Annotated in this window: 96 protein-coding genes, 4 tRNA genes, 3 rRNA genes and 8 pseudogenes (2 of these 111 running past the window's edge); 63 read left to right on the top strand and 48 right to left on the bottom strand. The window is 56.7% G+C overall.

What is annotated here, in order from left to right:
• Nucleotides 1-379, top strand: partial view of a uracil phosphoribosyltransferase gene (gene upp / locus AB4O41_RS21870; protein ID WP_367372917.1) — the 3' portion only. Its footprint begins 260 nt before the window's first position; only the last 379 of its 639 coding nucleotides appear in the window; the start codon falls outside the window, past its left edge; its stop codon occupies nucleotides 377-379.
• A 2-nt stretch (nucleotides 380-381) separates the two neighbouring features.
• The gene (locus AB4O41_RS21865; protein WP_460144679.1) at nucleotides 382-1,656 is read left to right on the top strand and encodes a uracil-xanthine permease family protein; all 1,275 of its coding nucleotides are present in this window, start codon (nucleotides 382-384) and stop codon (nucleotides 1,654-1,656) included.
• Nucleotides 1,657-1,769: 113 nt separating this feature from the next.
• Here AB4O41_RS21865 and hemH read toward each other — a convergent pair.
• Together hemH and AB4O41_RS21855 are read right to left on the bottom strand one after the other, a co-directional pair.
• Nucleotides 1,770-2,791 (bottom strand): annotated as a pseudogene (gene hemH, locus AB4O41_RS21860) (ferrochelatase).
• A gap of 8 nt (nucleotides 2,792-2,799) precedes the next feature.
• On the bottom strand, nucleotides 2,800-3,708 hold the full coding sequence (locus AB4O41_RS21855) for a TIGR01777 family oxidoreductase (protein ID WP_460144678.1): 909 nt from the start codon (nucleotides 3,706-3,708) through the stop codon (nucleotides 2,800-2,802).
• Between the two features lie 196 nt (nucleotides 3,709-3,904).
• Between AB4O41_RS21855 and AB4O41_RS21850 the strand changes: the two genes are divergently transcribed.
• From AB4O41_RS21850 to AB4O41_RS21825, 6 genes are all read left to right on the top strand, one after another.
• Nucleotides 3,905-4,891: an NAD(P)/FAD-dependent oxidoreductase gene (locus tag AB4O41_RS21850; RefSeq protein ID WP_007905831.1), complete on the top strand. Its 987-nt coding sequence runs from the start codon at nucleotides 3,905-3,907 to the stop codon at nucleotides 4,889-4,891.
• Nucleotides 4,892-5,045: 154 nt separating this feature from the next.
• Nucleotides 5,046-6,005, top strand: a complete 960-nt coding sequence (locus tag AB4O41_RS21845; protein ID WP_460144677.1) for a YbgA family protein — start codon at nucleotides 5,046-5,048, stop codon at nucleotides 6,003-6,005.
• Complete coding sequence (locus AB4O41_RS21840) at nucleotides 6,005-6,946, top strand: MerR family transcriptional regulator (protein ID WP_460144676.1); 942 nt, start codon at nucleotides 6,005-6,007, stop codon at nucleotides 6,944-6,946. Before AB4O41_RS21845 ends, AB4O41_RS21840 begins: the two co-directional genes overlap by 1 nt.
• A 34-nt stretch (nucleotides 6,947-6,980) precedes the next feature.
• On the top strand, nucleotides 6,981-8,423 hold the full coding sequence (gene phrB, locus AB4O41_RS21835) for a deoxyribodipyrimidine photo-lyase (RefSeq protein WP_460144675.1): 1,443 nt from the start codon (nucleotides 6,981-6,983) through the stop codon (nucleotides 8,421-8,423).
• Between the two features lie 73 nt (nucleotides 8,424-8,496).
• Nucleotides 8,497-9,273 (top strand): SDR family NAD(P)-dependent oxidoreductase, encoded by a 777-nt coding sequence (locus AB4O41_RS21830; RefSeq protein ID WP_460144674.1) that lies wholly within the window; start codon nucleotides 8,497-8,499, stop codon nucleotides 9,271-9,273.
• 60 nt (nucleotides 9,274-9,333) lie between these two features.
• Nucleotides 9,334-9,639, top strand: coding sequence for a YkgJ family cysteine cluster protein (locus AB4O41_RS21825; protein ID WP_007905822.1), 306 nt, complete (start codon nucleotides 9,334-9,336; stop codon nucleotides 9,637-9,639).
• A 103-nt stretch (nucleotides 9,640-9,742) separates the two neighbouring features.
• Here the strand turns inward: AB4O41_RS21825 and AB4O41_RS21820 are convergent, their stop codons facing one another.
• From AB4O41_RS21820 to hemA, 6 genes are all read right to left on the bottom strand, one after another.
• On the bottom strand, nucleotides 9,743-10,261 hold the full coding sequence (locus AB4O41_RS21820; RefSeq protein WP_460144673.1) for an acyloxyacyl hydrolase: 519 nt from the start codon (nucleotides 10,259-10,261) through the stop codon (nucleotides 9,743-9,745).
• Nucleotides 10,262-10,381: 120 nt separating this feature from the next.
• Complete coding sequence (gene murI, locus AB4O41_RS21815) at nucleotides 10,382-11,173, bottom strand: glutamate racemase (RefSeq protein ID WP_460144672.1); 792 nt, start codon at nucleotides 11,171-11,173, stop codon at nucleotides 10,382-10,384.
• Entirely contained in the window at nucleotides 11,166-11,921 is a 756-nt protein-coding gene (locus AB4O41_RS21810) for a molybdopterin-synthase adenylyltransferase MoeB (RefSeq protein WP_460144671.1), read from the bottom strand. The genes murI and AB4O41_RS21810 overlap by 8 nt, the downstream gene beginning before the upstream one ends.
• A complete protein-coding gene (prmC, locus tag AB4O41_RS21805; protein ID WP_460144670.1) occupies nucleotides 11,915-12,745 on the bottom strand; it encodes a peptide chain release factor N(5)-glutamine methyltransferase in 831 nt (276 codons plus the stop codon). Before prmC ends, AB4O41_RS21810 begins: the two co-directional genes overlap by 7 nt.
• Nucleotides 12,746-13,828 carry a peptide chain release factor 1 gene (gene prfA / locus AB4O41_RS21800; RefSeq protein WP_460144669.1) on the bottom strand — a complete coding sequence of 361 codons (1,083 nt, stop codon included), beginning with the start codon at nucleotides 13,826-13,828 and terminating at the stop codon, nucleotides 12,746-12,748.
• Nucleotides 13,825-15,114, bottom strand: a complete 1,290-nt coding sequence (gene hemA / locus AB4O41_RS21795) for a glutamyl-tRNA reductase (protein WP_258617091.1) — start codon at nucleotides 15,112-15,114, stop codon at nucleotides 13,825-13,827. Before hemA ends, prfA begins: the two co-directional genes overlap by 4 nt.
• A 235-nt stretch (nucleotides 15,115-15,349) precedes the next feature.
• Here hemA and AB4O41_RS21790 point away from each other — a divergent pair, with 235 nt between their 5' ends.
• From AB4O41_RS21790 to AB4O41_RS21745, 10 genes are all read left to right on the top strand, one after another.
• The gene (locus tag AB4O41_RS21790) at nucleotides 15,350-17,074 is read left to right on the top strand and encodes a tetratricopeptide repeat protein (RefSeq protein WP_460144668.1); all 1,725 of its coding nucleotides are present in this window, start codon (nucleotides 15,350-15,352) and stop codon (nucleotides 17,072-17,074) included.
• Nucleotides 17,075-17,078: 4 nt separating this feature from the next.
• Nucleotides 17,079-17,696 (top strand): lipoprotein insertase outer membrane protein LolB, encoded by a 618-nt coding sequence (gene lolB / locus AB4O41_RS21785; RefSeq protein ID WP_460144667.1) that lies wholly within the window; start codon nucleotides 17,079-17,081, stop codon nucleotides 17,694-17,696.
• Nucleotides 17,697-17,698: 2 nt separating this feature from the next.
• Nucleotides 17,699-18,550, top strand: a complete 852-nt coding sequence (gene ispE, locus AB4O41_RS21780) for a 4-(cytidine 5'-diphospho)-2-C-methyl-D-erythritol kinase (protein ID WP_460148395.1) — start codon at nucleotides 17,699-17,701, stop codon at nucleotides 18,548-18,550.
• A 37-nt stretch (nucleotides 18,551-18,587) separates the two neighbouring features.
• A tRNA-Gln gene (locus AB4O41_RS21775) sits at nucleotides 18,588-18,662 on the top strand.
• Between the two features lie 46 nt (nucleotides 18,663-18,708).
• Nucleotides 18,709-19,650 carry a ribose-phosphate pyrophosphokinase gene (locus AB4O41_RS21770; RefSeq protein ID WP_003171603.1) on the top strand — a complete coding sequence of 314 codons (942 nt, stop codon included), beginning with the start codon at nucleotides 18,709-18,711 and terminating at the stop codon, nucleotides 19,648-19,650.
• 143 nt (nucleotides 19,651-19,793) lie between these two features.
• Nucleotides 19,794-20,393, top strand: coding sequence for a 50S ribosomal protein L25/general stress protein Ctc (locus AB4O41_RS21765; protein WP_460144665.1), 600 nt, complete (start codon nucleotides 19,794-19,796; stop codon nucleotides 20,391-20,393).
• Nucleotides 20,394-20,562: 169 nt separating this feature from the next.
• Nucleotides 20,563-21,147: an aminoacyl-tRNA hydrolase gene (gene pth / locus AB4O41_RS21760; protein WP_007905795.1), complete on the top strand. Its 585-nt coding sequence runs from the start codon at nucleotides 20,563-20,565 to the stop codon at nucleotides 21,145-21,147.
• 22 nt (nucleotides 21,148-21,169) lie between these two features.
• A complete protein-coding gene (gene ychF / locus AB4O41_RS21755; RefSeq protein WP_123501323.1) occupies nucleotides 21,170-22,270 on the top strand; it encodes a redox-regulated ATPase YchF in 1,101 nt (366 codons plus the stop codon).
• 198 nt (nucleotides 22,271-22,468) lie between these two features.
• The gene (locus tag AB4O41_RS21750) at nucleotides 22,469-23,689 is read left to right on the top strand and encodes a tyrosine-type recombinase/integrase (RefSeq protein ID WP_095162384.1); all 1,221 of its coding nucleotides are present in this window, start codon (nucleotides 22,469-22,471) and stop codon (nucleotides 23,687-23,689) included.
• Complete coding sequence (locus AB4O41_RS21745; protein WP_095162382.1) at nucleotides 23,682-24,440, top strand: hypothetical protein; 759 nt, start codon at nucleotides 23,682-23,684, stop codon at nucleotides 24,438-24,440. Before AB4O41_RS21750 ends, AB4O41_RS21745 begins: the two co-directional genes overlap by 8 nt.
• An 833-nt stretch (nucleotides 24,441-25,273) precedes the next feature.
• On the opposite strand, the gene AB4O41_RS21740 is transcribed toward AB4O41_RS21745, so the two are convergent.
• Nucleotides 25,274-25,792: a cysteine hydrolase family protein gene (locus AB4O41_RS21740; protein ID WP_095162380.1), complete on the bottom strand. Its 519-nt coding sequence runs from the start codon at nucleotides 25,790-25,792 to the stop codon at nucleotides 25,274-25,276.
• A gap of 334 nt (nucleotides 25,793-26,126) precedes the next feature.
• Nucleotides 26,127-26,366: pseudogene (locus AB4O41_RS21735) on the bottom strand (IS66 family transposase); the annotation flags it as partial.
• On the opposite strand from AB4O41_RS21735, the pseudogene AB4O41_RS21730 reads away from it, so the two are divergent.
• Nucleotides 26,347-26,577 (top strand): annotated as a pseudogene (locus AB4O41_RS21730) (IS3 family transposase); the annotation flags it as partial. The pseudogenes AB4O41_RS21735 and AB4O41_RS21730 overlap by 20 nt on opposite strands.
• A 104-nt stretch (nucleotides 26,578-26,681) precedes the next feature.
• Here AB4O41_RS21730 and AB4O41_RS21725 read toward each other — a convergent pair.
• Together AB4O41_RS21725 and AB4O41_RS21720 are read right to left on the bottom strand one after the other, a co-directional pair.
• Nucleotides 26,682-26,898: pseudogene (locus AB4O41_RS21725) on the bottom strand (hypothetical protein).
• An 84-nt stretch (nucleotides 26,899-26,982) separates the two neighbouring features.
• On the bottom strand, nucleotides 26,983-27,951 hold the full coding sequence (locus AB4O41_RS21720) for a GlxA family transcriptional regulator (protein ID WP_310396384.1): 969 nt from the start codon (nucleotides 27,949-27,951) through the stop codon (nucleotides 26,983-26,985).
• 168 nt (nucleotides 27,952-28,119) lie between these two features.
• Between AB4O41_RS21720 and AB4O41_RS21715 the strand changes: the two genes are divergently transcribed.
• From AB4O41_RS21715 to AB4O41_RS21705, 3 genes are all read left to right on the top strand, one after another.
• Complete coding sequence (locus AB4O41_RS21715) at nucleotides 28,120-28,800, top strand: cysteine hydrolase family protein (RefSeq protein WP_095162376.1); 681 nt, start codon at nucleotides 28,120-28,122, stop codon at nucleotides 28,798-28,800.
• 216 nt (nucleotides 28,801-29,016) lie between these two features.
• Nucleotides 29,017-29,238, top strand: a complete 222-nt coding sequence (locus AB4O41_RS21710; RefSeq protein WP_076029791.1) for an AlpA family phage regulatory protein — start codon at nucleotides 29,017-29,019, stop codon at nucleotides 29,236-29,238.
• Between the two features lie 7 nt (nucleotides 29,239-29,245).
• Nucleotides 29,246-30,181: a replication protein RepA gene (locus AB4O41_RS21705; protein WP_177014874.1), complete on the top strand. Its 936-nt coding sequence runs from the start codon at nucleotides 29,246-29,248 to the stop codon at nucleotides 30,179-30,181.
• A 97-nt stretch (nucleotides 30,182-30,278) separates the two neighbouring features.
• Here AB4O41_RS21705 and AB4O41_RS21700 read toward each other — a convergent pair whose 3' ends face one another.
• On the bottom strand, nucleotides 30,279-31,505 hold the full coding sequence (locus tag AB4O41_RS21700; protein WP_095162372.1) for a hypothetical protein: 1,227 nt from the start codon (nucleotides 31,503-31,505) through the stop codon (nucleotides 30,279-30,281).
• Nucleotides 31,506-32,356: 851 nt separating this feature from the next.
• On the opposite strand from AB4O41_RS21700, the gene AB4O41_RS21695 reads away from it, so the two are divergent.
• The 4 genes from AB4O41_RS21695 (at nucleotide 32,357) to AB4O41_RS21680 (ending at nucleotide 38,038) form a co-directional block, all read left to right on the top strand.
• Nucleotides 32,357-34,144, top strand: coding sequence for an ATP-binding protein (locus AB4O41_RS21695; protein ID WP_095162370.1), 1,788 nt, complete (start codon nucleotides 32,357-32,359; stop codon nucleotides 34,142-34,144).
• A gap of 769 nt (nucleotides 34,145-34,913) precedes the next feature.
• Nucleotides 34,914-35,255 carry a plasmid mobilization protein MobA gene (gene mobA, locus AB4O41_RS21690; RefSeq protein ID WP_095162368.1) on the top strand — a complete coding sequence of 114 codons (342 nt, stop codon included), beginning with the start codon at nucleotides 34,914-34,916 and terminating at the stop codon, nucleotides 35,253-35,255.
• Nucleotides 35,245-37,656, top strand: coding sequence for a TraI/MobA(P) family conjugative relaxase (gene traI, locus AB4O41_RS21685; protein WP_460144660.1), 2,412 nt, complete (start codon nucleotides 35,245-35,247; stop codon nucleotides 37,654-37,656). Before mobA ends, traI begins: the two co-directional genes overlap by 11 nt.
• 22 nt (nucleotides 37,657-37,678) lie before the next feature.
• Nucleotides 37,679-38,038 carry a hypothetical protein gene (locus AB4O41_RS21680; protein ID WP_460144658.1) on the top strand — a complete coding sequence of 120 codons (360 nt, stop codon included), beginning with the start codon at nucleotides 37,679-37,681 and terminating at the stop codon, nucleotides 38,036-38,038.
• On the opposite strand, the gene AB4O41_RS21675 is transcribed toward AB4O41_RS21680, so the two are convergent.
• Entirely contained in the window at nucleotides 38,035-38,634 is a 600-nt protein-coding gene (locus tag AB4O41_RS21675) for a hypothetical protein (protein WP_460144657.1), read from the bottom strand. The genes AB4O41_RS21680 and AB4O41_RS21675 overlap by 4 nt on opposite strands.
• A gap of 318 nt (nucleotides 38,635-38,952) precedes the next feature.
• Between AB4O41_RS21675 and AB4O41_RS21670 the strand changes: the two genes are divergently transcribed.
• From AB4O41_RS21670 to AB4O41_RS21645, 6 genes and pseudogenes are all read left to right on the top strand, one after another.
• Complete coding sequence (locus AB4O41_RS21670; protein ID WP_256584545.1) at nucleotides 38,953-41,394, top strand: DotA/TraY family protein; 2,442 nt, start codon at nucleotides 38,953-38,955, stop codon at nucleotides 41,392-41,394.
• A 12-nt stretch (nucleotides 41,395-41,406) separates the two neighbouring features.
• Nucleotides 41,407-41,889 (top strand): FliH/SctL family protein, encoded by a 483-nt coding sequence (locus tag AB4O41_RS21665; protein WP_095162360.1) that lies wholly within the window; start codon nucleotides 41,407-41,409, stop codon nucleotides 41,887-41,889.
• A gap of 181 nt (nucleotides 41,890-42,070) precedes the next feature.
• A complete protein-coding gene (locus tag AB4O41_RS21660) occupies nucleotides 42,071-42,679 on the top strand; it encodes a hypothetical protein (protein ID WP_460144655.1) in 609 nt (202 codons plus the stop codon).
• A gap of 784 nt (nucleotides 42,680-43,463) precedes the next feature.
• A complete protein-coding gene (gene vapB, locus AB4O41_RS21655; protein WP_095162355.1) occupies nucleotides 43,464-43,712 on the top strand; it encodes a type II toxin-antitoxin system VapB family antitoxin in 249 nt (82 codons plus the stop codon).
• A gap of 33 nt (nucleotides 43,713-43,745) precedes the next feature.
• Nucleotides 43,746-43,844 (top strand): annotated as a pseudogene (locus AB4O41_RS21650) (VapC toxin family PIN domain ribonuclease); the annotation flags it as partial.
• A 565-nt stretch (nucleotides 43,845-44,409) separates the two neighbouring features.
• Nucleotides 44,410-45,903, top strand: coding sequence for a hypothetical protein (locus AB4O41_RS21645; protein WP_141231056.1), 1,494 nt, complete (start codon nucleotides 44,410-44,412; stop codon nucleotides 45,901-45,903).
• An 11-nt stretch (nucleotides 45,904-45,914) separates the two neighbouring features.
• On the opposite strand, the gene AB4O41_RS21640 is transcribed toward AB4O41_RS21645, so the two are convergent.
• The 3 genes from AB4O41_RS21640 to AB4O41_RS21630 form a co-directional block, all read right to left on the bottom strand.
• Nucleotides 45,915-46,955 carry a DUF4238 domain-containing protein gene (locus tag AB4O41_RS21640; protein WP_095162351.1) on the bottom strand — a complete coding sequence of 347 codons (1,041 nt, stop codon included), beginning with the start codon at nucleotides 46,953-46,955 and terminating at the stop codon, nucleotides 45,915-45,917.
• 261 nt (nucleotides 46,956-47,216) lie between these two features.
• The gene (locus AB4O41_RS21635) at nucleotides 47,217-47,834 is read right to left on the bottom strand and encodes a hypothetical protein (RefSeq protein ID WP_460144653.1); all 618 of its coding nucleotides are present in this window, start codon (nucleotides 47,832-47,834) and stop codon (nucleotides 47,217-47,219) included.
• Nucleotides 47,835-47,836: 2 nt separating this feature from the next.
• A complete protein-coding gene (locus AB4O41_RS21630; RefSeq protein ID WP_256584540.1) occupies nucleotides 47,837-48,985 on the bottom strand; it encodes a GmrSD restriction endonuclease domain-containing protein in 1,149 nt (382 codons plus the stop codon).
• 934 nt (nucleotides 48,986-49,919) lie between these two features.
• Here AB4O41_RS21630 and AB4O41_RS21625 point away from each other — a divergent pair.
• Nucleotides 49,920-51,323 (top strand): aminotransferase-like domain-containing protein, encoded by a 1,404-nt coding sequence (locus tag AB4O41_RS21625; protein WP_460144652.1) that lies wholly within the window; start codon nucleotides 49,920-49,922, stop codon nucleotides 51,321-51,323.
• Here AB4O41_RS21625 and panB (AB4O41_RS21620) read toward each other — a convergent pair.
• Nucleotides 51,320-52,135, bottom strand: coding sequence for a 3-methyl-2-oxobutanoate hydroxymethyltransferase (gene panB / locus AB4O41_RS21620; RefSeq protein ID WP_460144651.1), 816 nt, complete (start codon nucleotides 52,133-52,135; stop codon nucleotides 51,320-51,322). The two genes, AB4O41_RS21625 and panB (AB4O41_RS21620), sit on opposite strands and share 4 nt — an antisense overlap.
• A gap of 467 nt (nucleotides 52,136-52,602) precedes the next feature.
• Here panB (AB4O41_RS21620) and AB4O41_RS21615 point away from each other — a divergent pair, with 467 nt between their 5' ends.
• The 3 genes from AB4O41_RS21615 (at nucleotide 52,603) to AB4O41_RS21605 (ending at nucleotide 56,929) form a co-directional block, all read left to right on the top strand.
• On the top strand, nucleotides 52,603-53,916 hold the full coding sequence (locus AB4O41_RS21615) for an MFS transporter (RefSeq protein ID WP_460144650.1): 1,314 nt from the start codon (nucleotides 52,603-52,605) through the stop codon (nucleotides 53,914-53,916).
• Between the two features lie 64 nt (nucleotides 53,917-53,980).
• The gene (locus AB4O41_RS21610; protein WP_460144648.1) at nucleotides 53,981-55,384 is read left to right on the top strand and encodes an amidase; all 1,404 of its coding nucleotides are present in this window, start codon (nucleotides 53,981-53,983) and stop codon (nucleotides 55,382-55,384) included.
• A gap of 186 nt (nucleotides 55,385-55,570) precedes the next feature.
• Nucleotides 55,571-56,929 (top strand): OprD family outer membrane porin, encoded by a 1,359-nt coding sequence (locus AB4O41_RS21605; protein WP_460144646.1) that lies wholly within the window; start codon nucleotides 55,571-55,573, stop codon nucleotides 56,927-56,929.
• Nucleotides 56,930-57,019: 90 nt separating this feature from the next.
• Here the strand turns inward: AB4O41_RS21605 and AB4O41_RS21600 are convergent, their stop codons facing one another.
• The 3 genes from AB4O41_RS21600 to AB4O41_RS21590 form a co-directional block, all read right to left on the bottom strand.
• Nucleotides 57,020-57,253, bottom strand: coding sequence for a hypothetical protein (locus AB4O41_RS21600; protein WP_460144644.1), 234 nt, complete (start codon nucleotides 57,251-57,253; stop codon nucleotides 57,020-57,022).
• Nucleotides 57,254-57,257: 4 nt separating this feature from the next.
• Nucleotides 57,258-57,749, bottom strand: a complete 492-nt coding sequence (locus AB4O41_RS21595) for a hypothetical protein (protein ID WP_460144642.1) — start codon at nucleotides 57,747-57,749, stop codon at nucleotides 57,258-57,260.
• A gap of 128 nt (nucleotides 57,750-57,877) precedes the next feature.
• Nucleotides 57,878-59,095, bottom strand: coding sequence for an MFS transporter (locus AB4O41_RS21590; protein WP_460144640.1), 1,218 nt, complete (start codon nucleotides 59,093-59,095; stop codon nucleotides 57,878-57,880).
• A gap of 324 nt (nucleotides 59,096-59,419) precedes the next feature.
• On the opposite strand from AB4O41_RS21590, the gene AB4O41_RS21585 reads away from it, so the two are divergent.
• The 5 genes and pseudogenes from AB4O41_RS21585 (at nucleotide 59,420) to AB4O41_RS21565 (ending at nucleotide 64,352) form a co-directional block, all read left to right on the top strand.
• Complete coding sequence (locus AB4O41_RS21585; protein ID WP_460144639.1) at nucleotides 59,420-61,477, top strand: methyl-accepting chemotaxis protein; 2,058 nt, start codon at nucleotides 59,420-59,422, stop codon at nucleotides 61,475-61,477.
• Between the two features lie 116 nt (nucleotides 61,478-61,593).
• Nucleotides 61,594-61,670 (top strand) — tRNA-Met (locus tag AB4O41_RS21580).
• A 136-nt stretch (nucleotides 61,671-61,806) separates the two neighbouring features.
• On the top strand, nucleotides 61,807-63,651 hold the full coding sequence (ggt, locus tag AB4O41_RS21575) for a gamma-glutamyltransferase (RefSeq protein ID WP_460144637.1): 1,845 nt from the start codon (nucleotides 61,807-61,809) through the stop codon (nucleotides 63,649-63,651).
• A gap of 215 nt (nucleotides 63,652-63,866) precedes the next feature.
• Nucleotides 63,867-63,983: pseudogene (locus AB4O41_RS21570) on the top strand (type II toxin-antitoxin system HigB family toxin); the annotation flags it as partial.
• 3 nt (nucleotides 63,984-63,986) lie between these two features.
• Nucleotides 63,987-64,352 carry a helix-turn-helix domain-containing protein gene (locus AB4O41_RS21565; protein ID WP_460144635.1) on the top strand — a complete coding sequence of 122 codons (366 nt, stop codon included), beginning with the start codon at nucleotides 63,987-63,989 and terminating at the stop codon, nucleotides 64,350-64,352.
• Nucleotides 64,353-64,391: 39 nt separating this feature from the next.
• Here AB4O41_RS21565 and AB4O41_RS21560 read toward each other — a convergent pair.
• Both AB4O41_RS21560 and AB4O41_RS21555 read right to left on the bottom strand, forming a co-directional pair.
• Nucleotides 64,392-64,829: pseudogene (locus tag AB4O41_RS21560) on the bottom strand (methyl-accepting chemotaxis protein); the annotation flags it as partial.
• Between the two features lie 150 nt (nucleotides 64,830-64,979).
• Nucleotides 64,980-65,561 (bottom strand): annotated as a pseudogene (locus AB4O41_RS21555) (PAS domain-containing protein); the annotation flags it as partial.
• Between the two features lie 387 nt (nucleotides 65,562-65,948).
• Between AB4O41_RS21555 and AB4O41_RS21550 the strand changes: the two are divergent.
• Both AB4O41_RS21550 and AB4O41_RS21545 read left to right on the top strand, forming a co-directional pair.
• Nucleotides 65,949-67,121 carry a hypothetical protein gene (locus AB4O41_RS21550; RefSeq protein WP_460144634.1) on the top strand — a complete coding sequence of 391 codons (1,173 nt, stop codon included), beginning with the start codon at nucleotides 65,949-65,951 and terminating at the stop codon, nucleotides 67,119-67,121.
• 182 nt (nucleotides 67,122-67,303) lie between these two features.
• The gene (locus AB4O41_RS21545; protein WP_460144633.1) at nucleotides 67,304-67,828 is read left to right on the top strand and encodes an SET domain-containing protein-lysine N-methyltransferase; all 525 of its coding nucleotides are present in this window, start codon (nucleotides 67,304-67,306) and stop codon (nucleotides 67,826-67,828) included.
• A gap of 4 nt (nucleotides 67,829-67,832) precedes the next feature.
• Here AB4O41_RS21545 and can read toward each other — a convergent pair whose 3' ends face one another.
• Entirely contained in the window at nucleotides 67,833-68,477 is a 645-nt protein-coding gene (gene can, locus AB4O41_RS21540) for a carbonate dehydratase (protein ID WP_052965823.1), read from the bottom strand.
• 175 nt (nucleotides 68,478-68,652) lie between these two features.
• Between can and AB4O41_RS21535 the strand changes: the two genes are divergently transcribed.
• Nucleotides 68,653-69,057: a serine kinase/phosphatase gene (locus tag AB4O41_RS21535; RefSeq protein WP_460144631.1), complete on the top strand. Its 405-nt coding sequence runs from the start codon at nucleotides 68,653-68,655 to the stop codon at nucleotides 69,055-69,057.
• Between the two features lie 118 nt (nucleotides 69,058-69,175).
• On the opposite strand, the gene rimI is transcribed toward AB4O41_RS21535, so the two are convergent.
• The gene (rimI, locus tag AB4O41_RS21530; protein ID WP_007896888.1) at nucleotides 69,176-69,628 is read right to left on the bottom strand and encodes a ribosomal protein S18-alanine N-acetyltransferase; all 453 of its coding nucleotides are present in this window, start codon (nucleotides 69,626-69,628) and stop codon (nucleotides 69,176-69,178) included.
• On the bottom strand, nucleotides 69,621-70,361 hold the full coding sequence (locus tag AB4O41_RS21525; RefSeq protein ID WP_460148393.1) for an energy transducer TonB: 741 nt from the start codon (nucleotides 70,359-70,361) through the stop codon (nucleotides 69,621-69,623). The genes rimI and AB4O41_RS21525 overlap by 8 nt, the downstream gene beginning before the upstream one ends.
• A gap of 206 nt (nucleotides 70,362-70,567) precedes the next feature.
• Here AB4O41_RS21525 and mksB point away from each other — a divergent pair, with 206 nt between their 5' ends.
• The 3 genes from mksB to mksF are packed head-to-tail and all read left to right on the top strand — an operon-like array spanning nucleotide 70,568 to nucleotide 75,370.
• On the top strand, nucleotides 70,568-71,842 hold the full coding sequence (mksB, locus tag AB4O41_RS21520) for an Mks condensin complex protein MksB (RefSeq protein ID WP_367372950.1): 1,275 nt from the start codon (nucleotides 70,568-70,570) through the stop codon (nucleotides 71,840-71,842).
• Nucleotides 71,832-72,533, top strand: a complete 702-nt coding sequence (gene mksE, locus AB4O41_RS21515) for an Mks condensin complex protein MksE (protein ID WP_038981553.1) — start codon at nucleotides 71,832-71,834, stop codon at nucleotides 72,531-72,533. The genes mksB and mksE overlap by 11 nt, the downstream gene beginning before the upstream one ends.
• Nucleotides 72,530-75,370, top strand: coding sequence for an Mks condensin complex protein MksF (gene mksF / locus AB4O41_RS21510; RefSeq protein WP_460144628.1), 2,841 nt, complete (start codon nucleotides 72,530-72,532; stop codon nucleotides 75,368-75,370). Before mksE ends, mksF begins: the two co-directional genes overlap by 4 nt.
• 148 nt (nucleotides 75,371-75,518) lie before the next feature.
• On the opposite strand, the gene AB4O41_RS21505 is transcribed toward mksF, so the two are convergent.
• From AB4O41_RS21505 to AB4O41_RS21440, 14 genes are all read right to left on the bottom strand, one after another.
• On the bottom strand, nucleotides 75,519-77,822 hold the full coding sequence (locus AB4O41_RS21505; protein ID WP_460144627.1) for a PqiB family protein: 2,304 nt from the start codon (nucleotides 77,820-77,822) through the stop codon (nucleotides 75,519-75,521).
• Nucleotides 77,815-78,438: a paraquat-inducible protein A gene (locus AB4O41_RS21500; RefSeq protein WP_367372954.1), complete on the bottom strand. Its 624-nt coding sequence runs from the start codon at nucleotides 78,436-78,438 to the stop codon at nucleotides 77,815-77,817. The genes AB4O41_RS21505 and AB4O41_RS21500 overlap by 8 nt, the downstream gene beginning before the upstream one ends.
• Nucleotides 78,425-79,084 (bottom strand): paraquat-inducible protein A, encoded by a 660-nt coding sequence (locus tag AB4O41_RS21495; RefSeq protein ID WP_429429645.1) that lies wholly within the window; start codon nucleotides 79,082-79,084, stop codon nucleotides 78,425-78,427. Before AB4O41_RS21495 ends, AB4O41_RS21500 begins: the two co-directional genes overlap by 14 nt.
• A 147-nt stretch (nucleotides 79,085-79,231) precedes the next feature.
• Nucleotides 79,232-79,347: ribosomal RNA gene (rrf, locus tag AB4O41_RS21490) — 5S ribosomal RNA — on the bottom strand.
• 157 nt (nucleotides 79,348-79,504) lie between these two features.
• Nucleotides 79,505-82,396, bottom strand: a 23S ribosomal RNA gene (locus AB4O41_RS21485).
• Between the two features lie 249 nt (nucleotides 82,397-82,645).
• Nucleotides 82,646-82,721, bottom strand: a tRNA-Ala gene (locus tag AB4O41_RS21480).
• Between the two features lie 30 nt (nucleotides 82,722-82,751).
• Nucleotides 82,752-82,828 (bottom strand) — tRNA-Ile (locus tag AB4O41_RS21475).
• A 164-nt stretch (nucleotides 82,829-82,992) separates the two neighbouring features.
• Nucleotides 82,993-84,531 (bottom strand): 16S ribosomal RNA (locus AB4O41_RS21470).
• The 16S, 23S and 5S rRNA genes sit together here with 2 tRNA genes alongside, the layout of an rRNA operon.
• Nucleotides 84,532-85,086: 555 nt before the next feature.
• The gene (gene msrQ, locus AB4O41_RS21465) at nucleotides 85,087-85,707 is read right to left on the bottom strand and encodes a protein-methionine-sulfoxide reductase heme-binding subunit MsrQ (RefSeq protein WP_460144625.1); all 621 of its coding nucleotides are present in this window, start codon (nucleotides 85,705-85,707) and stop codon (nucleotides 85,087-85,089) included.
• Complete coding sequence (gene msrP / locus AB4O41_RS21460; protein ID WP_460144624.1) at nucleotides 85,707-86,720, bottom strand: protein-methionine-sulfoxide reductase catalytic subunit MsrP; 1,014 nt, start codon at nucleotides 86,718-86,720, stop codon at nucleotides 85,707-85,709. Before msrP ends, msrQ begins: the two co-directional genes overlap by 1 nt.
• Nucleotides 86,721-86,783: 63 nt before the next feature.
• Nucleotides 86,784-87,641, bottom strand: a complete 858-nt coding sequence (gene pssA / locus AB4O41_RS21455; RefSeq protein WP_095055878.1) for a CDP-diacylglycerol--serine O-phosphatidyltransferase — start codon at nucleotides 87,639-87,641, stop codon at nucleotides 86,784-86,786.
• 145 nt (nucleotides 87,642-87,786) lie between these two features.
• The gene (gene ilvC / locus AB4O41_RS21450) at nucleotides 87,787-88,803 is read right to left on the bottom strand and encodes a ketol-acid reductoisomerase (protein ID WP_007948647.1); all 1,017 of its coding nucleotides are present in this window, start codon (nucleotides 88,801-88,803) and stop codon (nucleotides 87,787-87,789) included.
• 48 nt (nucleotides 88,804-88,851) lie between these two features.
• Complete coding sequence (gene ilvN / locus AB4O41_RS21445; RefSeq protein WP_003176102.1) at nucleotides 88,852-89,343, bottom strand: acetolactate synthase small subunit; 492 nt, start codon at nucleotides 89,341-89,343, stop codon at nucleotides 88,852-88,854.
• Between the two features lie 2 nt (nucleotides 89,344-89,345).
• The gene (locus AB4O41_RS21440; RefSeq protein WP_460144622.1) at nucleotides 89,346-91,070 is read right to left on the bottom strand and encodes an acetolactate synthase 3 large subunit; all 1,725 of its coding nucleotides are present in this window, start codon (nucleotides 91,068-91,070) and stop codon (nucleotides 89,346-89,348) included.
• 401 nt (nucleotides 91,071-91,471) lie between these two features.
• Here AB4O41_RS21440 and AB4O41_RS21435 point away from each other — a divergent pair, with 401 nt between their 5' ends.
• Nucleotides 91,472-91,894 carry a DUF4124 domain-containing protein gene (locus tag AB4O41_RS21435; protein WP_460144621.1) on the top strand — a complete coding sequence of 141 codons (423 nt, stop codon included), beginning with the start codon at nucleotides 91,472-91,474 and terminating at the stop codon, nucleotides 91,892-91,894.
• Between the two features lie 17 nt (nucleotides 91,895-91,911).
• Here AB4O41_RS21435 and AB4O41_RS21430 read toward each other — a convergent pair whose 3' ends face one another.
• Genes AB4O41_RS21430 through mrcB form a run of 3 tightly spaced genes read right to left on the bottom strand, consistent with a single transcriptional unit; the run spans nucleotide 91,912 to nucleotide 95,307 of the window.
• On the bottom strand, nucleotides 91,912-92,247 hold the full coding sequence (locus AB4O41_RS21430; protein WP_460144620.1) for a YqcC family protein: 336 nt from the start codon (nucleotides 92,245-92,247) through the stop codon (nucleotides 91,912-91,914).
• Nucleotides 92,247-92,966, bottom strand: a complete 720-nt coding sequence (locus AB4O41_RS21425) for a tetratricopeptide repeat protein (protein ID WP_460144618.1) — start codon at nucleotides 92,964-92,966, stop codon at nucleotides 92,247-92,249. The genes AB4O41_RS21430 and AB4O41_RS21425 overlap by 1 nt, the downstream gene beginning before the upstream one ends.
• A gap of 16 nt (nucleotides 92,967-92,982) precedes the next feature.
• Nucleotides 92,983-95,307, bottom strand: coding sequence for a penicillin-binding protein 1B (gene mrcB / locus AB4O41_RS21420; RefSeq protein WP_460144617.1), 2,325 nt, complete (start codon nucleotides 95,305-95,307; stop codon nucleotides 92,983-92,985).
• Between the two features lie 118 nt (nucleotides 95,308-95,425).
• Between mrcB and AB4O41_RS21415 the strand changes: the two genes are divergently transcribed.
• The 3 genes from AB4O41_RS21415 (at nucleotide 95,426) to AB4O41_RS21405 (ending at nucleotide 97,932) form a co-directional block, all read left to right on the top strand.
• Nucleotides 95,426-96,982: a bifunctional aminoglycoside phosphotransferase/ATP-binding protein gene (locus AB4O41_RS21415; protein WP_460144616.1), complete on the top strand. Its 1,557-nt coding sequence runs from the start codon at nucleotides 95,426-95,428 to the stop codon at nucleotides 96,980-96,982.
• Between the two features lie 91 nt (nucleotides 96,983-97,073).
• The gene (locus AB4O41_RS21410) at nucleotides 97,074-97,418 is read left to right on the top strand and encodes a pentapeptide repeat-containing protein (RefSeq protein ID WP_460144614.1); all 345 of its coding nucleotides are present in this window, start codon (nucleotides 97,074-97,076) and stop codon (nucleotides 97,416-97,418) included.
• 241 nt (nucleotides 97,419-97,659) lie between these two features.
• A complete protein-coding gene (locus AB4O41_RS21405; protein ID WP_007902045.1) occupies nucleotides 97,660-97,932 on the top strand; it encodes a TfoX/Sxy family protein in 273 nt (90 codons plus the stop codon).
• A gap of 268 nt (nucleotides 97,933-98,200) precedes the next feature.
• Here AB4O41_RS21405 and AB4O41_RS21400 read toward each other — a convergent pair whose 3' ends face one another.
• The 3 genes from AB4O41_RS21400 to AB4O41_RS21390 are packed head-to-tail and all read right to left on the bottom strand — an operon-like array spanning nucleotide 98,201 to nucleotide 100,893.
• Nucleotides 98,201-99,067: a ChaN family lipoprotein gene (locus AB4O41_RS21400; RefSeq protein ID WP_460144612.1), complete on the bottom strand. Its 867-nt coding sequence runs from the start codon at nucleotides 99,065-99,067 to the stop codon at nucleotides 98,201-98,203.
• A 21-nt stretch (nucleotides 99,068-99,088) separates the two neighbouring features.
• Nucleotides 99,089-99,856 carry a heme ABC transporter ATP-binding protein gene (locus AB4O41_RS21395; RefSeq protein WP_460144610.1) on the bottom strand — a complete coding sequence of 256 codons (768 nt, stop codon included), beginning with the start codon at nucleotides 99,854-99,856 and terminating at the stop codon, nucleotides 99,089-99,091.
• Nucleotides 99,856-100,893 carry a FecCD family ABC transporter permease gene (locus tag AB4O41_RS21390; protein ID WP_460144608.1) on the bottom strand — a complete coding sequence of 346 codons (1,038 nt, stop codon included), beginning with the start codon at nucleotides 100,891-100,893 and terminating at the stop codon, nucleotides 99,856-99,858. Before AB4O41_RS21390 ends, AB4O41_RS21395 begins: the two co-directional genes overlap by 1 nt.
• A 224-nt stretch (nucleotides 100,894-101,117) precedes the next feature.
• On the opposite strand from AB4O41_RS21390, the gene AB4O41_RS21385 reads away from it, so the two are divergent.
• Nucleotides 101,118-101,441, top strand: a complete 324-nt coding sequence (locus AB4O41_RS21385) for a Rieske (2Fe-2S) protein (protein WP_460144607.1) — start codon at nucleotides 101,118-101,120, stop codon at nucleotides 101,439-101,441.
• On the opposite strand, the gene sfsA is transcribed toward AB4O41_RS21385, so the two are convergent.
• Entirely contained in the window at nucleotides 101,430-102,143 is a 714-nt protein-coding gene (gene sfsA / locus AB4O41_RS21380) for a DNA/RNA nuclease SfsA (RefSeq protein ID WP_008068517.1), read from the bottom strand. The genes AB4O41_RS21385 and sfsA overlap by 12 nt on opposite strands.
• Complete coding sequence (locus tag AB4O41_RS21375; protein ID WP_460144605.1) at nucleotides 102,143-103,315, bottom strand: pyridoxal phosphate-dependent aminotransferase; 1,173 nt, start codon at nucleotides 103,313-103,315, stop codon at nucleotides 102,143-102,145. The genes sfsA and AB4O41_RS21375 overlap by 1 nt, the downstream gene beginning before the upstream one ends.
• Nucleotides 103,316-103,649: 334 nt before the next feature.
• Between AB4O41_RS21375 and dksA the strand changes: the two genes are divergently transcribed.
• The 11 genes from dksA to pgi all read left to right on the top strand — a co-directional run.
• The gene (dksA, locus tag AB4O41_RS21370) at nucleotides 103,650-104,093 is read left to right on the top strand and encodes an RNA polymerase-binding protein DksA (RefSeq protein WP_030130357.1); all 444 of its coding nucleotides are present in this window, start codon (nucleotides 103,650-103,652) and stop codon (nucleotides 104,091-104,093) included.
• 204 nt (nucleotides 104,094-104,297) lie between these two features.
• Nucleotides 104,298-105,194: a tRNA glutamyl-Q(34) synthetase GluQRS gene (gene gluQRS / locus AB4O41_RS21365; protein WP_460144603.1), complete on the top strand. Its 897-nt coding sequence runs from the start codon at nucleotides 104,298-104,300 to the stop codon at nucleotides 105,192-105,194.
• A 77-nt stretch (nucleotides 105,195-105,271) separates the two neighbouring features.
• On the top strand, nucleotides 105,272-105,448 hold the full coding sequence (locus AB4O41_RS21360; RefSeq protein ID WP_003176118.1) for a hypothetical protein: 177 nt from the start codon (nucleotides 105,272-105,274) through the stop codon (nucleotides 105,446-105,448).
• Nucleotides 105,432-108,386: a sensor histidine kinase gene (locus AB4O41_RS21355; RefSeq protein ID WP_460144601.1), complete on the top strand. Its 2,955-nt coding sequence runs from the start codon at nucleotides 105,432-105,434 to the stop codon at nucleotides 108,384-108,386. Before AB4O41_RS21360 ends, AB4O41_RS21355 begins: the two co-directional genes overlap by 17 nt.
• A 22-nt stretch (nucleotides 108,387-108,408) precedes the next feature.
• Nucleotides 108,409-109,845 (top strand): sigma-54-dependent transcriptional regulator, encoded by a 1,437-nt coding sequence (locus AB4O41_RS21350; protein WP_201062741.1) that lies wholly within the window; start codon nucleotides 108,409-108,411, stop codon nucleotides 109,843-109,845.
• 710 nt (nucleotides 109,846-110,555) lie between these two features.
• Nucleotides 110,556-111,956 (top strand): polynucleotide adenylyltransferase PcnB, encoded by a 1,401-nt coding sequence (locus tag AB4O41_RS21345; RefSeq protein ID WP_460144599.1) that lies wholly within the window; start codon nucleotides 110,556-110,558, stop codon nucleotides 111,954-111,956.
• Nucleotides 111,957-111,958: 2 nt separating this feature from the next.
• A complete protein-coding gene (gene folK, locus AB4O41_RS21340; RefSeq protein ID WP_460144597.1) occupies nucleotides 111,959-112,444 on the top strand; it encodes a 2-amino-4-hydroxy-6-hydroxymethyldihydropteridine diphosphokinase in 486 nt (161 codons plus the stop codon).
• Between the two features lie 382 nt (nucleotides 112,445-112,826).
• Nucleotides 112,827-113,627 carry a 3-methyl-2-oxobutanoate hydroxymethyltransferase gene (gene panB / locus AB4O41_RS21335; protein ID WP_367372974.1) on the top strand — a complete coding sequence of 267 codons (801 nt, stop codon included), beginning with the start codon at nucleotides 112,827-112,829 and terminating at the stop codon, nucleotides 113,625-113,627.
• Nucleotides 113,624-114,484, top strand: coding sequence for a pantoate--beta-alanine ligase (gene panC, locus AB4O41_RS21330; RefSeq protein ID WP_460144595.1), 861 nt, complete (start codon nucleotides 113,624-113,626; stop codon nucleotides 114,482-114,484). The genes panB (AB4O41_RS21335) and panC overlap by 4 nt, the downstream gene beginning before the upstream one ends.
• A 195-nt stretch (nucleotides 114,485-114,679) precedes the next feature.
• A complete protein-coding gene (panD, locus tag AB4O41_RS21325) occupies nucleotides 114,680-115,060 on the top strand; it encodes an aspartate 1-decarboxylase (RefSeq protein WP_003228271.1) in 381 nt (126 codons plus the stop codon).
• Between the two features lie 230 nt (nucleotides 115,061-115,290).
• Nucleotides 115,291-115,343: the start of a glucose-6-phosphate isomerase gene (gene pgi / locus AB4O41_RS21320; protein WP_038981528.1), read on the top strand. It continues 1,612 nt past the right edge of the window; 53 of the gene's 1,665 nt are visible here — the first part of the coding sequence; the start codon lies at nucleotides 115,291-115,293; its stop codon lies off the right edge, out of view.

Raw genomic sequence — 115,343 nt, 5'->3', positions numbered from 1 at the left:
ACTGAGCCTGATCCCGGGCGCCAAAGTCAGCGCCGTCGGCGTGGCCCGCAACGAGGAAACCCTCGAAGCCCACACCTACCTGGAAAAACTGGTGCCGGAAATCGACGAACGCCTGGCGATGATCATCGACCCGATGCTCGCCACCGGTGGTTCGATGGTCGCCACCATCGACCTGCTGAAGAAGGCCGGTTGCAAGGACATCCGCGCAATGGTGCTGGTCGCCGCGCCAGAAGGTATCGCCGCCGTGGAGAAGGCTCACCCGGACGTGATCATCTACACCGCTTCCATCGATCAAAAACTGAACGAACACGGTTACATCATCCCAGGCTTGGGCGATGCCGGTGACAAGATCTTCGGCACCAAGCAGAAGGACGCTTGAGCATGCAGCAAGCGTTCAACGATCCGCTCTGGCGCACCGTGTTGTCGGGCGCGCAGATGCTGTTCGTGGCCTTTGGCGCGCTGGTGTTGATGCCGTTGATTACCGGTCTCGACCCGAACGTGGCGCTATTCACTGCAGGCCTTGGGACGATTCTGTTCCAGATCGTCACCGGGCGTCAGGTGCCGGTGTTCCTCGCCTCGAGCTTCGCCTTCATCACGCCGATCATTCTCGCCAAGGGTCAGTTTGGCCTGGCGGCGACCATGGGCGGCGTGATGGCGGCGGGTTTCGTCTACACCTTCCTCGGCCTTGCCGTGAAGATCAAAGGCACCGGGTTCATCGACCGCATGCTACCGCCAGTGGTCATTGGCCCAGTGATCATCTCCATCGGCCTGGCCATGGCGCCGATCGCTGCCAACATGGCGATGGGCAAGGCCGGCGACGGCACCGAGCTGATTGCTTACCAGACGGCGATGTTGATCTCGATGCCGGCGCTGCTGACCACCCTGATCGTCGCGGTATTCGGCAAAGGCATTTTCCGCCTGGTGCCGATCATCTCCGGTGTACTGGTGGGTTTTGCGATGGCGTTCTATTTCGGGGTGGTCGACACCGCGAAGATTGCTGCTGCACCGTGGTTCGCGATTCCACACTTCACCGCGCCGGAATTCAACTGGCAGGCGATTCTGTTCATCGTTCCGGTAGCCTTGGCCCCGGCCATCGAGCACATCGGCGGCGTGATCGCGGTCGGTAGCGTGACCGGTCGCGATTACCTGAAAAAGCCCGGCCTGCACCGCACCTTGCTCGGCGATGGCATTGCCACCACCGCAGCCGGTCTGTTTGGCGGTCCACCCAACACCACCTACGCCGAAGTGACTGGCGCGGTGATGCTGACCAAAAACTACAACCCGAAAATCATGACCTGGGCGGCGATTTTTGCGATCAGCCTGGCGTTCATCGGCAAGTTCGGCGCCTTGCTGCAAAGCATCCCGGTGCCGGTGATGGGCGGGATTCTCTGCCTGTTGTTCGGTTCGATTGCTGCGGTGGGGATGAACACAATGATTCGCCACAAGATCGACCTGGGCGAAGCACGCAATCTGGTGATTGTCTCGGTGACGTTGGTGTTCGGGATTGGCGGCGTATTGGTCGGCACCGGCACCGGCCCGGACGATTTCGGCCTCAAAGGCATCGCGCTGTGCGCGGTGGTGGCGATTGCGCTGAACCTGTTGCTGCCGGGCAATGACAGCTGGAAGCACAAGAAGGCGGATGAATCGCTGCTCTGAGTGAACTGATCGTTCCCACGCTCTGCGTGGGAATGCAGCCCGTGACGCTCCGCGTCACTGGACGCGGAGCGTCCCCAGAGGCATTCCCACGCAGAGCGTGGGAACGATCATGACTACAGGGCTATCGGCGCCCTTTCGCATAATGCGTTCAACGCCTTGGCCCATTGCGGATCATCGTTGAGGCACGGCACCAGCACCAACTCCTCCCCTCCGCTTCGCGGAATTGCTCCTTCCCGCGATCACCGATCTCTTCCAGGGTTTCAATGCAATCGGCGACGAACGCCGGGCACATCACCAGGACTTTCTTCACGCCACTTTTGGCCAATTCATCGAGGCGCGCTTCGGTGTAGGGTTCGATCCACTTGGCCCGCCCCAGACGCGACTGGAACGACACCGACCACTTGCCATCCGGCAGGCCCATGCGCTTGGCAAACTCTGCCGCGGTGCGCAGACACTGACCGCGATAACAGGTCGCAACCACTTCCGGCGGCGCCCCGGCGCAGCAATCGCTGCCACCTTCGAAGCTGTGACCCGGATTAAGCTTCTTCAGGTGCCGTTCCGGCAAACCATGAAAGCTCAGCAGCAGGTGATCGTAATCCTGCTGCAGATAAGGTTTGGCGCTGGCCACCAGGGCATCGAGGTATTCCGGCTGATCGTAGAACGGCTGGAGAATCGAGAACTGCACGTCGAGTTTCTTCTCCCGCACCACCCGTTTGGCTTCCTCGACTACCGTGGTCACGGTGCTGTCGGCGAACTGCGGATAGAGCGGTGCCAGGGTGATTTTTTTGTGACCCTGAGCCGCCAGACGAACCAGCGTCGACTCAATGGATGGCTCGCCGTAGCGCATCGCCAGTTCCACCGGCCCGTGGGTCCACTGCGCGGTCATGGCCCGTTGCAGACGACGGCTGAGCACCACCAGTGGCGAGCCGTCCGCCCACCAGATCGACGCGTAAGCGTGGGCCGATTGCTCTGGGCGTTTGATCAGAATCAACGACACCAGCAAACGCCGCACCGGCCATGGCAGGTCGATCACATACGGGTCCATCAGAAATTGATTGAGGTAGCTGCGCACATCCGCCACCGAGGTGGAAGCGGGTGAACCCAGGTTGACCAGAAGCAACGCGTGATCGGTCATGCAACGTCCTATTTCTTGAGGCGGCTGGATAAATCATCCAACGCCGCGCGCAAATCAGTGAACTGGAAAGTGAAGCCCGCTTCCAGCAAGCGAGCCGGCATGGCCTTCTGGCCACCCAGCAACAACAAAGACAACTCGCCCAGGCCCACCTTCAACACGAGGGTCGGCATCGGCATGAACGCCGGACGATGCAACACGCTACCCAACGTTTGGGCGAATTCACGATTGCGCACCGGTTTGGGCGCGCAGGCATTATATGGACCGCTGGCCTCATTGCGATGCAGAAGAAAATCAATCAGGGCGATTTGATCCTTGATATGAATCCATGACATCCACTGCCGACCACTGCCGATCGGCCCGCCCAGCCCCAGTTTGAACGGCAACAACAGCCGCGACAAAAAGCCGCCCTCGGCGGACAGCACCAACCCGGTACGAATGAGGATCACGCGAATGCCCAGGGCTTCGGCGCGCTGCGCGGTTTCCTCCCAGGCGACGCACAACTGGCTGGCGAAATCATCAATGACCGGTGGCGATTCTTCGGTCAACTCCCGCTCACCACCGTCGCCGTACCAACCGATCGCGGAGCCAGAAATCACAACCTGCGGTTTTTGCTCGCGGCTTTCGAGCCAGGCCAACAGGGTTTCGGTCAGGGTGATCCGGCTGCTCCACAACAAGGCTTTGCGTTTATGAGTCCAGAGCCGATCGGCAATCGGGGCTCCCGCGAGATTGATAATGGCATCCACCGGCTCTTGACCCAGGTCCTCCAGTCGTGCGATTCCACGTACTTGAATGCCACAGACTTGGGCAACTTTTGCAGGTGTGCGACTCCAGACTGTCAGGCGATGTCCCTGACTCAACCAGTGTTGGCAGAGTTGACGTCCTATCAAACCAGTACCGCCGGTCAGCAATATGTGCATGACATCTTCCTCGCGTGGCGTTTTACCCTGATCACTAGTCTATTTTTATAAGCAGGGATCTTTGGTATCGGGCAGGCTCTGTGCTTAACAATAGGCCAAGCTGTCAGAACAAGAACGCTAAAAGTTATACCAAAAAACAATATTGTACAGGTTTGAACCACGGCGTAGTCTGTACAGACAGGTAAACGAGGCCCCTATGACTGTACCTATCGCAATCATCGGCACCGGCATCGCCGGACTCTCAGCCGCCCAGGCCCTTACGGAGGCCGGGCATGTCGTTCAACTTTTCGATAAAAGCCGCGGCAGTGGCGGACGCATGTCGAGCAAACGCAGCGATGCGGGTGCTCTGGACATGGGCGCGCAATATTTCACTGCCCGCGACCGTCGCTTCGTCACCGAAGTCCAGCGCTGGCAAGCCAACGGCTGGGTCGCCGTATGGACGCCGCAGCTCTATACCTTCCACGGCGGCCAGCTCAGACCTTCGCCGGACGAACAGACACGCTGGGTCGGCACACCACGCATGAGCGCGATCACGCGCGGCTTGCTCGGTGATCTGGAAGTGCATTTCGCTTGTCGCATCACCGAGGTCTATCGCGGTGAAGAACACTGGCATCTGCAAGACGCCGAGGGTTTCACTCACGGCCCGTTCAGCCATGTCGTCATCGCCACGCCCGCCCCACAGGCGACCGCACTGCTGGCGGCCGCGCCGAAACTCGCCGGGGCCGCCGCCGGGGTAAAAATGGAACCCACCTGGGCGGTTGCCCTGGCGTTCGACACGCCACTGGAAACCGCCATCGAAGGTTGCTTCGTGCAGGACAGTCCTCTCGACTGGCTGGCGCGCAACCGCAGCAAGCCCGGACGCGACACCACCCTCGACACCTGGGTGCTGCACGCCACCAGCGCCTGGAGCCGGCAGCATATCGACCTGCCCAAGGAAGCGGTGATCGAACAATTGCACGGTGCCTTTGCCGAACTGCTGCACGACGCCATGCCTGCTCCGACTTTCAGTCTCGCTCACCGTTGGCTGTACGCCCGGCCGGCCAGCAGCCATGAATGGGGTGCCCTGGCCGATGCCGATCTTGGCCTGTATGTGTGCGGTGACTGGTGTCTGTCTGGCCGTGTCGAAGGTGCCTGGCTCAGTGGTCAGGAAGCAGCTCGCCGGCTGCATGAACACCTGCAGTGAATTGAATCAAGTCCAGCCCATTGCTGCTGTCGACATGGGCAGCAGCCCCGCAAAAACCTATACAAAAAATTTGACTTGTACACCTTTGAATCTATGATGAAGTCATGTTGTACAGATCTAATAATCTGTACAGGTCTGGATTCGAGGCGCTCCGATGCCCCCTACAGCCATGAAACCCAAAATCGCCATCAGCGCTTGCCTGATGGGAGCCGAAGTGCGTTACAACGGCGGGCACAAAGCATCGCGGCTGTGCAGCATTACCCTCACCGATTATTTCGATTTCGTCTCGGTGTGCCCGGAAGTCGCCATTGGCCTGGGTACCCCTCGCGAACCGATCCGTCTGGTCGGCAACCCCGAGCACCCGGAGGCTGTCGGCACCGTCCACCCTGAGATCAACGTCACCCGGCCGCTGGCCGACTATGGTCAAAAAATGGCGATGGAGCTGGGCGACATCTGCGGCTATATCTTCATGCAGAAATCCTCTTCGTGCGGGCTGGAACGGGTCAAGGTCTACCACGCCAACGGCGCGCCAGTAGACGGCGGTGGCCGTGGTATCTACGCCCAAGCCTTCTGTGCATTGCATCCTGATCTACCGGTGGAAGAAGACGGCCGCCTCAACGACCCGGTGCTGCGGGAAAACTTCCTCACCCGCGTGTTCGCCTACAGCGCCTGGCAGCAGTTGCTGCAAACAGGCCTGACCCGGCGCAGCCTCACTGACTTTCACTCGCGCTACAAATACCTGTTGATGGCCCACAACCCGGTGCAATACAAAACCCTGGGCAACTTGCTGGGCAACATGGGCCAGTCCGATCTCAAAGAGCTCGGCCCGCGCTATTTCAGCGAGCTGATGACGGCCCTGAAAAAATGCGCCACACGCCGCACCCACACCAACGTGCTGCAGCACATCAGCGGCTATCTCAAACAAGCCATCAGCCCTGAAGACAAACAGGAGGTGCAGCACGTCATCGGGCAGTATCACAAGGGCATCGTGCCGCTGGTGGTGCCATTGACGCTGCTCAAACACTACTTTCGCCAACACCCGGATCCGTACATTGCGCAACAGGTTTACCTGCAACCGCACCCGGAAAACCTCAGCCTGCGAAACGCGATTTAATGAAAAACCCACCGGACACCCGCACCAGCGAGGACCTCGGCACCGACTTCAAGAAGGCCCTGGACGCTGGTTGGCTGCCCATTCGTGAGGTGGCCCGGCAGACCGGGGTCAACGCCGTCACTTTGCGCGCCTGGGAGCGCCGCTATGGGTTGATCGTGCCTCAGCGAACGCCCAAGGGGCATCGGCTGTTCTGCGCCGAACACGTTCAACGGATCCTGACAATCCTTACCTGGCTCAATCGCGGCGTGGCTGTCAGCCAGGTCAAACAACTGCTCGACACGCCTCAAGGGCTTACCGAGCCTGTCGGAAACGATTGGCTGGTGCTGCGCCGGACGCTGCTGCATGCGGTCACTCAGCTGGCCGAACGCACCCTTGATGACACGGTGAATCAGGCGATGGCGCTCTATCCGCCACGCACCTTGTGTGAACAATTGTTGATGCCGTTGCTGGCGGAACTGGACCAACGCTGGCAAGGCCAGTTCGGCGCGCAGATGGAGCGGGTGTTTGTTTATTCCTGGTTACGCAGCAAATTCGGCGCGAGGATCTATCATAACAATCGTCAGTTGCGCACCGCGCCGCTGTTGCTGATCAATCATTCGGACCTGCCGCTGGAGCCTTATCTGTGGCTCACCGCCTGGCTGATCAGCAGCGTCGATTGCCCGGTGGAAGTTTTCGACTGGCCACTCCCCGCAGGCGAACTTGCGCTGGCGGTCGATCACCTGCAAGCCCGCGGCGTACTGCTGTACTCCAGCAAAGCCATGAATCTTTCACAGCTGACGAAACTTTTGAATGGCGTCAGCTGCCCAAAAATGATTGCCGGACCAACGGTGTGCATTCACCACGCCGAGTTATCCGCAAAAACCGTCGCCATTGCTGACTTGTCCCTGGCCGAAGACCCATTATCGGCCCATCAGGGCCTCATTCAGCACGGGATCATTTAATGGCGAATTTTTAATGGATCGTGCGGATACCACCATGCAATTGATCTGGCTGCGCAGCGACTTGCGTCTACACGACAACACCGCCCTCTCGGCCGCCGCAGCCCGCGGCCCGAGTGTGGCGGTGTATTTGCTGAGTCCGCAGCAATGGCTGGCGCATGACGATGCGCCGTGCAAAGTGGATTTCTGGTTGCGCAACCTGAGCGAGTTACGCCATGCGCTGGACGCCCTGAACATCCCGCTGCTGATTCGCAAGGCATCCCGCTGGGACGAGGCACCTAAGGTTCTGCTCAAGTTGTGCCAGCAATTGAAGATCGACGCAGTGCATGCCAACGAGGAATACGGCATTCATGAATCCCGTCGTGATGACGCGGTGGCCAAAGCCCTGAAAGCCCAAGGCATCGACTTTTACCGCTACCTCGATCAACTGCTGTTCAAGCCTGGCACCGTGCTGACCAGAACCGGCACCTATTTCCAGGTCTTCAGCCAGTTCCGCAAGGTCTGCTACGAACGCTTGCATACATCATTGCCTGGATTGGTTACCGCCCCCGCCATTCAGGCGCCACTGGGTATCGCCAGCGACGAACCGCCCTCTCGTGTCGAGGGTTTCGACACGCCCAGCGACACTTTGCGTGCCCTCTGGCCGGCCGGCGAAGCCGAGGCCCGACGCCGCCTCGAGACCTTTACCGACGCACAGATCGACTATTACCACAGCGAGCGCGATTTCCCGGCAAAACCCGGCTCCAGCCGGCTCTCGGCCTATCTCACCGCTGGAGTCATTTCTCCCCGTCAGTGCCTGCATGCCGCGTTGCGCAGTAATCAGGGGGAGTTCGAAGGCGGCAAGCTCGGTGCCGTCACCTGGATCAACGAGTTGCTGTGGCGCGAATTCTATAAACACATTCTGGTGGGCTACCCACGGGTCTCCCGGCACCGCGCCTTTCGCCCGGAAACCGAAACCCTGGCCTGGCGTGACGCCCCGGAAGACCTCAAGGCCTGGCAGCAAGGCCGTACCGGCCTGCCGATCATTGATGCCGCCATGCGCCAATTGCTGGAGACCGGCTGGATGCACAACCGCTTGCGCATGGTCGTGGCCATGTTCCTGAGCAAAAACCTGCTGATCGACTGGCGCGAAGGCGAGCGTTTCTTCATGCGGCATCTGATTGACGGTGATTTGGCGGCGAACAACGGTGGCTGGCAGTGGAGTTCGTCCACCGGCACCGATTCGGCGCCCTACTTCCGGATTTTCAACCCACTGAGCCAGTCGGAAAAGTTCGATGCCGAAGGGGTTTTCATCAAGCATTGGTTGCCACAGATCAATGAAATGAGCAAAAAAGACCTGCATAATCCCGCGAGACTCGGCGGATTGTTCGGTGTGAAGGATTATCCATCGCCTATCGTCAATCTGAGCAGTTCCCGCGAACGGGCCTTGGCGGCGTTCAAGAACCTGCCGTCGCGACAAGGTTTACCGCTACTGGAATGATCTTGATGCCGCAGCGTTACGTTATGAACACGGTATTGAGCCGGGAAATCATCTGGTAAAAAAGGGAATTGGGATGAGTCGTACACCTCCAAGGCGATACTGGTTGACCGGCGCCAGCAACGGTATTGGTGCCGCGCTGGCCGAAGAAATACTGAAAGCCGGCGCTCATCTGGCTGCCAGCTCCCGCTCATTGGCGCCATTGAAAGCCCTGTCTCAGCGTTATCCCGGGCAGGTGCTGGTGGTCGCGGGTGATTTGACCAACGGCCAACGGGTGCGCGAAATCGGCGAGCAGATTGCCAAGGAATGGGGTTCTCTGGACACCATGATCCTCAACGCAGGCACCTGCGAATACGTCGATGCCAATCAGTTCGACTCGTCAATCATCGAGCACATCGTGCGTACCAACCTGCTTGCCAGCAGCTATTGCATCGAAGCCGCCCGCCCCCTGCTGCGGGCGGGCACTGCGCCGCATCTGGTGGGCATGGCTAGCTCGGCGACCTGGTTGCCGCTGCCACGGGCCGAAGCTTATGGCGATTCAAAGCCCGGGTTGCGTCAACTTTTCGAGTCCTTGCGCATCGACGTGACGCCAGAAAACATCGAAATGACCATAGTTAGCCCAGGACTTATCGATATCCCCCTGAGCAACGACGCTCCAGAACACCTCGACTGGTCGGCGGACAAAGCTGCGCGATACCTCTTCGACATGCTCAAACATCGGCCATTGGAACTCTCCTTACCGGAACTGCTCATGCCTGTCCTTTGGCCTCTGCCGCAAAAGCCCGGCCAGACTGGACTGGAAATCGGCAAGCGCATGGAGAGAAACAATCCGCCGATCGAGGGTCTGCCGTGAAACCTGAGCGTCCGTCAGGCCTTTCACACAGCGCGGGCCCACTGCCTTACACTGCGCGCCATGAAAACCATTCCCCACACGCAAATCGCCGAACCTGCGGTCACCTGCTCGACCTGCGCGGCCTGCTGCTGTCAGCTTGAAGTGATGCTGATCACCGATACCGGTGTGCCCGAGCGTTTTATCGATACCGACGACTGGGGTGGGGAAGTCATGCTGCGCCTGGATGACGGCTGGTGCGCCGCGCTGGATCGCAACAGCATGATGTGCACCATCTACGAAAAACGTCCGCTGATCTGCCGGGAGTTCGAAATGGGCGCACCGGAATGCATCACCGAACGCCAGGGGATAGCGACGGCGTATCGGTAATTTAGAGATGTGTCATCAGAACTGACGCCATCGCGGGCAAGCCCGCTCCCACAGGAGGTCATCTAACCTGTGGGAGCGTGGCTTGCCCGCGATGCTTTTGACGTTACAACGGCATCGTGTAATGCAGCGAGTAACTCTCTACGCCATCGTTCGGGTTGCTGATCCCGCCATTGGAATAGTGCGTGGCGCGAATTCCGACTTCATGTCCGCCGGTAAAGCGCAGACCAAACCCGAAACGGTCTTCGAACTGAAAGGCACTCCCCAGTTTGTTGTCTTCGATTTCGGTATTGGCAAACACCGCGATGCCGATACCGGCTTCAACGTAGGGTTTGATGGTCTGACCGGCAAACTCGTATACCAACACTGGCGAGAACGACAAACTGTGATTGCTTGATGTTTTGTCCCCCTCCCAGTAGGTGTAAGCGCCGCTCCAGTAGCCGGTCAAGCGACCGATGTCACTCTGAAGCCAGCTTTTGTCCCAATCGAATTGCATGCCCAATCGGTAGGTCATGGTTGAATCGCTGGTCTGGCCGACCCCGAATTCCACCCCTGCTGCCTGCGCGGTAAAACTGTGCCCCATCAATGCGGTCGCAATTGCGGCCAAGCAGAATAGTCGCTTCATTAGAAACATCCTTTTCCGAACAACTTAGTATGGTTTTTATGCTGACCAACAGACAACGCTATAGAAGTAGACGCTTGATCAGAGGTTCAGCCCAATTATTCGTGTCATCACTTTTTTTATCTACAAGTCGAAGCTTTGCACAACACCCGTCGAATGCCACAAAACCGGCAAGATATTTCTGAAGTGCGCAGGATCGGCACTCGTCCAGAACCGAGCACCGCAGGCAGGCCCCTGCGCCAGCAACTCACGCTCGGCCAACAATCGTTGAAGCTGCCGTGCCACAGCGGCACCGGTATCGATCAGGCTGATGCTCTGGGGGAGCATCTGCTTAAGCAGCGGCTTTAGAAAGGGATAATGCGTGCAGCCAAGAATGATCGTGTCAGCACCTGCAGTCAGCAGCGGATCGATATACCCTTGCAGCAACTGGCGCAATGTCTCGCTGTGCAGATCGCCATTTTCAATCAGCTCCACCAACCCGGGGCATGGCTGAGTGATGACTCGCACATCGGCGGCGAAACGGTCGAGCAAGGCGGCGAACTTGGCACTCTGCAATGTGCCGGTGGTGGCGAGTACGCCAACTACACCGCTGCGCGTCGCCGCAGCAGCCGGTTTGACCGCCGGCTCCATGCCGACGATGGGCCACTCGGGGAAATCGCGCCGCAAATCCGCGACACCCGCGACAGTCGCGGTATTACAAGCGAGCACCAGCGCCTTGGCGCCTTGCTGCTGAAAAAACTGCGCCATGACACGACAGCGCTGACTGATGAATGCCGGGGATTTCTCACCGTAGGGAATATTCCCGCAATCGCCGAGGTACAGCAGAGATTCGTTGGGCAGCAACTGCTGGATCTCGGCCAACACCGACAGCCCACCGACGCCGGAATCGAATACTGCAATCGGCGCTTCACGCATGGCTTAACCCGCAGACGCGGCAGCCCGGATCACGCTTGACCCGCAATTCACGGAAGCGCGTGCCCAAGGCATCGATCAATAACAGGCGCCCCACCAGCGGCTCGCCGAACCCCACCAGTAATTTCAGCGCTTCGAGGGCTTGCAGGCTACCGACCAGGCCCACCAGCGGACCGAGTACGCCGGCTTCGCTGCAAGTCAGTTCGGCTTCACTGCCGTGCCCGTATAAACAGTGGTAGCACGGGCTTTCCGGACGACGGGAGTCGAAGACCGACAATTGCCCTTCCAGCCGAATCGCCGCACCGCTGACCAGCGGTTTGCGCGCAGCCACACACGCGGCGTTGACCGCTTCGCGGGTGGAAAAATTATCGGAACAGTCCAGCACCAGATCCACCGCCGCAACTGCCGCCGCCAGGGAATCTTCATCCAGGGCGGTACGATGGGCAATCAGCTGAATCTCGGGATTGATCGCGGTCAGACGACGGATCGCCGAATCGACTTTGCTCAGGCCTACGCTGTCGCTGTCGTGAACGATCTGGCGTTGCAGATTGGTCAGGTCAACCGTGTCGAAGTCCGCCAGATGCAACTCACCGATACCGGCCGCCGCCAGGTACAGCGCAACCGGTGAACCGAGACCGCCGAGGCCGACAATCAGCACGCGGCTTTCTTTGAGCCGTATCTGGCCGTCGATGTCGACGTGTTGCAGCAGAATCTGCCGGCTATAGCGCAGTAATTCCTGATCATTCAGCACGGCAAGCGCCCCAGACTGATGCGTTCATGACCGCCCAGATCGGTGCGGCTATGGACCTCTTCAAAGCCGCGGGTCAGCAGCAAATCGCGCACGGGGGCGGCTTGATCGTAACCATGTTCGAGCATCAACCAGCCACCCGCCTCAAGATAATCCGGTGCCTGATCGACGATCAGACGCAAATCGTCGAGCCCATCGACGCCGGCCACCAGCGCACTGGCGGGTTCGAAGCGCACGTCGCCCTCCGCCAGATGCGGATCGGTCGAAGCAATGTAAGGCGGATTGCTGATGATCAATTGAAAGCGTTGGCCTTCCAAAGCGCTGAACCAATGGCTACTCAGCACTGTGGCGTTGTTCAGGTTCAGCCGCTGGCGATTGCGCTCGGCCAGGGCTACAGCTTCCAGCACGCGATCCACGGCGGTGACGTTCCAGGCCGGACGTTCGCTGGCCAGGGCCAGGGCGATGGCGCCACTGCCGGTGCCCAAGTCGAGCACCAAGGCCTGTGTGGCCGGCAACAGTTCCAACGCGGCTTCCACCAGCAATTCGGTGTCGGGGCGCGGAATCAGCGTGTGGGGTGCGACTTCCAGGTCGAGTTTCCAGAAGCCTTGCTGTTCCAGAATGTAGGCCACCGGCTCACCGCTACGGCGGCGCTGCAGGTACTCGGCAAACTTCAGTGCCGCTTCGCTCGGGACGATACGCTCGGGCCAGGTGTGCAGAAAACTGCGGGACTTGCCCAAGGCAGCCGCCAGCAGCAATTCGGCATCCAGGCGCGCGGTGGGCGAGTCGGGTAAATCAGCGGCGCGCAACAAACTGGCAATGATCGTCATTTACTCACCTATCGCTGCCAATTGGTCGGCCTGGAACTCGGCCAGCAGCGGTTCGATCACCGCATCCACGCCACCGGCGAGAATTTCATCGAGCGAATACAGCGTCAAGTTGACTCGGTGGTCAGTGACCCGGCCCTGGGCAAAGTTATAGGTGCGAATACGCTCGGAACGGTCACCGGAACCTACCAGCAATTTACGCTCGCTAGCGATGGCGTTCGCGGCGGCGCTGGTCTGCTGGTCGTTGAGCTTGGCCGACAGCCAGGACATCGCCCGGGCGCGGTTCTTGTGCTGGGAACGTTCTTCCTGGCACTCGACGACAATACCGGACGGCAAGTGCGTGATACGAATCGCCGAATCAGTCTTGTTGACGTGCTGACCACCGGCACCGGAGGAACGATAGGTGTCGACCCGCAGATCCGCCGGGTTGATCTCGATCGCTTCCTGCTCGTCCGGCTCGGGCAACACCGCCACGGTGCAGGCCGAGGTGTGGATGCGACCCTGGGACTCAGTGGCCGGAACCCGCTGCACGCGATGCGCACCGGATTCGAACTTCAGCTTGCCGTAAACGTTCTCGCCTTCGACCCGGGCAATGACTTCTTTATAGCCGCCGTGTTCACCTTCGTTTTCCGAGAGAATCTCTACCCGCCAGCCACGCCGCTCGGCGTAACGCGAATACATGCGGAACAGGTCGCCGGAGAAGATTGCCGCTTCGTCACCGCCGGTGCCGGCACGGATTTCGAGGAATACGTTGCGCCCGTCGTTGGGATCTTTGGGCAGCAGCATGCGTTGCAGTTGGGCTTCGATTTCGATCAGTTGCTCTTTGGCCTCGCGGACTTCCTCCACGGCCATTTCGCGCATGTCCGGGTCGCTGTCCTTGAGCAGCGCCTGAGCCCCTTCGAGGTCGCCCTGCACTTTAAGCAGCTGTTTATAGGTGCCAACGATCGGCTCGACTTCCGCATATTCCTTGGAATAGGCGCGGAACTTGTTTTGATCGGAAATGACTTCGCCGTCGCCAAGCAGGGCGGTCAATTCCTCGAAACGGTCCTGGAGGATGTCCAGCTTATTGAGCAGTGACGCTTTCATTGCGGTTTTTTATCCGAAAAGCTATCCGATGAGCCCTCACCGAGGGCAAAGAGTTCCTGGGCCATGGCCAGCGCATCGAGGCGGCCTTCGGCAGAGAGCTTTTTCAACTGCACGCTCGGGGCATGCAAGAGTTTGTTGGTCAGGCCGCGGGCCAGTTGCACCAGCACGTCTTCGGCGCTGCTGCCATTGGCGAGCATGCGCTGGGCTTTCTGCAATTCTTCGTCGCGCAGACGCTCGCTTTGTTGACGATAGGCCTTGAGCACATCCACCGCCGCCAGTTCGCGCAGGCGAACCATGAAATCTTCGGCACCAATCGACACCATCTCTTCGGCGGCTTGGGCAGCGCCCTGACGGCTCTTGAGGTTTTCGGCGACCACTTCGTGGAGATCGTCGACGCTATATAGGTAAACGTCGTCCAACTCGCCGACTTCCGGCTCGATATCCCGAGGAACAGCGATATCCACCATGAAAATCGGCTTGTGCTTGCGCAATTTCAAGGCACTTTCCACCGCACCTTTACCGAGAATCGGCAACTGGCTGGCGGTGGAACTGATGACGATGTCGCTGCGCACCAGTTCTGCCGGGATGTCCGAGAGCAGCACTGCGTGGGCGCCGAACTGCTCGGCCAGAATGCTCGCGCGTTCCAGAGTGCGATTGGCAACCACGATTCGCTTCACACCCAGCTCATGCAGATGGCGAGCGACCAGGGTGATGGTTTCACCAGCGCCGATCAGCAAAGCCTGGCTGCGCTGCAAATCACTGAAAATCTGTTTCGCCAGGCTGACCGCGGCAAACGCCACGGACACCGGGTTCTCGCCGATGGCGGTATCGGTCCGCACCTGTTTGGCCGCATTGAACGTGGCCTGGAACAGCCGCCCGAGCAGTGGACCGATGGTGCCGGCCTCCCGAGCGACAGCGTAGGCCGATTTCATCTGGCCGAGAATCTGCGGTTCGCCCAACACCAGCGAATCGAGCCCGGAGGCGACCCGCATCATGTGACGAACTGCCGCATCATCTTCATGCACATAAGCGCTCGCGCGCAGCTCATCGAGACTCAAATGATGATAATCGGCCAGCCAGCGCAATATAATGTCAGCCGAAAGGTGATCCTGTTCTATATACAGTTCACTGCGATTGCAGGTGGAGAGGATCGCAGCTTCGCGGCTGTCGGTGAGTCGGCAGAGCTGCTGCAAGGCCTCAACCAGCTGCTCAGGGGTAAAGGCCACGCGCTCGCGGACGTCTACTGAAGCAGTCTTGTGGTTAATACCGAGTGCAAGGAAGGCCATTCAAGGTCGCTGATAGTGACGTGAAGCCGACAATTGTCCTACTTCGACAGAGCCAGAACAACCACTCGATATCTATCGCTCCTGTAAGGACGGCCAAAGGCTGCGATCCGTTCTCGTTTACAAGGACGCCGGGGCGGCGGGGATTGCCCGCGCGGGTAAATTGGCCGGGCGGTTATGTTTGGCCGAAGGCTTGTGTCATGATGATCCGACCGCAGGTTAGTCGTCCTTTTCCTATATGAATAGATCTTCCGCGTTGCTCCTCGCTTTTGTCTTCCTCAGCGGCTGCCAGGCCTTGGCACCCGTTTCGTCGGACGGTACGCCGCCGGTCGAAGACAGCACTCCGGCCCCTGAAAAGCCCAAGGTTTACAGCTCGTTCAGTGAAGAAACCGTCTTCAGCCTGTTGAGCGCCGAACTGGCTGGCCAGCGCAATCGTTACGACATTGCCTTGGACAACTACGTGACCCAGGCCATCAATACCCAGGATCCGGGCATCTCCGAGCGGGCATTTCGCATTGCCGAGTATCTGGGTGCCGATCAGGCTGCCCTCGACACCGCATTGGTCTGGGCGAAAAACGCCCCGGACGATCTCGAGGCGCAACGGGCGGCAGCCGTGCAACTCGCCCGTGCCGGGCGTTACGACGACTCCATGGTCTATATGGAGAAAGTCCTGCAAGGCAAAGGCGACACGCATTTCGACTTCCTCGCCCTGTCCGCGGCCGATACCGACCAGGACACGCGCAACGGTCTGATGAAAGGTTTTGACCGCTTGTTGCAGCGCCATCCGCACAACAATCAGCTGATTTTCGGCAAGGCCTTGCTGATGCAACAGGACGGCGATGCCAAGGGCGCCCTGACCCTGCTCGAAGACAACCCGCCGGAGGAGGGCGAAATAGCGCCGATTTTGCTGCGCGCGCGCCTCCTGCAAGGCCTCAGCCGTGGTGATGAAGCCCTGCCGCTGCTGCAAAAAAGCATCAAGAAATACCCGGACGACAAACGCCTGCGCCTGACCTATGCGCGCATGCTGGTTGAGCAGGACCGCATGGACGACGCCAAGGTCGAATTCTCGAGCCTTGTGCAGCAATACCCCGAAGACGACGAACTGCGTTACTCCCTGGCGCTGGTCTGCCTGGAAGCCAAGGCGTGGGACGAGGCCAAAGGTTACCTGGAAGACTTGATTGCCCGGGAAAGCCATGTCGATTCGGCACACCTGAACTTGGGACGCATTGCTGAAGAGCGTAACGACCCGCAGGGCGCACTGATCGAATACGCCCAGGTCGGGGCGGGTAACGATTACCTGCCGGCGCAATTGCGTCAGGCCGATATTCTGATGGGCAATGGCAAGACTGCCGAAGCCCAAAGCCGTCTGGCAGCCGAGCGCGGCGAGCAACCCGATTACGCAATCCAGTTGTACCTGATCGAAGCCGAAACCTTGTCCGCCAACAAACAGGGTGACAAGGCCTGGAAAATCTTGCAGCAAGCCCTGCAGCAATACCCGGACGATCTGAATCTGCTGTATACCCGAGCCATGCTGGCAGAAAAGCGCAATGACCTGACGCAGATGGAAAAAGATCTGCGATTGATCATCAAGCGTGACCCGAACAATGCAATGGCGTTAAACGCTCTCGGCTACACCCTGTCCGACCGCACCACACGCTACGCCGAAGCCAAGGCCTTGATCGAGCAGGCGCACCAGCTCAATCCGGAAGACCCGGCCGTCCTCGACAGCCTCGGATGGGTCAATTTCCGCCTGGGCAACCTCGATGAAGCCGAGCGGTATTTGCGCCAGGCACTGGAGCGCTTCCCCGATCAGGAAGTCGCCGCTCACCTGGGCGAAGTCTTGTGGGCCAACGGCAAACAGCGCGAAGCCAAGAAAATCTGGAGCAAGTTCCTCAAGGAACAGCCCGACAGCCCTACCCTGCGCGGCACCATCAAGCGCCTGACCGGATCAGAGACTCTTTAAGATTATGTTTTTGCGCCACATCATTGTTTTCAGCTTCATCGCCCTGCTCGCCGGTTGCGCGGGCTTCGGCGCCCGCGAATCGGTCCAGGGTCAAGGCAACACGGCCCAATGGCGCGAGCACAAACAGCAACTGGCAAGCCTCGACGGCTGGCAGATCAACGGCAAAATCGGCATCCGCGCGCCAAAAGATTCGGGCAGCGGCACGTTGTTCTGGCTGCAACGCCAGGATTACTACGACATCCGCCTGTCCGGCCCGCTGGGTCGTGGCGCGGCCCGCTTGACCGGTCGCCCGGGCAAAGTCTCGCTGGAAGTGGCCAATCAGGGTCGCTATGACGCGCAGACTCCCGAAGCCCTGGTTGAAGAACAACTGGGCTGGAAATTGCCGGTATCCCATCTGGCATGGTGGGTTCGCGGGCTCCCGGCCCCGGGCAGCAAAAGTCGCCTGACCCTCGATGTCGACAGCCGCCTGGCCAATCTCGAACAGGATGGCTGGCAAGTCGAGTACCTCAGTTATGCCGAACAAAACGGCTACTGGCTGCCCGAGCGGATCAAACTGCACGGCACCGACCTTGATGTCACGCTGGTGATCAAGGAATGGCAACCACGCAAACTGGGGCAATGAACATGACTGCGCCACGCCTGACATTGCCCTCGCCCGCCAAGCTCAACCTGATGCTGCACATCCTGGGTCGCCGTGAAGACGGTTACCACGAGTTGCAGACGATTTTTCAGTTCCTCGATTACGGCGATGAAATCACTTTCGCCGTTCGCGACGATGGCGTGATTCGGTTGCACACCGAATTCGCCGACGTCCCTCACGACAGCAACCTGATCGTTAAAGCCGCAAAAAAACTTCAGGAACAATCCAGTTGTTCGCTGGGTGTCGACATCTGGATCGAAAAAATCCTGCCCATGGGCGGTGGAATCGGTGGTGGCAGCTCGAATGCGGCGACCACATTGCTGGGCCTCAATCATCTTTGGCAGCTGGATTGGGATGAGGATCGGCTGGCTGCGCTGGGCCTTACACTTGGCGCCGACGTCCCGGTTTTCGTGCGCGGCCACGCGGCTTTCGCCGAGGGCGTCGGGGAGAAACTCACCCCTGTAGAGCCCGAAGAACCGTGGTATCTCGTGCTGGTGCCGCAAGTATCTGTAAGTACAGCAGAAATTTTTTCAGATCCACTGTTGACACGTAACACTCCTCCCATTAAAGTGCGCCCCGTTCCCAAGGGAAACAGTCGAAATGACTGCTTACCGGTGGTAGCAATGCGTTACCCAGATGTACGTAACGCATTGAATTTGTTAGGTAAATTTACCGAAGCAAAACTCACCGGAACTGGAAGTTGTGTGTTTGGGGGCTTCCCAAGCAAAGCTGAAGCTGATAAAGTCTCGGCCCTTCTGACAGAGACCCTTACAGGGTTTGTAGCAAAAGGAAGTAACATTTCGATGTTGCATCGCAAGCTGCAAAGTCTGCTCTAAAAGGAATCGAGTACTGGGTACTCGTTGCAACAGATACAGGGGCGTCGCCAAGCGGTAAGGCAGCAGGTTTTGATCCTGCCATGCGTTGGTTCGAATCCAGCCGCCCCTGCCATTTTCCTATACTCATCCAGGTTACCCTCAGCCTTCAGGTACTGCGCGTGTCCAAGATGATGGTCTTTACGGGGAACGCTAACCCCGATCTGGCTCGGCGTGTTGTACGTCAGCTGCATATCCCTCTCGGTGACATCTCTGTCGGTAAGTTCTCCGACGGCGAAATTACTGCCGAGATCAATGAAAACGTCCGCGGTAAAGACGTCTTCATTATTCAGCCGACTTGCGCTCCGACCAACGATAACCTGATGGAACTGGTAGTGATGGCTGATGCCTTCCGCCGCTCATCGGCTACTCGTATCACTGCTGTTATTCCTTACTTTGGTTATGCCCGTCAGGATCGCCGTCCGCGTTCCGCACGTGTGGCTATCAGCGCGAAAGTCGTTGCTGACATGCTTACCGTAGTCGGCATCGACCGTGTTCTCACGGTTGATCTGCATGCTGACCAGATTCAGGGTTTCTTCGATATTCCGGTAGATAACATCTACGGCTCCCCGGTACTGGTGGATGACATTGAAGATCAGCGCTTCGAAAACCTGATGATCGTGTCCCCGGACATTGGTGGCGTCGTGCGTGCACGGGCTGTTGCCAAGTCCCTGGGCGTGGATCTCGGGATCATCGACAAACGCCGTGAGAAAGCCAATCACTCTGAAGTGATGCATATCATCGGTGATGTCGAAGGGCGTACCTGTATTCTGGTCGATGACATGGTCGATACCGCCGGCACTCTGTGCCATGCGGCCAAGGCCCTGAAAGAGCATGGCGCTGCCAAGGTTTTCGCCTACTGCACGCACCCTGTGCTGTCGGGTCGGGCGATCGAAAACATTGAAAATTCCGTGCTGGACGAGCTGGTGGTAACAAACACCATCCCGCTGTCCGCTGCAGCACAAGCCTGTGCGCGTATCCGCCAACTGGATATCGCACCGGTAGTTGCCGAGGCGGTCCGCCGCATCAGCAATGAAGAATCGATCAGCGCGATGTTCCGTTAAGGGCCCTGCCCTTTTCATTACATCTCGTTGACGAAAAGCGCCCCGCCCCGGCATTCCTGTCGGGGCGGGGCTTTTTTGCCCATATCGCCTTTAAGCGCTGGTCGCAAACGCTGGGGCGAATGTGGTTATTTTGGAGATACAACATGAACGATTTTACTCTGAATGCTGAAGTGCGTTCCGACCTGGGGAAAGGTGCGAGCCGCCGCCTGCGTCGTCTCGCAAGCCTGGTTCCAGCTGTAGTTTACGGTGGCGAAAAAGCCCCTGAATCCATCAGCATGCTGGCTAAAGAAGTTGCCAAACTGCTCGAAAACGAAGCGGCTTACAGCCACATCATCGAGCTGAACGTTGGCGGCACCAAGCAAAACGTAATCATCAAAGCCCTGCAGCGTCACCCGGCCAAAGGCCACGTGCTGCACGCTGACTTCGTACGCGTTGTAGCTGGCCAGAAACTGACCGCTATCGTGCCTGTACACTTCGTTGGCGAAGCTGCTCCGATCAAGAAAGGCGGCGAAATCTCGCACGTTGTTTCTGAGATCGAAGTGACCTGCCTGCCAAAAGACCTGCCTGAATTCATCGAAGTTGACCTGGCTAACGCCGAAGTCGGCTCGATCATTCACCTGTCTGACCTCAAGGCCCCTAAAGGCGTTGAGTTTGTTGCTCTGGCTCACGGTAACGACCTGGCTGTTGCCAACGTTCACGCTCCACGTGTTGCTCCAGAAGCTACTGAAGGCGCAGCAGAGTAATTTCACTCTGTTCGCCGGAGTGACCGGAAACATCGCGGACTAGAGCGTAGCGAGAAAGCGGGCGAGAACGCGGAGTTTACATAATGGTAAATGAGCACTTGTCGTCCACTTTCGCCGCACACCCTGATTGCGGCGATGTTATCCACCACTCCAAGGAAGGGCCCCTATCGTGACTGCCATCAAACTGATCGTTGGCCTGGGAAATCCAGGCGCTGAATACGAACAGACCCGGCATAACGCAGGGGCCCTTTTTGTTGAGCGCATCGCGCACGCGCAGGGTGTCAACCTTGTGGCCGATCGCAAATATTTCGGCCTGACCGGGCGCTATTCGCATCAGGGTCAGGATGTTCGTCTGCTGATTCCTACCACCTACATGAACCGCAGCGGCCAGGCCGTCGCGGCACTAGCCGGCTTCTTCCGTATCAAGCCGGAAGAAATCCTGGTGGCGCATGACGAACTCGATCTGCCTCCGGGCGTTGCCAAGCTCAAACAGGGCGGCGGCCATGGCGGTCACAACGGGTTGCGCGACATCATCGCGCAACTGGGCAATCAGAATACCTTTCACCGCTTGCGGCTTGGCATTGGCCACCCGGGCGTTGCCAGTATGGTTTCAAATTTCGTCCTGGGTCGTGCGCCACGCGCCGAACAGGAAAAACTCGATGCCAGCATCGACTTTGCCCTCGGCGTGCTGCCGGATATCCTCGCCGGTGAATGGAACCGCGCGATGAAAAACCTGCACAGCCAGAAGGCCTGACTCTTACCCGAGGGGAAACACCATGGGATTCAATTGCGGCATCGTCGGCCTGCCTAACGTCGGCAAGTCCACCCTATTCAACGCCCTGACCAAATCCGGGATCGCGGCCGAGAACTTCCCCTTCTGCACCATCGAGCCGAACACCGGTATCGTGCCGATGCCGGATCCGCGTCTGGAAGCCCTGGCGGTCATCGTCAATCCCAAGCGCATCCTGCCGACCACCATGGAATTCGTCGACATCGCCGGCCTGGTTGCCGGCGCCTCGAAAGGTGAAGGCCTGGGCAACAAATTCCTCGCCAACATCCGCGAGACCGATGCCATCGCCCACGTGGTCCGCTGCTTCGAAGACGAGAACGTGATTCACGTCTCCAACAGCGTCGACCCGAAACGCGACATCGAGATCATCGACCTGGAACTGATCTTCGCCGACCTCGACAGCTGCGAGAAGCAACTGCAGAAAGTCGCCCGCAACGCCAAGGGTGGTGACAAGGACGCCGTGGTCCAGAAAGGCCTGCTGGAGCAACTGATCGCTCACTTCACCCTCGGCAAGCCTGCGCGCACGCTGATGAAGAACATGGGCGCCGACGACAAAGCGGTAATCCGTGGCTTCCACTTGCTGACCACCAAGCCAGTCATGTACATCGCCAACGTCGCTGAAGACGGTTTCGAGAACAACCCACTGCTGGACATCGTCAAAGCCATCGCCGAAGAAGAAGGCGCCATGGTGGTTCCGGTCTGCAACAAGATCGAAGCCGAAATCGCCGAACTGGAAGACGGCGAAGAGAAAGACATGTTCCTCGAAGCCCTGGGCCTCGAAGAGCCTGGCCTGAACCGCGTAATCCGCGCCGGCTACGAAATGCTGCACCTGCAGACCTACTTCACCGCTGGCGTCGAAGAAGTCCGCGCCTGGACCGTCCGCGTCGGTGCCACCGCGCCACAAGCCGCCGGCGTGATCCACACCGACTTCGAAAAAGGCTTCATCCGCGCCGAAGTCATCGCCTACGACGACTTCATCCAGTACAAAGGCGAAGCCGGCGCCAAAGAAGCCGGCAAATGGCGTCTGGAAGGCAAGGACTACATTGTCAAAGACGGCGACGTGATGCACTTCCGTTTCAACGTCTAAAGGCTTCTACTGAACCTGAGTGAACCGGACTGAACCTGAAACTGGCCTGAAGCCCTTGTTTTTAGAGGGGGCTGCCAAATATCTAGAGCTCAGTGCGGTTCAGCAAGGGTGATAGTGTTCTAGAGAAAAGCGGGGTAGCATCAGGGGTATCACGATTTCTGGATGGGGGTATTTTCTTCATCTCTCACGGATACCCAAATGCCTAAAGACCTAATCACAGACGCTAAAGTACGCACTGCAAAGCCCGCTGCCGCCCCTTACAAGCTTGGGGATGGCGGCGGGCTTTTTCTTTTGGTGCAGCCAAGCGGTAGCAAGCTATGGCGATGGAAATTTCGACTCGATGGCAAGGAAAATGTTTTTGCTATCGGCTCTTACCCAGAGATTGGTCTTGCCGAGGCGCGCTCAGAACGTGACGCAGCTCGCAAACTGACGAAGCTTGGAATCAACCCAGCCCAACACAGAAAAGACGGCAAAAAGCGCAATATTGACGCTGCTGCCGAGCGTAAAAGGGCCATGGAAAGCTCCTTTGCAAAGGTTTCAGCTGCTTACCTTGACCATGTTAAGTCGAGCTACACACCGGGCTCCTTCCGCTGCAAAGAGTCACGGATCAGGCGGCATCTCAGCCCCAAGCTCGATGCGTTCGCAATTGCAGAAATTACGGCAAAAGAAATTCGCCCCGTACTGGAAGCTTGTAAAAGCTCCGGGGCATGGGCGGCTATTCATGTGAAAGGCGACCTATCTGCAATTTTCAAATACGCGGTAGTGCGTGGGTTGGCAGATCTCAATCCAGTACCCAGCTTGGAAGGCTTCCTCCGGATACCAACCTGCCAAAGCAAGGCTGTCATGACGACTAGCCAGATCAAGCAGTTTTATCAAGCGCTGCGATCCTACAGGGGTTACCCAGAGACTGCATTGTGCCTTCGTCTTATCGCGCTTACAGCGTGTCGTCCCGGCGAAGCAGCAGACGCAGAGTGGGACGAGTTCGACTTCACTGCGAACCTGTGGCGGCGTCCAGCAGCGAAAATGAAGGCTCGCCGCGATCACGTTTCACCTCTATCGACCGGTGCCCTTGCCGTACTGGCGGAGCTACAACTGATTTCCGGTAGTGGCCGTTATCTCTTCCCCCACCGCAGCGGTGAAGGTTTCACTACTCCCAATCGGCTCACTTACGCCATGAGGGATATGAACCTAGGCGAGAGAACCACTCCACATTGCTGGCGTACTACTTTCTCGACTTGGGCAAACGAGCATGGCTGTAGGCCGGATGCGATTGAGCGTCAGTTGGCCCACGTGGAAAACAATAAGGTAAGGGCTACCTACAACAAGGCACTCTTGCTGAACGAAAGGAAGGAAATTATGCAGACGTGGGCTGAATATCTGGAGTCGGCCCGGAGCGAAGGGATGAGCTCGAATGGATAAGGACAAAGATGCGATTTTGCAGAACGGCCTGCGTTACCTGAAAATCTATCGAGATCAGGGCCGCTCGCGATGCGACAGAATAGTGCCTGGGCAATTGGTGGCAGAGATCCTCCGCTACATTGAAAACTCCATGGCTGGTCGTTCCCAGTATGACTTGGAGCACATGCTTCTCGGCACAAACCAATTAGGAGCCCAATGGCGAGCATACGTTGCCCACCCACGCCGTGATGCCGAAGAACGAAAAGCCTGGCGGACGTGGTACGGCAGACACGGATGCAAAAACAGCGTCAGCGAACAGAGGACTGAAGATCCGTTCGCGATACAGCCCCCTCCCCTGCCACAACTGGATGAGGGAGAGGTTGAAATCTCTCTGCTCGAAACTGAGCCGCCTCGCCCCTTGATGCGGGCGCTGCCATACGATGGCAGATCCATGACCTTTCATTTACTACGCGAGGTCATTCGTCGCTGGTCAACAACCGTGGTTGCACGATATCTCGCCGAATCCACCTCTCAGCGCTGCGACAACGCGAGTGATGCTGAACGAGCTCTGTCTAGACATACCACATCGCTGGTGACGATCAGGACATCCCTGAATGCGTGGGAAGCTGCTTACGAGCTTTTGACCTTGCCGGATAGCCCAGAATCGACAGTTTTTAAAACTGAGTTCTTTCAACTCTTCCAAAGGCTGGAGGAACGAGATCAGGAACGCGATCCGTATTCACACAATGCTGGCATGCCTAGGGGACGATAGAGAAAACGGCAAAATCGTACGCATAGCATTCGGTCTATCAGGTTGAGACTGTAGAGGGTTACCGGAAGCCCCGGAAAATCTCGGCCATTCATCAGATTTGGTTGACACAAGTCTCACCTTATATAGGATCGTGCTTGAGCGCGAAACCAGTTGCCTCCAGCGGCTATAACTGGCGTAGGAACCCCGGCGATGGCTGAACATCGGCGTAGGGTGAGACCTCCACACCCCCGCATGAGAGTGTGCAAAAATATTTCGTGCTTCAAACTCAAGGGCTACTGTCACCAGTAGCCCTTTTTCTTTGTCCTCACAAAAGCGTGTAGCGCTTGTAGGGGTGACTACAGAATTCGGAAAAAATCGTACGCTAAGCATTCAGCTTGTGAGAATGAGAATGTACTTGTGCTCGCCTAGCCACTCCAAATCGAGGCCAAAAAAAACCGCCTGAGGGGCGGTTTTCTTTTGCGGGTCTGGTTGAGAGACCTAACCTGCAGGTTCCACTAGATACAGTCACTGAGGACAACCATAAATAACGATTCCACAAGCGTCAATAAGGTTCTACAAGCGTTCACAAGAGATTTCGGGCCTAGATCGGTTGCCTGCAAGCATGGCGACAGGCCATTCCCAAGTTTGTAGGATCAGGTAGGGACAAGATCGCGGGGCCAATAAATCCAAGGGTAAGCGTTCCGGCAATACATCTTGCGGCCTATCACCAGATGCGACGGTGTTCGTATCTTTGATATACAGCAGACCCATAACGTCCCATTTAAAGTACGGGAATGTCACATGGTGCCAGTGCTTACGGCAAGTCATGTGTATTCCCGTAGTTTCGGGCTCTGCTAGAAGCTCCACTCCTCAGCCCGAACTAGCTGGCAGAACGGCCCGTCAAGAGTTGCATTGTGATGAGCAACGATGTCCTTAGCTTTCATCACTGGCGTGTCTGAACAGGTATGACCTTCGGCGACAAGTACCGCATCGAAGCCAAGATCACGAGCAGCACGGCAGGTGCTGTCGACGCAGTATTGAGTTTTCATGCCAGTGATTACCACACCGGTAGCCCCGCGAGACCGCAAATTGTCCGCCAGGTCGGTCATTTCGAAGGCGTTAGGCCGCCGCTTTTCGAATACCACCTCTCCACCCAGAAGTTTCAGTTCCTGCGCAACCATCGTCAACGGGCTGCCTGGTTCGATTGGAGATCCAGCGGGCCCGATGTGGCGCGAGAGAAAAATTGGAGCACCAGCGCTGCGTGCCTCGTCCATCAGCGTATTCACTGTTTCCAACAACTCTTCGCAGCGCCATAGTTTTTCCGGGCCGTGAACAAGCCCGACTTGGATATCGAGTATCAACAGGGCGTACATGGGTGCATCTCCTTGCGTTTGAGCCAGCGACACAAGGGCATAAAAAAGGCCCTGTCCATCGCTGGCGGGCCTTTGAAGTTCGTCTGCTATTGGCTCACGACACCTCGCACGCTCCGCTTTCAGCGGTCGTGGTGGTGGTAGTCGAAGTGAGGCAATAGTTAGTCATAGATCGACACTAGCAATATTGCAGCGATCTGACAAGCCAGAATCCTAGAGTGAGTGCTTTTGGCAGACGCCGTAGTGTAAGTCTACGGACATCAGGTCTTGTGTAACTCAGGCAGATACCCACTGATGCGGCAGCAGTTGATCAATCTCACTCGCCCGCTGCGTCGGCAACTTCGTACAAGCCGCCAATCGAGTGCAGTGCCTGTTCTGCCAACTGGCTTTTATTCGCCATGTGCAGATCGAAAAACTTGCGTCGGGCATGAGCCATACAACCAATTTCGATCATGCCTTTCTCGAAGCCGGCTTTGTAGCCAGCGAAGTCGTCGTACACCAGCTTGCCATTCCAGGAACCGAGGAAGTTACGCGCATGCTCTCCGGCACGGCTCGGGCTGAAGTCATATAACAACGAGCACCGGCATAGCCGGATCCGCTTCGTGACACCAACGGAGCGACATCGAGGACTGGATCATCAGATCCTGGCGCGGCGACATGAACTGTACGAACGGGCCAAGGAGAACAACCCGGAACGCTGGTCAGGTCAGACGCGTAACTGGGAGCCGATAGGCACGGTGATACTGAACCCGGATCGGGAGCAGCAGACTGAGAAAAGAGCGGCATAGCTGAACGGTTGACGCGACAACTACCTTGAAAAACGCCGCCTGCCGTCGCTCAAACCCTCACGCATGGCTTTGCCATGGCAAAATTTTCGCGCCCGCGAAACGCTTCACAGCTCGACGGCAAAGCGTCCTACGGCGGTGAGGCTCGCCCAGGTGCGTAGCGGCTTTGCAGCGTGAGCGCACGGGCAGCCAGCGGCTGCCGGCGCCACCCAGGCGAATAGAAAGGGGCCATTTCTCGTTGTGCCGGCTGACCAGGACCTCGCGCACCGCGCGGGCCTCGAGATAGATATCCCTGATCGGAACCTGATGACTGTAGAGGTACAGTCCAACTGGCAAGGTTTCATCAAACTCAAGGCCACCATTACACCCTGCCCCGCCAGGCATGCCATGAAAGTCGCCAGCGCATTTTCAACGCTGTGCAAACAACGCCCGATAAGCGCTGGGTGAAGTCTGATACACCCGGTTAAAGTGCTGCCGCAGTGATACCGCGCTGCCGAAGCCCGCGTGCTGCGCGATAACCTCGATAGGTTCTTGCGTTGTTTCCAGCATTCTTTGCGCGTAGGCCAGGCGCTGCCCCAGTAGCCATTGCCCAACGGTCGTGCCCGTCAATTCCCGAAATCGGCGGGTAAAGTTGCGACGGCTCATCGCGACGCGTTCGGCCAGCGTATCCAGGGAATGTGGCACGCTCAGATTTGCCACAGCCCAGTTGAGCAACTCGCCAAGGCGGTCGCCGCCGCGCGCATAATGCAGCGGCTGCTCAATGTACTGAGCCTGCCCGCCTTGCCGGTGTGGCGCGGCGACCAACCGCCTCGCTATGCGATTGGCAACTTCAGCGCCATGCCAACGGCGCACCAGGTGAAGGCAACAATCCAGCGCCGCAGCGGTTCCGGCGGACGTTACGATTAGCCCGTCATCCGCGTCCAGATACAACACGTCCGGCACCAAGGTTACCCTTGGGTATAAAGCGGCGAACCGCTCAACGCTGCTCCAATGCGTGGTGGCTTGCCGGCCGTCCAGCAAGCCGGCTTCAGCCAGCACAAATGCCCCCAGGCACAGCCCCACTACCGTCGCCCCACGCGCATGGGCAGCTCGCACCGCATCCAACATCGGTTCGGGTGGTACCTCGGCTGGGTCACGCCAGGACGGTACGATCAGCACATCGGCCTGCGCAGCATCGGCAAGGGTCAGGTCCGTTTGGATGGCAAAGCCCGTGTTAGTGCGCAGTACGCCTCCCACAGTAGGCTCTGCCGCGCAGATGTGTAGTTGGTAGGCCGGTAATCCCGCCGAGGAACGGTTTTCAAATACCAGGCACGGCACCGACAAGTGAAAAGGGCTGATTCCGTTAAACGCTAAAACAGCAATGGTTATGGATGGCATAAGGCGGATGGTCGATGAGGAATGAGGAATGAGCATCGATAGATATTGGCCCAATATCATCGAGCGATGTCCTTTGGGCCGCTAACGGCGAGCATAGCATCTCTCTAAGATTCGGGCTAAGGGTTGCAGCCACTCGCGAGCGACCAGAAACCCCACAGGAATCTGACCATGCCTACTATCCAAAAACGCGCCTTGATCGTGATCGATGTACAAAACGAATACTTCACCGGGAACCTGCCCATCGAGTACCCAAACCCGCTGGAAACCATTGCCAATATCGGCATCGCCATGGATGTGGCAAGCGCCGCCGGAATTCCGATCATGGTGGTCCAACAAACTTCGCCGGCCGGCTCGCCGCTGTTTGCCATCCATACGGATGGCTGGCAACTGCATCCGGTAGTGGCCGCGCGTGCTCATGACCACTCTGTGAGTAAGACCTTGCCCAGCGCCTATCCAGAGACCGATCTGGCGCAATGGCTTGAGAAGAACGGTATCGATACTCTTACGGTAGTTGGCTACATGACCCACAACTGCAATGCGTCCACTATCAACCACGCCTTACATAACGGTTCCAACGTTGAGTTTTTACATGACGCATCCGGCACCGTGTCGTATCGGAACCAAGCGGGTTATGCGAGTGCTGAAGATATCCATCGCGTCTTCAGCGTAGTGTTGCAATCGCGCTTTGCAGCAGTCATGTCGACCCAGGAATGGATAGATTGCGTCAAATTGGGCGTGCCCCCCGTGCGCGACAGCATTTACAAATCCAACCAGCGGGCTCGCAGAAAAGCGGAGCATGTCGCTGCATTTTCTGCCGGCCAACTCACCACGACTATGCCTTTTGAATGAGGCACTTCGATTCGAATCGTGGCCGGAAGAATTTGAGGGGCCGCTGTCGAAGATCCAAGGTGCTGAGCTGTCACCTCGATGGCGTCCTTATGGCTGGTCGCGCCCTCAGTGCGACCCTCTCCAAGAAACAAGAAACCTAGGTAACTCGTTCTCTCTCAAAACAACCCACCTGCTTATGGTCATCCGACAGTTCATAGCAGTTCAGTGAGGTTGAGCATGGAACAGAGCAACGATCCAAACGCGATTGTAATTCTCCGTAGGCCACAGGTTGAAAAGCGTACCGGCCTGACTAAGTCAGGGATCTACTTCCTGATAAACAACGGAAGCTTTCCAAGACCAGTACCACTAGGTAGGAGAGCCGTCGGTTGGATTGAGGCGGAGGTGTCAGCGTGGTTAAGCCGTAAATGTGAGCTACGACTAACGCAAGCTGTGCGCTGAGGTAACAATGAGCCTCGCCAAAGACAATGCTCTGGATGAAATATCTTGGGAGCTTAACCCCCGCTTGCTCCGCATGATGAATGACGCAACTCGTATGGAAGCTACTCAGAGAACGAAACCGGGCCCGACAGCGTTCACGACCCGTTTTCTAGTACAAGCAACGTTTCCTCATAGCGATCCTGGTATTCATTATTTTGAACGCGGTACGGAATGGCTGAAGTTGTCGATTTCGGCACCTCCACATATCGGAGTGCCGTATGGAAGCTTACCGAGATTGCTACTGGCTTGGATTTGTACCGAAGCAGTCAAAACCCAAAGCCCCGTGATAGGGCTGGGTAAATCACAGTCGGCCTTCCTTAAAAAATTGGGACTGCATAACGACGGTCGATACATCAGCAAACTTAAAGAGCAGACATTAAGGCTGGTAAGATCGATGATTTCAGTCACTGGAAGCAACAGCGGCGCAGTCACAATTGAAAATATGATTGTAGCAAAGCAAGCGTTTTTCTTTTGGGATGCTAGAGCGCTAGACTGCGAGAAATGGGAGAGCACTCTCACACTAAGTACAGACTTCTTCGATGCAATCATGAGCGCCCCGGTTCCGCTGAAAATGGAAGCGTTGCAAAGCCTGAGACATTCCCCGCTAGCTATGGATATCTACGTCTGGCTTGTCTACAGGATGTACACGTTACGGAAATCTAAAAGAACAGAAATCAAGATTCCGATCTCAAGTTTGCGTAGGCAATTTGGTGCCAATTACGCAACGGACAAGCAAGGCGCTCGTGATTTCAAGAAAATTTTTATTAGGCGTCTCGACGAAGCCCTGTTGTTCTACCCAGAGGCCCGCCCCCATGTGGAGATCTACCGTGAGCACGTCAAACTGACTCCCGCCCAGCTACATATACCACCGGATAAAAATGCAGCCCTAGCGCATACGAAATAGCAGTTCAGATGATGGCGTCTGACGATCCGCTTGCAGGAGCTATCAATGTGTCCACCTCAATGAGATGGACACATTGCGCCGACTACCGGGACGACACTTACACCAATGGGACTCGCTTGCCCATGTACTGAAGTCCATCCGGAGTACCCACCACCTTCAGTGCATTTTTGTATCCGAAAAACTCCCCGGGACCATCGCCCACAGGAATAGAGTCGAGGCCGTTTACCACTGCGGTATGCTCACCGAAGCATAGGAACCGAGGCGCATAGGGTGTAGCTCCGTCGGACACGTAAAGCACGGGCGAGCGCTGGTCTCGACTCTGTCGCCAAGAGAAGTACGAGCGGACTACGCCTGCAAGCACCTCGCTGGCCGGATCGTTTCTTGAGAAGAGAACGACGTATGGGCGCCACCGACTTTCGTGCTCGCTCGACACCCCGAGCCCGAAATTGCGACTATCCAATGCCTTAATAAGGTCAAGTACGATGTCCTTTGATTCCTTATGAAGTTCTGGCGGACATGCACCGATTGCAGAGGTCTGCCGCGCAGCATCTTCGCTTATCCATAGTGGCCATGATTTTCCTAAGGCGAGTTGGAATGCAGCTTCTTTCACCGAATAGAACGGGATGGCCTCGAAATCTTTTGAGTTATGTACCTGATTACGCGATTTGGCGTTCTCGTAAGCGCTAACTTCCAGCCCTGCTTCCCACCCACTCTGTTGCAGCGCGGTCTGTAGATCTTTCGGCAGTACATCGGTGATCGCTTTGGCCCACCACCTGGCTTCGGTGCTAAGCGATACTGGTAGATTCCGGTCGCGCAAGTCTAAAGAACGGAACCCTTCAAGCACCTCCTCAACCCCAAGCTTCTTAATTCCATCGAAGATGAACGTGTCCTGAATTGAGGGAGCCTCTGTCTCCACAAGGATTAGACCTGGCAGTTTTTTGAGGCTCATTTGCTCAAGAAAAAGAACCAGAGCCGGAAGCACCGAATGTATCTGCCCGCCAGTGAACACTACGGGGCCGTTCTCCGTATATTCAAGGTTCAACCGATACAGCGCATTTAGCACATCCTGGTGCGTATCGTTGCGGCCAAGAATCGTCCAGAAAGGCGCTTCTTTATCCATGCCAAGGCGGTGAGCTAGGTTTTCGACATCAGCGAGCGAACGGAACCCGCGCGAAACGGCCACTGCATGTTGGCAAACCTTGAGCGGGTACTCTGTTCCAAATACGAGTTGGGAGTGCTTTTGAAGACGTTTGGCATCGCGCTTTAACGCCGATACGTTACGAATGACAGACGCGGTGAGACTGCGAATCAAAGAAATCGCCATATTTCGCCCCTTGATGCCCACTACGGGCACCTTACGGTGGTAAAAATCGGCTCGCAGTGAAAAAAATTTCAACTATGCAGAGCCATCAGGACAGCAGTGCGTCCCTCTCGGGTTTCAATGCGCCGCACTAGCGCAACGACGACGGTAGCTCACTTTTTTTGGACGAATGCAAGACTTGAGCGTCTGTAAAGGCACTTTGGTTGATCTGCCCAAACACGCCCCCCCCGCTCCAGAATCGTGCGCGTGAAATCGCTCCCAAAATACGTATCTGACCGCAGCCAGTAATCGCTGGGAAAAGCAGGACTTATCCACAACGGACAACGTGAAATCGATCCCGGCAGAGCGTGATATCGGTCCCGAAGGACGTGAAATCGCTCCCACCCTATCTCGGTCGACGGCGCTGGAGCCCTTAGATTTCAAGGGCTTCAGCCCACCCACCGCCCCCTCTTGTAACTTTCTTTTAGTTTTTTCGGATAGAAAAAACAAGTAGCCGCAGTACGAGACAGAAAGACCTGACACAGAGCTCCGCCCTCATACCGAACACGTACTCAACCGAGCGTAACCTGGGTCGCGACAGCTGCGCAGTGCGCACAGTGACAACGAGGTCGCGACTCCTACAAATCGTTGATGGTGATGAGCTAACTGAAAGTGATCCCCTCACTGCCAAAAAAACTCGAATATCTTGTACGTAAATGCCTGTTGCTCTTGAGCACGCCCCTTACCTACGTTGAAGAGCTGACTACGCCCGTACCTTCGACAGATCAGTGGCTTTTAGCTATCGTCATTAAGCAAAACCTGCCCGGCCAGCCCGTTATTACAATCTTTAGTTACTCAACAAACATGGAGTAGTTATGAGATTAAAATCGTTAAAAATCAAAAACTTCAGATCATACCAAGAACAAAAAGAAATAACATTTAATGATATGACCGCGCTAATTGGTCGAAACGACGTTGGAAAAACAACCATATTAGATGCCTTAGGTATATTTTTCGGCCATAAGTTATGCAAGTATGAACCTGGAGACAAGTGCGTATATGCTGGCGAGAATGAAGATGTTGCAATAACCTGCACCTTCGACGAGCTGCCAGACGAACTTGTATTAGATGCTACTTCTACTACAAGCTTGGCAGGAGAGTACTTGCTGACAGCAGAGGGCACACTTTCTCTATCGAGAGTATTCAGCAAGGGTAAAGGTGCTGGGGCTTTTGTAGCTACATGCTTGCATCCGTCAGCCAAAAACGCGAAGGGCATTCTACTTAAGAAAAATGAAGAACTCAAATCCCTAGCGCAATCCCTGAACATCCAAGCCGAAGACAATAGATCCAATGTTAGCCTGAGGTCGGCAATTTACATAGCAACTGGCGACCTCAAATTAAAAGAGCAAAACGTATCGCTAAACAAAGAAGATGGGAAGGAAATATTAGAAAAAATCCAGAATCACCTCCCTCACTTCGCTCTTTTTAGAGCTGACAGACCTAGCACTGACGAAGAATCTGAAGTTCAAGATCCCATGAAAGTAGCAATATCTCAGGCGCTTGAAGATATTGCACCTCAGCTCGAAGCTGTTAAAGATCAGGTAAGAGACAGAGCGCTAGCAGTTGCCAACAACACACTCAGCCACCTTAGTGATCTCGACCCTGAACTGGCTCTATCGTTAACCCCTGAATTCAAAGCTGACCCCAAGTGGGAGGGAATATTTAAATTATCCCTTGCGGGCGAGGATAACATTCCAATCAACAAACGAGGAAGCGGAGTTAGGCGCCTAGTCTTAATTAGCTTTTTCAAGGCCGAAGCAGAAAGAATAAAACGCGAGTACCGAGACCGGGGAGTTATTTATGCAATCGAAGAACCGGAGACATCACAGCACCCTGACAAGCAGAGATTACTTGTTGAAGCATTTTCGGAGATGGCGGAAAAAAAGGGCTGTCAGATAATAATTACAACACACGTACCGGCACTTGCCGAACAGCTACCAGTTGAGACCCTCAGGCACATTTATCGAGATCATGAAGGCGAAATAACAATAAGTTCTAGTTCAGACGGAATGTATCGCTCTATCGCAAAAGACTTGGGCGTATTACCTGACAGCAGAGCACAGGTTATTGTCTGTGTAGAGGGTCCCAATGATATTGCTTTTTTTAAAAACCTTTCGTCATCGCTTGCTTCTGAAGGAGTCGTTGTACCCGACTTCGATAATGACCCAAGGATAGTACTGCTACCACTAGGGGGAGATACACTTCGAGACTGGGTTAATGGGCATTACCTAAAAAATATCGGCAAACCAGAGGTCCATATATATGACCGAGACACCAACACCCCACCAAAGTATCAAGCTACCGCCGATGCAGTAAACGCACGAAACGATGGCTCTATTGCATTTATCACGAGCAAACGTGAAGCAGAAAACTATCTGCACGTAGATGCGATCCAAGAGAGCCTAAACATACGAATACAGTTCACTGATACCTGCGACGTGCCCACCTTAGTGGGGAACGCTATAGGAGTAAACGATAGAACGGCAAAGCGGAGGTTGAACAAGAATACAGCTAAACACATGACGATGCAGCGCTTAGCTGAGCAAGATCCCCATAGCGAAATACTTGGTTGGTTTGGGGCCATCATGGACCGCTGCCGTTAGACCGTCGATGAACGCAGGGCGAGTCAAGGGGTTGGTGCGGCCCACAGCACCGAAGGGGCGAGGACTCGGCCCCTTGACGCGTTCGAAGCTAATAGCCTTCGCTAGGGGGACAGGGAACGCTTCTATCCCTGGCTCCCGACGCCACGCGGGCGAGTGTGGGGAGTCCAGAGGGGCAAAGCCCCTATGGGGCGCATCGGAAACCACGCGAAATTCTAAAGGTTGATCAACCTTCTCCAGTAAAAAGCACTCTGTTTTTTGTGTAGGGCCTAGTTAATTTACAAAACAACCAAAAATTCCTGCGCATATACCACCTTGTGAATAGTGTTACCAGTGTGGTGACATTGTGCTAACTAGCTGGTAATTATGTAGTAAATAGCGTGTTAATAGTATGGCAACAGTATGGTAGTAACATGGCAACTGCGGGGCGAGACTGTGTTTACATAGCGGCAACTCTGTAGCTTTATAGTGTCAGCATTGTGTAGGAATATTCTGCTTTCTAGGCATCTAGCTATATTTGCCCATATAGAAACTCTAAGTTACCTTCTCCGTGGTGAGTCATGATGATTGATTGAGGACAGGGTGTGGTTTGAGCTACCGCGCACTTCGTGCTGGTATCTCACCGGGGTTCTTCCTCGCTTCGCTCGTCATCGCCCCTAACCTGCCCTGCTCAGGGCTGCGCCCCGAGACCCCTGCCGCTGTGCGGCCACTAGAAGCGGAGTTTGTTATGGCCTCAAATGGTCGTTCTGGTTCGAATATAAGGAAGCGGACTGTGGTCGTTCATACTCGCTGTCTGCCCGAAGAGGCAGACGCGCTGAAAGCTAAAGCCGAGGATGCAGGCATATCGTTGTCGATGTTTATTCGTTGTGCGGGATTGAGTCGCCGTATACGAAACCAATCAGACCGAATTATCTGTGCAGACATAAAGACGTTTGCCGCCCAATTGCGTAGTTTAGGCGGCTTGCAAAAAGAGCTATTTAATAGCAGTGGTGGTGCGTATTCACAGCAGACGTCGGAGATATTGATTGCGTTTAAGCATGCCGTTGACGAGGCGGCATTGGCTCTCAAACGCATAGCTCCAGACGTTGAGGAAGCGGATAGCGATGATCGCTAAAATTGGCGGCCGTCGAAGCGATGGGAAGACAAGTTTTCGTAGTCTGTCTAAGTACATAAACAGTCTTCGACATGGTGTTGATCCTGAGACTGGAGAAGTTACAGTTGGGGCAGTAGCAGTGCAAACAAACTGCCTTTCTGAGGACACAGCGTGGATTGAAATGTGGGGTACTTCTGTTCGTAGTACGCGCACGAAAGACCCGGTAATGCACCTTGTTCTGAGCTGGTCAGTAGGAGAGAACCCAACCGACGATCAAGCTTTTGATGCGGGTAAATTTGCGCTCGCCGCTATTGGGCTTGACGGCCACGAGTATCTGTCGGCCGTACACCGTGATACTGACAATGCACACTTGCATATCATGGTGAATAAGGTTCACCCGGATACGCACAGAGTACCGAGAATGTCGTTTTCGAAATTCACCTTAGATAAGGCAATGCGACAGATCGAAATTGACCAAGGGTGGAAACACGATAATGGGCCTTTTTCTGTCAAAGAGGTTGACGGTAAGAAGTCTATAGATTGGACCCATACGAGTGCAGCAAGCCGGCTTAAGGCTCGGGAAGGGACACGCGCAGATCTGCCAGAGAAGGCCCGGCAGTTTGAGGTTCACAGCGGCAATGAGTCGTTAGCAGGCTATGCCAAAGGCCAGCCCAAAAATGATGCTGGGACGCTAATGAAATCCGCCAAGGCATCGTGGCAGACGTTGCATACCATACTAGCCAGTCATGGACTTGAGTTAAGGCCAGCAAATGAGCGAAACAACGCTTTCTATGTGGCGTCGGTACGTGATCCCGCTCAAGCTCCGATCAAGGCATCTGACATGGGGTTGGGAGGGGGGAAACTTATAAAGCAGCTTGGCCCATATGAGCCACTTGAAACCAGGTATTTTGACCGGGAAGCGGTAGAGAATCAGACCTATAGCAAGCATCGCCCATTGCGTGATCCAACTAAGCGTGCCGAAAACCGCGAGAAGCGCGCCAAAGAACGCGCAGAGCTGCGCGGAAAATATGAAGGTTTTGTCGTTGAGTGGAAGGCCATGAAAGCCCCGGCTAAGGCTGAGCTAGCCAACACCCAGAAATTGCGGCGTAAAGCTCTCACTGATCGACTTAGGGCAGAACGGGAAGCCATCCGTCGAAGTGGGCTAGACGGCAATCATCGCAGAGCACTTCTATCGGTCGCAGCGTTTACTGCTGCGACCAAACGAGACGAATTAAAAGTCATATTTAAGGCTGAAAATGCCAGTCTACGAAAAGAGAAATATTCATCTTATCGGGACTGGGTGGCGGATCGTGCAGAGGCTGGCGATCTGGCAGCCATATCGCAGCTTCGGGGCTTTGCCCACGCAGACAAGCGGAAGGGCAAGCATCCTCAAGAGCCAGACATTGCGAACGCACAGCGGGCATATTTTTCAGCTTTTTCGGATAGTGATCTTGACCCGGTGTGGCCTACGAGGCTTTCGGAGCGCGTTACATGGGCTGTCGATCGTTCTACAGGTTCGGTGAACTATTTGATTAATAACCGCCTGGCTTTCCGAGATGAAGGGCGGCGTATCACCCTCAACAATGACAGCCACAACGATGCGGACAGCATCGAGATGGGGCTGCTTCTTGCGAAAGAAAAATTCGGCGCTGTAGTCGTGCATGGCGATCAAGAATTCTGGGATCGTGTACTTGCGGTGGCAGCTGAGCGGCGGCTAGACGTACGGTTTGCCGATCCTGAGCTTGAGCAACGACGTAAGGACGCTATCAAGGCCGATATAGACCAAAAGCGGCAGCGTGTTGTGGAAGATCAAAAGCAGGTCGATGTTTTGCGGACGCAGGCGGAGGCCAAGATAGCCACCCAGCAGCCCGGAATGCTGCGAGACGCGGCAAAACAAGTTTTATCAGCAAGGGTGCCGGTCCGGCCAGTCCGTGACTATGTAGAGATGGAAGCAATCGATGCCGAGATAATACGGTATCGGTCTAAGCTGGATTGTACATTCCGGGAGTCGTTGGGCGAACGTCCAGACCCGGAGAAGGCGGGCGGCTTTATTGGTCGACATATGGCGAAAGGCAAGGCCATGCAGTGGGACGAAGATTTTGACAAGAATGTGACCCGCCCATTGGCGGTGCGGCGCGAGCACTTAAATAGCAATCATCCCGATGCCGTTAAGTTTAGAGATGATGCTTGGAACCGGGCGATCATAGAACACGATTCATCGGTCATTGATTGGACAGAGATGCGCGATTATGCGAGGCAGACACTGATGGATTTTCACCTAGATAGCGAGCCTCCACCGAGCCAGCACGATCAGCGAGCCACTCGACAAGCCGAGGCTCAGCGATTGCAGCAGCGACAGGAAGAGCAGGAGCGCGAGCGTCAGAACTCACTCGACCGAGACACGCCGGACTTGGATATTTGAGGGCTGGATCATGTTAGAAAGAATGAAGTATGCATGGCGGTTCGACCCGGACGCGCAGGAGTTCCACGCTGTTCTGCCGCTCATGGTGCGGAACGATCCCGGCGCGTATTACGTCATCCGGGACGGTCTCGGTGATTTATGGGTGCACGATCCCTGGGGTCGTGAGTGCCCGGCACATTTTGAATATGTAGAGGTATACGGTATGACATTCGATAGAGAGCAGTTCGACCCGGAAAGGGTAGATGGTCAGCGCACGACCAAAGAGCCGCCCTTACGGTCGTTGTTTTCGCTGCTGCCTGAACAGGTTGATGAACTGCGGGCAGAGATGAGGCGGGATGGTCAGTGGATGCGCGAGCAACTGAACACCCGTCGTGGTAGCTAAGCAATGCCGTCGTTTTCGTTGGAGAGCTTACTGCGCGCTTGTAAGGCCTTGTAGCGTTCTACGAGGGAGCGGTAAGCACACTCAAGTGGGGAGCCGAGCTGATCGAGGTTAGACATTATGGGCAGCCCCTCTTCTGGCGCAGGTAGGTCCATTGCAGGCGGGCGACCGCGCCCTCGTGGTGGTCGCTCCACTCCGGCCTTTTCCAAGGCTCGTGTGAATGCGTCCAGGGCCGACCAGATGGCGGCCTTTTGCACCTCATTGGCGGCGGGTGCGCTCTCAGCCAGCGCCGCCGCCGCATAGCGCAGTGTGAGCGGCAAGGCATCCAGCGAAGCCTCAAGTTGCTTGCGTCTGAATCCAGCATCGTGAGACTTCTTCCACGCTTTCCACTCCCCTATTTCAACCTCTGTCAGTAACCGAACAGCATGCTCCGGTAGCTCGGTGTCCCATCGACTAATCGTGCAGACGTAGCTTTGCTTTTGATTGCCGCCTTTTGTCGTTTCATTCAGGAGGCGAAAACAAGTCACAGGGTTGCCGATGTACTGGATGCCTAGTGTTTTGCTGTCCTGGTACTTGAGCTTAAATCTCAATTTTGCCATCTCTGCTAACAAGTTCTGGAATACCCTGAGTCTAAGTTATGCCCAATTTTTAATAAACATCATTGTGATCGCTTTTTTAGCGTCTATTCGCGTTGCTGAAAATATATTTAAACCAATAAAATCATAGAGTTAATTAGGCGTTTTCTAAAAGTTATGGACTATAGTCCATGTGCGAATTTGGCCCGTATTTTAAAGGAGGTTTTTGACCTATAGACTTAATTGTAAATATCCCATGAGGCTTTACAAATGGCAGGCATGCCCTTTTCACCGTGCGGCACTACGGACGGCGCGAGCAGTTGCTCAGACGCAAGTGTTGGAGTGCTTCAAGCGGTCTTTGGGCCGGTCATTGACTCTTTGGCACAAGGCAGCGACCCGGAAACCGTTACTGCCAGCTCTAACGTGCTGGCCTCGATGTTCGTGCAATACAACTCGGGCCTGATGGTGCTGGCCTCCTTATTCGTTTCGTATATCGCCATTGTCGGCGTCGCGAACACGGCCAATGAAGGCGAAGCGATGGGCAAGGCATGGAGCACGCTTTGGACTCCCTTACGTATCGTGTTCGGCGGCGGGGCGTTACTGCCCGCATCAAGCGGCTATTCATTTATCCAGATCATCGTGCTGACGATTGGACTTTGGGGCATTGGCTTTGCCAACGGTGTGTTTAAAGCCGGTGTTGAAAACGGGATCGTTAACGGCTCACTCAGTAGTGTCAGCAGTCAGCTTGGGTTTGGCAGCGGCGCGAAGCCTAACCCCAACTATCCGTTGTACGATATTCGCCAGTTCGGCCAAGCCTATTTGGCGTCGAGCTGGTGCGCTCGGTCGCTGAATGCCATTTATGGCTCGCTTGACCAGCCTACTGCTGTACAGGCGCTTTCCACGCCTGACTCCAAGGTGGATGACGGCATAGGCCGACAGGCTGCGACCTATCTCGTCAAGGATCGCAATGCGGCCACCAACCTTGGCGGTGGCACCCCAATTTGTGGGTCGATCAAGGTCTATAGCTTTACCGCTCCTGCGGAGCTGGTGACAACCTCGACCTCTACGGGTTCTATTTTCGACCCCGCTACGATCACCAGTAACAAAGCCGCGATGCAGGCGGTACGCCATGCCGCTCTTAACGCCAAAATAGTCGCCATGAACAAGGTGATGGCCGATATTGATGCATGGGTGAACACCTGGCCCAGCGACCTAACTCAGACTGGCTGGGACACCGTTAACAGTGATCGCTTCAACACCATTATCAATCAAGCCCAAAATACGCTTACTCAAAATCTAACCTCGCAATTGACGAACGATACGACGTTACAACAAATAATGGCGAAGTACGTCGATGACGTGACTAAAGACGGCTGGGCGATGGCTGGGGGCTTTTATCAGCGCCTTTCTGGTATTCGGCAAGAGATGGGGGCTATGTTTGCGGAGCCTGTCGCGATTGCAACACAGCCGAACCTCAACATGCTGCCTAAAGACGCGGCGGGCCAGTTGGCATTAAACAGTTATCAGACGGTGTACCAGGCGATTATTAGTAAGTCGCTTGATGGTTCAAGCTACAAGCAGCCCGTAACGCCCAATGCAGCAGACATTAAAGCAGCTTTAGCTCCGGCATCGCTGGATGATTTGAATATCGACACCTTGGGTAGTCGTGGCGACAGCATCATGAGCAACTTTATCGGCTGGGGTATGGAGCGAGTCACGGCCACGTTAATTGGTACGGATGGCGACGTTGATGCAATTGCCCGAATCAAGACGACTGGCGATATTCTGGCACTCATGCAGGCATCCGCTATAGCAACAAATCGCATCGTGCATACCGCTCTATCAGGCGCTAAAGCAGTAGCTGCTGGGGTTGGCTCAGTATCGTTTTTCGGAACTAGTATTGATGCAACCCCGCTGGCTGATACATTGCTTGAATGGGTAATCTATAATTTCTTAATGCCACTCGTTGAAGTCGCTAGTTGGGTCGGAGTATTAGCGTTTTACTTCGGTGTTTTTCTGCCATCCCTGCCCTATACCATTTTCATTATTGCCGTGGTCGGATGGGTTCTTGGCGTTCTGCAATCAGTTGTGGCCGCGCCACTTTGGGCGCTGATGCATATGACGCCTGAGCGTTCGTTTGTCGGTTCGCAGACCCAAGGTTATTTAATGTTGTTGTCGCTGTTTGCTCGACCTGTGCTGATTGTTTTCGGTTTGTTTGCAGCGATGGCAATAGCAAATCCGATTCTGCTGTATATCAGTAAAGCATTTTGGGCGATGCACGCGGCCAACGTGACAAGTGCGGAATCTTTGGGTTGGTTTGTTGAGTTCTTCCAATGGCGCAACTGGCTCATCATGTACGGCCTGTTATTGCTGCCTGTCATCTACATGATCTTTGGGCTTTCGCAGACGTTGCCGGATGTGGTCTTGAAATGGATCGGCATCGGCATCGACTCTATGGGGTCTACGCAGGCCACGGGTGAGATGCGCTCTTACACAGAGAAATATGGCCCAAGCGGCTTGGGCGGCGGCGGTGGCGGGAGAAAGCCAATTCCCGGTGGAGGCACGTCAGGCCTTCAACACGAAGGCAGCGATAGCGGTGGCGGTCGTGGCGGTAGCCCGAGCAGTGCACCTAAGGTGCTCAGTTTCGGCCCACAGGGGGTTGCCCCGTCCGGGGCTGCTGATGAAGGGCCTAGCGGATTCGGTGGAGGGTCGCCATCCTTTGCTTCGTCGAAGCCTAATGGCCGAGATAGCAATGCAAACAATGACAATCCGATAATTATTTAAGGGACTAGAACTATGTCTTATGACTTTAACGCTGAAACCACTGGGGTCGTTATTGGCCGCAGACAGGGATATCAAAAGGGCCGTGACGAAGGTTATGACGCAGGGTTTGAAGATTCGAATAGCCAATGGATTGAGGTAAACAATAAATGGAAGGCGGGCTATGCGGCGTTGCAGAAAGAGAACGCGCAACTAAGGGAAACAATCCAAGAAGCAAATTATGCGCTAGCCAGCCTTTCCATTATTTCTATGAGCACAATGGAAACGTTAAAAAATGCTCCACAAGCTACGATCACTAAACTTGTTTTGCATTACTCCAATCTGTCTAAAAATTGGTTAGATGGTAAATATATCCGTGAGCTACCTGCTAATGAACCTGTGCTTCAACAGCATTCGCCACACATTGTATCTGTCATGCAAAAGTGGTGGGATCAGACGTTAGAAGCCACGAAGCCAGCAACCCAAAATAACAAGAATGACAGCGTCCCGTCGCCGTAATGATCCGGCCCGGAAGGGCCGGTAATTTGTACCACTGACCCGGAGGTCGGAACCATGAAGCAAGGATGTAAGGTAGAAGAAACCCCCTCTCAGGACATCATGGCGGTGCTTATCGCTGTAGCTGAAAAAGTTCTGACTAATACTGTGAAACGTCGCCGCCGTGCGCGTAAGGTGCTTTGAAATGACGATTTTTAACACTGCAAAAAAAGCTGCAAAATTCACGTTCGTTTCTATGCCTCTTTCGATCTTCGGATGGCGCAATATCTCGTCGAACCACCAACATTTGAAAGACTTGATGAACACGATGAGAAACCCGCATTGCCCGATGTGCGACAAGGGTGTGATGTTTGTTCACAAGGACGCAGAGCCAGACGAAAACGCGCTTTATCCGTGGACTTGTTCGGATGGTTGTGGCTTCGGGGTTTTTACCCAGCGAGATCAAGATTCAATCAATAAGGTACTGTTTCCGCTCATCACTAAAAAGGGGCGTGCCCAACTCAATGGCATGAGTGAAGAAGAGCAGACGGGCCTAATCAAGTCGCACACGCGACAATCGCGTATGTTCTGGGTGTTTGCCGCGCTCTGCCCGCTTATCGCTTTGTACAGCCTTGCAACAGGTAGTGTGGCTCTAACTTGCATCAGCATTTTGTCGATGACACTGCCCTTCTCGATCCTTGCTATCAAATGGAGCTATCGGGCTTGGCAGGTGCGCACCGGCACGCTGTATGTCGAGGGTGCATTTAAGCAGTTTGTGAAGCGGGGCCTTTGGATTCCGGGAGTGGAAATATGATCGCTCACAGATTTGTTGAGGGCGAGCTGGTGATCGAGGATGCAGACTACCGGGCGGCGCTGGAATATGCGGCGGATCAATTCTTGGCTCGTGAGGAGTTGGCCCAGAAGGAAACAGCCCGTAGGGATGGTTTCAACCGCTCCGCTAGGGCCATAGGGGCTTTGCCCCTCTGGACACCCCAGATCTGCCTTGCGACGCGGCGGGAAGCTGACGGGAAGAGCACCCATCAGCTCCCTTTGCAGAGGCTGGGGTCGTTCCAGCCGCATCAAGGGTGAAGGCTTCGCCCCGGCGCTCCGTTCATCGGGCAGGCCCGATGAGCCGGTGCGGCGGCCCTTGACCCGGCTATCCACTTTATTCACGCAGAAACGCAAACAATTGATGAATGAGCTTTGGGCCTACAGCGCGCTATGGTGGATTTTCTCGATTCCCCGGTTCAGACCCCATCGCCGCGGTTTCTATTTATCCACGCAGAAACACAAAGAATTTATGGAAATGAGCTAGGGATAGCTCATGCTTGAGCGATAGCGTTCATGATAACTAACCAAGGGGGCGATTAACGAATCTTGATCGGGCATGCGCTAATCGAGGCGGTGTAGCTGCGTTGCACTCGGTCTTGGAAATTCAGGTTGCGCAGGCCCTGCTCCACCAAATGGGCATCGACTGACAGTGGATCAAGCCACGATCCGGAGAGCATTTGATATAGCACTTTGATGCGTCATATGCCTTGCAGATAGCTACTGGCGTTGCCATATTGCATATGTCAGACATGTGTAGGAGTAACGTTATGCGCACTGTCTCAATTTTCAAGAACGGTAAGAATCAAGCAATCCGCTTTCCCACTGACATGGCTTATGAGGGTGTCGGGGAACTGGAGATTACGCGCAGCGGTGACACTATTACCTTGCGCCCCGTGATTACCTTGCACCCCGTGCGTCCGAGCTGGTTGTCGCTGGCTGAATTGCCCAAGGCTGATGCGGATTTTCTGCACGAGCGTCCGAGCGTTGTCAGCGATGAAGGAAGGTTCAATCTGTGACCACGTACAGATACTTGCATTTGCTCTTTCATAATGCGCGAGCGCCCAGAGTCTGTTTTGCAGCGATTAGCCGCAGAGGTTGCGCGGAATAATCGGATCGTAATTTCTGCGATTACCTACGCCGAAATGCAGTAAGCGACCAAGCTGGCTGGCAACACAGTAAGTGCCAAGATCTGAAGGAAAATCGTACCAGGCACACCCAAGCCCCAGCCTAAAAAGCCGGGGCCGTGTCAGTAGAAGGACGCCCATTTTCACATCCGCGAAAACTGATAGGGTCACCTAATGGACGTGGCTTGGTTTCTGAAACAGCGCACTAGCTTCATCCGGCAGTTGTATCGAGATGCCACCGCGCCCTTTGTCGTACGTATGCGCTTAATTGAAGTGGGTGAAGGTGTTGCTGCCTCGTTTGAGGTGGTGCCGTTCAGACAACGTGAACAAGGAGTTCCTGGTGAGTCAGGTGGTAAGAGCCGTATTTTTCGATGATCAAACTACCGATGGATCACGCTATCAGGATGCTTTCCAAGGGTATGAGTATTGCGAAGGTTAGGTAGGGTGTGACATGGAAAAATCACGTCGCTTAAATTTTATTAACCTATCTTCATGATTTTAAAGGGTATTTTTATAAAAAAAATTGGCTCCCTTTAAGTACAGAGGATTTTAAATTATAAATAGCGCTCTGTGACATAAGGTAGATCACGTGGTCATTGACGCGCTAAACGAAATTGGTCCGTGCTTGAGTACAAAGCTAGCTAGCTTTTTGGTCGAAACACATGGCCTCTCGCCAGATGCAGCTCGCCAACGCATCAGCCGTGCCCCGAAAGAAGTTCGGCGGTTGAGTAGTCTGCCCTTCGCTCACAGTGCAAAATTTATGTACCTGCAAGGTCAGTACTCATCGAGTGATTACTGGGACAGCCTCTACGAAGCGATCTTCTCAGTTGAAGGTACCTACTCGAGGGCGCTAGCTGCTGTTCTTGCTCGTGAGGTAATGCCCGTCCACCACTTCCTCATCGCATGTGGTGCTCCAATTGCCCAGAAGCGGCACATCGCTTCAACAGTCGCACTCAAGCGTCTAAAGGAGTCGGGAATCTTGGTGGAGCGCCCTCTTCCAGGAATTGGACCCTGTGTAATGACCAAACAAACAAGCGATAGCTTTGCGCTGGAAGCTATCGTGGCGGCTGCACGTGCTCGTTTGATGGCAGAGTCAATCTTGCTCGACAGTATCAAGGAGTGGTTGCGGAACTTAGCCTTCGCCAGCTTCAACAGTGTCAGCCTTCGGGCAACACCAGAGTCACCAATTCCTAGCGTTGGGACTTTTAACTGGGATCTAAGCGCGCCGAGCTATTCCACCGCTCTCGCAGAAAGGCAAAGAGGTAATTTGAAGCCTGGATTCATCGCCTGTGATGTTCTTCTCACCGAGCAAGTCAGTGTTGAGGGTATCAAGCCGTTTCTTCACAAAGTGAAAACACTCCAGGCGCTGAAAAACATTGGCCGCGTTATGTTCTTCATGGTCGGGCAGCGTTTCGAACATGAGGCATTCGGAGCGCTTAGATCAGCTGGTGTGATACCCGCGACACCTGAGTCTTTATTTGGAAAGGACGTTGCTGGAGCCTTTCGAGATCTGATCGGTGTGTTGTCGGATGCCATCCAAGGGGCAGTTGATTCCTCGAAGCTCGACGGAATTATCAATAAGCTTGGCAAGCTCGAAGGGGCTTTGGGAAACATGCGAGGCTCCTTCTTCGAACTGCTAGTTGCCGAGCTCGTACGCAAGACCTTTGCTGGAGAGGTTCAGCTCAACAAGATGTGTACTGGTGAGGATGGCAGCGCTGAGGTGGATGTCTGGGCTGTAAAAGATGGCATTTCAGCCAGGATCATTGAATGTAAGGGTATGGCACCCGGCGCCTTCGTCAGCGATGAAGAAATAGGAAAATGGCTGACAACTCGTATTAAGCGGGTTAGATACCATTTGAAGAATCATCTTCACTGGGATAAGCCTAAGCCGCAGTTTGAGCTGTGGACGAGCGGGATTTTATCCCCGGAAGCACTACATCGAATAGAGAAGACGCGCAGCGCTAACTGCGCTAAGTTTGATCTCATCGTCGTTGATTCTGAAGGAATACGACAAGCAGCCAAGTTGGCGAACGACGAGTCTCTGCTAAAAACACTGGAGCATCACTTTATTCCCGCTCCGTGAATAACCTCTACCTAACATCCCTTACGCTTCAGCAAGCCTACGACAGATAATTTTCCGTCCGCTTCCGTCCGATATCCGACCTCGACGCTCGATTTAGGCTTCCATTTTGTTTGGGTTAGCCCTAATTCCGCGGTTACTCTTTGCACTAGGTCCGCGTCACTTCCCATAACGTATCTATGACAATCCTGGGCGATCGTTCGATTGAACCGTTGCAGATTCTCAGCCGTTATAACGCTTCGACCTGTTCGCCCCAATGACCCACTCGCGACAAGCGCACACTTCGAGGTAAGAGGGAACAGAATCTGTGCATGTGGCGAGCCATAACCAATCGGCTCATGTCGGAGTGACGAGGACCTAGACTGCACAACAATCGGTGAGTCAGACGTCAAGAAACTGTGTTCGTTGCTGGGAGCGTGCAGGATCCTCCAATCTCGCTTGAACAGCTCCTCAGCCACGATATGCCAGACGTTCAATGAACGGTGAAGTGCAAACTGCTGATTCACTTCAATGTCATACGAATCGCTTCGAGCCATCTCTACGACGTCCCTCGCTTGATCCCGCAGCAACGCCTCATCCACGTTAGAACCATTCATTTTTTTGAGAAGCTCTAAGACCCTATTCTCATCGATGAACATCTGCCCAGCCTGAAGCTTTACCATTCCAGCGTATGCAGCTTGCGCCTCAGCAATGGCGGCAGGCGTCCGTACAGCAGCGAGACCAAGAAAGAGCGCAAAAGACTCTCGCTCGCCCCGACTTATGCGGGCTCCCTGTGCGAGCGAATTCAAGATTGGAGCAGCAGCATCTTCTACGAGACCGAAAAGCACCTCCAGATCAAACCGCTTGCGATCTTGGTTGTCCTCAAAGGTATACAGGTGACGGACGGTTGCTACAGCCTGCGGAGACTGCCGGTGCCTGATCTCTCCCTTGACCCGATCGAAAACGCAAAGCACCTGATTTGAGGTAAATCCCTTTAAATAAAATTTTGGGACGTAATGCTGCTGTTTCGGACCCTCAAGGTGCTGTTTGGATGTGAGTTTTTCGAACTTGTCCATGGGGCAAACAGCCGTTCTGCTTAGCGAGAACTCTACGATAGGTCAAAAAAGGCACATGCAATGGATTTTTTGGACCTTGATGAGTCCGGTTGCAATGGCGATATCAGTTTGAAGGCCTCCTACCATGGAATCGGATTCCGTATCTGTAGCAAGCAATTACAAATTTGAAAACTCAGAAAAACGCTTTTTTGGTGTGCCCCTAGTCAAGCGTAGAACTACTAATTAATAAAAAGCAGGCTCACAAGCTGAACCTGCTTTTATTTATTGCTGGTTAGCTGGATAAAAGAAATCCCCGAGGGCTTTTATCAGAACTAAAGCATTCGTGCGCTCTGTCGATGGAGCTTGAAGCGTCTTGACACGTGAGGCACTTTGGTGCGCCACATCGCCTCTTTCTTTACCGTACACATTCAGCATATTGATAAGATTTATATCGATTTCATCTGCCATTTTTCCGCAGACCAAAGACAACTTAACAAAAGAACCCTCTTTAATTCCGTTATTGTCGCTAATAAAGCCTTCTATATCCCTAATAAGTTTCTGCACTGAAGCGTGCAAACTGCGAGGATCGTATGGCAACTTTATTTGTAAATCTACGCCAAATACACTAGCCAGCAAAAATAGCTCTACATTAGATTTAATCGTAAATGTTTGCGGCGAAACTTTTGCTTTCAGTTGCACAATAGATTCGCGAGCTTTACGTTCGAGGTAATCCTCAATTTCAGCATGAACCAGCACCCTGAATGCAGCAAGTTGATCTGGGTCAACTGCAAACGTCAGAGGATCTTTTGACTCGGCCTCTAGTTGAGCCCCGAGAAAAGTAGACTCAAGCCTCTTAAATCTCTCTTGCAAATTTATGAATAGAGGACTCGGCTGGCTCATGTTCATACCACCCTGAAGCTGGCATCATCGAACTTCAAACTCAATCTACCGGCAAGCTCCTGCCCCCACATAGATAGTCTAGTGTTTGTCGCTCCAACGCTTTTAGTTGTTTTCTCAATCGATTCTTTAAATCGAGTATCAAGGCAAATGTCCTGAAAAGCTTGTGTAACCGCTGTCGGATCGTTCAGCGCCGCCTTTGAAACATCCTTATCTGCAAAATATCGAGTTATACAATCAAAAATTGCGCGATTGATACGGCGCTCGTAGTTGTCGCCAAGCCATTTCTTAAAAGAGTTCGATCCGAAAATTTCGAAGCTAGTATCTAGAGCTAAATCCAAGCGAGTTAATGCGTTATTCAAAACAGCTTGTTGATTATCCCAGTCCCCTTCAAACAGCTTAGTTGCATTATCGAGAAAATCTTTTAAGTTACCATTATAGGCTTCGAACGACATATCAAAAGCAATGAAGCGCAAAACCAACTCGGAGTCTCGCATTCTCTTGTCGGGCACCTCTCCAAAGATCCTGTGAAAGCTCACACTTTGGCTGATGTACTCTTCAATAGCATTCAGAACCTTGCCACCGATAAGTGCCTTTCGAAGCTCTTGAGGTGACAGAGGCAAACTTCCGCTATTCAACCTAAAGAACATGATGAAGAGAAAATTTTCATCACTCCAGTTCTTGATTACTGTGGAGCGAAGTGTGCTATTTTCAAGAAACTCCCGATCCTCGACATCTAGTGTCGAGTAAGTCCGCCCATTCAGATCCTTTCGGATATCAAGCCCTTTAAGCACGAGCTTGTCAGCCATAAAGCTATTGAGCGTTAGGAGGCGCTGTTTACCATCAATAACTAGAAAACGTCCACGACTGGTTTTATTTTCTGCCAACACAATATTGGGAATAGGCAAGCTAACAATTAATGACTCTATAAGCCTGCTTTGTCTAACATTATCCCAAGCAGATCGTCGTTGAAAACCAGGATCAAGGTCTATATTCCCCTTGTTAACCTGGCCGTTAATAGTCTCAATAGTCCAATCCGCATTCATTACGACAGCGTCTTTAAAAGATATGTCCTTATCGTTTAAATCACTTTCGTCTTCCTGCTGATCATCAGGAATTAGCTCGTCCAGCAGATCTACATTCGGGGCTTGCATTATGTCCATCCATGATTGAGTAAGAGGTGACTCCGATGATGTCACACCGGTAACTCGGAGTAGAAGAAAAAGGTGGCCGAGGTTGCGAGAGAGTCGGCCTTTAATTTTACTGCTAGCACCGAAGCCTGGGCAGCCTTCACGTTGAAAGCCGAAGCATCACTTGCTGCGGGGGGGTGATCCCGGTAAATGCGTGTGCGTCACCAACTGCGCATCCATCGGGCCTGAGCGCCGACTCTTGGAAAGAAGCCGGGCCACAGTTGCTACGTAGAGGACCGAAATGCCACGGGGCGACGGCGCCGCGTAGTCACTTCCAATCCCTAGGTGTTGATGCCGGTAAGCCACTGCATCACCAGGCCGCCTAAGGGGGCTTTGACGGTAGAAGGGGGCGGTTTTCGCGAAGCAAATGGATATAGAAAAGATGGGGGGTATAAACGGGGGTATTTTCTAGAGAAACGCGAAATTACCCAGCTATCTTTTTTATTTCAAACCATTGATATTATTGGTTTTTTACCAAAAGCAAATGTCTCCATTCCCCTTTAACGTGTGATTAACGTCTAACGATGACCGTGGATTTACACGGACCTCAATAAACTCAAAATCCCCGTAATCACTTGCTGATACGGGGATTTTTAGTTATGGGGATCGCCACCCTCCTCCATTGTGATCCGGTATGTCGATGGGGTGGGACTCCTCCGCAGGCTGTCCGGCCGTCTGGGGTACGCTGCCGAGCTATGCAAGAATGATTGTATTGGCAATCACTACAGGGATTGAAGATCATGCCATTTCCTCTCAAACGTCGTCTGGTTTTGCCTGATGCCATGGCCATGTGGTCCAGGACCATCGCTGGACTTGAACACCAGGAAAGAAAAACCTCAGGCATGTCACGCCAGGTCACCAGCGTTGTCGTGAAGTGGGCACACAGGGTTTTCATCAAGTGAGCCTGGATACAAACAAAGACGCTTCCTTCGCCTATCAGGCGGTGTACCGCTATCTCGTCGAGTTGATCGAGACCGCCAATTCGGAACTTGAACAGAAATTGCCGTCCTTGCGGCAACTGGCCCAGCGCCTGAACGTGTCGGTGTCGACGACCAAGTACGCCTATTCCCTCCTCGAAGACGAGGGGCGGATCTATGCCAAACCCAAGTTCGGTTATTTCACCAAGGCGAGGCCGGCCCCTTTATTGAACGAGGGCTCGCCCAATCTGTTGGACAACGTATTCTCCAACGCACGCCAGCCGGGGATGCTGGCCCTTAGTAGCGACGCGCCAGCGATGCTGTTGTCGCTGGAAAACCCGTTATTGATGATGGAGCGCGAACTGGCCCGGCAATACCCGCGCTCCCATGCGCCACTCTATCAGCCGTTCGGCGAGCCCGAGTTACGTGGTGCACTGGCCGACCGCTACACCAGTTCCACGCACTGCTACTGGCAGGCCGAGCATGTGTATATTGGCTCGGACCTGCGCAGTGTGCTGGAGTTGTCCCTCCGTGCCCTGAATCTGGGTGGCACTGTGGCGTTGGTGGAATCGCCGTGTTCATGGGCGATCCTGCGCCAGTTGCAAGCGGCAAAGATTCGTGTGATCGAAGTGCCCCTCGGCGAGGATGGACGTTTCAACCTGCCCGCACTCAATGAGCTGCTCAGGCGTGAGCCCATCCGGCTGGCGGTGCTGTCGTCGACCGTAAACATTCCCCAAGGCAACCTGATGCCGGCGCAGGATAAACAGCAGATCTGTCGATGGTTGGCGGAGCGGGATGTCTGGCTATTCGAAAATGACAGCTACGGCGAGTTCTATTTTTCCCCCAATCCCGCTCGCTATCGCGACTTTGCCGATCCGGCAAAGCTGCTGGTGTTCTCGACCTTCGACAAGATCATTGGCTCGGAAGCGCCTTATGGTTATGTGCTGTGTCGCCGACACGGGCCTCAGTTGCACCGGCTATTCCTGGAACGGGCATTTCGTCTATCGCCAATCCGTCAGAAAGCGATCGCCAAACTCTTCAGTTCCAAGCGCATCGACCAACATCTGATGGTGCTGCGGGCCATGCTGCTGGATCGTATGAAACGGATGAAGGCCCTGCTGGAGGAACACGCCGATGGTCAGTTACGGGTTGTCGCCCCGCAAGGCGGCGCGACCTTCTGGCTCGAGGCTATACGCTCGGTGGACATGCGACGGGTGTTCGAGCGCTTGCTGGCCCAGCGCATCGTTATCGCCCCGGGGGAAATCTTCAGCCAGCAGGGGGCCTGGCGACATCACGTGCGTCTGAGCTACACCCTCGACTGGAGCAAGGATATTCCCCTAGCCCTGAAGAAGCTGGCCCAGGCTATCAGCGAAGAGTATGCCTAGAGCCCATAGCAATGCCGCGATTCAGGGAATCGGCCATCGCGCACCTCTTCGGCAAAACGCTCACAAGCGTCGCGAATAACCGCGCCGACATCGGCGTACTGTTTGACGAAGCGCGGCACCTGCTCACCGCCCAAACCCAGCACGTCTTCGGTCACCAACACCTGGCCGTCGCAGGCCGGTGAGGCGCCGATGCCGATGGTGGGCATTTTCGAATCCAGGGTTATTTGCCGAGCTACACCTTCGGCCACACCCTCGAGCAACAGACTGAAAGCTCCGGCTTCGAGGTTGGCCCGAGCATCTTCGGCAATTATCGCGCCGGTTTCGGCGGTCAGGCCCTGGGCCTTGAATCCCCCCATGACATTGACAAACTGCGGCATCAGCCCGACGTGGGCCATGACCGGAATACCACGTGCCACCAAAAATTCGATGGTACCCGCCAGAGCCTTGTTGGCTTCCAGCTTGACGGCATCGCAACCGGTGCGCGCCAGTACTTGGGCGCAATTGCGAAAGGCCTGCTCGTTAGATTCCTGATAGCTGCCAAAAGGCATGTCGGCGATGACACAAGACAGACGTGTGCTGTCGACCACGGCCCGGGTGTGGCCGATGATTTCTTCGAGCTGCATGCTCAACGTCGAGGCCCGACCATAACCGACCATTGCAGTAGAGTCACCGACCAGGATGAAGTCGACGATAGGGTCGATCAGCCTGGCAATAGAGCTGGAGTACGCCGTCAGGGATACGATTTTCTGTTGGCCCTTCATCGCGACCAGTTGCGGAACCGTCAATCGTTTAGTACGGGTATGAGTGCTCATAAGTGTCTTCCTGTGATGATTGAAAACCCCACGGGATGGGGCGTCTGTCATGTATTGGAGTTCGGCGGGGTAAACCGCATGGTTCAAGGGGTCGGTGATAGGCGACATGAGAATGGGCATCAACTGTTTGAAGTCGCGCTCCAACAAATACTGTTGATAATCGCAATCGCTTCAACGTCCGGGTGATTAAAATCGTCGAAATTACGCTGAATCTCTTCCATGTCGCGCTCAGTATCCAAGATGAGGAAGTGCCCGATTATTGGTTAAACGCAAGAAAACTCAATGTACAGATTTGCGCTAAAAAGCAACCCAGATGCATTGTCTGGTTGTCCCGTCCGGTAATTGGATGGACCATTGCCGGCTAGATACCTGATGGCATTATTCGAACGGCATGGCCTGTTTAAGGGTTTGGTTTCGAATGCTGTTTCAGTCGCGAATTTCCATGAGTACCTGTTTAGAGTCCCTTTATGACAGCCCATATTTATCCACAACCCGGTCGCTTTTCCCGGTCTGACTACAAGACCCTGGGTCTTGCGGCGCTGGGTGGCGCACTGGAAATCTACGACTTCATCATCTTTGTGTTCTTCGCCCTGACCCTCAGCCAATTGTTCTTTCCACCAGAGATGCCTGAGTGGCTGCGCTTGCTGCAAAGTTTCGGGATTTTCGTCACCGGCTATCTGGCACGCCCGCTGGGCGGCATCCTGATGGCGCACTTCGCTGATCGGGTGGGGCGCAAGCGGGTGTTCAGCCTGAGCATCCTGATGATGGCTTTGCCCTGCCTGTTGATCGGGATCATGCCGACCTACGAACAGATCGGTTACTGGGCCCCCTTGATCCTGCTGCTGTTGCGGGTGCTGCAAGGTGCCGCGGTGGGTGGCGAAGTGCCGAGCGCCTGGGTGTTCGTGGCCGAGCATGCCCCGGTCGGGCATCGTGGCTATGCCCTGGGTGTATTGCAGGCAGGATTGACGTTCGGCTATTTGCTGGGGGCATTGACCGCGACTCTCCTGGCGCGGATCTATAGCCCCGCCGAGATCCTCGACTTCGCTTGGCGTTTCCCCTTCCTGCTCGGCGGTGTCTTCGGAGTGATCGGGGTCTGGCTACGGCGCTGGCTGAGCGAAACGCCGGTGTTCATGGCCTTGCAGGCGCGACGTGAAATGGATGCGGAGCTGCCGTTGCGGACGGTGTTGCGCGATCACCGCAAGTCCATCCTGCCGGCGATGCTTTTGACCTGTGTGCTGACGTCGGCGGTGGTGGTGCTGGTGGTGATTACCCCGACCGTCATGCAGAAAAGCTTCGGCATGAGTGCCAGCCATACGTTCGCGCTGAGCAGCCTGGGCATTGTGTTCCTGAATATCGGCTGTGTGCTGGCGGGATTACTGGTTGACCGGATCGGCGCCTGGCGCGCGGTGCTGGTTTATAGCCTGCTGCTGCCGGTAGGAACGGCGACGCTCTACGCCAGCCTGATCACTGGTGGCTACTGGATCAGCGTGGCCTACGCTGTGGCCGGCCTGACCTGTGGCGTGGTGGGCGCGGTACCCTCGGTAATGGTGGGATTGTTTCCGGCTCGGATACGGGTGTCCGGCATCTCCTTTACCTACAATATTGCCTACGCACTCTGGGCCAGTACCACGCCGTTGCTGTTGATCGGGCTGATGCCGTGGAGCCCTTGGGTCTGCGTAGGCTATTGCGTAATCATGGGTACCATCGGGGCCCTCATGGCATTCTTCTACGGTTTTCGCTCATCGTCCTCGGCTGACGTTTCGGTGACTACGGGCGCCTGAGCCTGGCCCTTTCGCGCCGCCGGTCGCGGCGCTTGCCTCTGAATATCAAAGGACGGCTATCGGCATGAGCTGCGTCAACGATTTGCATGATCTATCAGCGGTGCAACTGTTGGTGTTGTTCGCCAGCAAGGAGCTGTCGCCGCTGGAATACTACGACCATTTGCTGGCCCACATCGAGCGCTGGGAACCTCACATTAATGCGTTGTACGCCTTTGATCCGCAACGGGTCCGGGAACAGGCGACCGCCGCCAGCGAGCGCTGGCGCCGTGGCCAGCCCCGAGGACTGCTCGATGGCATGCCGGTGACGCTCAAGGAGTTGATAGCGACGCAAGGCGATTGCATTCCCCTGGGCTGCGCCGCTACCGAGTTGACCCCGGCCACAGTCGACGCGCCACCGGCGGCGCGGATGCGTGACGCGGGGGCGATTGTCCTGGGCAAGACAACGGTGCCGGACTACGGCATGTTGTCATCGGGGCTGTCGAGTTTCCACGGTGTGACCCGTAATCCCTGGAATCTGGCGAACAATCCCGGTGGCTCCAGTGCCGGCGCGGCGGCGGCGGCAGCGGCCGGCTATGGTCCATTGCATGTCGGCACCGACATCGGCGGTTCGGTCCGTTTGCCCGCTGCTTGGTGCGCCTTGGTGGGGTTCAAGCCGACACTCGGGCGTATCCCCATCGATCCCTATTACACTGGCCGCTGTGCCGGGCCCATGACCCGCACCATGGACGATTGCGCGCTGATGATGCGCTACCTGTCCCGCCCCGATGCGCGGGACGCCACCAGTCTGCCACCGGAACAAGGCGATTGGGGACTGGGACGGTTGTCGGTCCAAGGGCTGAAAATCGGTCTGATGCTCGACCCCGGCTGTGGCATTCAACCGGACGAACAGGTGTGCTCGGCGGTTCGGGAAGCGGCTCGCCTATTCGAAAGCCAAGGCGCTCAGATACGTCATATCAAGCCACTGATGGATCGCGCCGTGCTTCAGGGCCTGGATCATTTCTGGCAGGCGCGGCAGTGGAGTCAGTTGCAGGCCCTGAGCTCCGAGCGGCTCGATCAAGTCTTGCCCTACATACGCGACTGGGCGGCGGCGGCCGAGAGCCTGACCGCCGTGCAGGCGGTTGAGGGGTTCAACCAGACGTTCGAAATCCGACGCCGGGCAGCCGAAATCTTTCATGATGTAGATCTGGTGTTGTCTCCGACGAACCAGGTCAGCGCCTTTGCGGCAGAATGGGCTTCACCTACCAATGACCCACGCCTGCCGTTCGAGCACATCGTCTTTACCGTGCCCTGGAACATGGGTGAGCAACCGGCGCTATCGATCAACTGCGGCTTTACCGACCAAGGCATGCCGATCGGCCTGCAGATGATCGCCCCACGCTTCGCTGATCAGTGGTTGCTTCAGCTCGGCAAAGCCTATGAAAACTGGCGCGGCACGATTCGGCACTGGCCCAAACCGCCGTCTCACTGAAAACGTTTTGTTGTCCTGTGGGAGCGTGGCTTGCCCGCGAAAAACGATGGCGCGTAATCCCTGAGAAACCGCGGCGCATTCTTCGCGGACAAGCCACGCTTCCACAGGTTTTTCGTCGCTCAAATTTCTTAACTGACAAGCATTAGCAGCGTGCGCCTGCTTTTTTTCCTCTAGAGATTTATCGAAATGGATTTTCGTGTACTTCTGATGGCCGGCGTAGCCGTCGGCAGCCCTTTGCTTGCCATCGCAGGCGAAGCAGTGACCACGCAAAACGAGGCTCCGGGCTTTATCGACGGCAGCCATTTGGGGCTGAACTTGCGCCATTACTATGCCAACCAGCACACCCGGCGTTCTACCTATCTGAGGATCAAGAAAGCCGATGGCCTGGAGCGGACCCGCATCCGTGAAACCTGGGTCCAGACCGCGATGCTTAATTACAGCTCCGGATATACCCAAGGGCCGATCGGCTTCGGACTGGACGCCTCACTGTTCAGCGCTGTCAACCTGGAGCGCGGGCATGGGCGTGTCGCCAATGGTGGCGATCGGGTATTGGTAGACAGCGACGGCGATGCGGTGCCGACCTGGAGCCGATTGGGTGTCGGTGATTTGCGGCTGCGTTTTTCCAGCACTGAAATCAAGACTGGTCGCCTGCTTACCGAAAACCCGATTCTGCGCTACAAGGACAATCGCGCCCTGCCCTCGAGCTTTCAGGGCGTGAGCCTGTCCAGCAACGAACTCGATTGGTTGTCATTGCAGGCTGGCAGTTTCGAACGGGCAATTCCACGTACCGGTACCGGCAGTGAGAAACTCACCACCACCTTCGGCAACCGGGCGTATTCGGGGTCGCGTATTTCATACCTCGGTGGGATGGCCAAGACCCCTTACGGCCTGGACGTCAGCCTCTACGCTTCACGCTTCGAGGACATGTGGCAGCAGACCTATCTGGGATTGACCCGATTGATCGGAGATCGGCGTCAGATAGCGCTCAAGACCGCGCTGAATTACTACCATACCGAGGACCAGGGCGAGCAGCACCTGGGCTATATCGACAACGACGCCTTCAGCCTGGCATTCACTGCATCTCATCTGGCCCACAGCCTGACCTTGGCCTGGCAGCAGGTGTTCGGCGACGAGTACTTCGACTACGTCTGGGAGTCCACGGGCAATTACATGGCCAACTCGTTGTACTCGGATTACAACGGGCCGAACGAGAAGTCCTGGCAAGTGCGCTACGACCTGGACCTGGCATCCTTTGGTGTGCCGGGCCTGACGACCAGCCTGTGGCACGCCAAGGGCTGGGACATCGATGGCACCCGGTACAGCGGCGATCGTAACGGACGCAATACCGGTTATAACGTGCGAGGCCTGGACAACGCCAAACACGATGAAAACGGTTTAATGGTGGCGTACGTGGTGCAATCCGGCTCACTGAAGAACGCGGTGTTTCGCACCATCGTCTATAACCATCGGGCCACTGGCGGGCAGATTGACGGTAGCTACGACGAGGTCCGCCTGGTGGCGAATCTGCCGGTGTGGCTTTTTTGAGATGGGCTTTTTATGCCTGCTGTCTCGTGGATAAAACCAGCACAACAAATGCTATGACGGCTCCTTTATCAGGAGCCGCCACCGTTATGTTCACACTCGGTACTTACTACGTTTGAAGAACATCGAAGCCCCCGCCCCCACTCCCGCGATTGCAAAGATCCCGACATCGATGCCGCCAATGTAGGGCGGCAGCACAAACATCACGCCAAAGCCCAAACCGACCAGAGCAATACCCAGCCATTTCCTGAGTACGTAGCTTCTTACGCAAAGGTACAGCAGCATCATTCCCACGCAGGCCAACGCATACTGACTGTAGAGACTCATGGGCCTATATTCCTTGGGACTTGATGATCATGGAAGACACCGAGCGTTGCGGTCCGATGCCGCCGCTGACTTGGGCGTCCAGACTGACGATGACATCGCCAGCGTGATAGGTCGGTAACTTGCTCTTCACCAACTCTCGGCCCAAATAGCCTGCCGCCGGTCCGACAGCGGGACCAATTACAGGCACTTTAGAGCCAGCCGTCACAAAGATGCCGGCGGTAATGTTGGCAATACGCATGCGCTGGTCGTTGAGCAGGTCACCCTGCTTACGGGTCAGCGGGCTGGAGATACCTACCATCATCACGCAGGGCAGGTCCTTGGCGAGCATCTTGTCATACAGCTCGACCAGCAAACTGCTGACTTCAAAATGGGCCGATTTCGCTTCCCCGAAATGGAGCGTCCTGAGGCCACCCCGGTCACTGGGGGTGACGTTGAAACGGGTGACGCTGAAGACAATGCCGTGATTGGCGATAAATTGATTCCTGTCACACTCCACTGCTCGCGTCCTTAACGAATCCAGAAAGGCGCGAAGTTTCCACCAGGATAGTGATTTTGCACAAATGGCAATCTCGGCTGATGACGCCCTGTTAACACTACAAAATTTCTACACCGGTCAATCCGGTGTCAGACCTTTTTGGTCCGCGGCAGAAGGATCGCCAACACCCCAAGCAGCGGTAAGAACGAACACAGGAAGTACACGTACTCAATGCCGTGAACATCCGCCAGATGCCCGAGCAACGCCGCGCCAATCCCGCCGAAGCCGAACATCAGGCCGAAGAACACCCCCGCAATCATTCCGACATTCCCCGGCACCAGTTCTTGCGCATACACCACAATGGCCGAGAACGCCGAAGCCAGGATGAAACCAATCACCACGCTCAACACACTGGTCCAGAACAGATCGACGTGGGGCAACATTAGGGTGAACGGCGCGACGCCAAGGATCGAGAACCAGATCACTGCCTTGCGCCCGATCTTGTCGCCAATCGGGCCACCGAAGAAAGTCCCCGCCGCTACCGCACCGAGAAACAGGAACAGGTGCAGCTGCGAGCTGGCCACCGACAGGTCGAATTTTTCAATCAGGTAGAACGTGAAGTAACTGGTGAGGCTGGCCATGTAGAAATACTTGGAGAACACCAGTAACCCGAGCACCACCAGTGCGCTGATCACCCGGCCTTTCGACAAGCCGTGAGTCGCGGCCTGACCTTGTTTGAGCTTGAACAGGTTCAGGTGGTTGGCGTACCAACGACTGATCCGATACAGCACGAACAGCGCAAACAGCGCAAACAATCCGAACCACGCCACATGACCCTGACCGTAGGGAATGATGATCGCCGCCGCCAGCAACGGCCCGAAAGCCGAGCCCGCATTACCGCCGACCTGAAAGGTCGACTGCGCCAGCCCGAAACGTCCACCTGAGGCCAGTCGCGCTACACGAGAAGCTTCCGGGTGAAAGGTCGATGAACCGACACCGATCAACCCCGCCGCCAGCAGAATCATCGGGAAGCTACCGACCACAGACATCATCAGAATGCCGATCAATGTGCAGACAGTACCGGCCGGCAATAGCCAGGGTTTGGGATGCCGGTCCGTGTGGTAACCGACCCATGGCTGCAACAGCGAGGCCGTCAATTGAAAGGTCAGTGTGATCAGACCGATCTGGGTGAAGGTCAGGCCATAACTGGCCTTGAGCATCGGATAGATCGACGGCAATACCGCCTGAATCAGGTCGTTGATCAAATGCGCCAGCGCCACCGCGCCGATGATGCGCATGACCAGCGGGCTGCTTTGTGAAGTGGCGGGTGCCTTTGTTGCGGCGGACTGAACGTTGCTGATGGCCATGAGAGTTTCCGTACTGCGGATGGGTGCGCACTGGTGGGTCGGTCAATGTGCCATTTTTCGGTGCAGTTGCGCCATCCCCTTAGCTTGCTTACGACTTCAAAAAAAGAAGGGTGATAGCGCAACGCCATGGTCTGAATCTTGCCTTGTTTATCCGCTTCAACGCGGCCCCTTACAAAGGGAACCGAGAATGGGAAGTTTCGCTACAGAGTCGGCCTACAGAGCGGACCAAGGTGAACTTTCGAGGCCTTTAGAAGGGCACAAGTCGCGGTCGCAATGACCTCGACGCACGCCAATGGTGCGTGGTGTCCAGAGGAGTCATGGGGCATGCAGGCTTTTTTATCACCGGGGATCGGGCTGCTGGGGCGTTTCGGCTTCGCGCGCAAATTTCAGCTGCTGTTTCTACTGTTTATCCTGCCACTCGCGGGCAGTCTGTGGATGATCGGTCAGGATTATCGTGACAAGTTGAACCTGATCTCCGGCGAACGCGCCGGGGTTCGTCAATTGCTTGCCCTGGATGCGCTCGACAACCTGCTCGCCGCCCAGCGTGACCGCGCCGCTCGTTGGCGCGCTACCGAAACCAATCGCCAGCCGACACCCGCAACCATCGCGGCGATGGCAGCGTTCGACGCGGTTCAGCCGGCCGTCGCCCAAGCCACCACGGATCTGGGCGACGCCCTGAAAACCGAAGGTGCCGAGGGCCAAATCCTCACCCGCTATCAGGCCCTGCAAACCGCGCTCACCGGCCTGGACTCGAAAAGCCTGAGCAGCGTCGGCTGGTGGCCGGACGGTTACGATCGCTTCACCAATGCCTTGAGCGCCTTGCAAGCCTTGCGCGAACAAATTGCCATGGACAATCGCCTGACCCTCGCGCCGTGGCTGGAAACCTGGCTGCTGACGCAGATTTCCACTCAACACGCACCGGACCTGATCGAACGGGTCGGTCGCCTCGCTGCGGTCGGCCAGGCGTCGGTGGTGTCCGGACAGTTTACCCTGCAAAGCCGCCTGCAACTGCGGGACTTGCGCAGCCGCATCGGCGATGCCCGGGAGCAGCTGGTGAAAACCGCCAGCCTGCTGGAAGCACGCCTGCCCAGCGCCCTGCAAACCTGGGCCGGGCAATACCACGACAGTCTCAAGCACCTGGACGCCGGTTTGAAAGTGCTGGACGAGGGCGTCTTTGGCGGCAGCATCAATCTCAAGCCGGAAGACTTTGAACGCAGCCTCGACGCCCTCCTCGGCGACCTCGCCTCACTACGCCAGCAGTCGTTGGTTTCGCTGGATCAGCGGCTGGATTATTACCACGGTTCGGCCATCCGCCAGTTCATCCTGGTGGCGACAGTTTTTGGCTGCCTGCTGCTGGCCGCGTTGTACCTGTTCATCTGTTTGCAGGCCTCGATCCGTCGCAGCGCCAGCGGCATCACGCTGTTGGCCGAAGCGTTGCGCGACGGCAACTTGAGCCTGCAAGTACCGGTGCAGGGCCGCGACGAATTGGCGGCGATCAGCACCGCCCTCAACGTTGCCGTGGTGCAATTGCGCAATAGCCTGCTGGGGGTTGATCACGAAACCCTGCAACTGAGCAATGCCGTGCGCATCCTCAACGATCACTCCAGCGGCGCGCTTGGCGAAGTCGAGGCTCAGCAGTTGCAGATCAGCCAGATCGCCGCTGCGGCCACGCAACTGGCAGCCACCTCTCAAGGCGTCGCTCAAAGCTGCGAACAGGCCTCAGGCAGCGCTCAGCACACCCAGCGCATCGCCGCCGACAGCAGCCGTGACAGCCAACGCACGACAGCGAGTATTCAGCAGCTCAATCAGCGCTTGAACGACACTGCGGCGGCGCTGGGTCGGGTCAGCGAGCAAGGGCAGCAGATTCAATTGGTGGTCGATACCATTCGCGGTGTCGCCGAGCAGACCAACCTGCTGGCTCTCAACGCCGCCATCGAGGCCGCACGGGCCGGCGAACAGGGTCGTGGCTTTGCCGTGGTGGCCGATGAAGTACGCAGCCTGTCGCAACGTACCCAGTCCTCCACCGCGCAGATCGCCGGCACCGTCGACAGCCTGCGCAGCACCGTCAACGAAGCCGTAAGCCTGATGGAAGCCGCCTGCGGCCAGGCTCAATCGGATGCGCAAGCCGTCACCGGTCTCGGTGAGCGACTGGGGGAAATCGCCAGCGCGGTGCAGAGCGTCACCGACACCCTGGCGCAGATCGCCACCGCTGTCGAAGAGCAAGCGAGCACCGCCGATGAAGTCAGCGGCAACATCCAGCAAGTCGATCAGGCGGCGGTACGCTTGCTTGAAGGCGCACGGGCGGTGAACCTGGCGGCGGACACCTTGAGCCAGGGCAGCAAGGCCTTGAGTGCGAATACCGGGAGATTTCAGCTCGGTTGACGCCCTCTCCTGGCCCGAATTTTCGGATCAGCGGGATAAGCGGTTGAAAGTGTGGAGAAATATTTTAGATTTACGCTTGACGCATCTTCATTCCAGGTGAATAATGCGCGCCACTTGGCTACATAGCTCAGTTGGTTAGAGCATAGCATTCATAATGCTGGGGTCCGGGGTTCAAGTCCCTGTGTAGCCACCAAGTACTAAAAACGGCTTACCGAAAGGTAGGCCGTTTTTTTATGCCTCCAGAAAAGTGATGGAAACTCTGATTTGCGCACCACGTCATCGGCCGATAAAGTCCCCGGACCCTTTATCCCATGGACGGAGTGCCGCGCGTGTTCTCAGCCTTTCACTTGAGCCGCTATCGCCTGTCAGCCTTTTCGCTGATTGCCACCGCTTTAACCCTCGCCGCGTGTAATACCCTGCCCTCTTCGTCGTCAGTTTCTACGCTGCCGGTCGCCCCGGAAGTCGCCTCCGGTTATCGCACCGGCCTGCAGACCCGGCATGCCTCGAAACACATGGCCGCAGCCGCCAACCCACTGGCAGCCGAAGCCGGACGGGAGATGCTGCGTCAGGGCGGCTCGGCGATTGATGCAGCCATTGCCATGCAAGCGGTGTTGACGCTGGTCGAACCGCAATCGTCGGGCATTGGCGGTGGCGCGTTGATTGTGCTGTGGGATGGCAAGGCTGTGCGCACTTACGACGGTCGCGAAACCGCTCCGGCCGGCGCCACCGAGAAACTGTTCCTGCAAGCCGATGGCAAACCGATGCCGTTCACCCAGGCACAGATCGGCGGGCGCTCGGTGGGGACGCCGGGTGTGTTGCGAGTGTTGGAACTGGCCCATCAGAAGCACGGTCGCCTGCCGTGGGCGAAGCTATTCGAGCCCGCTATCAAGCTTGCGGAACAAGGCTTCGCCATTTCGCCACGACTGCATCAGTTGATCGCGGCGGATGCGTTCATACCGCGCTCACCGGATATGGCCGCCTACTTTCTGAATGCCGATGGCAGCCCAAAAGCCGTCGGTACGCAACTGAAAAACCCGGCACTCGCCGCTGTATTGAAACGCATCGCCAAGGAAGGTCCCGACGCGCTGTACGCAGGCCCGATCGCAAAAGAGATCGTCGCCAGAGTTCAGGGCCATACCAACCCCGGCAGCCTGTCGCTGAACGACCTCCAAGGCTATAAGGCCAAGGAACGTGCGCCACTGTGCACAGACTACAAACGCTGGCAAGTCTGCGGCATGCCGCCGCCGTCGTCGGGCGGGATCGCCGTGGCGCAAATCCTCGGCACCTTGCAGGCCCTGGAAACCCGCGACCCGCGTTTTGCCCTGGCGCCACTCAAACCGGTCAGGACCGGCAAACCGGCGGGCATCGAACCGGCGCCTGAAGCCGTGCACCTGATCGCCGAAGCCGAGCGCCTGGCTTACGCCGACCGCGCACTGTACGTCGCCGACACCGACTTCGTACCCGTGCCGGTAAAAGGTCTGATCGACCCGACTTATCTGGCCAGCCGCGCCGCCTTGATTGGCGACCGTAGCATGGGCCTGGCCAAACCCGGCACCCCGCCGGGAATTCAGGTTGCCCATGCGCCGGACCGCTCGCCACTGCGCATCTCTACCTCGCAAGTGGTGGCGGTCGATGACGAAGGCGGCGCCGTGTCCATGACCACCACCGTGGAAGCAGCGTTTGGCTCGCACCTGATGGTCCAGGGTTTCCTGCTCAACAACCAGATGACCGACTTCTCGTTCATCCCCGAAGAGAACGGACAAAAAGTCGCCAATCGCGTCGAACCGGGTAAACGCCCGCGCTCGTCCATGGCGCCCACGCTGATCTTCGACCGGCAGAACGGCGAGTTCCTGGCCACCGTCGGCTCCCCCGGCGGTTCGCAGATCATCGAATACGTGGCCAAATCCACCATCGGCCTGCTCGACTGGAACCTTGACCCGCAAGCGGCCATCAACCTGCCCAACTTCGGCAGCCGCAACGGCCCGACCGAACTGGAACAGGGGCAGTTCAGCGCAGAGCTGATTCAGGTACTGAAGGAAAAAGGGCACAGCGTAAACGAGATCGACATGACCAGCGGAACCCAGGCGATTGTTCGGGTCAAGGATGCGCAGGGGAAAGCGGCGTTGGACGGCGGGGCCGATCCACGGCGTGAGGGGGAAGCGTTGGGGGATTGAGTCATACGCAGAAATGAGAAAAGGCTTACCGGGAGGTAGGCCTTTTTTATTAGCGAAGAATCCCGATCAGGTATCTCGCGTAGCCTTTTCCTACCCTCAAATTGCTACCCCTTAGATAGAGTATGAAAACCGTTTTTAGCTCGAACGCCTGTTAACACACCTCACCAAATCAGCTATTGGCAATGCCTGATTGCAGGAGTCGATTTTACTCTTGCAATGACTTTCGGTTAGTAGTCGCGGTGGCCTATCGCTTCGGCGCTGTGTACATAAAATTTGTCGGCACCCACAAGCAGTACGATGGGATCGATGCTGATACCGTCGAAATGGAGTAACCCATGAACATTCATCCGATCCACACCGACGAGGACTACCGTGCAGCCCTCAAGAACGTATCTGCACTATTCAACAATGAGCCTGAGCCGGGAACCCCCGAAGGCGATTACTTCGACATCATGATTACTCTCATCGAGGCCTATGAAGCGAAGCAATTTCCGGTCGATTTGCCCACCCCGATCGACGCGATCAAATTTCGCATGGAGCAGTCCGGCCTGTCCGCAGCTGATCTGGCACCAGCCATTGGCCGGACAAACCGGGTTTATGAAGTGCTCAACGGTAAGCGCGCGTTGACGCTTCCGATGATCTGGAAGCTTCATGATCTATTCGGGATACCCGCTAAAAGCCTGATCAAGCCGCAGAAGTAGGCCTGACCTTTTCAGGGCTATGCAGCCGGACAGATAGCATTAAATCGCCAACTGATTGGCAAACTGCCCAACCGCATTCACCACTTTCTGTGCCCCGTCCTGGATCTCGACAATCACCGTGCCCGCCTCCGCCGCCAGGGCCAGCCCCTGTTCCGCCTGGAGTTTGCCATCAGTCATCAGGGCCACGGCGTTGCGCGCCATGTCCTGGTTCTGGCGCACGACGCCGACAATTTCGTCGGTCGCCTGACTGGTGCGCGAGGCCAGTTGCCGGACTTCGTCAGCCACCACGGCAAAACCTCGACCCTGTTCACCCGCGCGAGCCGCTTCGATGGCCGCGTTGAGCGCCAAAAGATTGGTTTGCTCAGCGATGCCACTGATGGTTTTGACGATGGTGCCAATGACCAATGATTGCTCGTTCAGCGCTTCGATGCCTTCGCCAGCGGTTTGCATATGCCTGGCCAGATCACGCATGACGTTTACCGCTTGAGTGACAACAGTGGTACCGCGCTGGGCGCTGTTGTCGGTTTGCTGCGAGGTGCTGTAGGCAATGTCGGCGGCTTCAGCGACAGCCTGCTCCCGATTGACCTGATCGGTAATCACCGTGGCGAATTTCACCACTTTGTAGAGCTTGTTGTTGGCGTCGACCACCGGATTATAGGAAGCCTCCAACCAGACCACACGACCATGGCTGTCGATGCGTTTGAATCGATCGGCCACGAACTCGCCGGCGTTCAGACGGCGCCAGAAGTTCTGATACTCGGCGCTGTTGTGTTCCTCTGGCGCGCAGAAGGTGCGGTGATGTTTACCCTGAACCTGCGCCAGGCTGTAACCCATGCCATTGAGAAACCGCTCGTTGGCCGTCAGTACGTTGCCATTGAGATCGAACTCGATGACCGCCGTCGAGCGAACCAGTGCGCCGATCAGGTTCTGGTGCTCACGGGACGCCTCGATGGTACGGGTCAGGTCGCTGGAGAAAATCGAGAAGTTCCTGATTCGGCCATCCGAGGACCGCACCGGCTGCATGATCGACCGCAGCCAGGCTTCGGCACCATTGCCGCGCAACAAACGGATCGCGCCGGCAAAGTGCTCGCCACGGGTCAGTGCAGCCTTGAAGCGGTGGTGAAATTCGTCCGATTTAACATGGGCCGGGACGATGTCTTCGATGTGCCGGCCGACCAGATCGTTGCCCTTGTAGAACATTTCACCCATGAAATTCCGGTTGGCCGATTGAATTCGGCCATCGGGGTCAAGGGTCAGGACCAGCATCTCGCTGTCCAGGCTCTCCTTGACTTGCTGAAGGCTGAAGAGTTCTTCGCGAAGAGCCGACAGCTCCTGCTTCAAGCGTTTGTTGAACATGGGAAAGTACCGATGGACAGTAGGTAGAAAGCGGCTTACAGCGTAACCATCGGCCTTGGAGATATTTTCTTAAGAGCGTTTGAGGATTGTCCTACGAAAATAGTGGCGGTATGACAGCTTCCTACCGTAGACGCGCTCTGACTGGCACTCTTTTCACAAGGGCACTGGACCGCTCGACACAAGTAGTTTCAGTATGTACTCGCCCCACCTTCGAGGGCTCACGCTGAAAAGGATCTGAGCATGTTCAAACTCGCAGGACTCACCCTCGCCGCACTTACCTTGAGTGCCGCCGCCCACGCCGACGTCGATCTGAAACTGGGCAGTACAGAACGCGTCACCCGGCTGTTCTCCTACCCCAACAACTGCAATGTCATCTGTTTTCGCAACTGGACACTGGAGCAGACCGTTGAGCATTACCTGACCCAAAGCGTCCAGCGCGATGGCTACAAAAACGCCAAAGTGGTGGTAAAAACCGACAACAAGCACCTCTATGCCAATATCAGTGGTGTGCCCAAAGGCTATGAAAAGCCACTGGCCGCGTTGCTCGATGCCGGCGATCTGGCTTACAACGGCGCCAGCAAGCTGAATGCCGAAGGTAAATGGACTTTTAGCTGGTACCTGTTCCTGCCGCTGGGCATGGCACTGGAAAATCGCAAAAGCGTCGAACTGCTGCATTTCCCGCCGGATTATTCGCTGACCCAAGCCCAGGACTACCTGGAGTCCAAGACCACCGACCGTTGGGCCACATTGCTGACCGCCAACGGCATCCCCGTCGACCAGACACCGGGCTATCAGACCATCATCGACATCGCGCCGATTGCCGCGCCATCCAGCGCCGGCAAAGACCTGGAAGGCGTCTACGGCTACTTCACGGACTACCAGACCACCATGGTCAAGGAAGTCAGCCAAAACGCCAGCGGCGCGGCGTTGCCAATGGTTGCCTTCGGCGCACCGGTGCGCAATTGGATCAAGCAACAATACGGGCAGACCGTGGACATACTGGGCCTGGCAACCATCAGCCCGAGCGAGGGAGTGAAGGTGCCAGTACTGGGTTCCAACCATCCAAGTTATATCTGGTACGCCGCCGATCCCGAGGCTTATAGCGGCAGCGATGCCCAGGCCAAGGCCGACGCCGCGGGCCTGAAAGTCATGGGGCAGGATTTGAGCGCCGCGTGCTGGCAAGCCGGAATGGGCAGCAAGCCGGGTACCGATCCTACTGTTCAGCTGAAAAGCTGTACGCAGACCTGGCAAGTGACTCAGAAAGAAAAAACCTGCGAGCTGTTCTACACCTCGATCCGCAACCTGACGCCCGAACAAGCCGTGGCCAAATGCGCAACAACGACGGTCAAATCTCAGCTGAAACAGCTGAAGACCCCGTCTCTTGCGACCTCCGCTCCTGCCCCACACTTGTAAACGATGAAGGTCTTCCCCCGCGTGAGCCATGGCTGACGCGGGAAGGAGCCTTTTTCGCCTGTCATATCTGACAGTAGAACATTTGTTTCATTTGCGAGAGGCTTGGGGGCGTACCCAAGTGCTGCAGAGCTGACCGGATGTCAGCTGAAAGAGGTTGTAGCACCCATCTGACAAGGATTGTTATGAGAACCCACGCCCAACAAGGAATACCCCCACCGCCCCCCAATGGCATCTATCCATCTGTAGAGTTGCCCCTTCGCCTTGGATTCCCTTCCAAGGACGACTTCGAAATCCTCTACAACACTGAGGGCTCGGCAACAGCTGTCACGGCACTGCGCGAGTTCCCCCGCATCAGCCGAATCTGCCGGGTTTCCGGACATTTGTTGCCCTATCGATGCCGACACACCCGGCAGCTGGCACCAGGCATCCACGTCTACGATCCGCGCTTCTGTGGTCTGCTAAGCCACTCCTGCGACCCCAACGTCTTTCTTGACATGAGCGAGCTATGGTTATGGGCGCTCAAGGACATCAAAAAGGGTGACCGGCTGACGATGGATTTCGCCGCGACAGAAGACAAGCTGCTGCGGCAGTTTGCCTGCCGCTGCGGTAGTCCGGGCTGCCGTGGCTGGATCATCGGCTATGACGAGTCGCCGAATGCCAATGGAGAACAGTTTTTTCAACACTGGCGTCGGCGAAGTCTCGGATGACAGGCTATAAAGCCTCGACCGGACGCAAACGGTACTGCGGTGGCAATTGTTCAAAGCCGCTGATCGTGGCGTTCAGGCTTTTCCAGCGTCCATCCTTGATGCCGTAGATGCAACCGTGGATCGACAGGCTCTGCCCACGATGCCAGGCGTTTTGCACAATGCTGGTATGACCGACGTTGGCCACTTGCTGGATCACGTTGAGCTCGCAGAGGCGGTCGACCCGTTCTTCTTCAGTGGATAACTTGGCCAGTTCGTCGCGCTTTTCATAATAAAGATCGCGGATCGAGCGCAGCCAGCCGTCGATCAGCCCCAACTGACGGTCCTGCATCGAGGCGCGTACACCACCGCAGCCATAGTGGCCAGTGACCAGGATGTGTTTGACCTTGAGCACATCGACCGCGTACTGAATAACCGACAGACAGTTGAGGTCGGTGTGCAGTACAACGTTGGCCACGTTGCGGTGCACGAACAAGTCGCCTGGCAGCATACCCACGATCTCGTTCGCCGGCACGCGGGCATCGGAGCAACCGATCCACAGGTATTCCGGGGTTTGTTGACGGGCCAGCTTGGCGAAGAAATCAGGATCTTCCTGGGTGATCGCGTCGGCCCAGCGCTCATTGTTATCAATCAGATCTTGTAATTCGTTCATGCAATGAAGCCTCAAGAATGATTTGCTGCTTTGACAGACAACCCTGTGTCGGGGTCACGCGCGAGATGCAGATACCCCCTAGTGCATTAAATGGATATCCGGCGCTCCCTGCCGGTGGAATTCTCGCAAGCCCAGTAGGTCAACTGTAGTAAGGCCTACAGTATGAGGGATTGCCATGACTGATTCACGACGTCCGTTCGATGAGGCACAACCCGAGCCCATCGACGACAACGAAGACCGCATGGGCTCAGTGCATGAGCTGGATTTCGACGAGGAAGAACCTAGCGCCAGAATCGGCGACTTGATCCCCGAACGCGAACGCGCGCAGAAGATGCCCGACGAACGCATCCGTGAAGCTGGCATGACCGGGGGCTCGACCGATGACCATGAATCCACCGACGATGACATGAGCCCGGAAACCTTGATCCGTGAAGACGGCGCACGGGATAGCCGCGAAGAGGGTGACGGCGACCAGGCAGATTGGGATTTGAGTATTGTCGATGAAGACGACATCGGCGGAGGCAATGGGCTGGATGAAGCAGAGATGGCGCGGCGCGATCCAATGGATGGCAAGCGTTGATCTACAGACCTGACCAGATTCCAACGTAGGAGCTGCCGAAGGCTGCGATCTTTTGATCTTTTGTTGCCGCGACATAGAAAGATCAAAAGATCGCAGCCTTCGGCAGCTCCTACAGGGATCAATCCACTAATGTACAAGCCATGACCACGGCATCTTCGCGCCCACCCACTGCCGGGTAGTAGTCCCGTCGACGTCCGATTTCGTTGAACCCATACCGCTCGTACAACCGAAATGCCGCCCGGTTGCTGTCGCGCACTTCCAGAAAACATTCCCGCGCCTCTGCCTTGTAGGCAATCGACATCAAATGCTCCAGCAGCGTCAACCCCAGGCCTCGGCCCTGATTTTCCGGTTTGACGGTGATGTTCAGCAAATGTGCCTCGTCGAGAATGATCTGCACCACGCCATGACCGACCTGTTGTTGCCCTTCGAACATCAGCCAGATCTGATATTTGCCCAGGCCATCGAGAAAAATCCCGCGGGTCCAGGGGTGGCTGTAAGCCGCGTATTCAATTTTCAGTACAGTGTCCAGGTCCGCCTCGGTCATCGGGCGGAACGATACAGCGTCACTCATTCGATTCTTTCCAGCGCGCCATCAGCCGACGCATGGCTTGCCAGACATCAGCCTTACGCTGTGGCTCTTCCATTAATAATTCCAGACCCGGCAGGGCCCAGACCGAACCCAGGCCTTCGACCTGAAGTTCACGGTTGAAGGATTCGGCATTGGCCTCACCGGCAAAACGCACCGCCGGCAAGCCGATCAGCCACAAGCAGACGCATGGGGCGTCTTCGAGACGGGCTGACAGAAAGCCTTGTACGAAATCCCGAGCCGCTTCCGGCCCTTGATCCATGGTGCCGCGAGCCAGCAGTGGCCAGCGCACCGGCTCGCCGACGATCTGCGGGCTGTCTGGCAGGCCGGCGGCGCGCAGCATGTCCTTGAGCAACAGATACGCCGGATCGCGGGTCTGGAAGCTTTCGCCTGTGGGTAACTCCACCAGCAACAGGCAACGACCTGCGCGCAGCAATTGAAGGGCGAAACGCGGTGGAGGAATGACCGGCGCCTTGACCGCGACCGGAGCCTCCTCTTCTTCGACCTTGGCGTTCGTACGGGTGCTGGCCAACGATGGCCGCGGCACCTCGATTTTTACCCGCTCGGCCGGTTTGACCACGGGTTCCATCGGTGCCTCGGCCACGGGAGCCGGCGCAACCGGGGTGACGACCAATGGCTCGGGCATCTCCAGCAGTTCGGGGCGCGAGGGCGCAGCAAAGGGCAATTCGGTGCGCGGCAGCCAGTTGACCACCTGCATGGCGGTCAAATAAGCGCGGCGACGGGACTCGATAAGCAAAGGTCGGCCACTTGTGGATAACTAAAGTGCGTTGATTCTACCGCCCTTCGCTCAAGATCGCCCACGCTTGATCGATAGAAAGCCAACTGTCCGTCCCGAGAGTGAATCGCAACGGGCGTGATGCAGTACAATCGCTGCTTTTAATTGCCAACCAGCCGGCCATTCCGATGATCGAACCCAAGCGCGTCTTGCGCGCCCTCGCTGAACACTGGGCACTTCTGGAGCCACTGTGCGAGCACTTCGACCAAGGCACATTGAGCCTCAACGAACTGCGCACGCAACTGGCCGCCCAGCAACTCGACAGTACACCGCAGGACATCACCAGCCTGCTGGACGTGTGGATCCGCCTCGACATTCTGGTTCCCGTGGCGAAAAGCCCGAACCGTTTCGAGCTCAACGCGCAAATCCACGACTTCCTCGCTTACCTGCGCCGCGAGCACCGTCTGGGCCTGTGCCTGGAAATCGAAGCCTATTTGCGCCATCTCGAGCGCCTGGCCGGTTACATTCAGGACGCCTTCGACATTCGCGACGGCCACGACCTGGCGCGTCAGTTGCGTCTGCTCGATATGCGCGTGCGGGACGTTCTGAAGAAACTCGCCAACGACGAACAGGCCCTGGTGGCCGTCGCCGAGCGGGCCAAGACCAGCGACCGGCAGATCCCGCTACGTCAACGCTACGCTGAAGTACTGGCGACCTGGGATGAATACGTCGAACCGATGATTCAGTTGGTGAACGCCGACGGCGCCTTCGAACAAGGTGTGCGCAAGGTCGAAAACGTCCTGCTGAAGATGCTCACTGAACAGCAGCGCCTCGGCCATCTGGTCGACGACGACATGCTGCTGCGCACCCACGCGCGCATCCTCGAAATGCAGACCAGTGCCCAGTTGACCTTGCGTCATGCCCGTGAACTGCTACTGCCGCTGCGTGAAGAAGCGCGCCGGCACAACGCCGTGACCCGTGGCGCGGCGCTGGCCTTGTCGGCCATTCGTCGTAAAGGTATCGATGCGGTGCCACAAGCGGCAATGCCGATGTTCACCCGGCCGCAAAGCACCTTCCTCGGCAGCGCCAGTCAGGTCGAAGCCTACGTGTACGCCCTGGCCCGTTTCGAGCCGAAACCTGCGCGTTTCCCCAAGGCTCACAAGACCCAGAAAGGCGAAGCCCCGCGCGCGCCACGCACGGTTCGGGAGATGCTCGAACGCTGCGAAGACGCCCTGCCGATGCCGGACCTGATGACCTGGCTTCTGGAGCAGGAGCCGGACGGCGCCACCGACGAATTGCTCTACTGGTTCTCGCGCCTGTCGCGGGAAAAGCGCTTCACACGCGAGCGTCTGGAACGCCGCGATTACCACACTCACGAGCACCAGGTCAGCCTGCGCTCCTTCGCCCTGCTCTCGGCCCGCGACACCGCCGAGGATTCTGCGAGCACCCCACATGCATCTTGATCTAAACGAACTGTCCCAGCTGGCACCGATCTTTCGCGAGCTATTCAAGGGCTACCACGTCAGCCGCCGTGATCCGGAGCTGTACGCGCAACTGTCAAACTTCCAGGACCAGTACCGCACGCTGTTCAAGGCACTGGGCTTTGAACTGGTCTGCGACACCCGTGGCTTCTACTACTTCGTCCCGGACCTTGCCGCTGCGGCGGTGAACAAGACTGCCCAGCGTCTGGCGCTTTTCACCTTCATCCTCGTTGAGCATCTGGCCGATCAGGGCCGTGACCCGGTCGCCGTACTCGACGGCGGCAGCCTTGGTCGCGATGAACTGCCTTCCTTGCTGGAAAAGTACCGCGACTTGTTCATCCAGGCTGAAGTGCAGACCGTGGAAGAACTCGAAGAAAAAATCATGCGTCGGATGACGCAGCTTGGTTTTGCCGGCGAAGAAAACGGCATCTACCGTTTCCTGCCGCCGATGCACCGTTTCCTCGATGTTTGCCTGTCGGTCCAGCAGGATCGCGATCTGGCAGCCAGCCTGCACAGCGTCTTGCCTCTGCCAGTGCCGGTACTGATCGATGACGACAGCGACGAAAAATTGCTGCAAACCGATGATCCGCTCGACTTGAGTGACTTCGAAGAAGAAAGCGAAGAAGACGCCATGGCCCGCGCCATTGCCGAAGAACAGGAGACCGACGCATGAGCAAGGAACGCTACGGCATTCGCCGCTTTGCCCTTTTGAATACCGCCGGTTACAGCCTCGGCCTGTTCCCGCTGGAAGAACCGCTGTCGGTTTACGGCGCGAACAACCTCGGTAAATCCGCCTCGATCAACGCCTTGCAGTTCCCGATTCTGGCGCGCATGTCGGACATGAGTTTCGGCAAGTACAGCCTGGAACAATCCCGGCGCTTCTACTTCGCCTCGGACACCAGTTACATCCTGGTGGAAGTCTCCCTGCCCCACGGCCCGCACGTAATCGGCGTGGTCGGGCGTGGCCCGGGCGGCGGTTTCGGTCACCAGTTCTTTGCCTATGCCGGCAAACTGGACTTGGCGCACTACCAGAAAAACGACACCTGCCTGCGCCAGAAAGAGCTGTTCACCAACCTTGAACGCGAAGGCCTGAAAGCCTACGAACTCAAACCTGATGAGTTGCGTCGATTGCTGGTCGGCGGTCACACCTCGATTCCGCTGGACCTGACGCTGATCCCGCTGCGTTCCACCAGCGAGCAGAGCCTGAAGACCTTCCGCGCCCTGTTCATCAACTTGCTACACATGCGCGAAATCACCGCGGCCAAACTCAAGCAGTTGTTCCTCGATGCTTTCGAACACAGCCTGCGTTCCGGCAGCGTCGATTACATCGCCGCGTGCGAAGAAGCGTTTCGCGATGTACGTCGCATGGAGCAGGACTACAACTCGCTGGTCACCGCTGGCCCGCTGGTTGAAGCACTGGCCGCTGGCGTGGCCCAGCGCAATATCCTGCGCGGCAAACTGCACCGGATCTCGCCGCTGCTCGACTCCTTGCTCGGCACTTGGTCGGACTACGCCAGTGCGCGCAAGGAAGAACTGACGATTCAGGCCGAGCACTACCGCAACGAGCAGGACGCGCTGCAAAACGATCAGCGCGGCGGCACTCAGGAGCTGATGCGTCTGGAGCGGGAAATCACCGGCATCCAGCGCTGGCTCGGCGAGTTGTCGGTGCTCAAGCATCGCTTTGCCCTGGTCGATGACGTCAAAGTCCTCGAGCAGCAACTGCTCGCGGCCAAGGACGCGCACGACGAACTGGCCGGTGCACTGGCCCAGTCGCGACAGTTCAGCGCCGAAGACCTGGAAGAGCGTCTGCGGGATCTGGAAAAACGCCTGAAGTCGGTCAAGCAACAACTCGATCACGCCGACAACAACAGCTACGCCCGTTTGCGCGAAGAGTTTTCGCAGCAGGACGTCGAGCGCCTGATGCGACTATTCAATAGCGCGCTGTTCAGCCTGCCATTGGGCGAGCACGGCATTACGCTGGACGAGGACGGTCAGTGGGTCAAATCCATGGAACTGATCCTCGATGGTTTCAAAGGCGAGCGCTTCGAAGTGCCGGGCCTGTCCATCGACATCTCGCACATCGAGCCTCCAGCGCTGCAAGCCCTGGCTGACCGCGCGGCGTTGCGCGATCAGAAAGAGCGTCTGGACAAAGAACTCAAGCAACTGAAAACCCAACAAGCCGTGGCGGCAGACCGTGCGGCCAGCAAGACCCAGACCGAAGCGCTGTACCAGCAAGTGCTGGACGCGCAGAAAGCCCTGGAAGATTTCCGTCGTGCGCAAACCTTGAGCGCCGAGGAAGACGACAAGCTTGAGCAACTGGCACAGATGGAAGCCGCTCAAGAGGAATTGAAGCGTTCCAGCGACGCCTTCACCGAACGCGTCCAGCAACTGTCGGCCAAGCTACAACTGGTTGGCCGGCAGATCGGCGACATGGAAGCCAAGCAACGCACCCTCGATGACGCCCTGCGCCGCCGTCAGTTGTTGCCGGCAGACCTGCCGTTCGGTACGCCGTTCATGGACCCGATCGACGATTCCATGGACAACCTGCTGCCGCTGCTCAATGACTATCAGGACAGCTGGCAAGGTTTGCAGCGCAGCGATGGTCAAATCGAGGCGCTGTACGCTCAGGTCCGCCTCAAGGGTGTGGCCAAGTTCGACAGCGAAGACGATATGGAGCGTCGCCTGCAACTGCTGATCAACGCGTACGCACACCGCACCGACGAAGCCCTGACCCTCGGCAAGGCGCGCCGTGCGGCGGTTACCGACATCGCCCGGACCCTGCGTAACATTCGCAGCGACTATGACAGCCTCGAACATCAACTGGCGCTGTTCAACCGCGAGATCAACAAGCGTCAGGTCTCCAACCTGCAAAGCTTCCGCATCGTGCTCGCGCCGAACAAGGAAGCGCTCAAGCACATTGACCAGATCATCCACAGCGCCGGTCAGTACGAAGAAGGCGAGACCCTTTCCGTCTTCGACCTGAGCCAAAGCGCCGATCAGGACAACAAGAACGAAGAGGCCAAGGAATACCTGGCGCGGTTGGTGGCGGCGAACCACAACCAGCTCGGTCTCAAGGATCTGTTCGAGCTGGCGTTCGAGATCACCAAGGTCAACAGCCAGCCGGTGATCCACACCGACATCGACGGCGCGGCGTCCAACGGCACCACGATGACCATCAAGGCACTGACCAACATGTACTTGTTGCTGCACTTGATGGACCGCGACCAGGCCGGTCGCGTGCGCCTGCCGTACTACCTCGACGAGGCGGCAGACATCGACGAGAAGAACCAGGCAGCGCTGCTGGAAACCAGCCTGCAACTGGGCTTCGTGCCGATCCTGGCGAGTGTGAAGCCGCAAGTCTGCGCCAGTGTCGCCATCGACCTGGAAGGCGGCAGCGGCCCGAACGGCATTTACATCGACGAGGCGGACTGGAAGTACATTCGTCGCCACGATGAAGTGAAGGCAACCGTTGTTGTACAAGCTGATGAGCCGGAGCTGGATGAAGTCTGATATGACTTAATCCAAGCCAACAAAAAGGCCGCGATCCAAATGGATCGCGGCCTTTTTTATTTATGGGTGTCCCGTCCTGAAGCTTCAGTGAACTTGATGGCCCCTTCGCGGGCTTGCCCGCGAAGGCGGCATCACAGGCACCAATAAACTACTTGCCGATTGCGATCTTCGGCGCCCAGGTCAGCCACTCATCTTCGAATTGGTCGAACAGCGGGAATGTTTGCTCGGGCCGCGCCGGGACACCCATGCGGTCGCCATCCGGTGTGGCAAAGGCAACGCCGCCCTGAACAAGCGTCTCCAGCGACTCAGTGCGTATTGTCGCGCCTTTGAACAAGCCGTAGTCGAAACCAAAACCACTGGTGTTCCAGAACCGCGTGCCACTGCGCACCAGCGGTGCATATTTCGGCTCGATCAGTATGTGTACCAATACTCGATCAGCCGTCTGGCCCAGTTCATAGCCGGTCACCTTGCCTACCGTGATTTCGCGATAGGTGACCGGGACGCCAGTCTTCAGCGAACCTCGACGAGCAGCGCTCAACACCAAACTTAAACCAGCCTCTTCCTTGGCGGTTTCCGGAGGATTGGTCAAGGCCACGAAGGTCTTCTGCGGGCCGAGGTTCTTCGGCGCCGGTTGCACTTCGATGTATTGCCCGGTAACCAACGTTTCGAGGTTTGAGGTTTTAATCAGGCCGAGCTCAGGTTTTACCACCCAGAACTGACTGCCGACCCGAGCGATCCGCTCCGGCACTTCTGTGATTCGCGCGGTCAGCAGTACTGATTGAAGGTCGTCACTGAGGTCGACGTCCTCAATCTTGCCCACGTCCAGGCCTTTGAATCGAACCGGTGTGCCGGTACGCAGACCATCGGCACGATCGACTTTGATCGTCACCATAGTGCCTTTCTGCGTTGCCTCATCATGGCTGGCATGCAGGCGGAAACGTGGGATACGCTTTTGCAATGGCGCTTTGGCTTCCGGGGTTTCGAAGGCGATGCCTCCGGCCATCAGGCTCTGCAACGACTCACTTTTGACCTGGATGCCGCCGGTCAACCCACCGGTGAGCGTGATGCCGCTGGCATTCCAGAAACGCGTCGAGGCGTTGACCAGCCCTTCGTATTCCTTCTCGATATGCACCCCGATCACCAGCTGCTTTTTGGTGCGGGAGAATTGATAGCTCTGAACCGAACCGACCTTGACCTGTTTGTAGAGAATCGGGCTGCCGACTTCCAGCGAACCGAGGTTCTCGGTGAACAGCACCAGGTGCAGGCCTGGCGAACGAAGATCCAGCGGCGGCGCCTTGGCCCGGGCTTCAAACTCACGCTGCGGTGCACCGCCCTTGTCGCCAGGGCGCACAGCTATGTAGTTACCTTTGACCAGCGCTTCCAGGCCGGTAATACCAGCGAGCGAAATCGATGGTTTGACCACCCAGAACTGCGTGCCGGTGACCAAGTACTCCTCGGCCAGCGGATCCAGAGTCAACTCAGCGGTCGCACTGGACAGGTCCGGGTCAATCTTGAGCGTTTTCAGATTGCCGACCTGAATGCCCTTGTACATCACCGGCGTACGGCCGGCCTGCAGGCCTTCGAAATCGCTGAGTTTGACCTTGACCCGAATACCCGCTGCGGCTGCATCGAAGTCTTCATAGAGACGGAACGGCAGGCTCGGATCGGTGGGCGGGCTATCCTTGCGGTTCTCTGGAGTGGCAAATGCAATGCCACCGGCGACGATGCTGGCGAGGGACTCGCTACGCACTTTCACACCAGACAGGTTGGCATCGATACTGATGCCACTGGCATTCCAGAAACGCGTATGTTTGCGTACCAGGTTGGCGTAGGTCGGCTCGATGAAGACTTTGAGTTCGACAGTATTCTGGTCTGCGGACAGCACGTAGCTTTTGATCTGACCGACCTGGATCTGCTTGTAGAACACTGGGCTGCCTCGATTCAGCGAGCCGAGGCGATCGGCCTTGATGGTCAGGTGCAGGCCGGGTTGGGCGTCCGAGAGCGGAGGCTCTTGGGCCAGAGCCTTGAACTTGCGGGTCGGCTCGCCTTCGCCCGGGCTGACGGCCACGTAGTTACCCGAGACCAGCGTCTCCAGGCCCGTGATACCGGCCAGGCTCACGCTCGGTTTGACCAGCCAGAAACGCGTGCTGGTCCTGAGGTATTGCTCCACGTCCTTGTTCATCTCGATGGTAGCAATTACCCCTTTTGAGCTGCCTTCGTCATCGAGTTTTAGGGCTTTCACCTTACCGACCGACATGCCTTTGTAGACAACTTCAGTCTTGTTGGCCTGAATGCCTTCACCGCTTTCGAAGCGCACCTGAATCTCGATGCCCGTCTCGCTGTAGGCACGCCAGCCGAGCCAGCCGCCAATGATCAAGGCAATCAGGGGCAACACCCAAATGGCTGACCAGTTCGAGGCCGGTCGGGTTTTCGCTTTAGGCAAATCAGTCATGGTCGTCGTCCGACTCCGTGTTATCCCAAATCAGTCGGGGATCGAAAGTTACTGCGGCAAGCATCGTCAGAATCACCACACTAGCGAAGGCGATGGCGCCAAGATTGGCTTCGACGCTGGCAAGCCGTCCGAAATTGACAACAGCCACCAGGATGGCGATTACAAATATATCCAGCATTGACCAGCGACCGATGAACTCGATAAAGCGGTACATCCAAATGCGCTGGCGTGCCGAGAGTGGCTGGCGGCGTTGCACCGAAAACAGCAGCAAACCTATCCCCACCAGCTTGAACGTGGGCACCAGAATACTGGCGATAAAAACCACGGCTGCGATTGGAATCATGCCGTGCTGAACCAGTTGGATCACACCGGACATGATAGTGCTAGGATCGCCTTGGCCCAGGGAACTGACGGTCATGATCGGCAGAACATTGGCCGGGATGTAGAGAATCGCGCCTGTGATCAACAACGCCCAGGTACGCATCAAGCTGTTCGGGCGACGGGCGTGAACCAGTGCACCGCAGCGGGTGCAGACCTGCTCATCCGTATCAGCTTCCTGCTTATTCAACTCGTGGCATTCGGCACAAATCAAAATGCCCGCATCAATCGCCCGCATGGGCATCTTCTCCTGATAGAGCCTGCCAGATCTGGTGCGGCGACATCACCACTTCCAACCAGACCTGGACTAACAACAAACTGATAAAACACGCCAGACCAAGACCTACGGTGATCGCTGCCATATCGGCCAATTTGACGATCGCAACCAGTACGCCCATAAGGTAAACCTCGAGCATCCCCCAGTCCCGTAGATGGTGATAAATGCGGTAGAGCAGCAAGCCGTAACTGCGTCCGATATCGAAGCGAATACTCAGCAACACGAACAGCTGGCAAAGCAGCTTGAGCAGCGGAATCCCCATGCTGCAAAGGAATACCACTGCCGCTACGCCTCGCATACCGGTATCGAACAAACCGACAACGCCACTCCAGACAGTATCGTGCGACGACTGTCCGAGTAGATGGAGCTGCATGATGGGTAGAAAGTTCGCTGGAATAAACAACAACAGTGCAGCGATGACCAACGCGAGACTGCGCTGCACGACATTGTGTCGATGGGCATACAGCTCATAACCGCAACGTACACAGATGGCTTTCTCACCATGAGCAAGCTCAGGCTTGCGCATCAGTAAGTCGCACTCGTGACACGCTACCAAGTCGTCCAGCGGTAAATCTGACAGCCCTGGGGCGTCAACCGGATCTGGCATAGAGGCTCTGGCTCCAAAAAAGTTGGACCTATTCTAGTATCCTGACTCGAAAATAACTGTGCAATTTTGTGCTGTTGCCAGAGTGCTTTTTCCAACGAACAAACAAAACCCCTACCTGCATACGCAGATAGGGGTTTCGGAATTTAATCTTGACGATGACCTACTCTCACATGGGGAAACCCCACACTACCATCGGCGATGCATCGTTTCACTGCTGAGTTCGGGATGGGATCAGGTGGTTCCAATGCTCTATGGTCGTCAAGAAATTCGGGTACTGAGTCGTGACCAGGTGGCCTCGCTTCAGCAAATTGGGTATGTGACAGCTTGGTGTTTTGTGAGCATTTCGAACTTTCGGTTCATTTCGTCTTCACACACCGCAATCTGATGCTCTTTCGAGTAGTCAAATTGCTTGGGTGTTATATGGTCAAGCCTCACGGGCAATTAGTATTGGTTAGCTCAACGCCTCACAGCGCTTACACACCCAACCTATCAACGTCGTAGTCTTCGACGGCCCTTCAGGGGACTCAAGGTCCCAGTGAGATCTCATCTTGAGGCTAGTTTCCCGCTTAGATGCTTTCAGCGGTTATCTATTCCGAACATAGCTACCCGGCAATGCCACTGGCGTGACAACCGGAACACCAGAGGTTCGTCCACTCCGGTCCTCTCGTACTAGGAGCAGCCCCTCTCAAATCTCAAACGTCCACGGCAGATAGGGACCGAACTGTCTCACGACGTTCTAAACCCAGCTCGCGTACCACTTTAAATGGCGAACAGCCATACCCTTGGGACCGGCTTCAGCCCCAGGATGTGATGAGCCGACATCGAGGTGCCAAACACCGCCGTCGATATGAACTCTTGGGCGGTATCAGCCTGTTATCCCCGGAGTACCTTTTATCCGTTGAGCGATGGCCCTTCCATACAGAACCACCGGATCACTAAGACCTACTTTCGTACCTGCTCGACGTGTCTGTCTCGCAGTCAAGCGCGCTTTTGCCTTTATACTCTACGACCGATTTCCGACCGGTCTGAGCGCACCTTCGTACTCCTCCGTTACTCTTTAGGAGGAGACCGCCCCAGTCAAACTACCCACCATACACTGTCCTCGATCCGGATAACGGACCTGAGTTAGAACCTCAAAGTTGCCAGGGTGGTATTTCAAGGTTGGCTCCACGCGAACTGGCGTCCACGCTTCAAAGCCTCCCACCTATCCTACACAAGCAAATTCAAAGTCCAGTGCAAAGCTATAGTAAAGGTTCACGGGGTCTTTCCGTCTAGCCGCGGATACACTGCATCTTCACAGCGATTTCAATTTCACTGAGTCTCGGGTGGAGACAGCGCCGCCATCGTTACGCCATTCGTGCAGGTCGGAACTTACCCGACAAGGAATTTCGCTACCTTAGGACCGTTATAGTTACGGCCGCCGTTTACCGGGGCTTCGATCAAGAGCTTCGCGTTAGCTAACCCCATCAATTAACCTTCCGGCACCGGGCAGGCGTCACACCCTATACGTCCACTTTCGTGTTTGCAGAGTGCTGTGTTTTTAATAAACAGTCGCAGCGGCCTGGTATCTTCGACCGGCGTGGGCTTACGCAGTAAATGCTTCACCCTCACCGGCGCACCTTCTCCCGAAGTTACGGTGCCATTTTGCCTAGTTCCTTCACCCGAGTTCTCTCAAGCGCCTTGGTATTCTCTACCCAACCACCTGTGTCGGTTTGGGGTACGGTTCCTGGTTACCTGAAGCTTAGAAGCTTTTCTTGGAAGCATGGCATCAACCACTTCGTGTACTAAAAGTACACTCGTCATCAGCTCTCGGCCTTAGAATCCCGGATTTACCTAAGATTCCAGCCTACCACCTTAAACTTGGACAACCAACGCCAAGCTGGCCTAGCCTTCTCCGTCCCTCCATCGCAATAACCAGAAGTACAGGAATATTAACCTGTTTTCCATCGACTACGCTTTTCAGCCTCGCCTTAGGGACCGACTAACCCTGCGTCGATTAACGTTGCGCAGGAAACCTTGGTCTTTCGGCGTGGGTGTTTTTCACACCCATTGTCGTTACTCATGTCAGCATTCGCACTTCTGATACCTCCAGCAAGCTTCTCAACTCACCTTCACAGGCTTACAGAACGCTCCTCTACCGCATCACCTAAGTGATACCCGTAGCTTCGGTGTATGGTTTGAGCCCCGTTACATCTTCCGCGCAGGCCGACTCGACTAGTGAGCTATTACGCTTTCTTTAAAGGGTGGCTGCTTCTAAGCCAACCTCCTAGCTGTCTAAGCCTTCCCACATCGTTTCCCACTTAACCATAACTTTGGGACCTTAGCTGACGGTCTGGGTTGTTTCCCTTTTCACGACGGACGTTAGCACCCGCCGTGTGTCTCCCATGCTCGGCACTTGTAGGTATTCGGAGTTTGCATCGGTTTGGTAAGTCGGGATGACCCCCTAGCCGAAACAGTGCTCTACCCCCTACAGTGATACATGAGGCGCTACCTAAATAGCTTTCGAGGAGAACCAGCTATCTCCGAGCTTGATTAGCCTTTCACTCCGATCCACAGGTCATCCGCTAACTTTTCAACGGTAGTCGGTTCGGTCCTCCAGTTAGTGTTACCCAACCTTCAACCTGCCCATGGATAGATCGCCCGGTTTCGGGTCTATTCCCAGCGACTAGACGCCCTATTAAGACTCGCTTTCGCTACGCCTCCCCTATTCGGTTAAGCTCGCCACTGAAAATAAGTCGCTGACCCATTATACAAAAGGTACGCAGTCACCCAACAAAGTGGGCTCCCACTGCTTGTACGCATACGGTTTCAGGATCTATTTCACTCCCCTCTCCGGGGTTCTTTTCGCCTTTCCCTCACGGTACTAGTTCACTATCGGTCAGTCAGTAGTATTTAGCCTTGGAGGATGGTCCCCCCATATTCAGACAAAGTTTCTCGTGCTCCGTCCTACTCGATTTCATGACTAAGAGATTTTCGCGTACAGGGCTATCACCCACTATGGCCGCACTTTCCAGAGCGTTCCGCTAATCTCAAAGCCACTTAAGGGCTAGTCCCCGTTCGCTCGCCACTACTAAGGGAATCTCGGTTGATTTCTTTTCCTCAGGGTACTTAGATGTTTCAGTTCCCCTGGTTCGCTTCTTAAGCCTATGTATTCAGCTTAAGATACCTAACTTATGTTAGGTGGGTTCCCCCATTCAGACATCTCCGGATCAAAGTCTGTTTGCCGACTCCCCGAAGCTTTTCGCAGGCTACCACGTCTTTCATCGCCTCTGACTGCCAAGGCATCCACCGTATGCGCTTCTTCACTTGACCATATAACCCCAAGCAATCTGGTTATACTGTGAAGACGACATTCGCCGAAAATTCGATTCTTGCTCATAAAGAGCAACTCACAAATTTTACCTTAGCCTGATCCGTTACCAGTGAAAGTAACGTTCAGTCTATCTTTCTATCACATACCCAAATTTTTAAAGAACGATCTAATCAAAGACTAGAAATCAACATTCATCACCGGCTCGGTGGAATGCTCATTTCTAAGCTTTCAACAAACAGAAGCAGTAGTGGTGGAGCCAAACGGGATCGAACCGTTGACCTCCTGCGTGCAAGGCAGGCGCTCTCCCAGCTGAGCTATGGCCCCGTATTTCTACAGGCGTTTCCCACACAAAATTGGTGGGTCTGGGCAGATTCGAACTGCCGACCTCACCCTTATCAGGGGTGCGCTCTAACCAACTGAGCTACAGACCCAATTTCGAGCTACTAAGGCCGACCTCACCCTGCTCTTAACCACGAAGCATGGGGTGCGCTCTAACCAACTCAGCTACAACCTGACACAGGCTGCTTCTTTATCGTCTTCTTCAATGAATCAAGCAATTCGTGTGGGAACTTATGGAGCAGCTGATGTCGTCGATTAAGGAGGTGATCCAGCCGCAGGTTCCCCTACGGCTACCTTGTTACGACTTCACCCCAGTCATGAATCACACCGTGGTAACCGTCCTCCCGAAGGTTAGACTAGCTACTTCTGGTGCAACCCACTCCCATGGTGTGACGGGCGGTGTGTACAAGGCCCGGGAACGTATTCACCGCGACATTCTGATTCGCGATTACTAGCGATTCCGACTTCACGCAGTCGAGTTGCAGACTGCGATCCGGACTACGATCGGTTTTCTGGGATTAGCTCCACCTCGCGGCTTGGCAACCCTCTGTACCGACCATTGTAGCACGTGTGTAGCCCAGGCCGTAAGGGCCATGATGACTTGACGTCATCCCCACCTTCCTCCGGTTTGTCACCGGCAGTCTCCTTAGAGTGCCCACCATTACGTGCTGGTAACTAAGGACAAGGGTTGCGCTCGTTACGGGACTTAACCCAACATCTCACGACACGAGCTGACGACAGCCATGCAGCACCTGTCTCAATGTTCCCGAAGGCACCAATCCATCTCTGGAAAGTTCATTGGATGTCAAGGCCTGGTAAGGTTCTTCGCGTTGCTTCGAATTAAACCACATGCTCCACCGCTTGTGCGGGCCCCCGTCAATTCATTTGAGTTTTAACCTTGCGGCCGTACTCCCCAGGCGGTCAACTTAATGCGTTAGCTGCGCCACTAAGAGCTCAAGGCTCCCAACGGCTAGTTGACATCGTTTACGGCGTGGACTACCAGGGTATCTAATCCTGTTTGCTCCCCACGCTTTCGCACCTCAGTGTCAGTATCAGTCCAGGTGGTCGCCTTCGCCACTGGTGTTCCTTCCTATATCTACGCATTTCACCGCTACACAGGAAATTCCACCACCCTCTACCATACTCTAGCTCGTCAGTTTTGAATGCAGTTCCCAGGTTGAGCCCGGGGATTTCACATCCAACTTAACGAACCACCTACGCGCGCTTTACGCCCAGTAATTCCGATTAACGCTTGCACCCTCTGTATTACCGCGGCTGCTGGCACAGAGTTAGCCGGTGCTTATTCTGTCGGTAACGTCAAAACAATTACGTATTAGGTAACTGCCCTTCCTCCCAACTTAAAGTGCTTTACAATCCGAAGACCTTCTTCACACACGCGGCATGGCTGGATCAGGCTTTCGCCCATTGTCCAATATTCCCCACTGCTGCCTCCCGTAGGAGTCTGGACCGTGTCTCAGTTCCAGTGTGACTGATCATCCTCTCAGACCAGTTACGGATCGTCGCCTTGGTGAGCCATTACCTCACCAACTAGCTAATCCGACCTAGGCTCATCTGATAGCGCAAGGCCCGAAGGTCCCCTGCTTTCTCCCGTAGGACGTATGCGGTATTAGCGTCCGTTTCCGAGCGTTATCCCCCACTACCAGGCAGATTCCTAGGCATTACTCACCCGTCCGCCGCTCGCCACCAGGTACAAGTACCCGTGCTGCCGCTCGACTTGCATGTGTTAGGCCTGCCGCCAGCGTTCAATCTGAGCCATGATCAAACTCTTCAGTTCAAACATCTTTGGGTTTTTAAGAAACCCTAAACTTGGCTCAGCAATCGTTGGTTACATCTTTGATTTCTCGCGGAGTAACTTGTGATGCTGATAATCTTGTTGACTATCAGTCTGACTCCACAAGCACCCACACGAATTGCTTGATTCAGTTGTTAAAGAGCGGTTGGTTAAGATCTTTCGTCTCAACCGAGGCGCGCATTCTACAGCAGCCTCTGTTACTGTCAAGCGGTCATTTTCAGAAGTTTTCAAAGTTTCGCTTGGAAATCCTTAACAACTTCAACCACTTGCGCTTCCGATCTCTCGTTAGCGGGAGGCGAATTCTACAGCGTTACTCGCTGCTGTCAACACCTCTTTTTCTCCGCTTTCGACCGAGAAGATCGAACCGTCAATAAGGCGAAAACACACTGCCTTACCAACTCCTTCTGGCCTCGATGAACTGAAGCGTAACCGCTGTCGAAAACTGCATAACTCTTTGTTTACCAAGGAGTTTTCCGTTTCGACTGCGCCGGAAGTGGGGCGAATTATAGACTTCCAGAATCTGCCGTCAACCTCTAATTACGCCTTTCGGGCAGAAGGTGCCTTTTTAGCTGTTAAACGTGGAATCCGGCGGGCTACAGGCGGCAATCTCAACACCACTAACAACGCACCTATAGAAGCATAGATCGCCCACTCCTTCAGATCGGCACGCACGATCCACAACATATGCAGCAATCCAAGCCCGAGAACCACATAGACCAATCGATGCAACTTTTTCCAGCGAGAACCCAGACGCCGCTGACTGTAGCGATTGGAGGTAACCGACAATGCCAACAAACAGAGAAATCCCAGTACCCCGACAATAATGTACGGCCGCTTGCGCAACTCGATACCCAACTGCGACCAATCAAAGCCAAGGATAAACGCGGTGTAACCGCTCAAATGCAGAACCACATAAGCGAAGCACCACAACCCCAACTGCCGTCGAACAGCAATCCACCCCGCCCAACCCGTGAGTTTCTGCAAAGGCGTCATGCTTAATGTAATGAGTAGCAGGCCAAGCGTCCCCAGCCCTAGGCGGTCAACCAGTACCTTGCCCGGATCCGGCCCCAACACATCCCCCAAGGCCTGATACAACCAAAGCAACGGCCAAATCGCTGCAGCGATGAAGACGCCAATACGCCAGAACGGATATCGCATCAGTAATTCTTCCGCAGATCGAGCCCTGTATAGAGAGAAGCGACTTCATCCGAGTAGCCATTGAACATTTGCGTGTCCCGCACATTGGGCTTGAACAGTCCGCTCGGCAAACGCCTTTCCCGCGCCTGGGTCCAACGCGGGTGATCGACTGTCGGGTTCACGTTCGCATAAAAGCCATACTCATCCGAGGCGATACTCTGCCAGGTAGTTTTCGGCTGCTCGCTGACCAAGCTGATCCGCACGATGGATTTGATGCTCTTGAAGCCGTACTTCCAAGGCACCACCAGTCGCAGCGGCGCACCGTTCTGATTCGGCAACTCACGCCCGTACATGCCCACCGCTAGAATCGCCAACGGATTCATCGCTTCATCCAGACGCAACCCTTCTACATATGGCCAGTCGATCAAGGCAAAGCCGGAACGCTGCCCGGGCATAGTTTTGGGATCCTGCAAGGTTTCGAAGCGAATGAACTTGGCCTTGGACGTTGGCTCAACTTCTTTGAGCAAGGCAGAAATGGGGAAACCGATCCACGGAATAACCATCGACCAGGCTTCCACACAGCGAAGACGGTAAATGCGCTCTTCCAGTTGATAAGGCTTCATGAAGTCTTCCAGCGCATACCGCCCCGGCTTCCCCACCTCCCCGTCCACCACCACGCTCCAGGGTTCGGTTTTCAGCGCACCGGCGTTGGCCGCGGGATCACCTTTATCGGTACCGAACTCATAGAAGTTGTTGTAGTGGGTCGCATCCTTGAAAGGTGTAATCGCCTCGTCTTTGACGTTGACCGCCCCCCATTTGGTAGAAGGAAGCTTTTCGACGAACCAGGAGGGCGCCTTGCCAGGCTCGACATCAGCATATCGCGCAACATCGTTGGCACTCGCCCAACGCGGCAGACTGCTCACCGCCAAACCGGCGACGGCGGCACCTAATACACTGCGACGAGAAAGGTAGAGGGATTCAGGCGTGACGTCCGACTCATGACAGTCAGACGCTTTGGGGACTTTGATCAGCATGACAACTCCGCAGCTTTGGAGGACAGATGCACCCATAGACTGCGGAGTATGAGGGAAATTACATCACTCGGCTTTTTTGTGCCGACGAAGGCGCAACAGGTACTGGACCGGCCCGGAAGCCGCATAGCCGAGGAAAACAAGCAGCAGGATACGCGGCGGATCACTGAACACAACGGCGAATACCAATACCACTGCGAGGATCGCGACAAAAGGAACGCGCCCTTTCAAGTCCAACTCCTTGAAGCTGTTGTACTTGATGTTACTGACCATCAACATGCCAGCGGCGGCAACCATCAGTGCAACCAGGAACGACATCTTGGAACCCTGAATGCCGTAGTCGCTGAATGCCCAGACAATGCCCGCAACCACACCGGCGGCAGCCGGGCTGGCCAGACCGATGAAGTAACGTTTGTCTGCGGTGCCGACCTGAGTGTTGAAACGAGCCAGACGCAATGCCGCACCCGCTACATAGATGAAGGCCACCATCCAGCCGACCTTGCCCATATCGCCCAAGGCCCAGCCGAATGCCAACAATGCCGGTGCCACACCAAAGGCAACCATGTCCGACAGCGAGTCGTACTCGGCACCGAAAGCGCTTTGGGTATTGGTCATACGGGCAACGCGGCCGTCGAGGCCGTCAAGCACCATGGCGACGAAAATCGCGATCGCGGCAAACGCAAAATATTTGCTCGCGCCGATCGCATCACCGGCACTCAAGGCACTCTGGGCGCTCATCGAATTGATGATGGAATAGAACCCTGCGAAGAGGTTCGCAGTGGTGAACAGATTCGGCAAAAGATAGATACCACGATGCCGGACTTTACGACCTTCAGCGTCATGCCCTTCTTCGATGTGTTCATCGATGGGCAGAAGGCTTTCGGCGTCAGAAGCCTGCTTTGGCTCTTCGGGACGTTCGCTCATGGACATTTACCTTGTAACGGGTGGAAAGTTTCGACAGGTGCCTGGGACGACGGTTCGGCCACAAACAATGCAGCTTTATACCAGAACCGGCGGATCCAAACGAAAAAACGCGGCCTAGGCCGCGTTTTCCGTACAAGCTCGGGACTTAGTTCTTGGCTTTGTCGACGATCTTGTTGGCACCGATCCACGGCATCATGGAGCGCAGTTGCTCACCAATGATTTCGATACCGTGAGCGGCGTTGTTACGACGCTTGGCGGTCATCGAAGGATAGCCGGTGGCGCCTTCGCTGATGAACATCTTGGCGTATTCGCCGTCCTGAATACGTTTCAGGGCGTTGCGCATGGCCTGACGGGATTCGGCGTTGATCACTTCCGGACCGGTCACGTACTCGCCGTACTCGGCGTTGTTGGAGATCGAGTAGTTCATGTTGGCGATACCGCCTTCGTACATGAGGTCAACGATCAGCTTCAGTTCGTGCAGGCATTCGAAGTAGGCCATTTCCGGCGCGTAGCCAGCTTCAACCAGGGTTTCGAAACCGGCTTTTACCAGCTCAACGGTACCACCGCACAGAACGGCTTGCTCGCCGAACAGGTCGGTTTCGGTCTCGTCCTTGAAAGTAGTTTCGATGATGCCGGTACGACCGCCACCAACGCCAGCGGCGTAGGACAGTGCAACGTTTTTGGCGTTGCCCGAAGCATCCTGGTAGATAGCGATCAGGTCAGGGATACCGCCGCCTTTGACGAACTCGGAACGCACGGTGTGGCCCGGAGCTTTCGGCGCGATCATGATCACGTCGAGGTCAGCACGTGGCACAACCTGGTTGTAGTGAATCGCGAAACCGTGGGAGAAGGCCAGGGTGGCGCCTTTCTTGATGTTCGGCTCGATTTCGTTCTTGTACAGGGCAGACTGGAACTCGTCCGGGGTCAGGATCATGACCAGGTCGGCAGCCGCTACGGCGGAAGCAACGTCAGTCACTTTCAGGCCGTGGGCTTCAGCTTTGGCAACGGTAGCCGAACCTTTACGCAGACCAACAGTAACGTCAACGCCGGAGTCTTTCAGGTTGCACGCTTGAGCGTGGCCCTGGGAACCGTAACCGATGATGGCAACTTTCTTGCCCTGGATGATCGACAGGTCGCAGTCTTTTTCGTAATAAACTTTCATGAAATTCCCCTCTATATCCTGGCCGTTCAGGCCATTCGCTAATTTGGTTTAGATGCTCAGTACTTTGTCGCCGCGGGCAATCCCGGTGACGCCACTGCGTACGGTTTCCAGAATCGAGGCAGTCCCGATCGATTGAATGAAGCTGTCGAGCTTATCGCTGGTACCGGTCAATTGAACGGTATACACGCTAGCGCTGACATCAACGATCTGCCCACGATAAATATCGGTGGTGCGCTTGATCTCGGCGCGCTGGGCGCCGGTGGCCTTGACCTTGACCAGCATCAGTTCGCGCTCGATGTGAGCACTCTCCGACAGGTCGACCAGTTTTACCACTTCGATCAGCTTGTTCAGGTTCTTGGTGATCTGTTCGATGACTTCATCATGGCCGACAGTGGTCAGCGTCAGACGCGACAGGGTCGGGTCTTCGGTGGGTGCCACGGTCAGGCTCTCGATGTTGTAGTTGCGCTGCGAGAACAGGCCGACTACACGAGACAGAGCGCCCGGTTCGTTTTCCAGAAGCAAGGAAATAATGTGCCGCATGATTAAGTACGCTCCGTCTTGCTCAGCCACATATCGCGCATGGAGCCGTCTTTGATCTGCATCGGGTAGACGTGCTCGCTGGTGTCGACCGAAATATCGATAACCACCAGGCGATCTTTCATGGCGAACGCCTCTTCCATCTTCGACTTCAAATCTTTCGATTCGGTGATGCGCACACCAACGTGACCATAGGCCTCGGCCAGCTTGACGAAGTCAGGCAACGATTCCATGTAGGAGTGCGAGTGGCGGCTGCCATAACTCATGTCCTGCCACTGGCGAACCATACCCAGTACACCGTTATTCAGAATGACGATCTTCACCGGCAAACCGTATTGCAGGCAGGTCGACAGTTCCTGAATGTTCATCTGGATGCTGCCCTCACCCGTTACGCAGGCGACGTCTTCATCCGGGAAGCTCAGCTTGATGCCCATGGCCGCCGGAAAACCGAAGCCCATGGTGCCCAGGCCACCGGAGTTGATCCAGCGGTTTGGCTTGTTGAACGTGTAGTACTGCGCGGCGAACATTTGGTGCTGGCCCACGTCGGAGGTCACAAAGGCGTCGCCCTTGGTCACTTCGCACAGGGTTTCAATCACGGTCTGCGGCTTGATCACGCTGCCGTCGCCCTTGTCATAAGGGAACAGGCCGCGGTCACCGCGCCACTCATCAACTTGCTTCCACCAGCTGGCAACGGACTCCTTGTTCGGGGTCTCGCCGATTTCCTTGAGGATCGCGACCATTTCGGTCAGGACACTCTCGACCGGACCGACGATAGGAACGTCTGCCTTGATGGTCTTGGAGATCGAAGCCGGGTCGATGTCGATGTGAATGATCTTGGCATTCGGACAGAACTTGGCCGGGCCGTTGATCACACGGTCATCGAAGCGTGCGCCGACTGCAAGGATCACATCGGCATGGTGCATCGCCAGGTTGGCGGTGTAGCTGCCGTGCATGCCGAGCATGCCAATGAACTGACGGTCGGTGCCAGGGTAGGCACCCAGGCCCATCAGGGTATTGGTCACAGGCAGGTTGAGCATCTTCGCCAGTTCGGTCAGCGGCGCGGAGCCACCACCGAGAATCACGCCGCCGCCTGCATAAAGCACAGGACGCTTGGCCGCCAGGAGCATTTCAGCTGCCTTGCGGATTTGCCCGGAGTGACCGCGAACGGCCGGGCTGTAGGAACGCAGCTTGGCTTTTTTCGGGAAGATGTATTCGAACTTCTCGGCCGGGTTGGTCATGTCTTTCGGGATATCGACAACGACCGGACCAGGGCGACCGGATTGCGCCAGGTAGAACGCTTTCTTCATGACCTCCGGGATTTCCGACGCATGCTTGATCATGAAGCTGTGCTTCACGATTGGCCGGGAGATACCGATCATGTCGGTTTCCTGGAATGCATCGGTGCCTACCAGGGTGCTAGGCACCTGGCCGGAAATGATCACCATCGGAATGGAGTCCATGTAGGCCGTGGCAATACCGGTGATGGCGTTGGTTGCGCCCGGGCCGGAGGTCACCAGTACCACACCGGCTTTACCGGTGGCACGGGCATAGCCGTCAGCCATATGGGTCGCAGCCTGCTCGTGACGAACCAGGATGTGGGTCACTTCCGGTTCTTTGAACAGGGCATCATAGACATGAAGAAGAGCACCACCCGGGTACCCGTAGATATATTTGACGCCTTCGTCACGCAAAAAGCGGACGAGCATCTCACCGCCAGATAAAAGCTCCACGTTGTTCACCTCTAAAACGCCAGAATACCGCCCACATACACAGAGGACGGGTCTTAATAGGTTTACTTCTCGGCAGAGCATGAGCGACGGTGGTCGCCGACTACGTCAGCACTGACTGAGCAAGTATTGGGATCGTCCCAAGTGTTGCGGGCCTTTCCCACCCAGCGCGAGGTAACGCGTTGCGGGTGTAACAGGTCGGCGCGGATGTGCGCCTCATGATCTACCGAGTGGGTCTGCTTCTGGCAGTCCCTCTACAGCGGACTTTGGATTCTTCTGTTTCGCCCATCGCAAGTCAAGCCGTCAATGTGCTTTATTCGAACTAAGCGCATGAGAACGCAAGAAAAAACCTTTAAACCGCAACTGTGTTAGCTTCGATTGCGCACCCATGACAAGGAAATGGCATGCGAACGTTCTTCTTCACCGCCGGCTTGCTGATCAGCCTGAGCCCTTTGTGCATGGCGGGTCAGATCTATAAATGGGTCGATGCCCAGGGCGTTACCCATTTTGATGCGCAACCGCCCCCAGGCCAGGAGCCCACCCTCGTGGTGACGCCCGCCCCGCCCGTCGGCAAACCAAGTACACCAACGCGCAGCAACGTGATAGGCGATCAACGGGCCATCGACAACAAAGTGAAAAAGCAGGTCGCCGAGCAGCAAGCCCAGCTAAAAGTATTCTGCGAACAGGCCCGAACGAACCTGGCTCAACTGCAGAATAATCCGCGATTACGGGAGGAGGTCGACGGCGAGACGCGCCGCCTGACCGACCAACAACGTCAGGAGCGCATGACCGAAGCACAGAAACAGATTGCGAAAAACTGCCAGTAGGTCCTGGCAGTTTCGATTCAGCGAGAGGCGGTGATCAACAGGTCGAACTCTTTGAGCAAGACCTGCAAATAGCGATCCTTGCCCTGGACGTTGCGGGCGGCGAAGACCATTTCGGCCATCTCCTGGATCCCCGATGCGTTGGGCAGCGGCAGATCCTGTTCAAGGATTATCTTCATCCGCGGCAGGAAAATCCATTGCAGCCATTGCTCGAAATCCAGCGTATCCACCGAGAACGGCTCGACGCTGGATAGCGCTTCAGCGGACGGTGCAACATCGTCCCACCAGCCCTGAACGCGCAGTTCACGCTCGATCAACAGCAACTGCTCGGCAATCTTCGGGAAGCGTGCATCCATCACAACGAGACCTTGGCCTTCTGACGAGCCAACGCCGCACCGGCGGAGTCACCCTGCTTCTCACGAGCCTGGGCGATCAATTCCCACAGGCTGGCCTGAAGGGCCGGACGACCATTGGCGAACGTCAGACCACGGCGAGCGAATTGCTCGGCCTGTGCCGCATCGCCTTGGGCCATACGCACCTGGGCCAGGCGATAAAGCACTTGCGGCTCACGCGGCGCGACACGCTGGGCGCGCTCGAGACTGGAGGACGCGCCATTAAGGTCGCCGCTGGCCTGTTGCTGCTGGGCAGTGGTCAACAACGCCAGGACAGGACCGTCCAGTTGCTCATCGGCAGACAGGCCGCCGGAGCTCGCCGAGGGAATTCCGCTTGGCGTCGATGGCATGCTGTAGCTGCCCTGGTTGATCGGTGCCGACTGGACCGGCGAGGTATCAATCGGGCCCGGGGTAATCGGCGAAGTGCTGATCGGGGCCGAGGAAACAGCGCCACCACCCGGCACCATCACCACAACGCCAGTGTCACCTTGCGGGATTGCCTGAGTCTGGCCTTGCACAGGACGTTTTACCGTCGTCTGACGGTAACCGCCATTCGCCTGTATCCGTTCACTGTTCGAAACGGCGCTGCCAGAATCCACAACCGGAATCGAACCACGCTGTACGGTGGAGCAGCCGCTGAGCAAAGCCACGGCGGTCACTGCTGGAATCAACCACTTGTTCACTTGAAACCCTCTTCGCTTAATTCATCCAGCCCTTGACCCAATCCATCACCGATTCGCCGGAAGCAGGGCCTTCGCCACCGCAAGCGGGACCAGGAGGCGGTTCGCTGCCGCGAATATACGGCATCTGCACGGCGCCTGGGCAGCTGCCCTCAGAACCTTGCCCGGTGCGCGAATCGACCCACGCCTGAACGATGTTGTCCGGCTGCGGCATGTCCAGCGGTAGCGGATCGGCCTTGCGCATGAAACTGGTCCAGACCTGCAACGCACCGGTAGCACCGGTGAACGGCGTCTTGCCGTTATCATCGCGCCCCAGCCAGACCACCGCCAGCAGATCCTGACTGAAACCGGCGAACCAGCTGTCCCGCGAATCGTTACTGGTACCGGTTTTGCCGGCCAGAGTCAGGGTTTTCGGCAACACGTTGTAAACCGAACTACCGGTGCCTTCACGCATGACCCGTTGCATGGCGCTCTGGATCAGGTAAATGGACGCCGGATCGAATTGCTGCTGAATCTGGAACGGATAACGCTTGAGCGGCTCGCCCTCGGCCGTCAGCACGCTGCGAATCCCGCGCATCGGCGTATTGAACCCGCCATTGGCCAGTGTCTGGTACATGGTCGCCACTTCGATCGGGGTCATGCCACCGGCACCGAGCAACATCGACGGGAACGCCGGGAACTCGCGACTTACACCCAGGCGCGCCAGGGTCTTCAAGACATTCGGTACGCCCACCGCCAAGCCGAGACGCGCGGTCGACAGGTTGTAGGAATGCGCCAACCCTTGATAAAGGAACACCGTACCGTGGGAACGGCGATCATAGTTCTGCGGTTTCCAGACCTGACCGTCCGCGCCTTTGACCGAGAAATAGTCGTCCGACAGCCAACTGGTCAGCGTGTACTGGCTCGGTTTCTCCAGGGCTGTCAGATAAACCGCCGGTTTGATCAACGAGCCGATCGGTCGTACCGCGTCCAGCGCCCGGTTGAAACCGGCAAAACTTGCCTGACGACTACCGATCATGGCCTGGACTTCGCCAGTTTCCGGATTGGTCACGACCATGGCCGCCTCAACCTCATCGGAACCCTTGCGCCCAGACAGACGCTTGAACGTGTCGTTGACCGACGCTTCGGCTTTCATCTGCAGGATCGGGTCGAAACTGGTGAAGATCCGCAGACCTTCTTCGGTCAAGTCTTCGTCGCGATAGTCTTCGCGCAACTGACGTTTAACCAGGTCGAGGAAGCCCGGGAACGAGCTGTCGGCCAACTTGCCGCGAGTGGTCACACCCAGTGGCATTTTCTTCGCTGCTTCAACCTGTTCGGCGCTGGCAACGCCTTGTTCCCCCAGAACATCGAGCACCAGATTGCGCCGCTCCAGCGCCCGCTCAGGGTTGCGACGCGGGTTGTAATAGGACGGCCCCTTGACCATGCCCACCAACAAAGCGACTTGATGCAGTTTCAGTTCGGACAATGGCTGCCCGAAGAAGAACTGGCTGGCCAGACCGAAACCGTGCACCGCGCGTTGACCATCCTGGCCGACGAACACTTCATTGAGGTAAGCCTCAAGAATTTCGCGCTTGTCGTAATGCAGCTCAAGCAACAACGCCATCATGGCTTCGGTGAGCTTACGGGTCAGGCTGCGTTCGCTGGTGAGGTAGAAGTTCTTGACCAACTGTTGCGTCAGCGTACTGCCGCCCTGGGTCATCTTGCCGCCCGAGGTGTTGACGTAGATGGCTCGGGCAATCGACTTCGGCGACACGCCCCAGTGGCTGTAGAAATCCCGGTCTTCTACGGCAACCAGGGTTTCGAGCAAATACGGCGGCACCTGATCGATCTTGATCAGGATGCGGTCTTCGAGGTTTTTCGGGTAAATCCCGCCGATCAGCAGCGGCTCCAGTCGCACCACAGAAAGCTTCGAACCGTTGGTCGCCGAGAGCTCGGCCACGTAATCGCCGGAGAAGCGCACCCGCACGGGCTGAGCCTGCTCCAGGCCTTCATAGAACTGGAAGCCTCGGGTATTCAAGTCGACGGTATTGCCATTGACCGCTGCCGCGCCGGGGCCGTTGCTGACGGCTTCACGTCGGTAACCCAGGGCATCGAGTTCGGTGAGGAAGTCTTCCTTGCTCAGTTTCTGGCCAGTGAACAGCTCGAGCGGGCGCGCGTACACCTTGGCCGGGATAGTCCAGCGCTTGCCGGAAAACTTCTCCTGAACCACAGCGTCGAGGTAAACCGCGAACCCGGCAAGCACCACAAGGCCGACCAGGCTGAGTTTAAGGGCCCAGCCCAGCCAGGGGCGCAAGCCCTTGGAAGGTGGTTTTTTGGGGGTGCGGGGGGATCGAGTACGAGTCATGGCGGCGGATTATACGCACTTTATTCATACTCAACAGAAGCCCGCTGAGGTTTGCGTCGGGCGGACTTGCGGCCATAATGACGGCCTTGAATTTTCCCCAGACTCTGAAGGATCGCCTGTGAGCCAGTCCCTGATCGCTGCCCTGCAAAACCCGGCCCTCTACCCCCATCCCGTAGACGGGTTCCAGGTCATCGAGACCCATATTTCCTGGGTGCTGCTCACCGGCCCCTACGCTTATAAAGTGAAGAAGCCAGTGAATTTCGGCTTCCTCGACTTCACCAGCCTCGAGGCTCGCGAGCATTTCTGCGCTGAAGAGCTGCGCCTGAACCAGCGTCTGACCCATGATTTGTATCTTGAAGTGTTGCCAATCACTGGCAGCGCCGAGGCGCCACAACTGGGCGGCGATGGCCCGGTTGTCGATTACGCTCTGAAAATGCGTCAGTTCCCACAAAGCCAATTGCTCAGCACCTTGCAAACCAACGGCGAATTGACCACCACGCACATCGACGAGATGGCTGCGCAGATCGCTCAATTCCACCTCAGCGCGCCGAAAGTGCCAGCCGAACACGAAGCCGGCACGCCAGACAGCGTGATGGCGCCGGTACGGCAGAACTTCGAACAGATTCGTCCGTTCCTCAGCGACAAGGCCGATCTGCTGCAACTCGAGGCGCTGCAAGCCTGGACCGAAAGCAGCTTCGAACGCCTCAAGCCGCTGTTCGCCCAGCGCAAGGCCGACGGCTTCATTCGTGAATGCCACGGTGACATTCACTTGGGCAACGCCACCGTGATCGACGGCAACGTGGTGATCTTCGACTGCATCGAGTTCAACGAACCGTTCCGCTTCACCGACGTTTATGCCGACACCGGTTTCCTGGCGATGGACCTGGAAGACCGTGGCCTGAAGTGCCTGGCGCGCCGTTTCATCAGCCAATACCTGGAGCTGACCGGCGACTATCAGGGCCTTGAGCTGCTGAACTTCTATAAAGCCTACCGCGCACTGGTTCGCGCCAAGGTCAGCCTGTTCAGCATGCCCGCCGAGGCCGATCCGGTACAGCGCGCCACTACTCTGCGTCAGTACCGCAACTACGCCAACCTGGCGGAAAGTTACAGCACCATTCCTTCGCGCTTCCTGGCGATTACCCACGGTGTTTCCGCCGTCGGCAAGAGTCACGTGGCCATGCGCCTGGTGGAAGCGCTGGGCGCCATTCGCCTGCGTTCCGATGTCGAGCGCAAGCGTATGTTCGGCGAGCAAACCGTACCGAACGACCCGCAGGCCGGCATCTATAGTGCCGACGCCAGCGCTGCCACCTACAGCCGCCTGCATGAAGTTGCCAGTGTGATTCTGCGTGCCGGTTTCCCGGTAGTGGTCGATGCCACGTACCTCAAGCGCGACCAACGCGACGGCGCGGCAAAAATCGCCGAAGCCACGGGGGCACCATTCCTGATCCTCGACTGCGACGCACCGCAAGCGGTGATCGAGAGCTGGTTGAAGCAACGTCAGGCAGACAATAACGATCCATCCGACGCCAACCTGACCGTTATCGCCGCCCAGCAAGCCAGCCGCGAGGCCCTGACGCCAGCAGAAATTCTGTGCAGCAAACGCGTCCAGACCAATGAAAGTGGCACGCTCGATACCGTCGTTGCGCAGATTCGCCAACGCCTGCCAGGCCTGTAAAAAACTATTTCAACCGTGAAGCCCTCACCGGCTTCACGGCTATCAAATAGTGGCACTATACTGGCGTCATAAAACCATCAGGTGATGCGACATGAGCCAGCCGAAACTTCTCGACACCCCGCTTTATGCCTTGCTGCACAAAGACGACATCACAGGCTTTAACAATGAACGCCCGAAAGATGGGCTTATCGACATGGTCGGTGGCGATTTCCGTGGCCTCGATCTGCGTGAACTGAATGCCGATGGCGTCGACTTCAGCGATGCCTATTTCCGCTCCGCCGACTTGCGTGGTATCGACTTTCGCAACGCCTCTCTGGAAGGCGCGAGCCTGGCCCACGCGCAGATCTCAGGCGCCTACTTCCCGCCCGAGCTGAGTGCCGATGAGATTCTGATGTCGATGAATTTCGGGACGCGACTGCGTTATCGCACCCACTAAAAGCGACGTTCTATCAAGTCCGGCGCCCTTGCTTTGCGCTGGACTCTGTACTTTTTTTACCCTGAAACTCAATCCTCCGCCCGTCTTCTGACTGCACTCGCAGCTCTTTCACGCCGCTTCTTGAGCCCTCTTCTTAGAAGCTTTTGCGTCGAAACCGACCAAACAATCACGCTTTTCCTACTGATGGCTACACTGCTGAGAGGCTCGCCCACGCACCGTTCGGCTGTCGCAAGGAGGCTTGATGAATGATGAACTGCAACACCTGAAAAATCTTGGCAAGACGTCGGCGCAATGGCTGCATGCCGTGGGCATCCACAGTGCCTCGGACTTGCGCCGGCTGGGAGCTGTGGATGCTTATCGGGCCGTGCGCACGCGCGGTTTTCGGGCTTCCAAGGTGTTGTTGTATGCGATTGAAGGCGCACTGATGGATGTTCACTGGAACGACATTCCCGCCGAACGCAAAGAAGCCTTGAACAAACAGCTGGATGCTATCTCGTCACGCCACAAGATTTGAACGGATGTAATTTCGCTTGAGCACATCCTGAAGACTAATGATTGCAGGGCCTTCACCAAGGGAACTGGTGAGATCCACAGAAATTGAAAATCAGCGGTTGACTTGATAATGAGAATCGCTATTATTATCACAACTGGTCGCGAGACTGGTCGATATTCTGAAAGGCCCTTGGTTCGGACTCTCAGATTATCTCCTCATCAGGCTAATCACGGTTATTTGACCCGGCTCTTGCCGGGTCTTTTTTTGCCTGTGGAAAACTCGCCAGGTTTTACTGCCCTGACTGCTTGCCGAACTGTTTACGCATTTGCGCGCAGTAATCCTGCGGTGGCGTGGCGGGCGTATACCAGACGTAATCGGCCATCGCCGGCGTGACCTCGGCCCCCTCCTCTGCCAGCATCAACACCATTAGCGCTTCGGACTCATCCAGATCCAGCACATGGATCGGCACCCCGACATCCTTGCGCGCGTGGTACGCGCCGGCAAACAGCAGTGAAGGCGTCGGTGCGGCCAGGAATCGCCCGGCCATCCGCCGATCACGCTGTTGCTGGACAGCCAGCATCGCGGGCATTTGCGATGTGGGCAGCAAGCCGCAGTGGGAGTCGCTGATTTGTGCCAGCAACGTCTTCTTGACCATCGAGGCGTTGGAGCGCGAACCGCTCAATGTCGGCGGTTTGGCATAGACAGTACGGACTTCAACCGTGTCCAGATTGGCCGCCAGTAACGGGTACGGCTGAGTCAGGGCAAAATCGACGATCGGCCCATACAGGTTCCAGTCCCAACCCGATTGCCAGGCCAATGCAGTGGGCAAGTCAGCGGGTAGCGGTGAAGACTGCCTGACGTGATCAACGCGCGCTTGCTGATCCGGCGTGAGCATTTCCAGCAGCAAACTGCCTTGAGGCCGCTGCTCATTCAGTGCCTGCAATAACCACAATTGCAGTTGATGGTGATCACGATTGTCATGCTGCTCGCCGACGATCAACCGCGAAGGCTTGGCTAACCGCGCAAGCAGTTCCTGCGCTGTCAGGGTTTGACCGCTGCGCAGGTCCCGGATCTCGCCGCCGACGGGTGGCGGCACCACCGGCACATGCTGACAGGCACTCAATAACAGCACAGTCAGTATCACCATCACACGCATGTTCTCACCTCGATGGAATGCTCAGCGGGCGATGATCAGCGGATGCCCACGCTCCGGGTGCGGCTGCACCAATACTTCCAACCCGAACACGGCCTTGAGCGGTTCCGGACGCAGCACCTGCTCCGGCGTATCCAGCGCCACGGGACGCCCACCTTCGAGCAGTAACAGACGATCACAATAGCGTGCCGCCAGGTTCAGATCATGCAGGATCACCAGCACTGCAGCGCCACGATCAGCAAACTCGCGCACTGCTTGCAGAGTAGTGTGTTGATGCAGCGGGTCGAGCATCGACGTCGGTTCATCGAGCAACAACGTTTGCCCCGCCTCCCCCGGCCAGAGTTGCGCCAGCACCCGCGCCAGATGCACCCGCTGACGCTCGCCGCCAGAAAGTGCCAGATAGCTGCGTCCACTCAGATGCCGCGCATCAGCCGCGTGCAGCGCGGCAGCGACGATCTCGTCATCCCGGACCCGGCCGCTTTGATAAGGCAAACGTCCCATGCCGACCACTTCTTCGACGCGAAAGGCAAAGTCCAGGGTCGACACCTGCGGCAACACCGCCAAACGTTGGGCTCGCTGCGCCCCGCCCCAATCACTCAGCTCGCGCTCATCGAGCCAGACACTGCCATGATCTGCATGCAATTCGCCGCACAGGGCGCCGAGCAATGTGCTTTTGCCGGCCCCGTTGGGGCCCAGCACGCCGAGGACTTCGCCCGGTTTGAGTTCGAGCGTGATGTCCCTGAGAACAATCTTTCGACCGCGCCGGATTTGCAGATTCTGCGTTCGCAACATCAGGCACGCCCTCTGAGCAGTAGATACAGAAAGAACGGTGCGCCGATGAAGGCTGTGACGATCCCGATCGGCAACTCGGCCGGCGCCAGGGCCAGCCGCGCCACCAGATCGGCAAACAACAAGAGACTGGCCCCCGCCAATATCGACGCAGGCAACAACACCCTATGATCAGGGCCGGCCAGCAACCGCACCAGATGCGGCACCACCAGGCCGACAAACCCGATCATCCCCGCTGCCGCGACCGCCGCGCCGACGCCCAGCGCCGTGCAGAACACCAGTTCGCGCTTGAGGCTTTCGACATCGATACCCAGGTGACCGGCCTCCGACTCCCCCAGCAACAATGCATTCAAGGCCTTGGCCCGACGAGGCAACCACAGCGCCACACCGGTGCTTACCAGCAGCAACGGCCAAAGTCGCGAATAACTGGCGCCGTTAAGGCTGCCCAGGTTCCAGAACGTCAAGGTGCGCAGAGTTGCGTCATCCGCCAGATAGGTGAATAGCCCTACCGTCGAACCGGCCAGGGCAGTCAATGCAATGCCGGCCAGCAGCATGGTGGCGACATTGGTCTGGCCATTGCGTCGCCCCAATCGATAGACCAGCGCAGTTACACCCAGCCCGCCGAGAAACGCACACACCGACAACAGATAAGGCCCGAAGGATTCAGGCAGACCGCCGAACACCGAGCCGCCGACAATCGCGATGGCGGCGCCCAATGCTGCGCCACTGGAGACTCCCACCAATCCCGGATCGGCCAGAGGGTTGCGAAACAAACCCTGCATCGCCACGCCGGACAACGCCAGCACACCGCCCACTGCCAAGCCCAGCAAGGTTCGCGGCAAGCGAATCTGCCCCAGGATCAGCTCGGCCTGCTCCAGCCCGTCGGGCGCGATGGGTAAGCCAATCAGCCGCAACGCCGCGCGCAAAGTATCGAACAACGGCAGACTCACCGGCCCCAACGCCAGCGACAGCCAGATCGCCAGTAAACACAGCAGGCTCAGGCCAATGAACAACACACGGGGTTTAATCAGAAGGATCATTGGCCGGTCGTACCGGGATAGAACGCACAGAGCGCAGCAACGCGGGTACTCAGGCGCATAAACAGCTTCCTTTAAAAGGTTTTCCCGGGCATCGAGAGGGCAGGCCAAGTATCCTCGGCATCCGGCGCTCGCCCGGTGGGTGAGCAGCCATTTGATAATTGCTTGCATTTGAACGTCAAGCTCGGACCTATCAGGTCACGAGCTGCGAGACTTTGAGGATAGACATGAAGTTTCTTTGCACAGGCGCCGAATTGGCTGACGCCAGCAGTCGCGGTTTCGACGTCGACGGTCAGAAGCTCCTGGCCGTGCGCCGGGGCGGCCGGGTGTATGTGTATGAAAATCGCTGCCCGCACCGGGGCGTCGGGCTGGAATGGAAACCCGACCAGTTTCTCGACCCCAGCAACAGCCTGATCCAGTGCGCCACCCATGGCGCGCTGTTTCTGATCGAAGACGGCGAATGCGTCGCCGGCCCATGCGCCGGGCAATCCCTGACCACCATCCCCTGCCACGAAGACGAGCAAGGAATCTGGGTCACGCTAACCGTTTAACAACACTTCCAGACGCCGATCGACCACCATCTCTTCGTGGGTCAAGTGCACACCATACGCCAGCACTTCGACCCCGCACGCCACCGCTTCGCGTAACGCCGCCGCGTAGGCCGAATCGATTTCTTCCGCAGGACGCACGGAGTCGATGCCGGTCAGGTTCACGCAATACAGCTGCACGGCACGAATTCCGTCCCGGGCCAAATGCGCCAACTCCCGCAAATGCTTGGCCCCGCGCTGGGTCACTGCGTCGGGAAAGGCCGCCACCAACGAGCCATCGAAGCCCAGGGTGACGCTTTTGACTTCCACATATGCAGGCCCGCTCGGGTAGTCGAGACGGAAATCGATGCGACTGCTTTCCTGACCGTAGGCCACTTCGCGCTTCAGTTCGGTAAAGCCGTTCAGCTCGGTGATGACATTGGCCCGCAACGCCTCTTCGATCAAACCGTTGGCGCGCCCGGTGTTTACGCAGAACAGTCGCCCCTGTGGGGTTTCGCCGACTTCCCAGGTGCCGGGCAACTTGCGCTTGGGGTCGTTGGAACGGCTGAACCAGACCTGCCCGCCTTCGACTTGGCAATTAAGCATCGAACCGGTGTTCGGGCAGTGAATGGTCAGCAACTCGCCGCTAACGGTTTCGATATCAGCGAGAAAACGTTTGTAGCGACGAATCAAGCGACCTTCTTCGAGGGGAGGATGAAAACGCATCAGCCTTGCCAGCTCTTCAAGCCACGAGCAATCCGCTCAACCGCTTCCTGCAAGCGTGGAAGACTTTGGGTGTAGGCAAACCGCACGTGATGCCCGGCCTGATAACGCCCGAAGTCCAGACCCGGAGTGATCGCAACGTGCTCGATTTCGAGGAAATGCCGGCAGAACGCGAAGGCATCGCCGCCGAACTTGCTGATATCGGCGTACAAGTAGAACGCGCCTTCCGGCTCCACTGCGATTCCGAAGCCCAATTCCCGCAGGGCGGGCAACAGGAAATCACGACGTCGACCGAACTCGGCTCGGCGTTCCTCGAAAATTTGGATGGTGGCGGGTTCGAAGCAAGCCAATGCGGCGTGCTGGGCCATGCTCGGCGCGCTGATGTAAAGGTTCTGGGCAAGTTTCTCCAGCTCACCGACCGCCGCTTCAGGCGCTACCAGCCAACCGAGGCGCCAACCGGTCATGCCGAAATACTTGGAAAAACTATTGAGGACGAAAGCGCCGTCATCGACTTCCAGCACGCTGGCCGCATCCGTGCCGTAAGTCAGGCCATGATAGATCTCGTCGACCACCAAATGACCGTGACGGGCCTTGATCGCGGCAGAGAGCCCGGCCAACTCGTCGCGGGTCAGGATGGTCCCGGTCGGGTTGGCCGGCGATGCCACCAGGGCACCGACGCTGTCGTGATCCCAGTGACGCGCGACCAGATCCGGGGTCAGCTGATAACGCACGTCCGGACCTACAGGAACAAGCTGCGCCGCGCCTTCCACCAACCGCAGGAAGTGCCGGTTGCACGGGTAACCGGGGTCTGCCAGCAGCCAATGCTTGCCTGGGTCCACCAGCAGAGCGCTGGCCAACAGCAACGCGCCTGAACCGCCGGGCGTGATGAGGATGCGCTGCGGATCGATGCTCAGCCCGTAACGCTGCTGATAAAAGCCCGAAATGGCTTCGCGCAGCTCGGGAATGCCGCGGGCAGCAGTGTAACGGGTCTTCCCCGCTGTCAGCGCGGCCTGGCCGGCCTGGATGATCGGCTCGGCGGTGGTGAAGTCCGGCTCGCCGATTTCCAGGTGAATCACGTCGTGGCCGGCCGCTTGCAGCTCGTTGGCCCGCGCCAGCAGGGCCATGACGTGAAACGGTTCGATAGCGCGACTGCGCGCACTGTAGGACAGAGCCATTAGCCTTCCTTACAACGGGGAAAAGAATCGATTCTACCCAAGCGCAGGAACGAGCGAGAACCTAAAGCGGTCAGAGCCCATATAACGCTGGTCTCAAACGGTTCAAGCGTATGCTCCAGGTTTGACTAAAATCAATAATTGATCAGGTCTCCAGAGCCGCCAGGCAAGGCTTTGCAATCTTTTGCAAGGCCCACGGGCCGCGGGCTCGACATCCGGGAGTAGCGCGGTCCGATTTGATCTGGTAAGTTCGCCCGCTTGCAGCCGCAGGGCCGGCAGGTGTCGGTGATGGAGCAATCCTGCGCAATGGATTACAAGAGTAGAGGCGGTCCATTTCATGCCCACCCAAGCAAAGCAACAGCAGAACCAGTCGATCAGCGGCTTCGAACCCTACAAAGAAGTGAAGGGCGAAGAGTACATGGGCAAGCCCATGCGCGCTCACTTCACCAAGATCCTGAACAAGTGGAAACAGGACTTGATGCAGGAAGTCGACCGTACTGTTGATCACATGAAAGACGAAGCGGCCAACTTCCCGGACCCGGCAGATCGTGCCAGCCAGGAAGAAGAATTCAGCCTCGAATTGCGCGCCCGCGACCGCGAGCGCAAGCTGATCAAGAAAATCGACAAAACCCTGCAATTGATCGAAGACGAAGAATACGGCTGGTGTGAGTCCTGCGGCGTCGAAATCGGCGTCAAGCGGCTGGAAGCCCGCCCTACCGCCGACATGTGCGTTGACTGCAAGACCCTGGCGGAAATCAAGGAAAAGCAAGTCGGCAAGTAATCTTTGCGACTTGAACGAAGAACGGAGCGTGCGAACGCTCCGTTTTTTGTTTCTGAATTTCGCCTCGGCAAAAAACCTGTGGGAGCGAGCCTGCTCGCGAATGCGGTGTGTCAGGCAACACAAATGTTGGATCTGATGGCCCCTTCGCGAGCAGGCTCGCTCCCACAGGGACTCGCGCACGACCAGAGAAAGTAACATTCGTCCATGACTGCCACGACTTCCCCTCTCTACATTGGACGCTTCGCCCCTACGCCCAGTGGCCTCTTGCACTTCGGTTCGTTGGTCGCAGCACTGGCCTCCTACCTCGACGCCCGTTCGGTCGGTGGCCGCTGGCTGGTGCGCATGGAGGATCTCGATCCGCCGCGCGAAGAGCCCGGCGCTCAGAGGGCGATTCTCAAGGCACTGGAAAGCTACGGGTTCGAGTGGGATGGCGACATGGTCCGACAGAGTGAGCGGCACGCGACCTATGACGAAGTCATCAATCGCCTGTTCAATCAGGGCCTGGCCTACGCTTGCACCTGTTCGCGCAAGCAATTGGAGCCGTATCACGGCATCTATCCCGGATTCTGCCGCAACGCGGGGCACGGCACCGAGAACGCGGCGATTCGCCTGCGCGTACCGGAACTGGAATACCACTTCATCGACCGGGTGCAGGGCGAATTCCGTCAACACCTGGGCCGGGAGGTCGGTGATTTCGTGATCCGCCGCCGCGACGGGCTCTATGCCTACCAATTGGCGGTAGTGCTGGACGATGCCTGGCAAGGCATCACCGATATCGTGCGCGGTGCCGATTTGCTGGATTCCACGCCACGCCAGCTCTATCTGCAAGAACTGCTCGGCCTGCCGCAACCGCGCTACCTGCACATCCCGCTGATTACCCAGCCGGACGGCCACAAACTCGGCAAATCCTACCGCTCGCCGCCGCTGACCGAAGATCAGGCCACGCCGCTGTTGCTGCGCGCCTTGCGGGCGCTGGGGCACACACCTGTGACCGAACTGAATGACGCCACGCCACGAGAAGCGCTGAACTGGGGAATTGCCCACTGGGACGCATCGCTGATCCCGCGCACACTGACGCTGCCTGAAGCGCAACTGCAGTGATGCCACTTGCAGTGGCGCGCCCATCCGTTACCATCGCCGCACGTTTTCGGGCACGCGCATAAAAAAGAGAGGCCGGGATGTACATCTATCGCTTGGTCCTGCTCCTGGTAGTGGGGATTTATCTGTTCTCCCCGGCCATCATGGATTGGTGGATCGACGCCACGGGCGCCTGGTATCGCCCTTATTTGCTCTGGCTGATTCTGATTGTCGTGACCTTCATTCTGCAGAGCCAAAAAGATGCCGATGAGCTTTAGCCTGACCCAGATGATCCTGATCAGCGCCGCGTACCTGGCGGTGCTGTTCGGTGTGGCCTGGATCAGCGAACGGGGCATGATTCCCCGGGCGATCATTCGCCACCCGCTGACGTACACCCTGTCGCTGGGTGTTTACGCCAGTGCCTGGGCGTTTTATGGCACGGTGGGTCTGGCCTATCAGTACGGCTATGGTTTTCTGTCCAGCTACCTCGGGGTTTCCGGGGCCTTTCTGCTGGCGCCGGTGCTCTTGTATCCAATCCTGAAAATCACCCGCACTTATCAGCTCTCGTCCCTGGCCGACTTGTTTGCGTTTCGTTTCCGCAGCACCTGGGCCGGCGCGCTGACGACGATCTTCATGCTGATCGGCGTACTGCCATTACTGGCGTTGCAAATTCAGGCGGTGGCTGATTCCATCGGCATTCTCACCCGCGAACCGGTCCAGCATCGTGTGGCCCTGAGCTTCTGCGCACTGATTACGTTGTTCACGATTTTCTTCGGCTCACGCCACATCGCTACCCGCGAGAAACATGAAGGCTTGGTGTTCGCAATTGCCTTCGAGTCGGTGATCAAACTGATCGCGATTGGCGGCGTCGGTCTGTATGCGCTGTATGGCGTGTTCGACGGCCCGCAGCAGCTGGAACTGTGGCTGCTGCAAAACCAGACCGCCCTCGCCGCCCTGCACACGCCATTGCAGGAAGGCCCGTGGCGCACGCTGCTGCTGGTGTTCTTCGCCTCGGCGATTGTAATGCCGCACATGTACCACATGACCTTTACCGAAAACCTCAACCCGCGCTCGCTGGTCAGTGCGAGCTGGGGTTTACCGCTGTTTTTGCTGTTGATGAGCCTCGCGGTGCCGCTGATTCTCTGGGCCGGGCTGAAACTCGGCGCCACGACCAATCCGGAATACTTCACCCTGGGCATCGGCATCGCCGCCAACAGCAAAGCTCTGACGCTACTGGCGTATGTCGGCGGATTGTCGGCGGCCAGTGGCCTGATTATCGTCACCACGCTGGCGCTGTCCGGGATGGCGCTGAACCATCTGGTGCTGCCGCTCTATCAGCCGCCGGCCGAAGGCAATATCTACCGTTGGCTGAAATGGACCCGCCGGGCGCTGATCGTCGCGATCATCATGGCCGGTTACGGTTTCTACCTGATGCTGGGTGCCGAGCAGGATCTGGCCAACCTCGGTATCGTCGCCTTCGTCGCCACGTTGCAGTTCCTGCCGGGAGTATTGTCGGTGCTGTACTGGCCGACCGCCAACCGTCGCGGCTTCATCGCAGGCCTACTGGCAGGGATTCTGGTATGGCTGGTGACCATGCTGCTGCCGCTGGTCGGCAACCTGCAAGGCTTCTACATTCCGCTGTTGAACATGATTTACGTGCTGGACGACACAAGTTGGCACATGGCAGCAATCGCCTCGCTGGCCGCCAACGTGCTGATGTTCACCCTGATCTCGTTGTTCACCAACGCCAGCCCCGAAGAGGCCAGCGCCGCCGAAGCCTGCGCGGTGGACAACGTTCGTCGCCCGCAACGCCGCGAACTGCATGCCGCCTCGCCCCAGGAATTCGCCACGCAACTGGCCAAACCGCTGGGCGCCAAGGCCGCGCAGAAAGAGGTCGAACAGGCGCTGCGTGACCTCTATCTACCGTTCGATGAACGCCGGCCATACGCCTTGCGCCGTCTGCGTGATCGTATCGAAGCCAACCTTTCCGGCCTGATGGGGCCGAGCGTGGCGCAGGACATGGTCGAAACCTTTCTGCCCTACAAGGCTGGCGGCGAAAACTACGTCACCGAAGACATCCACTTCATCGAAAGCCGTCTTGAGGATTACCACTCGCGCCTCACCGGCCTTGCCGCCGAGCTCGATGCCCTGCGCCGCTACCACCGCCAGACCTTGCAGGAATTGCCGATGGGCGTGTGCTCGCTGGCCAAGGATCAGGAAATCCTCATGTGGAACAAAGCCATGGAGGAACTGACCGGAATCGCCGCGCAGCGTGTGGTTGGTTCGCGCTTGAGTACCATTGCCGATCCGTGGAAAGAGCTACTGCAAGGCTTCATCAATCTGCCGGACGAGCATTTGCACAAACAGCATCTGGCCCTCGACGGTCAGACGCGCTGGCTGAACCTGCACAAAGCGGCGATCGATGAACCGTTGGCGCCAGGTAACAGCGGCTTGGTGCTGCTGGTGGAAGATTTGACCGAAACCCAGATGCTCGAAGACAAACTGGTGCACTCCGAGCGCCTGGCCAGCATCGGTCGACTGGCAGCCGGCGTGGCTCATGAAATCGGCAACCCGATCACCGGCATTGCCTGTCTCGCGCAAAACTTGCGCGAAGAGCGTGAGGAAGATGCCGAACTCACGGAGATCAGTGGGCAGATTCTCGAGCAGACCAAACGCGTATCACGCATTGTTCAGTCGCTGATGAGCTTCGCCCACGCCGGCAGTCATCAGCACAGCGACGAGCCCGTCTGTCTGGCGGAAGTGGCCCAGGATGCCATCGGCCTGCTGGCCCTGAACCGGCGCAATTTCGAAGTACAGTTCTACAACCTGTGCGACCCCGATCACTGGGTAGAAGGCGATCCACAGCGTCTGGCCCAGGTATTGATCAATCTGCTCTCAAACGCACGCGATGCCTCGCCTCCAGGTAGTGCGGTGCGAGTCAAGAGCGAAGCCGGCGAACACACGGTCGATCTGATCGTCGAAGACGAAGGCAGCGGTATTCCCTCGAACATCATGGACCGATTGTTCGAACCTTTCTTCACCACCAAAGACCCTGGCGAAGGCACCGGTCTGGGCCTTGCACTGGTCTATTCCATCGTTGAAGAGCATTATGGACAAATCACCATCGACAGCCCGGCTGATGTTCAAAGCCAACGCGGCACCCGTATCCGGGTAACTTTGCCGCGTCATGTCGAAGCGACGTCCGCTGTGAACTGAGACCGTCGAGAGTATCGAATCAATGCCGCACATTTTGATCGTCGAAGACGAAACAATTATCCGCTCCGCCTTGCGCCGTCTGCTGGAACGTAACCAGTACCAGGTCAGCGAAGCCGGATCCGTGCAGGAAGCACAAGAGCGTTTCAGCATCCCCACATTTGACTTGATCGTCAGCGACCTGCGTTTGCCGGGCGCTCCCGGCACCGAGTTGATCAAACTTGGCCAGGGCACTCCGGTGCTGATCATGACCAGCTACGCCAGTCTGCGTTCGGCCGTCGACTCAATGAAGATGGGCGCGGTGGATTACATCGCCAAGCCTTTCGATCACGACGAGATGCTCCAGGCCGTCGCGCGAATCCTGCGTGACCGGCAATCGGCGCAAGCCAGCGGTGAACCGGTCGTCGGCAAAACGACCAATGGCGCCGCGAAAAACGGTGTCGACAACAGCAACGGCGAAATCGGCATTATTGGCTCCTGCCCACCGATGCAGGACCTGTACAGCAAGATCCGTAAAGTCGCGCCGACCGATTCCAACGTCCTGATCCAGGGTGAATCCGGTACCGGTAAAGAACTGGTAGCACGCGCCCTGCATAACCTGTCCAAACGCGCCAAGGCGCCGATGATCTCGGTGAACTGCGCGGCCATTCCGGAGAGCCTGATCGAGTCCGAACTGTTCGGCCACGAAAAAGGCGCGTTTACCGGCGCCAGTGCCGGGCGTGCCGGGTTGGTGGAAGCGGCGGATGGCGGCACCTTGTTCCTCGATGAAATCGGCGAACTGCCACTGGAAGCCCAGGCCCGCCTGCTGCGTGTGTTGCAGGAAGGGGAAATCCGCCGGGTCGGTTCGGTACAGTCGCAGAAGGTTGATGTACGCCTGATCGCCGCGACCCACCGGGACCTCAAGAGCCTGGCGAAGATTGGCCAGTTCCGTGAAGACTTGTATTACCGTCTTCACGTGATCGCCTTGAAGCTGCCGGCCCTGCGCGAGCGCGGGGCGGACGTCAATGAAATTGCCACTGCATTCCTCGCGCGGCAGAGCGCACGAGTCAACCGTACCGATCTGAAATTCGCCCTGGATGCCGAGCAGGCGATTCGGCATTACTCCTGGCCGGGTAACGTTCGCGAACTGGAAAACGCAGTTGAGCGCGCGGTGATCCTGTGCGAAAGCCCGGAGATTTCCGCAGAGCTGCTGGGCATCGACATCGAACTGAGCGATCTGGATGACGACGACTTCATTGGCCTGGCGCCCCAGCAGGGCAATGGCGCCGGTAACACCAGCCACGAACCGACCGAAGATTTGTCCCTGGAAGACTACTTCCAGCATTTCGTTCTCGAGCATCAGGACCACATGACCGAAACAGAACTGGCCCGCAAACTCGGGGTCAGTCGCAAATGCCTGTGGGAACGCCGTCAGCGCCTGGGCATTCCGCGGCGCAAGACCGGGGTGGCCAGCGAGAGCTGAACCGCACCTGTCGGATGCGCGGGTAACACATGACATTGTGAAAAAACTGTTACCTCAGCTTTTTCGCGTAACAGAAGCCGGGGCTTACGGTAACGAAGCCCCGGTTTTTTTGGGCCTCGAAAAACACCATTAGCCTGCCTAACCCCTTGTTTTACTGGCCTTCACAAAAGTTGGCACGCACCCTGCTATATGTTTGGTACAAGAACAATAACAAGCAATGTACAAGACAATAAAAATAAGACGAATCGACTCACGCACAATAAAAACAAGACGGCGAGAGGCGTAGCTAACTGATTCTTTTGGAGAGGCGTTGCATTTGGGGCTTGCCCCACGACCAGGCCGAGAATAATAAAAAACTGTCTCAAGACAGTGCCTGAACTGGTTGGATCGAACGATCACAGCAACACAGCGACCAAAGCAATCCGTTTGCTCTTGGCTCCCGATTGGGAGGGTCATGAAGGAAAACTTCATGGCGAGGGCACTCAACAAAAACAAGAAGCCCGAAACCAATAATAAAAATAGAGCATGCAACTACTTCTTGGGGAGCTTCGGCTCCCCTTGTGGTTTCTGTCATTTGGGCACGCCACGCGACATCCCCTTCACACGCTTGCGCAGCTTCGTACACCATCCCCCGACTAAATGCTAGAATCCCCGCCCATCATGCGGTCATTCTTCGTTATGGCCGAACATTCCTTCAAACAGTGCATCCCATGCTGAAGAAGTTGTTCCAGTCATTCCGTTCTCCCAAGCGTCATACGCAACACATTCGCAGTACGCCTGAAGTGCTCAACAGCGGCCAACATTCGCTGCAAAAGGCACGGTTCAGCCGTTACGCGGTGAATATCGTCGAACGCCTGCAGAACGCCGGTTACCAGGCTTACCTGGTCGGCGGCTGTGTGCGTGACATGCTGCTCGGCATCACGCCGAAAGATTTCGACGTCGCCACCAGCGCCACGCCTGAACAGGTACGCGCCGAATTCCGCAACGCGCGGATTATCGGTCGGCGTTTCAAACTGGTGCATATCCACTTTGGCCGCGAAATCATTGAAGTCGCGACCTTCCGCGCCAATCACCCGCAAAACGACGAGGACGAAGACAGCAACCAATCGTCTCGTAATGAAAGCGGGCGCATTCTGCGCGACAACGTCTACGGCACCCTGGAAGAAGACGCGCAACGTCGCGACTTCACCATCAACGCCTTGTATTACGATCCGGTCAGCGAACGCATTCTCGACTACGCCAACGGCGTACACGACATCCGCAATCATCTGATCCGCCTGATTGGCGATCCGAAGCAACGCTACCAGGAAGACCCGGTGCGGATGCTGCGGGCCGTGCGTTTCGCCGCCAAGCTGAATTTCGGCATCGAAAAACACAGCGCCACGCCGATCCGCGAACTGGCGCCGTTGCTGCGCGAGATCCCGTCAGCTCGTCTGTTCGAAGAAGTGCTCAAGTTGTTCCTCTCCGGCTATGCCGCGGACACCTTCGAAATGCTGGTCGACCTGGAGTTGTTCGATCCGCTGTTCCCGGCCAGTGCGGCAGCGTTGGAGTACAACCCGACCTACACGCACACGCTGATCAGTGAAGCGCTGATCAACACGGACCTGCGGATCAAGCAGAACAAACCGGTCACCCCGGCGTTCCTCTTTGCAGCCCTGCTCTGGCCAGCCCTGCCGGCCCGCGTGTTGCGCCTGCAAGAACGCGGCATGCCGCCGATTCCGGCGATGCAGGAAGCCGCTCATGAGTTGATCGCCGAACAGTGCCAGCGCATCGCCATTCCGAAACGCTTCACCATGCCGATCCGCGAGATCTGGGACATGCAGGAGCGTCTGCCACGGCGCAGCGGCAAACGCGCCGACCTGTTGCTGGACAACCCGCGGTTCCGCGCCGGTTACGACTTCCTGCTGCTGCGTGAAAGCGCCGGTGAGCAGACCGATGGCCTGGGCGAATGGTGGACCGACTATCAGGACGCCAACGACAGCGAACGCCGGGACATGATCCGCGACCTCAGCGGCAAGGACGACGGTACTGGCGCTCCACGCAAACGTCGCCGCAGCGGCGGTGCCAAGCGCAAGCGCGCAGCTGGCGCACCGAGCGCTACAGGCGAGTAAGCATGGAACGCATTTACATCGGAATGGGCAGCAATCTGGCTGACCCCGCCGAACAGTTGCGCAGCGCTGCCCTGGCGCTGACGCAGTTGCCGCAGACCGAACTGATTGGGGTTTCCGGGTTCTATCAAAGCGATTCGCTGCTGCCCGGCCAACCGCGTTACACCAACGCGGTCGCCGCGCTCGATAGCGATCTCGCGCCACTGGAGCTGCTGGATGCGCTGCAAGCCATCGAGAACGGCCAAGGCCGCGAGCGCCTCGAACGCTGGGGCCCGCGCACGCTGGATCTGGACATCGTGCTGTTTGGCGATCGACTGATCGACGAACCTCGCCTCAAAGTCCCCCACTACCACCTGCAGGAACGGGCCTTTGTGCTCTATCCGCTGGCCGAGCTGGCACCGGCTGATCTGCGCCTGGCCGATGGCCGCACCCTCACAGCATTGCTCGCTGCCTGCCCGTTCGTCGGGTTGGAACGCCTCTCTCAGAATTGACACAAATCCCCTGTGGGAGCGAGCCTGCTCGCGATGACGGACTGACATTCAACAATGATGTTGACTGAACGACCGCTATCGCGAGCAGGCTCGCTCCCACATTGGTTTCTGTCGGACAAAAAACCTGCAGATCATCCTTGCCAACCTGCTGAATCGCATCAGTAACGCCGGTAACACCCCATGCGTAACAATGCGGTAACACACACAATTGACTTCCCGGGTTCTCCTCACGACTATAGGCGTCCCGCTGCCGCCAACGCGGCGCCAAAGGGCGCAATCCAGGCCTTACAAGCACCACGAAAGAAGGTGCGCCTGTATAAATGACGAATCACGCGCGTTACTCGCAGTAGTTTCCATAGCGCCTGTAATGAGGATTTTTTTCATGCCAGCCATCACCCTGACCACGCTCCAGAGCCTCAAGCAGAAAGGTGAAAAGATCACCATGCTGACCTGCTATGACGCGACCTTCGCCCATGCCTGCAATGAGGCAGGGGTTGAAGTGCTGCTGGTGGGCGACTCCCTCGGCATGGTCTTGCAAGGTCACGACAGCACTCTGCCGGTGACCACCGCTGAAATGGCTTACCACGTGGCGGCCGTCAAACGCGGCAACGCCGATGCCCTGATCCTCGCCGATCTGCCCTTCATGGCCTACGCCACCATTGAACAAACCATGACCAACAGCGCGCTGTTGATGCAGTCCGGTGCCCACATGGTGAAGGTGGAAGGTGCATTGTGGCTCGCGGACTCGATCCGTCTGCTGGCCGAACGGGGTATCCCGGTCTGCGCACACATGGGGCTGACGCCGCAATCGGTCAACATCCTTGGCGGCTATAAAGTCCAGGGCCGCAACGAGAATCAGGCGCGGCAAATGCGTGCCGACGCCATCTCCCTGGAACAGGCCGGCGCGGCCATGCTGCTGCTCGAATGTGTGCCCAGCGAACTGGCCGAGGAAATCACCCAGGCGGTGAAGATCCCGGTGATCGGCATCGGCGCTGGTAGTGGCACCGACGGCCAGGTACTGGTCCTGCACGACATGCTCGGCTTGTCCATTACCGGCCGCGTGCCAAAATTCGTGAAGAACTTCATGACTGGCCAAACCAGCATTCAAGCCGCCTTGAGCGCTTACGTCACTGAAGTCAAAGCGGCGACTTTCCCTGGCATCGAACACGGATTCTCTGCATGAACACCGTAAAAACCGTACGCGAACTGCGGGCCGCCGTGGCCCGTGCCCGTAACGAAGGCAAACGCATCGGCTTCGTGCCGACCATGGGTAACCTGCACAGCGGGCATATCGCGCTGATTACCAAAGCCACGCAACGGGTGGATTTCGTGGTCGCGAGCATTTTCGTCAACCCGCTGCAGTTTGGCGTCGGCGAAGACCTCGACAAGTACCCACGAACCCTGGCCGCCGATCAGGAAAAACTGCTCCAGGCCGGTTGCCATCTGCTGTTCGCACCCACCGTCGAAGAAATGTACCCCGACGGCATGGCCGGCCAGACCCGTGTCAGCGTTCCGCAACTGTCCGAAGGCCTGTGCGGCGCCAGCCGCCCGGGGCATTTCGAAGGGGTGGCGACCGTAGTCAGCAAGCTGTTCAACATGGTCCAGCCGGACTTGGCGATCTTCGGCCAGAAAGACTTCCAGCAACTGGCGGTGATTCGTGCCCTGGTGCATGACCTGAACATGCCGATCCAGATCATCGGTGAACCTACCGTACGTGCCGCCGACGGCCTGGCCCTGTCGTCGCGCAATGGCTTCCTCAGCGAAGAACAGCGGGCCATCGCCCCAGAGGTCTATCGCACCCTGACCCGGATCAGCGACGCCATCAAACAGGGCGAGCGCGATTATCCGACGTTGATCAACGAGCAGATCAAACAGCTTGAAGCCGCTGGCTTGCGTACAGATTATCTGGAAATTCGCCATGCGTTGACCTTGCGTCCGGCGACGGCGGAAGATCGGGATCTGGTGATACTGGTGGCGGCGTTCCTGGGCACGACGCGGTTGATCGACAACCTGCATCTGAACCTCGACGCGCCCGTATAAACACCACCAAACCCTGTGGGAGCGAGCCTGCTCGCGATAGCAATCTTACAGTCGACATCAATGTTGAATGTGATGGCCTAATCGCGAGCAGGCTCGCTCCCACATTGGATCTGCGTCTGTTTCCATGCTGTATTGCCGCCCTTCAAGCCTTCGGGCAAACTGCCCGCCGTTCGATTCCGACCTGGGGAAACACTCATGCACGCCATCATGCTCAAGGCCAAGCTGCATCGCGCCGAAGTCACCCACGCTGTACTCGATTACGAAGGCTCTTGCGCCATCGACGGCGAATGGCTGGACCTGTCCGGCATCCGTGAGTACGAACAGATCCAGATCTACAACGTCGACAACGGCGAGCGCTTCACCACCTACGCGATTCGTGGTGAAGAAGGTTCGCGCATGATTTCGGTCAACGGTGCCGCAGCGCACAAGGCCAAGGTCGGCGATCGCGTGATCATCTGCGCTTACGCTCACTACAGCGAAGCCGAATTGCTCAACTTCAAGCCACGCATGCTCTACATGGCGCCAGGTAACGAACTGAGCCACACCAGTAATGCCATTCCGGTTCAGGTCGCCTGATCGAGCCGCTCCCCCTGTCAGCCTTCCGTTTGTCGGACCGCTCCCGGTTTAAATGTTAAAAAAGTACCGGGAGCAGGTCAGACAAAGTCAAGACAGATTGCAGCGCGAGGTTTACTGTATTCGCCCTGCGCCAGAAATCGTGTCGACGCAGTTGACCGGAGACCCACCCGCGGCTCTCCGGGATTTTTAGTGTTCAAAAGGCTGTTCAAGTAAAAAGGAAAACCGCAGCGATGGCGTACTACCGCACTCCTCACGACGTTACCGCTCTGCCCGCCTGGCAAGC

Source organism: Pseudomonas sp. S2_A02 (assembly GCF_054668495.1).
This window is presented reverse-complemented; position numbering and strand designations above follow the sequence as displayed.

Bases quoted from the DNA above. Each gene is read 5' to 3' on its own strand.
- AB4O41_RS21865 (WP_460144679.1), top strand. From the start codon at position 382: ATGCAGCAAGCGTTCAACGATCCGCTCTGGCGCACCGTGTTGTCGGGC.
- AB4O41_RS21855 (WP_460144678.1), bottom strand. From the start codon at position 3,708: ATGCACATATTGCTGACCGGCGGTACTGGTTTGATAGGACGTCAACTC.
- AB4O41_RS21850 (WP_007905831.1), top strand. From the start codon at position 3,905: ATGACTGTACCTATCGCAATCATCGGCACCGGCATCGCCGGACTCTCA.
- AB4O41_RS21845 (WP_460144677.1), top strand. From the start codon at position 5,046: ATGCCCCCTACAGCCATGAAACCCAAAATCGCCATCAGCGCTTGCCTG.
- AB4O41_RS21840 (WP_460144676.1), top strand. From the start codon at position 6,005: ATGAAAAACCCACCGGACACCCGCACCAGCGAGGACCTCGGCACCGAC.
- phrB (WP_460144675.1), top strand. From the start codon at position 6,981: ATGCAATTGATCTGGCTGCGCAGCGACTTGCGTCTACACGACAACACC.
- AB4O41_RS21830 (WP_460144674.1), top strand. From the start codon at position 8,497: ATGAGTCGTACACCTCCAAGGCGATACTGGTTGACCGGCGCCAGCAAC.
- AB4O41_RS21825 (WP_007905822.1), top strand. From the start codon at position 9,334: ATGAAAACCATTCCCCACACGCAAATCGCCGAACCTGCGGTCACCTGC.
- AB4O41_RS21820 (WP_460144673.1), bottom strand. From the start codon at position 10,261: ATGAAGCGACTATTCTGCTTGGCCGCAATTGCGACCGCATTGATGGGG.
- murI (WP_460144672.1), bottom strand. From the start codon at position 11,173: ATGCGTGAAGCGCCGATTGCAGTATTCGATTCCGGCGTCGGTGGGCTG.
- prmC (WP_460144670.1), bottom strand. From the start codon at position 12,745: ATGACGATCATTGCCAGTTTGTTGCGCGCCGCTGATTTACCCGACTCG.
- prfA (WP_460144669.1), bottom strand. From the start codon at position 13,828: ATGAAAGCGTCACTGCTCAATAAGCTGGACATCCTCCAGGACCGTTTC.
- hemA (WP_258617091.1), bottom strand. From the start codon at position 15,114: ATGGCCTTCCTTGCACTCGGTATTAACCACAAGACTGCTTCAGTAGAC.
- AB4O41_RS21790 (WP_460144668.1), top strand. From the start codon at position 15,350: ATGAATAGATCTTCCGCGTTGCTCCTCGCTTTTGTCTTCCTCAGCGGC.
- lolB (WP_460144667.1), top strand. From the start codon at position 17,079: ATGTTTTTGCGCCACATCATTGTTTTCAGCTTCATCGCCCTGCTCGCC.
- ispE (WP_460148395.1), top strand. From the start codon at position 17,699: ATGACTGCGCCACGCCTGACATTGCCCTCGCCCGCCAAGCTCAACCTG.
- AB4O41_RS21765 (WP_460144665.1), top strand. From the start codon at position 19,794: ATGAACGATTTTACTCTGAATGCTGAAGTGCGTTCCGACCTGGGGAAA.
- ychF (WP_123501323.1), top strand. From the start codon at position 21,170: ATGGGATTCAATTGCGGCATCGTCGGCCTGCCTAACGTCGGCAAGTCC.
- AB4O41_RS21750 (WP_095162384.1), top strand. From the start codon at position 22,469: ATGCCTAAAGACCTAATCACAGACGCTAAAGTACGCACTGCAAAGCCC.
- AB4O41_RS21745 (WP_095162382.1), top strand. From the start codon at position 23,682: ATGGATAAGGACAAAGATGCGATTTTGCAGAACGGCCTGCGTTACCTG.
- AB4O41_RS21740 (WP_095162380.1), bottom strand. From the start codon at position 25,792: ATGTACGCCCTGTTGATACTCGATATCCAAGTCGGGCTTGTTCACGGC.
- AB4O41_RS21720 (WP_310396384.1), bottom strand. From the start codon at position 27,951: ATGCCATCCATAACCATTGCTGTTTTAGCGTTTAACGGAATCAGCCCT.
- AB4O41_RS21715 (WP_095162376.1), top strand. From the start codon at position 28,120: ATGCCTACTATCCAAAAACGCGCCTTGATCGTGATCGATGTACAAAAC.
- AB4O41_RS21710 (WP_076029791.1), top strand. From the start codon at position 29,017: ATGGAACAGAGCAACGATCCAAACGCGATTGTAATTCTCCGTAGGCCA.
- AB4O41_RS21705 (WP_177014874.1), top strand. From the start codon at position 29,246: ATGAGCCTCGCCAAAGACAATGCTCTGGATGAAATATCTTGGGAGCTT.
- AB4O41_RS21700 (WP_095162372.1), bottom strand. From the start codon at position 31,505: ATGGCGATTTCTTTGATTCGCAGTCTCACCGCGTCTGTCATTCGTAAC.
- AB4O41_RS21695 (WP_095162370.1), top strand. From the start codon at position 32,357: ATGAGATTAAAATCGTTAAAAATCAAAAACTTCAGATCATACCAAGAA.
- traI (WP_460144660.1), top strand. From the start codon at position 35,245: ATGATCGCTAAAATTGGCGGCCGTCGAAGCGATGGGAAGACAAGTTTT.
- AB4O41_RS21680 (WP_460144658.1), top strand. From the start codon at position 37,679: ATGAAGTATGCATGGCGGTTCGACCCGGACGCGCAGGAGTTCCACGCT.
- AB4O41_RS21675 (WP_460144657.1), bottom strand. From the start codon at position 38,634: ATGGCAAAATTGAGATTTAAGCTCAAGTACCAGGACAGCAAAACACTA.
- AB4O41_RS21665 (WP_095162360.1), top strand. From the start codon at position 41,407: ATGTCTTATGACTTTAACGCTGAAACCACTGGGGTCGTTATTGGCCGC.
- AB4O41_RS21660 (WP_460144655.1), top strand. From the start codon at position 42,071: ATGACGATTTTTAACACTGCAAAAAAAGCTGCAAAATTCACGTTCGTT.
- vapB (WP_095162355.1), top strand. From the start codon at position 43,464: ATGCGCACTGTCTCAATTTTCAAGAACGGTAAGAATCAAGCAATCCGC.
- AB4O41_RS21640 (WP_095162351.1), bottom strand. From the start codon at position 46,955: ATGGACAAGTTCGAAAAACTCACATCCAAACAGCACCTTGAGGGTCCG.
- AB4O41_RS21635 (WP_460144653.1), bottom strand. From the start codon at position 47,834: ATGAGCCAGCCGAGTCCTCTATTCATAAATTTGCAAGAGAGATTTAAG.
- AB4O41_RS21630 (WP_256584540.1), bottom strand. From the start codon at position 48,985: ATGCAAGCCCCGAATGTAGATCTGCTGGACGAGCTAATTCCTGATGAT.
- panB (WP_460144651.1), bottom strand. From the start codon at position 52,135: ATGAGCACTCATACCCGTACTAAACGATTGACGGTTCCGCAACTGGTC.
- AB4O41_RS21615 (WP_460144650.1), top strand. From the start codon at position 52,603: ATGACAGCCCATATTTATCCACAACCCGGTCGCTTTTCCCGGTCTGAC.
- AB4O41_RS21610 (WP_460144648.1), top strand. From the start codon at position 53,981: ATGAGCTGCGTCAACGATTTGCATGATCTATCAGCGGTGCAACTGTTG.
- AB4O41_RS21605 (WP_460144646.1), top strand. From the start codon at position 55,571: ATGGATTTTCGTGTACTTCTGATGGCCGGCGTAGCCGTCGGCAGCCCT.
- AB4O41_RS21600 (WP_460144644.1), bottom strand. From the start codon at position 57,253: ATGAGTCTCTACAGTCAGTATGCGTTGGCCTGCGTGGGAATGATGCTG.
- AB4O41_RS21590 (WP_460144640.1), bottom strand. From the start codon at position 59,095: ATGGCCATCAGCAACGTTCAGTCCGCCGCAACAAAGGCACCCGCCACT.
- AB4O41_RS21585 (WP_460144639.1), top strand. From the start codon at position 59,420: ATGCAGGCTTTTTTATCACCGGGGATCGGGCTGCTGGGGCGTTTCGGC.
- AB4O41_RS21565 (WP_460144635.1), top strand. From the start codon at position 63,987: ATGAACATTCATCCGATCCACACCGACGAGGACTACCGTGCAGCCCTC.
- AB4O41_RS21550 (WP_460144634.1), top strand. From the start codon at position 65,949: ATGTTCAAACTCGCAGGACTCACCCTCGCCGCACTTACCTTGAGTGCC.
- AB4O41_RS21545 (WP_460144633.1), top strand. From the start codon at position 67,304: ATGAGAACCCACGCCCAACAAGGAATACCCCCACCGCCCCCCAATGGC.
- can (WP_052965823.1), bottom strand. From the start codon at position 68,477: ATGAACGAATTACAAGATCTGATTGATAACAATGAGCGCTGGGCCGAC.
- AB4O41_RS21535 (WP_460144631.1), top strand. From the start codon at position 68,653: ATGACTGATTCACGACGTCCGTTCGATGAGGCACAACCCGAGCCCATC.
- rimI (WP_007896888.1), bottom strand. From the start codon at position 69,628: ATGAGTGACGCTGTATCGTTCCGCCCGATGACCGAGGCGGACCTGGAC.
- AB4O41_RS21525 (WP_460148393.1), bottom strand. From the start codon at position 70,361: ATGCAGGTGGTCAACTGGCTGCCGCGCACCGAATTGCCCTTTGCTGCG.
- mksB (WP_367372950.1), top strand. From the start codon at position 70,568: ATGATCGAACCCAAGCGCGTCTTGCGCGCCCTCGCTGAACACTGGGCA.
- mksE (WP_038981553.1), top strand. From the start codon at position 71,832: ATGCATCTTGATCTAAACGAACTGTCCCAGCTGGCACCGATCTTTCGC.
- mksF (WP_460144628.1), top strand. From the start codon at position 72,530: ATGAGCAAGGAACGCTACGGCATTCGCCGCTTTGCCCTTTTGAATACC.
- AB4O41_RS21505 (WP_460144627.1), bottom strand. From the start codon at position 77,822: ATGACTGATTTGCCTAAAGCGAAAACCCGACCGGCCTCGAACTGGTCA.
- AB4O41_RS21500 (WP_367372954.1), bottom strand. From the start codon at position 78,438: ATGCGGGCGATTGATGCGGGCATTTTGATTTGTGCCGAATGCCACGAG.
- AB4O41_RS21495 (WP_429429645.1), bottom strand. From the start codon at position 79,084: ATGCCAGATCCGGTTGACGCCCCAGGGCTGTCAGATTTACCGCTGGAC.
- msrQ (WP_460144625.1), bottom strand. From the start codon at position 85,707: ATGCGATATCCGTTCTGGCGTATTGGCGTCTTCATCGCTGCAGCGATT.
- msrP (WP_460144624.1), bottom strand. From the start codon at position 86,720: ATGCTGATCAAAGTCCCCAAAGCGTCTGACTGTCATGAGTCGGACGTC.
- pssA (WP_095055878.1), bottom strand. From the start codon at position 87,641: ATGAGCGAACGTCCCGAAGAGCCAAAGCAGGCTTCTGACGCCGAAAGC.
- ilvC (WP_007948647.1), bottom strand. From the start codon at position 88,803: ATGAAAGTTTATTACGAAAAAGACTGCGACCTGTCGATCATCCAGGGC.
- ilvN (WP_003176102.1), bottom strand. From the start codon at position 89,343: ATGCGGCACATTATTTCCTTGCTTCTGGAAAACGAACCGGGCGCTCTG.
- AB4O41_RS21435 (WP_460144621.1), top strand. From the start codon at position 91,472: ATGCGAACGTTCTTCTTCACCGCCGGCTTGCTGATCAGCCTGAGCCCT.
- AB4O41_RS21430 (WP_460144620.1), bottom strand. From the start codon at position 92,247: ATGGATGCACGCTTCCCGAAGATTGCCGAGCAGTTGCTGTTGATCGAG.
- mrcB (WP_460144617.1), bottom strand. From the start codon at position 95,307: ATGACTCGTACTCGATCCCCCCGCACCCCCAAAAAACCACCTTCCAAG.
- AB4O41_RS21410 (WP_460144614.1), top strand. From the start codon at position 97,074: ATGAGCCAGCCGAAACTTCTCGACACCCCGCTTTATGCCTTGCTGCAC.
- AB4O41_RS21405 (WP_007902045.1), top strand. From the start codon at position 97,660: ATGAATGATGAACTGCAACACCTGAAAAATCTTGGCAAGACGTCGGCG.
- AB4O41_RS21400 (WP_460144612.1), bottom strand. From the start codon at position 99,067: ATGCGTGTGATGGTGATACTGACTGTGCTGTTATTGAGTGCCTGTCAG.
- AB4O41_RS21395 (WP_460144610.1), bottom strand. From the start codon at position 99,856: ATGTTGCGAACGCAGAATCTGCAAATCCGGCGCGGTCGAAAGATTGTT.
- AB4O41_RS21390 (WP_460144608.1), bottom strand. From the start codon at position 100,893: ATGATCCTTCTGATTAAACCCCGTGTGTTGTTCATTGGCCTGAGCCTG.
- AB4O41_RS21385 (WP_460144607.1), top strand. From the start codon at position 101,118: ATGAAGTTTCTTTGCACAGGCGCCGAATTGGCTGACGCCAGCAGTCGC.
- sfsA (WP_008068517.1), bottom strand. From the start codon at position 102,143: ATGCGTTTTCATCCTCCCCTCGAAGAAGGTCGCTTGATTCGTCGCTAC.
- AB4O41_RS21375 (WP_460144605.1), bottom strand. From the start codon at position 103,315: ATGGCTCTGTCCTACAGTGCGCGCAGTCGCGCTATCGAACCGTTTCAC.
- dksA (WP_030130357.1), top strand. From the start codon at position 103,650: ATGCCCACCCAAGCAAAGCAACAGCAGAACCAGTCGATCAGCGGCTTC.
- gluQRS (WP_460144603.1), top strand. From the start codon at position 104,298: ATGACTGCCACGACTTCCCCTCTCTACATTGGACGCTTCGCCCCTACG.
- AB4O41_RS21360 (WP_003176118.1), top strand. From the start codon at position 105,272: ATGTACATCTATCGCTTGGTCCTGCTCCTGGTAGTGGGGATTTATCTG.
- AB4O41_RS21355 (WP_460144601.1), top strand. From the start codon at position 105,432: ATGCCGATGAGCTTTAGCCTGACCCAGATGATCCTGATCAGCGCCGCG.
- AB4O41_RS21350 (WP_201062741.1), top strand. From the start codon at position 108,409: ATGCCGCACATTTTGATCGTCGAAGACGAAACAATTATCCGCTCCGCC.
- AB4O41_RS21345 (WP_460144599.1), top strand. From the start codon at position 110,556: ATGCTGAAGAAGTTGTTCCAGTCATTCCGTTCTCCCAAGCGTCATACG.
- folK (WP_460144597.1), top strand. From the start codon at position 111,959: ATGGAACGCATTTACATCGGAATGGGCAGCAATCTGGCTGACCCCGCC.
- panB (WP_367372974.1), top strand. From the start codon at position 112,827: ATGCCAGCCATCACCCTGACCACGCTCCAGAGCCTCAAGCAGAAAGGT.
- panC (WP_460144595.1), top strand. From the start codon at position 113,624: ATGAACACCGTAAAAACCGTACGCGAACTGCGGGCCGCCGTGGCCCGT.
- panD (WP_003228271.1), top strand. From the start codon at position 114,680: ATGCACGCCATCATGCTCAAGGCCAAGCTGCATCGCGCCGAAGTCACC.